Raw genomic sequence first — 110,907 nt, forward strand, 5'->3', positions numbered from 1 at the left:
GATCGCCGGCAAGCCGGGCTCCCACGGCCTTCGGCCAGAATCAAAAGCGTGAGCCGGGGTTGCATGATTTCGGCGGACTCAAAAGCGCGAGCCGGGGTTCATGATTTCGGCGGAATCAAAAGCGCGAGCCGGGGTTGCATGATTTCGGCGGAATCAAAGTTCAACCCGCGCGCCAGTACTTGCTCAGCGGCGGATTGCGGCCGGTGACCGGATCGGTTTCTGGAAACGGCAGGGTCGCCATTCGCTTGATCATCGCTTCGGTCGGCGCTTCCCGGCAGATGTCCCATGGCTGCCCCGGCGGGTAGCCGCCCACCACCAGAAAATCATCACTGGCCCAGAGTCTGCAATGCCCGGTTCCCGTGGGCAACAGCACCACGTCGCCCTTGTTGACCGTCACCTCCTTGCCATTCGGACCACCCAGCATCAGCCGCGCCGAACCCGCCGCGAAGCCGAGTACTTCGTGGGCGGTGGAGTGGTAATGGTGATAGTCGAACACCCCGTCGCGCCAGGCCGGTTCCCAGCCGTTGCGCGTGAACAGGTCTTCCATTTGCGTGGCCACATCGCCTGTGGTCATGACCCCGGCGTAATGCAGCACCGGCAGCTTCGGATTGTTCGGCACCCAGTCGTTGCGCTCGAGTAACAGTGTTTTTGGTGGTTGCATGGTGTCCGCCCCGGCCAGACCGGCCCTCAGCGCCATCGAACCTGCGCTGAGCACCAGTGCGCCCTTGATGAAATTTCGTCGGCCAAACGTCGTCATAAAGGTCGTCACGAAAGGTTTCCAGTAACAGCAGACCGATCAAGCGGCGCGCTCGTTCCAACCGAAACCGCTCGATTCGTGCCTCGATGACAAATCTGATTTGTGCCCCACGTGCTGTTTGCTGCCGATCCGGATGGCGATACTTCTGGCAATTCTGCATTCCCAAGAACCGGCCCATGGATGGCCGTCGCGAGGTTGAACAATGATTGTGTTGCGCCGATTTGCACTGCTAATGACCGCTGCCGCTTTACTCAGCGCCTGTGGTGAATCCTCCAGATTGCCGTTTCAGGCCGGTGTCGGTCCCACGCCGCAATTACCCGAACCCACCCACTCGCTGATCCCGACCCTGAAAGTGTCCAAGGCCGTGGGCTGGAGTGGCGGCAACACGCCCAAGGCTCCCGAGGGCTTCAAGGTGCAGGCGCTGGCCGAGGGGCTTCAGCATCCGCGTTGGCTGTACAGCTTGCCGAACGGCGATGTGCTGGTTGCCGAAAGCAACACGCCGCCCAAACCGGAAGGCTCCACGGACGGGGGCACGGGGGTGATGGCCTGGATCAAACGCACCGCGTCGGGCATCGTCATGAGTCGCGTGGGTGCCGAAGCGCCCAGCGCCAACCGGATTACGCTCCTTCGCGACGCGGATGGCGACGGTAAGGCCGAAGTGCACACGGTGTTCATCAGTGGGCTGATGTCGCCATTCGGCATGGCGCTGATCGGCAACGAGCTGTTCATCGCCAATGCCGATGCAATCGTCAAAGTGCCGTACAGCGAGGGTCAGACCGAAATCAGCGCCACACCGACCAGAGTCACCGATCTGCCCGCGGGCCTCAACCATCACTGGACCAAGAACATCGTCGCCAGTGGCGACGGTTCCAGGCTCTACGTAACCGTGGGCTCCAACAGCAACGTCGGTGAGAACGGCCTGCAAGCCGAAGAAGGGCGCGCAGCGATCTGGGAAGTCGACGTCAAATCGGGACACAAGCGATTGTTCGCCAGTGGTCTGCGCAATCCCAACGGGTTGGTCTGGAAACCGGGTAGCAGCGAGCTGTGGACGGTGGTCAACGAGCGCGATGAAATCGGCAGCGACCTGGTGCCCGATTACCTGACCTCGGTCAAGGACGGTGCGTTCTATGGCTGGCCGTGGAGCTACTACGGTAACCACGTTGACAGCCGCGTGCAGCCGCCGCGACCGGACAGGGTGGCCAAAGCCATTGCGCCGGACTACGCGCTGGGCACCCACGTTGCACCCCTGGGCCTGACCTTCTCAGACCCGCGTGGCATGCCGGAAAGCTTCGCTGACGGCGTGTTCGTCGGCGAGCACGGTTCGTGGAACCGTAATCCGCAGGCCGGTTACAAAGTGGTGTTCATCGGCTTCAAGGACGGGCAGCCGTCGGGGATGCCCATGGATTTCCTCACCGGATTCCTGAACGCCGACGGCGAAGCCCAAGGGCGGCCAGTGGGCGTGATCCTCGACAAGCAGGGCGCGTTGCTGGTGGCCGATGATGTGGGCAACCGGGTCTGGCGGGTGAGTCGCGCGCAGTAAAGGAGCACGGCGCAAGGGCGAGGGACGAGAAACCGTACCGGCCGATTGGAGATGATGACGCTATGTGTTGTACTTCGCAGGACGGCACCCACCATTCACCCAGTCACCGGTCACCCCGATGAATCCTGCTACCCGTTCTCATACCCACGTCATTGGCATGTGGTTGATGGCCAGCGTGGCGCTGGCCTTCGCCAGTCACGACGCCATTTCCAAGAGTCTGATTCTTGCGCTTCCGGTGATTTTCGTCGCCTGGGCGCGGTATCTGGTTCATACCTTGATCGTCACCGGCGCCATTCTCCGAAAAAGAGAGCAAGGGGCGTTTCGCAGCAAACGGCCATGGCTGCACCTGCTCAGGGCGATGGTGCTGCTTGCGGACAGTCTGACGTTTCTGTTCGGCCTGACGCATGTGCCGTTGGCCGAGTCCACGGCGCTGGTGTTTCTCGCCCCGGCGTTCGTCACGATCCTGTCGCCATTGCTGTTCGGCATCAAGGCCGACCGTTTGCAGTGGCTGTCCGTGATCGTGGGGTTCGTCGGTGTGCTGGTGGTGATCAATCCAACCGGTGACGGCTTCTCGCTGTGGATGCTGTTTCCGCTGGCGACTGCGTTCTTCTTCGCGGTCTATCAACTGCTCACGCAACTGGCGGGGGAGTCTGATAGCCCGTCGGTCTGCAGCTTCTATGTGGGCATTTTCAGCACGACGCTTCTCAGCCTCGTGGTGCCTTTCCATTGGGCGTCCCCAAGCCTTTCGCAGTGTCTGCTGTTGCTCGTACTCGGGGGCATGGGGCTGTCGGCGCACTTCCTGATTTCCAAGGCCTACCGCTTTGCTTCTTCATCGGTGCTGGCGCCGCTGGGGTATCTGCAGATCGTGTTCGCGACGGTGTATGGCGTGCTTTTTTTCGGCAACTATCCAGTGATGACCTCGATGTTCGGCATGGCGCTGATCTGCGTGAGCGGGCTTCTGGTCTACGCCAAACGGACCCCGGCTTCGGTCTCCAGCAGCGCTGAGGTGTGAGCATTGACGAAGGGCGCGATCAGCGGGAAAACCTGCGCGCGCCCGCGACACACAGGATGACCGCGACGGTCACTCCCAGCATGCCAAGGCTGACCTGCTCATGCAGCAGGGTCGCTGCCAGCGCCAGCCCGAAAAACGGCTGCAGCAATTGCAGTTGACCCACCGCAGCGATACCCCCCTGTGCGAGCCCGCGGTACCAGAAGACAAAACCGATCAGCATGCTGAACAGCGACACGTAGCCAAGGCTGATCCACGCGGGAAGGGTGATTGGCGCAAGCGAAGCCGGCGCAGTGAGCCAGGTCAGAACCAGCATGACCGGCAGCGCCAGTACCAGGGCCCAGCAGATCACCTGCCAGCCGCCGAGGGAGCGCGACAGTTTCGCGCCCTCCGCATAACCCAGGCCGCACACCAGTATTGCCAGCAGCATCAGCAGGTCGCCGGTTGGCGATGCGGTCACGCCTTTGGAAAACGCGAACCCCACCACCAGCGCGCTGCCCAGTGTCGAAAACACCCAGAACACTGGCCGGGGACGCTCGCCGCCCCGCAGCACGGCAAACGCAGCCGTCGCCAGCGGCAACAGGCCGACGAAGACAATGGAGTGGGCCGACGTCACGTACTGCAATGCCAGTGCGGTGAGCAGGGGAAAGCCCACCACCACGCCCATCGCGACAATCAACAGCGGCATTATCTGGCCGTTCGCGGGGCGTCTTTCTTTAAGCAGCAACAGCATGCACAACGCAATGACGCCGGCGATGGACGCGCGGGCCATGGTCAGGAACACCGGGGCGAACTCCAGCACGGCAATTCGCGTGGCGGGCAGAGAGCCACTGAAGATCACCACGCCAATAAGCCCGTTGATCCAGCCGGTCGAGGCGTTGTCATTGCTGCGGTTTTGCAGGTTCGATGCGTGTTCCATGTGCGTCAGGCTCGATACTGACCGACGCAGGCGACACGATGGATTTCGCGTTCGGCAGCGCCAGTCTGTTGTGTTGCCGTCATGCTAAGGCGCAGAATCAGGACAATCAAAAAATTGTCATGGATACATTTTCGATGCCCCGCGCTCGCTACAAATCCATCGTCGACACACTTGCCGGTGACATCGCGTCCGGTGCATTACCGCCGGGCACCCGCCTGCCGACCCATCGCCAGTTGGCCGAGCAGCAGGGACTGGCGCTGGTGACGGCATCAAGGGTCTATGCCGAACTGGAGGCGATGGGCCTGATCAGCGGAGAAACGGGGCGCGGCACCTTCGTGCGCGAGATCGCACTGCCTTTGAGCCATGGGGTCGATCAGCAGGCGACCGCAGCGGGCATGCTGGACCTCAACTTCAACTATCCATCGCTGCCCGGTCAGGCTGAATCGTTGCGCACCGGCTTGCGTCAGCTGGCATTGTCGGGTGATCTGGAAGCCCTGCTGCGCTATCAGCCCCACGCTGGACGCAGCCATGAACGCGCCTGTATCGCCCGCCATCTGGCTGACCGCGGACTGGCGGTCGAGGCCGAGGAGTTGTTGATCGTAAGCGGGGCGCAACATGGCTTGACGGCCACGGTGATGGGCTTGCTCAAACCGGGAGATGTGGTCGCGGTCGATGCGCTGACGTATTCGGGATTCAAAGTGATTGCCGACGCTCATCGTCTGGAGTTGGTGGCCATCCCGTTGACCGAGACCGGGCCGGATCTCGACGGGCTTGAGAAGCTCTGCCGCAAGCGTCGGGTCAAGGCCGTTTATGCGATGCCGACGCTGCATAATCCCATGGGCTGGGTCATGGATCTGGCCTGGCGCGAGCGTCTGGTGGACATCGCACGCAAGCAGGGATTGCTGTTGATCGAGGACGCCGCCTACGCCTTTCTCGCCCATGAGCCGCCTGTGCCGCTCAGGGCCCTGGCCCCGGAGCTGACTGTCTACGTGTCGGGATTTTCCAAGAATGTCGCGACCGGGCTGCGAGTGGGCTATGTGGTGGCGCCGTTGCAATGGGTGCCCGCCCTCGAGCGGGTGATCAGGGCCACCACCTGGAATACCCCCGGTGTCATGACGGCGCTGATGTGCGGCTGGATCGAAGACGGGACTGTCGCCCGCCTAGAGGACGAAAAGCGTCAGGACGCGATGGCACGTCAGCGTCTTGCCCGAAAAGCGCTGGCCGGTCTTAAGATCGTCAGCCATCCGGCTTCGTATTTCCTGTGGCTGCCGTTGCCCGAGGAAGTGCGTGCAGATCAAGTGGCCGTGGCACTGCTGGCGCAAAACATCGCGGTATCGACCGCCGAGCCTTTTGCAATCTCCAGCCCCGCGCCTCACGCCATTCGGTTGGCGCTGGGCTCACTCCAACAGGTTGCGCTCAAGGAGGCGCTGCATAAAGTCCGCCAGGTGATCGGCAACTTTGGGTACTGAGTTAGTCTGGATAGGCATATGCAAAACTTGGTTTATTCAGGAAAACGTAAGGGACTTTCTCCGTCTGCCTACCATTCGTGAAATCGATAGTTAACATTAAGGTTTGAGAGTTCTTTTTTTTGGGCAAAGGAGCAGGATAGAGCCATACCGAACTGGCTTGAAGAAGGACGACCGCGATGAGAATTTCAACCCTGCTGACACTGGTCGCCGTACCGACCGGCACNGAACAGGCGTGCCATTTCATGCCGGTCGCTGACAGCAGCGTTGGCCTGAGCAAGTCCCAGTCGGTGGGTGTGCTTTACAGCGAAAACACCGTCAACACGCTCCAATACCTTGAGCGTTATCACGCCGTCGCCCTGAAAGGGGTGAAGAATGGCGCGCTGGATGCCCGGATTCGTCAGGCCTTCGTCAGCAGTTCCGATCCGAAACTGGCCATCGACTGGCTGCACGGTTCGCTGAAGAAGGAATTCGCCTCGGTTACCGTTTACGACAACCTTGATGCCCTGATGAAAGCGCGCCCGGATGTGGTGGTGATGCTCGACACTTACAGCCAGTTGGTGACTCAGCGCAACAGCCAGGTAGAAGCGCGGTTCGTCGCCAAGTTCTACGACTCGAACCTGCAATACATCGGCAAGGCTGAAGGCCTGGGTGCTAAAGAGCTGAGCTCGGTCTGGGTCCATGACAAGGCAGCCCCCGAGATCGCCGCGCAGATCGATCAGCAGCGTGAATTGCAGGTCAATGCGCTGAAACAGTTCGACATGTCGCTCAAGGCGCTGGTGACCTCGGGCGAAGTGGCACAGGTGGCTGGCAACTGACTCTCCCTTCTCTGACACTCGATCTCCTGTAGCAGGACGGTTTTTTGCATCCCCTTGAATCGAGTGTCCGGCCGCGACTCTGCCCACGGCCTTTGGCCAGAAGCAGACTCCAGGCGTCCACGAAAAAGGGGAAGCAGACGTCAATCTGCTTCCCCTTCTTTGTTTCCGGCTACAGCTGTGTCAAGCCGTCATCAAATCAGATAACCGCCAGAATCGCCTGGGTCACCGCTTCGATGTTGCGCTTGTTGAGCGCGGCAACGCAGATGCGACCGGTGTCCAGCGCGTAGATGCCGAACTCGTTGCGCAGGCGGTGTACTTGCGCGGTGGTCAGGCCCGAGTAGGAGAACATGCCGCGCTGACGGGCGACGAAACTGAAGTCCTGACCGGCTGCGTTGTGCGCCAGACGGTTGGTCATTTCTTCGCGCATGCCGCGGATGCGCAGGCGCATTTCGGCCAGTTCCTCTTCCCACTTCTGACGCAGCTCAGGGCTGTTCAGCACGGCAGCGACGATGGTCGCGCCATGGGTCGGCGGGTTGGAGTAATTGGTGCGGATCACACGCTTGACCTGGGACAGGACGCGAGCGGTTTCTTCCTTCGAATCGGTCACGATCGACAACGCGCCGACACGTTCCCCATACAGCGAGAACGACTTGGAGAACGAACTGGACGCGAAGAAGGTCAGGCCCGAATCGGCGAACAGACGCACAGCCGCAGCGTCTTCGTCGATGCCGTCGCCGAAGCCCTGATAGGCCATGTCCAGGAACGGCACGTGACCTTTGGCTTTCAGGACTTCAAGGACTTTTTTCCAGTCTTCCAGGGTCAGGTCGACGCCGGTCGGGTTGTGGCAGCACGCGTGCAGCACGACGATGGAGCCGGACGGCAGGTTGTGCAGATCTTCCAGCATGCCGGCGCGGTTCACATCGTGGGTCGCGGCGTCGTAGTAGCGGTAGTTCTGCACCGGGAAACCGGCGGTTTCGAACAGTGCGCGGTGGTTTTCCCAGCTTGGGTCGCTGATGGCCACAACGGCGTTGGGCGACAGTTGCTTGAGGAAGTCGGCACCGATTTTCAGGGCGCCTGTACCGCCGACGGCCTGCACGGTCATCACACGGCCCGAAGCCAGCAGTGGCGACTCGGCACCGAACAGCAGGGTTTGCACGGCTTTGTCGTAGGCGGCGATGCCGTCGATCGGCAGGTAGCCGCGCGGAACGTGTTGAGCGACGCGAATTTCCTCTGCTTCGGCAACGGCACGCAGCAGCGGGATTTTCCCTTCTTCGTTGCTGTAGACGCCTACACCCAGGTTGACCTTGGTGGTACGGGTATCGGCGTTGAATGCTTCGTTGAGGCCCAGGATAGGATCGCGTGGTGCCATTTCGACAGCGGAGAACAGGCTCATTTTTGCGGCAGCTCTGAATGGGGAGTGAATGGGTGGCATCGCTCCGGCCGAATGCACTAGAGCGGTGCGCAAACGGGGAGTCAGTATAGAGAGCATCGCGGACCGGGGCGACAGGTCGCAGGCGGTTTTTTCAAGGTTTTTCCGATTTTTTTCGACCATTAGTCATGTCACGGGGACTAATGTCCTGAGGATGGCTTGAAAGCTGGCTTTGTGGACTCCATTTGTAGTCCCATCACTCTTTTCCGGTACGTCTTTTCTCCTGGCGAGATCAGTCGTCGGCGCTCATTACGCTTTGCGCTGCCCGCTTCCTTCAGACGCAAGCGAACACAGAGGTCAGTTATGTCCGAGTTTCAACTCGTTACCCGTTTTGAGCCGGCCGGTGATCAGCCGACGGCGATTCGTCAACTGGTCGAGGGCATCGACGCTGGCCTCTCGCACCAGACCCTGCTGGGCGTGACCGGCTCGGGCAAGACGTTCAGCATCGCCAACGTGATTCAACAGGTGCAGCGTCCTACCCTGGTGCTGGCGCCTAACAAGACCCTGGCCGCGCAACTTTACGGCGAGTTCAAGGCGTTCTTCCCCAACAATGCCGTCGAGTACTTCGTTTCCTACTACGACTATTACCAGCCCGAGGCCTACGTGCCGTCGTCGGACACCTTCATCGAGAAGGATGCGTCGATCAACGACCACATCGAGCAGATGCGGCTGTCGGCGACCAAAGCGCTGCTGGAGCGCAAGGACGCGATTATCGTCACCACGGTGTCGTGCATCTACGGTCTGGGGAGCCCGGAAACCTACCTGCGCATGGTCCTTCACGTGGACCGCGGCGACAAACTCGATCAGCGCGCCTTGCTGCGGCGTCTGGCCGACCTTCAATACACCCGCAACGACATGGACTTCGCCCGTGCGACCTTCCGTGTGCGAGGCGATGTGATCGACATCTTCCCGGCCGAATCGGATCTGGAAGCGATCCGCATCGAACTGTTCGACGACGAAGTGGAGAGCCTGTCGGCCTTCGACCCGTTGACCGGCGAAGTCATCCGCAAGCTGCCGCGGTTCACCTTCTACCCCAAGAGTCACTACGTGACGCCGCGCGAAACGCTGCTCGACGCCATGGAAGGGATCAAGGTCGAGTTGCAGGAGCGGCTGGAATACCTGCGCGGCGCCAATAAGCTGGTGGAAGCCCAGCGTCTGGAACAGCGCACTCGTTTCGATCTGGAGATGATCCTCGAACTGGGTTACTGCAACGGCATCGAGAACTACTCGCGCTACCTGTCGGGCCGTCCTGCCGGGGCGCCGCCACCGACCCTGTACGACTACCTGCCGCCGGACGCGCTGCTGGTGATCGATGAGTCCCACGTCAGCGTTCCTCAGGTCGGCGCCATGTACAAAGGCGACCGCTCCCGCAAAGAGACCCTGGTCGAATACGGGTTCCGCCTGCCGTCGGCCCTGGACAACCGGCCGATGCGTTTTGACGAATGGGAGAGCGTCAGCCCGCAGACGATCTTCGTTTCGGCGACCCCAGGCCCGTACGAAGGCGAGCATGCGGGGCGGGTGGTCGAGCAAGTGGTGCGGCCGACCGGTCTGGTCGACCCGCAGATCGAGATTCGTCCGGCGCTGACTCAGGTCGACGACCTGCTTTCCGAAATCCATAAACGGGTCGCGCTGGAAGAACGTGTACTGGTCACGACGCTGACCAAGCGCATGTCCGAAGACCTCACTGATTATCTGGCCGATCACGGCGTGCGCGTGCGCTATCTGCACTCGGACATCGACACCGTGGAACGGGTCGAGATCATTCGCGACCTGCGCCTGGGGACCTTCGACGTGCTGGTGGGGATCAACCTGCTGCGCGAAGGTCTGGACATGCCTGAAGTGTCGCTGGTGGCGATTCTCGATGCTGACAAGGAAGGCTTCCTGCGCTCCGAGCGCTCGCTGATCCAGACCATCGGCCGTGCCGCCCGTAACCTCAACGGCCGGGCGATTCTCTACGCCGACAACATCACCGGCTCCATGGAGCGGGCGATCGGCGAGACCGAACGCCGCCGCGACAAACAGATCGCGTTCAACCTGGAAAACGGCATTACCCCCAAGGGCGTGGTCAAAGACATCACCGACATCATGGAAGGTGCCACCGTCCCCGGCTCGCGCAGCAAGAAACGCAAAGGCATGGCCAAGGCCGCCGAGGAAAATGCCAAGTACGAAGCCGAACTGCGCTCGCCGAGCGAAATCACCAAACGCATTCGCCAACTGGAAGAGAAGATGTACCAACTGGCGCGGGATCTGGAGTTCGAGGCAGCTGCGCAGATGCGCGATGAAATCACCAAGTTGCGGGAGCGGTTATTGGCGGTCTGACCGTTGAGCAGGCGTGCGCCTGTCGATCATCAAGGAGCAATGCACGGTGCAGCAGCGAACCACGGCGCGCTTGATATTACGAGCGCCAACCCTCGACGATCTGAGCAGTCTGTTCAGCATTTATGGGGATCCGGCGACCCACCAGTTCAACCCGTTTGGCCCGCTGAAGAGCGTGAAGCAGGCGCGCTCGGTACTCGACGGCTGGCTGGCGCACTGGGCGCTCAAGGGGTATGGGCAGTGGGCGATCAGCACCCGAGAGGCGCCGGGGAAAGTCATTGGTTTCGGCGGGATCGACGCCCGTATGTATCTCGACGTCGAGCGGCTGAATCTGGGGTATCGCTTCGGCGTACAGGCCTGGGGGCAGGGCTACGCCACCGAACTCGGTCAGGCAGCGCTGGATTACGGGTTCGACGAGCTGCGTGTGCCGGAGGTGTTCGCGGTGGTTCGGCCGCAGCACTATGCCTCGATCCGCGTGCTGGAAAAAATCGGTATGCAGCGCATCGATACGCTCGCGGATGTGCCGGGCCAGGCGCCGAGTCTGGTTTACCATTCGCGACGAGAGGACGTACCTCCTGCCTTCGGGGCTGATCCCGTTCCTTTGTAGCAGCACGGCTTGCCGGCGGTGACGAACTCAAGATCGCTGCCGCCGGCAAGCCGTGCTGCTACAGAGTCATTCAGTGCAATCAGTTTCAGGCCGCAGAAGCCTTGGGCAACTTCGCAATCACCTTGATCTCGAAATCGAAACCGTACAGCCAGGTCACGCCAACGGCGGTAATGGTCGGGTGCGGCGCTTGACCCCAGAACTCGGGGACGACCTCCCAGATCTTTTCGAACCTGGACTGCGGATCGACGATGAAGACCGTGACGTCGATCACGTCATCGAAGGTGCAGCCGGCTGCCTTCAGGATCGCGTTGAGGTTTGTGAAAGCCAGGCGCACCTGGGCCTGTAACTCAGGCTCGGGCGAGCCGTCCTCGCGGCTGCCGACCTGGCCCGAGACGAACAGCAAACCATCGGATCTGACGGCAGGGGAGTAACGGTTGCGCTCATAAAGTGCCTGGCGCCCGGCGGGGAAAACAACGTCACGAACAGTCATGTGAACCTCCATCATCGGGGCGTCGAATCCCCGTCATTAACGATGAAGTGACTGTAAGGGGCTTGTGTGCAGGCGATAAACCGGCAACCTTGTTCAGGACTGTTTGCAAATCCCGGACAATCTTCCGAACTGTGGAGTGCCGATGGACCGTTTCGATGCGATGCAGGCGTTCGTGCGCGTGGTGGAAACCGGCAGTTTCACCAAGGCGGCCGAAACGCTGCACATGAGCAAGACCAGCGTCAGCCAGCTGATTCAGCAACTGGAAGCCCGGCTGCGGGTCAAGCTGCTCAATCGCACCACCCGCAAGGTCAATGTCACCGCCGATGGTGCGGCGTTCTACGAGCGTGCGGTTCGGGTCCTGGCCGATATCGACGATGCGGAAACCAGTCTGTCCAGCGCTTCGACTTCGCCACGAGGGCGCCTGCGCGTGGACGTGCCCAGCCCGTTTGCGCGGACCCTGCTGATCCCGGCCTTGCCCGATTTTCACAGCCGTTATCCCGACATCCAGATCGATCTGGGCGTGAGCGATCGGATGGTCGACATGATCGACGAAAACGTCGATTGCGTGGTGCGTGGCGGCGAGCTGACGGATCAGTCGCTGATGGCGCGACACATCGGCGACCTTCGACTGGGGGTCTATGCCGCCCCGGAGTATCTGAAACGAGCGGGAGCGCCCGCCCATCCACGGGAGCTTGAAGGCAGTCATCAGCGCATTGTCGGTTATCGCTGGGCTCGCACCGGCAAGCTGTTTCCCATGGTCATGGTTCGTGACGGCGAGACCTTGGAAGTGCAAGGCCGCTACGTGCTGTCGGTGGATGACGGCAATGCCTATCTGGCCGCCGGGCTGGCGGGCCTGGGCGTGCTCTGGCTACCGCATTACATGGCTCGGCAGTCGGTGGAGCGGGGCGATCTGGTGCCGTTGTTCGAGGACTGGTGTCTGGCGTCGATGCCGATGTACATCGCGTTTGCACCCAACCGGCATATCAGCCTCAAGTTGCGGGTGTTCATCGATTGGGTGATCGAGCTGATGGCGCGACATGCGCCGGTCGTCGCTCCAGCGCCGTGATGCGGGAAAAACGCTGGCGATTGGCCGGGCAGGGAACACTGATCCGCGGCACCTTGAGGTAAGATCGGCGAGCGGCGGCGGACCTCCCGCGCACAATCAAACCTCTACCTGACCGTGGCGACCCCGATGCCTGAACCTTCCCCCTTTTCCAGAGACATCGCAGCGGTCGCCAGAATCGACGCGGTCCCGATCATCCTCAACATGGTCAGGCACGTGACGGGCATGCGTTTCGCGGCCGTGGCTCGCGTCACGGATCAACATTGGGTGGCCCTGGCGGTGGATGATGCCCTCGATTTCGGCCTCAAGCCCGGTGGCGAGCTGGTGCTCGAGTCGACGATCTGTCACGAAATCCGCGAAAACAGACAGCCGGTGATCTTCACCCACGCCAGCGAACACCCGGTGTATTCCCGCCACCACACGCCCAGAACCTACCAGCTGGAAAGCTACGCTTCGATCCCCATCGTCAAAGCCAACGGCGAGTTTTTCGGCACCCTGTGCGCCATTGACACGGTGCCCGCCCATTTCGATGAAAACGCCGTGTTGCACACGCTGGGCCTGTTCGCCCAGTTGATCGCCATGCACCTGGACTTGAGCGGCGATCTGGAAAAATCGGAAACCGCCCTGGCCGATGCGACCGAAGCGGGCCGCTTGCGTGAACAGTTCATCGCCGTGCTCGGGCACGACCTGCGAACCCCGCTCAGTGCCATCCGCATGAGTGCCGACCTGCTGGAGTCGAAACTGAGCGACGGCCGCGAGCGCGGACTGGCCGGCGCCATTCGTAAAAGGTCGCAACGCATGGGGGCCTTGATCGAGGATGTTCTGGACTTTGCCCGTGGCAGGCTCGGCGGTGGGATTCCGGTTCGACGCACGGTGGTGGACGATCTGCAGAGCGTGTTCGATTCGGTGCTGGCCGAGATCAACGCGTCCGAGCCGGATGTGCGGATCAATCGGCAGATCGTCATTCCCTCTGGCATCTACTGCGATGCGTCGCGAATCGGCCAGTTGCTTTCCAATCTGCTGGGCAACGCCGTCAAACACGGCGCGCGGGATTGCCCGATTGAAGTCGCGGCCTACACCGAGGGCAGTGAATTCATTCTTTCGGTCTCCAACCAGGGCGCTTGTATTCCTGACGAAATGATTCCGTTGCTGTTCCAGCCCTTCAAACGTTCCGAGGGCGGTCAGCGCGGGGAAGGCCTGGGGCTCGGCCTGTACATCGCATCGCAGATTCTCGACGGACACAGGGGCACGCTTTCAGTTTCTTCTTCCCCGGAGCAGGGCACCTGTTTCATTGCGCGCTTTCCGGCGAGACTGGAACAGGTCTAGCCCTGCCAGCCAGGTGCAACAGGCACACCGTGTGTGGAGGGTTTGCTGCCGCTGCGCGCCAGATCGCCGACAAGTCGGGCTCCCACGCCCTCCGGGCCGAAGCGGCGTGAGGCACTGGTCAGGCACGCCCCTTGGGCAGAAGCAGTGTGTACGCCGACGACCTGCCGGGAACCGGCAGTCAGCCCTCTCAAGGGGTTTGGGGTTCCACACTCGCCAGGTAGTTGAACAGGTTGGCCGCTTCCGGAGACAACCGGGCGCCTTGCGCGACACCGACGAACAGCGTGCGCGCCGCCCAGGGGTCTTCCAGTGGAATCGCTGCAAGGCTGCGCTCCAGCAAGCCCGGCTGAACGGAACCGAGGGGCAGGATGCCGATGCCCAGACCGGCGTCGATCATCCGGCAGATGCCGTCGAAGCTGCTGACCTGAATACGCACCTTGAGCAGCTTTCCGGCATTGGCCGCAGCGCTGCTGATGCGGTTCAACAGCGAACTGCCTTGGTTCAAGGCGACGTAATCGTAGTCCAGGGTATCGACGAAACTGACGCGGGGTTTGCCGGCCAGCGGATGATTCTGCGGCACCAGCACCACCAGCCGGTCGTGGCGGTATGGCCGAATCTCGAGGTCGGGCGCGGGCACGTTGTCGGCGAAGATACCGATGTCGGCGCGACCGTCGGCGACCGCCTGAATGGTCATGTCGCTGAGGGCCTCTTCCATGCCGATACGCACGTGAGGGTTGGCGGCCAGGAAAGTGTTCAGGTCCCCCGGCAGGAACTGGATGACCGCCGAGGTGTTGGCAAACAGTCGCACATGGCCGCGCACTCCGTTGGAGAAATCGCTCGCATCGTGAGCCATGCGCTGTGCGCTTTCCAGGATGTGTCGGGCATGTTCGGCCAACCCTCGACCGGCCGGTGTCAGCTGCAGCCCCCTTGGCAGCCTGACGAACAGCGTGCAGTCAGTGATGCGTTCGAGCTCGGCCAGACGCTTGCTCGCCGCCGACACTGTCATGTGCGCGCCGTCCGCCGCCTTGGTCAGATTTTCGCTTTCCGCGGCCAGTACCAACAGACGCAGGGAGAGCAGGTCCAGCTGAAGCAGATTGATCATCATTGCCCCGAGGGTTTCCTTTGCGGAAAGAATATTGGAAATCTTTGAAATTCTCACCACCTCGTTTTGCGCCGATCATCCAGCCATAACGCCAGGCCATAACGCCAGGCCATAGCGCCAGGCCATGACGCCAGTCGATAACAAGAAATTGGAGAGACAGCCGCAATGAAACGTCTGTTCATGCAGGAAGTCGCGACCCGTGACGGCTTCCAGAACGAAAAAACCTTCATCGACACCCAAGACAAGATCGCGCTGATCGATGAGTTGAGCCTGTGTGGCTACGCCAGGATCGAGGTCACGTCCTTTACCTCGCCCAAGGCCATCCCTGCCTTGCGCGATGCCGAAGCGGTGATGGCCGGCATCCGGCGTCAGCCGGGTGTCGAATACACGGTGCTGGTGCCTAACGTGCGCGGTGCCGAACGGGCGCTGGGCTGCGGGATCGATGAGGCGAACCTGGTGATGTCGGTCAGCGAACCGCACAACCGCTCGAACCTGCGCATGACCCGCGAGCAGTCGTTCGCGCAACTGACCGATGTGATCGACGTGATCGGGCAGGGGCCGGTGGCGGTCAACGTGTCGCTGTCGACGGTGTTCGGTTGCCCGATGCAGGGCGAGGTTGCGGCCGACGAAGTCCTCGGCTGGGTGGATCGTTTTGCCGAACGCGGCGTGCGCGGCGTGACCCTGTGCGACACCACCGGCATGGCCTATCCCTCACAGGTTCAGGCGCTGTCGCGGCAGGTGCGCGAACGCTTCCCGCACCTGCAACTGACCCTGCATTTTCACAACACCCGTGGCATGGCGCTGGCCAATACCCTCGGCGCGCTGGAGGCCGGTATCGACCGTTTCGACGCATCGCTGGGTGGTTTGGGTGGTTGCCCGTACGCGCCGGGTGCCAGCGGCAATGTGTGCATGGAGGACCTGGTGCACATGCTCGATCTGATGGGCTACCAGACCGGTATCGATCTGGACCGGGTGCTCGCCGCCTCCGCGCGTTTACCCGGTTTGATCGGCCATCAGACCCCGAGTCAGATCCTCAAGGCCGGTCGCCGACTGGACCTGCACCCCATCCCCGAACATGTGCAGACCCTGAGCAAGCAGGTCGTCAACGCCGAACGCGGGTGAACCGCGCCTGAGCAAGTGATCGAAGCGTTGGCGGATGCCGACGTAGCCATCACCAACAAAGTGCGGATCAATCGCGCTGCACTCGAACAGCTGCCACGGCTGAAGCTCATCTGTGTGGCTGAGGCGCACGACGCTTATTGCATCGGTTTGATCAGTTGCAGCTGCTGGCGGTAATCATCCGTCACCTGCCGTGCCTGGCTGTTGCTGGTGACCACACGCGGGGTGATCAGCACGATCAGCTCCGTGCGCTTCTTGCTCTTGCTGGTATTGCCGAACAGCCAGCGCAGCCCCGGCACGCGGCCCAGATAGGGCACTGAGGAGACGGTGTCGCTGTTGTCCTGTTTGATCAGGCCGCCGAGCAGCACGGTCTGGCCGCTCTGCACCGCGACTTGCGTAGACACCGAGCGCGTGGAGATGCGCGGGTTGCCGTTGTTGTCCGGGGCGGCGCTGTTGTCGGCGTCACTGACCTGCTGCTGAATGTCCATGTACACCAGACCACCCGGATTGATGCGCGGTACGACATCGAGGATGACCCCGGTCTGGACGTATTCGACACTGCTCAGCGTGGTATTGGAGACGTTGGTGTTGACGGTGGTCTGACTGATCGGGATGTTGTCGCCGACCTGAATCTGCGCCTGCTGGTTGTTCATCACCACCAGCGACGGCGCCGACAGCACTTGCGTGCGGCCGTTGGTTTCCAGTGCATGCAGCGCCACTTGCAGGTTGTTGCTGACAAAGGAATAGAACAGCGCGTCGGCTGCGCCCAGACCGGCACCGCCGCCGCCGAGTGCACCCTGGCTGCCGGAGGCATTGGCAACAGTGGTGCTGCCAGAGTTACCGGCCAGCTTGCCCAGATACCATTGCACGCCAAGGTCCAGTTCGCCGCTGAGATTGACCTCTAGAATCCGGGTTTCGATCTGCACCTGCATCGGCGCGTTGTCCAGCCGTTTGATCGCGGATTCGATCTCTGTCCACTGCGCAGGGCGGGTGCGGATCAGCAATTGGTTGCTGCTTTTCTGCGCGGTGATGCGGGTGCTGTCGTCCAGCCGCTTGCTGGCGCCGGATTCCGTGCCAGCGGTTTCACCGTCGGTGCCTTCGACGCCACCTGCGTCATCATCGGCCTCTTCGCTGTCGGTGTCTTCGCTCTGCAGTTCAGCGCCTTGCATGTTGCCGCTGCTGCCATTCAGACCCATGCCCGAGCTTGAACCCATGCCTTGGCCGGTGCCGCTCAGGCCCATGCCGCCAGCACTGTTGCCGCTGCCGCTGCCATTGAGCGAGGACAGCGAGCGGGTGCGCAGGCCGGGGGCGACCTTGGCCGCGCTGTCGTCCTTGATCTGCCCGTTGCCGTAGATCTGGCGCAGGTACCTGGCCAGGTCAGAAGCCTTCATGTTGCGTACGTCGTATACGTACATTTGCGGCTCGTTGCCGCCGCCTTCATCGATGGTATGAATCCAGTCACCGACTTCGCTCAGGTAACGCGGTTGTGCGGAAATCGCCACCACCGAATTGGTTCGGTCAATGGGCAGAAAACGCACCATGCCCGCCATCGGCATGCCGCTGTCGGGGCCGAACATTTTCTTCAGTTCCGGCATCAGTTCGCCGACGGTGGCGCGCTGCAGGCCGTAGACCGCAATCGACATGCCTTTGAGCCAGTCGACATCGAAGGTGTCGATGGTGTCCTGATAGTTGGCCAGTTCATCCGGCGTTCCGGCGAGGCTAAGCACATTGCGGCCCGGATCGACCAGCAGGAAGGCGTTTTCCCGGGCGAAGGGTTTGAGCAGTTTCTGCATCTCGGTCGCCGAGATGTAATGCAGCGGAAAGAGCCGCGCCGACAACCCGCTGGAAGGCCGCGCCACCGGCATTTCGGGCACCAGTTTGCCGGCCACTGCCTGATTGGCGGGGAGGATCACATAACGGTCGCCCTGGCGGATCATCGCGTTGTCGGTCCAGGACAGCAGGGTTTCCAGAATCGACAGCGCCTGTTGCTTGTTCACTGGCTTGGAGGTGGAGAAGCTGACGTCGCCTTTGACGCCTTGAGCGATGCTGTAGTTTTCGTGCAGCAGATCGCCCATCACGCTGTTGATCACGGCTTCGATCGGCTGATTGGTGAAGTTGAAGACGATGTCGCCGCTGGCCTCGGCGGGCGTGTTCGCGCCGGCCCCGCGGGTCGCCGCGCCCGGGCTGTGCACGAACGTCTGGCTGCCCCGAATGATCTGCTGACGCGGCACGGCTTTCGCGCTGGCGTTCGCCTGGCTGGGCAGCGGGGCGGGTTCGGTCAGGGGCGGGCGTTGCGAGCCGGTGCCATCGAGTGCTTTCTGCATCAGCGCCGGGTCGTTGTCGAAATGCTCCGGGGACGTGGCGCATCCGGCCAGCGCGACGGCGGTCGCCAGGCACAACAGAGGACTGCGCAAACGGGGAAACTCAAGGTAGCGATTGTTCATGGTGTGGGTACGTCTGGAAGGGTAATGAGGGGCGCCTTCGAAGGCGGCGGAAGGCGCAGCAGGGGCAGGCGCAGTTCGCGGGTCTGGCCCTGATGACTGAAAGTGGCTTGCTGGGGGGTGGCACCGGTCAGCGTCCAGCCGTTGTCGAGGGTGCTGCCGACGGCCAGTTTCAGGTTGCGCTTGTCAGCCATGCGCAGCAGCACCCACTGAGCCTGACCGTCGATGATCACGCCGCTGAGGCTGATGCCGTCGAGGGAGGAGGCCTGACGTGTGCCAGTCACCCGATCGGGTTTGCGGTCGGGGCTGAACATCGACTGTCGCCAGGTCAGCGCCAGGGCCTGAGCCGGCAGCGGCGAGACTGTCCTGGGCTTGGCGGCGGGGGCCGATTCACGGACTTCACCGGCGGGCAGCCACCGCACCGTCTGACCGGCGCCCATGGCGAGGCTTACGGCCGTCGCGCTCAACAGGGCGGTGCAGGCCAGCAGTGCGAGGGTCAGGGTGTCGAACCTCATGCGTCAGGCTCCTCGCTGGGGGCAGGCGGTGTTTGAGCCGGTTTGTTTTGAGCAGGATGAGTGGGCGCCTGTTGCAGATAGCCGCGCAGCAACAGATGCACTTGCAGACGTCCGGCACCGCCACTGGCGGGGGCTGAGGTCGCGCGGCGCAGGCTCAGGTTGTCGACGAACAGAAACGGCTGCCCGTATTCGAAGTCGTGCAGCAGATTGGCCAGCGGCTCCATGGCGCATTCCAGGGTCAGGCTGACTTTCACCTGACGATAGGGCTCGGCGCTGTCGCGCTCCGGGGTGATCGGCATGCGCTGCGTGACCTGGCAGCCCGGGCCCTGCTCGGCATGGGCCTTGACCAGATCGAGGCTGCGTTGCATCAGATCGGCGGCGACCGCGCTGGGGTCTTCGCCGGGCAACAGGCTGGTGCGGCTGGAGGGATCGCGTCGCGCGGCCTGCAGTTGCTGCTCCAGACTGTCGCGCTGTTGCAGGATGGCGGCGTAGCGCTGTTGCTGGGTGCGCAAGGCGTCGGCCTGCTCGTTGAGCGCGTTCAGCGGGTCGAGAAACCAGCTTTGCACCAGCAACCACCATGCGGCCCAGAGCACCAGCGCCAGTACGATCAGTGCCGCGCCACGGCGTTCCCGCGGGCTCAGTTCACGGCGCATCGGCGGCCTCCTTGCGCAGTTGCGCACGCAGGGAAAAACGTTCTTTGCCGGTCTGTGCGTCGGGCTGGATGATGCCCTGGAACTGCGCGTCGCTCAGCGTCTTGCAGTCCTTCATGCGGGTAATCAGGGCGCTGGCCCTGGCGCTTTGTCCGGAGAGGGATACGCCACCGCCGTCGGCGATTTCCAGTTGCTCGACCCAGGTGTCGGGCCCCAGACAACCGGTGAGGTCCACCAGCACGCTGGACAGCGTCGGCTGCGCCGCCTTTTGCTGAGCCAGATAGCGCGCCGCGCCCTGCGTGTTGATCAGTTCGCGACGCAGGTTCTGGACCTGCTGCACCTCGCCGCGCTGCGCATCGACGCTGTGCTGCATCGCCTCGACCATGGTGGCGCGAGCATCCAGCCAGAGCACCATGCAGCTCACCAGCAGCGCGCAACAGGCCAGTGCCAGATAGCGCGGCAGCCGTGCACGTCCTCGGCGTGGCGGCTTCTGCTCGGCAGGCAATAAATCCACGCCCAGTCGCTGGCCCTGTGCATCGCGGCCGTCGACGGCGTGCAGCGCCAGGCCATGTGCCTTGCACGCATCGAGCGCCGGTTGCAGCCGCTCGCGCAGCACCGCCACAAGCAGCACCTGAGCCTGCGCGCCTTGCTTGCCGGTGACCCGTGCGACGTAGTGCATCCGGTCGCGAGGGTAGGGGGTGTATTTGTCCAGTTCGAAGCCGATGACGTTGTGCAGATCGCGCAATGCCGCGCCCGGCAGCAGCAGCGTCTGGACCAGCATCATGTTCGCGGGCAACAGCAGAATCAGGCGCTCGTCGGCGCGCTCATCGACCGACCCGGACAGCGGCCAGTCGATCAAGCGTTCATGGACCTGCGCCAGCAGCCGCGCACGCAAAGTCGCGGGCAGCAGGGCCTGCAACTCGTTCAGCCAGGCGCACCAAAGCTGCTGTGCCCGGCTGTCACGCCACTGGCTGTGCAGGCGGGCCTGGAACGGGGCGAGCCGCTTTGAAAGTAAATGCTTCATTCTTGCCAGCGCAGGACCCGATAAGGCCTGACACCCTCCTTCGATGGGTTCAGTAACAGCGTGACGCTCAGCGTCGTGCCAAAGCCGCCGGGCAATGTCGCCCGGCTTTGTACGGTGATGACGGGGCCCGCGTCGTTGGCGGTAACGCCGCCCTGAGGCAGATTCAGGACACGACGCAACCACGGCGAGGCCAGACCGGCATCCGGCGCGGGCAGTCCGCTCCACAAGGTCATGTGCGCACTGACGCACGTGTACAGCCGCTGGTCCATGGCCGGCAGTTCGCGAAGCTCCTCGATCGTGCGCAACGGCGCCCGGTCGCCACCACGGCGCTGGTTCAGCGCCTGCGACAGTTGCGCCGATTGCGCGGGCGATCCACCGCATGCCATTACCAGCCGCGCAAGCGACTCGACGGGTGCGGCGTTTACATCCAGTTTTCCCGCCTCGCTGGTCAGGCTGACCGCCAGCGTCGCCTCGTCGAAGGGCAGCGCATGAGGTTGACCGTCGGCCTTCCAGTGGCGCTTCGGATCGCGGTCCAGTTGCGCCAGCACGGCCATGCCCACGCCCGCTTCGGCTGCCAGTACCGCCTGGGTGTGCTGGCGCTGCCAGAGCGCCTGACGATTTTGCAGGTGCACCCAGCCCAACAGGCCAGCGAGCAAGGTGCCCAGCAGCGCCAGCACCCAGAGCACCAACAGCAGCGCCACGCCGCGTTGGCCCCTCATAACGTTCGCGCCTCGGACGACAGGTCCAGGCGCAGATCGATGCTCTGCAACGGCCATGGCACAGGGCCGGCCAGTTGCGCATCGATGCGCACGCTCACCGGCAGGCGACCGGGCCATGGCCAGTGATCCAGCCAGTCCGTGGCGCCACCCTTGGGCGAGATTCCGCGGTAGCTGAATTGCACGCCTTGCACCTGATGCAGCAGCACCTGAGGTTCATCCGCCGGCAGCAAGCCCTGATCGCGCAGGCGTTCCAGGCTGATCTGCAGGCGCTGTCCCGGCGCCAATGCCAGGCTGTAGCGGTAAAGCCCGCCGCCGAGGTTGGCCACCAGCGGCGCGTAAAAACTCATGCTGTGGGGCTCGCCCACGAACACCGGCGACTGCGTGACGCCCGGCGCCCCTGCGGCCAGGGGCAGGGTCTGGCCGATGGCATTGCGCAGAAAGTTCTGCGTCGAACGCACTTCGTCCAGTCGCGTGCTGTAGCGTTCGGCCTTGCTCATGGCCCGATTGGCGCCGGTGATCGCGCCTGCGATCAGGGTCAGAAGAACCCCGAGCAGGCTCAGTACCACCAGCACTTCCAGCAAGGTGAACCCCTGCGCCCGACGAATCATTGGCTGGCCCCCGAACCTGCGCTGCGCACTTGCAGCGTGCTGTAGTGCGCGTGCCGGGCACCGTCGCTGACTTCCAGGTCCAGCCGCCAGGCATCGAGCGGAGCGTTGCCGCCCGGCAAGGCACTGACGTTCAACCGCCACTTAACCCCGGACCAGCGCCCTTCGGTGACGCCCGCCTGCAAGCGGCCGGCGTTGGCTTCGTCCATCAGCGAGCGCGCCGTCAGGCTCAACAGGTCGCTGCGCTGCGCCTGTTGCAGGGCGCGGGCGCTCTGGCCAAACGCGACCACCAACACGCTGCTGCACACCGCCAGCACCGCGAGGGCGGCAAGCATTTCCAGCAAGGTGAAACCGCGCTCGCCACTCAATTGAGCGTGCGCAACTGAACGTTGCCCGTGAGCCAGTTGATATCGACCCGCCAATGCTTGTCGTCACGGGTCAGCAGCAGATGCCCGCCGCTCGATCCGCCATCGGGATAGAACTCGAACGCCGATCCAAGCCCGTCGGCGGTCTGCAGCTGGACGTGCATGTCACTGGGCAGGTGCCGGACCTTTTGCTGTGGCCCCTGAAAACGCCCGTCCTTGAGGTCGAACCGGGTCTGCGCCGGCTGCCCGGTGACAATGGCCTGGACCCGCGCCGCCCGCAGCGCTTGCACCACTTCGCTCAGGGCGCGGCGTTCGCTGGCGGAGTGCAGACCTTTGCCCACGCCAAAGCCCACCAGCCCGACACTGATGCCGATCAGAACGATCACCACCAGCAGTTCGAACAGGGTGAAGCCGCGGGCGCGGGGCAGGGCGCGCATGTTATTCCCAGTTACCGAGGTCGGCCTTGTAGCCGTCGCCACCGGGCTGGCCGTCCTGTCCGAAGAAGATCAGGTCGAAGCTGCCGTGCTCGCCGGGGAAGCGATAACCGAAGGCGTGGCCGAACGGATCCTTGAGGTCCGATTGCTTGGCGTACGGACCGGCCCAGCCGGTGGCGTTGGCGGGTTTGGTCACCAGTTGCTGCAGATTGGCCGGGGGCGAGCCGACATCCAGGCCGTAGCTTTCGATCTTCATGCTCAGGCTGGCGAGTTGTGCCTTGCCCGCGCCGTACTTGCCTTTGTCGACGTTGCCGCCGACCTGACGCACGACGATGGTGGCGACGATGCCGAGCAGCACGATTACCGCGAGCATTTCCAACAGGGTGAAGCCGCCCTGGCGACGGCCTTGGGCTGGTTTGAATCGAGTCATGTGTGTTTCCTCAGATGTTACTGGTCAGGCTCATCAGCGGGAGCATGATGGCCAGCATGATCACCGCCACCATGACGGCCATGACCACGGTCAGGCTGGGTACCAGCGCCGCGAGCATGCGGTCGATGCCGCGCTTGGCCTCGACATCGAAAACGTCGGCGACCTTGAGCAGCATGCTGTCGAGATTGCCGGCCTGTTCGCCGACCTCGATCATCTGCAGCGCCAGTTCCGGCAGCAGCGGTTGTTCGCCGAATGCCTGCGCGAGGGTGCCGCCACCCTTGACCCAGTCGGTCGCTTGCTCGACCTGAGCGCGCAGGGCGTGGTTGCCACAGACCTGGCGAACGATGTTCATGGCTTGCAGCAGGGCCACGCCGTTGCTGAGCAAGGTGCCCAGCGTGCGGGCCAGTCGCGCGGCCTCGATGCGTTGCAGCAACGGGCCGATGACTTTCAGTGAGAGCACGCGGCGGTCGTGTCGCTGGCGCCGTTGCGGATCGCGACGCAGCACCGCGATGCTCCAGATCGACGCCACGATGGCCCCCAGCAGTAGCAGGCCATAGGCGCTCAAGAATTCGCCCAGCCCGAGAATGGCCTGAGTGATCCATGGAATCGGAACCCCAAGATCGCGGAAGATCGGTACGAACTGCGGCACCACATAAGCCAGCAGCAGAGCCAGCGAACCGAGGACGCCCACCACCAGAAAGATCGGGTAGATCAGCGCGTTGACCACTTCGCCGCGCAGCTTCTGGCTGCGTTCCAGGTAGTCGCCGAGTTGACGCAGTGTGTTCTCCAGCGAGCCCCCGGCCTCACCGGCGCGGACCATGCTGATATAGAGGCTGGAAAACTGACCGTGCTCTTCTTCCAGCGCCTGACTCAACGGCTTGCCGGCCTTGACCTGCTCGCGCACCCTTTCGAACAGCGCCAGGCGCTTGGGGTCGTGGTTCTGTCTGAGCAGCGTGCCCAGCGCGCGTTCCAGCGGTTGGCCGGCGCCGAGCAGGGTCGCCAGTTGCTGAGTGAAACTGACCAGGGCCGCGCCGTTCAGTACGCTGCGACGCATCACGGCACCCAGCCCGCTGTTAGCGCCCGCTTCCAGACTGAGCAGCAACAGTCCCCGCTTTTGCAGGGTCGCCGCCGCAGCGTTCTGATCGCTCGCTTCCAGTGTGCCGTTCTGCGCGACACCGTCAGCGTCCAGCGCCCGGTATTTGAAATGGGCCATCGTCAATCGCCGCGCGTGACGCGCAGCACCTCTTCCAGAGAGGTCACACCGGCGACGGCCTGACGCAGACCTTCTTCGTACAACGTGCGCAGACCGCCACGCCGGGCGGCCTGCTCCAGCGTGGCGGCATCGGCCTGGCGCATCAGCAGGCTGCGCAGTTCTTCGTTCATCACCAGCAATTCGGTGATCGCGCTGCGCCCGTGGTAGCCACCGCCGGGCAGTTCGCTGGCCGGCCGGTAAAGCATGATCGGGCGCTGCTCGGTGAAGCGTTCCAGACCGTGTTCGGCCACCAGTTCTGGCGGCGCTTCAAAGGCAATGCGCGTCACGGGGTCCAGGCGACGCACCAGTCGCTGCGCCAGAATGCCTTTGACGGTCGAGGCGATCAGGTAGCTTTCGACGCCCATGTCCAGCAGACGGGTGATACTCGCCGCGGCGCTGTTGGTGTGCAGGGTGGACAGCACCAGGTGGCCGGTCAGCGAAGACTGGATCGCGATGCGGCAGGTTTCCAGATCGCGCATCTCACCAATCATGATCACGTCCGGGTCCTGGCGCACGATGGAGCGCAGCGCCCCGGCGAAGTCCAGGCCAATGGAGGGTTTGACCTGAATCTGGTTGATGCCTTCGAGCTGATATTCCACCGGGTCTTCGACGGTGATGATCTTGCGCTCGGCGGTATTGAGCCGCGACAGCGCGGTGTACAGGGTGGTGGTCTTGCCGGACCCGGTGGGGCCGGTGACCAGCAGAATGCCGTGGGGGTTTTCCAGCACGTCGAGAAAGTTCTGCAGGCGCTCGCCGTCCATGCCCAGGCTTGGGAAATCGAAACTCACGGTCTGGCGGTCGAGCAAACGCATGACCACCGACTCGCCGAAACTGGTCGGCACTGTGGACACCCGCAGGTCCAGTTCCTTGCCTTGTATGCGCAGCATGATCCGTCCGTCCTGCGGCAGACGGCGCTCGGCGATGTCCAGGCGGGCCATGATCTTCAGGCGCGAAATGATCGCCGCCGAAGAACTCGAAGGCGGCGCTTCGGCTTCGTGCAGAACGCCGTCGATTCGATAGCGCACTTTGAGCTGGCTTTCGAAGGGTTCTATATGAATGTCCGAGGCACGTTGCTCGACCGCGCGTTGCAAGATCAGGTTGACCAGGCGAATGACCGGCGCTTCGGATGCCATATCCTTGAGATGCTCGATGTCTTCCTCAGCGCCGTTGTGCTCGTCCATCGTTTCGATCAGCGAACCCATGGCCGAGCGACCCTGACCGTAGAAACGCTCGATCAGCCCGTCGACTTCGCTGGACAGTCCGACCGACACATACACCGCTGTCTGACAGGCATAGCGCACGGCTTGCAGCCCATAGACGTTGCCAGGGTTGGCGGCCAGCACATGCACACCGTCCGCGTGGCTGCCGATGGGCAGCAGGCGATGATGACGCATGAAGCGCTCACTCAGCGCGGGCAGGGCATCCCCCGGCTGCGGTACGGCGTCGGATATCAGTAAAGGTGCCTCAAGGGACGATGCCCACGCCCGGGCCAGGTCCATTTCGGACACCAGACCCAGGCGTGTCAGCAGTTCAGTCAATGAACTGCCCGGGGATTCTTGTGCCAGTCGGCGTGCCCGGTCCAGATCACCGGTCTTGAGTCCGGCATGGTCCAACAGCCACGCGCACAAGTCTTCAGACGCGTGCTCGGTCAGTTGGTCGAGGTGGACAGGATTCAAAGTATCGGACACGAATGGGCTTCAAGTAACGACGAACAGAAGGGGACTTTCGGGCGTCCCCTCGTTCGTGGGTAATAAAGGAATAGTAATACTGTTAGTGGGTGGTGCTGGAAGACTTCTGAGTCGGACGGCCACGCTTGTTTTCGTCGGACTGAACTTGTTTGTGCTGTTTCTTTTCGACTTTCACGTTCTGGGTTTGTGTCATTACGGTCGAATCAGGTGCGCCGGATACCGAATCCTGAGTGGTCGATTCTGCTGCCATGGTCGTGGTGGCAATTGCGAATGTCATGGCAGCAGCGGCGCCAAGTAGTGGCAGTTTCATATGATGATTCTCCGATGTAAGTAACAGTGTTGAAATGATTGCATGCCGCGTGTTTAACGCTCTAGACACAGGGTTTCACTTGGAAACCCTCCCGTATCCATTAGGTTTCAGGCAGCTTCAGGTCATTTTTGCTAAACCTACAGACCAGTGGGTTTAGCGAGAGTTCAGCGAGTGTATCAAAAAATGTCGATCTTTTTCGTCTTGCATATTTTTGTTTGACTTCAACTAAAAACCATTGCCTTAATTTAAATGGCGCGGGGGTCTACCGCGTCTTTAACTGGCGCTGTGCCAGTAACTTTGGTTTTACCTAACCTGTCGCCCAAGTTCGTTGCTTGCAGGTGCGTCACTTTTCTTTGTCCGCTGTTTCTCTACGAGACTTCGGTATAGGCGGCGTATTGCCCTGAATAAGGGGTTGTGGCCTGTCAACTGCGGCAATTGCGCACAGGCGATATCTGGAGAGTTTTTCTTATGCGAACCCGTAGAACTTTAGGTGCTCATTCGGCACTGGCTCTGTTGAGTCTGGCCATCGGTCATGCCAACGCGGCACAGACCACCACTCAAGAGCAACTGGCAGCCAAGGAAGTCCGTGCCGACAAGGCTGCCGAGAAAACCCTGGCGAAGATGACCCAGGAAGAGAAGCTGGCCTATATCGGCGGGATCGGCGGTTGGGACGTCAAACCGTTGCCGCAATACGGCGTGCCTCAGATTCACGGCGCAGACGGTGGCGCCGGGATTCGCTACACCAGCGAAGGCAACGACCCGGGCGTGGTCTACCCATCCGGTCCTAACCTGGCGGCGACCTTCAACCCGCGTCGCGCCCTCGACTTCGGCCGTGCGCTGGGTTACGACACCGCCTCCGGTGGCTATCAGTTCGTGACCGGTCCCGGCATGAACCTCTATCGCATGCCATGGAGCGGTCGGGCCTTCGAATACCTCTCCGGCGAAGATCCTTTCCTGGGTGCCAGCCTGGGTCCAGCGGTGATCAACGGTATCCAGCAGCGTCGCGTCTGGGCCGAAGCCAAGCACTATGCGGGCAACGACCAGGAAACCAACCGCTTCATCCTCAACCAGGTCATGCCCGAGCGTGTCTTGCGCGAGATGACCCTGCCGCCGTTCGAGTCGGCGACCAAGAACAGCACCGTCGCCATGATGATGTGCTCGTTCCAGAAGGTGAACGGTGAGTACGCCTGCGAAAGCCCGCACCTGATCGCCGACATCCTGAAGAAGGAATGGGGCTTCAAGGGCCTGGTGCAAAGCGACTACAACGCCATCGTTCACGGTCTGCCAGCCGCTCAGGCCGGTTCCGATCTGGACATGATGGGCGGCCAGATGAACAGCTCGGTGCTCAAGCCGTACCTGGACAGCGGCGAGCTGGACATGGCGACCATCGATGACAAGGTTCGCCGTACCCTCAAGAACATCTACCGGCACCAGGTCGACAAGTCCGCGCCGCTGACCACCCACAACACGAACAGCCCCACCAGCAACAAGGTTGCGCTGAACATCGCCCGTGAAGGCATCGTGCTGCTGAAAAACCAGAACGACGTCCTGCCGCTGGACAAGGCCAAGGTCAAGCGCATCGCCGTGGTCGGGGATCTGGCCAAGTACGCGCCGCCGACCGGTTTCGGCAGCGCTCACGTCGACGCCACTCACTACATCAGCGAACTGAGCGGCCTGCAGCAGATGGCGCCTGGCGCCAAGGTCGAGTTCCTCGACGGCCTGTCGCTGGATCCGACTGCCTCTACCTGGACCACGACCGACAGCAAGGGCAACGCCGTCGCCGGTCTGAAGACCGAGTTCTTCACCAACGCCAACTGGGCCGGTGATCCGTCGGCCACCCGCATCGACACCCACGTCGACATGGACTGGTCCACCGACGATCTGCCGAGCAATGGCGACACCGCCAACACCTCGATTCGCTGGAGCGGCCAGATGACGCCGGTCACCAGTGGCGAGCAGGTGTTCAAGGTGCGCGCCGACGGTGCGGTCCGTCTGTGGGTCAACGGTGAGAAGATCATCGACAACGGCGATGGCGAGAACATCACCAACAAGAGCATCCCGCCGACCATTCCGGTCTCGGGCAAGATCAAGCTGGAAGCCGGCAAGGCCTATGACGTCAAGCTCGAGTACTCGCGTCGCGACGGTTACCTGTCCACCATGGGCGGGCTGGTCGGCGTGCAAATGGCCTGGGCTTCGTTGACGGCGCCGCAGGACCTGTCCAAGTACGACGCCGTCGTCGTGGCCGTGGGCAACAGCAGCGAATACGAAGGCGAAGGCTTCGATCACAGCTTCGACCTGCCCGAGTATCAGAACGAGCTGATCCAGAACATCGCCAAGGCCAACCCCAACACCATCGTCACCCTGCACGGCGGTACGGCCCTGAAGATGAGCGACTGGATCGATCAGGTCCCGGCTGCATTGCACGCGTTCTATCCGGGCCAGAACGGCGGTCAGGCACTGGCCGAGATTCTCTTCGGCAAGGTCAACCCGTCGGGCAAGCTGCCGATCAGTATCGAACGCAACATCGAAGACAACCCGCTGTATGCCGATTTCCCGAACTTCGACAACACCCGCACGTTGAAGGAAATCAGCTACAAGAACGACCTGACGATGCTGGGCTATCGCGGTTACGACAAGACCGGCACCAAGCCGCTGTTCGCCTTCGGTCACGGCCTGTCGTACACCCGGTTCACCTACAACAACATTTCGGTCACGCCGGGCGTTGCGGTGGGCAATACGCCGATCAAGGTCTCCTTCGACCTGACCAACAGCGGCCAGCGCGCCGGTTCCGAAGTGGCCGAGCTGTATGTCGGTCAGCAGAATCCGAAAGTCGAACGCGCCGTCAAAGAGCTCAAGGGTTACAAGAAGGTCTTCCTCAAGCCGGGCGAAACCCGTCACGTCACCATCGAACTCAATGATCGTTCGCTGGCCTACTACGACGAGACGAGCAAGCAGTGGGTGGTCGATGCCGATACCTTCAACATCAGCCTGGGCGCGGCGTCGGATGATATCCGCCTGACCGCCAAGCTGGTCAACTCGTTCCGTCAGGAACTGTCGACCACCACCAGCAACCCGCTGCCGCGTTCTGCGCTGAACTCGGTCAAGGCGGTGCTGCCTGCGGTCAAGACCGGCGGTGTCTTCGATCAGGATGAAAATGTCGACGACAGTAACGGCAATGCCGATTACGACGGCAACACCGACTATTGATCGGTAATGGCGCGGGGCAGGGGGCGGGCTTGAACGCCTGGCGCCGACCTCGCCGCCAGTGAAACATCGGGGTGATCCAGTGACTGGATCACCCCTTTTTTACGCTTGAATGTCCCGCTTGACCTGGGCCATGTAGCTTTCAAAGTTCTTCACCAGGTCGACCTTTTCCGGAAAGCGCAGCCATTGCAGCTGCAAGCCGTCCATCATTGCCAGCACTTGCTGGATGATCCCGTCCAGATCCACATCGCCGCGTACTTCTCCGGATGCCACGAGGTAGTCGAGGCGGGCGCGCATGCGTTCATGGATCATCTGATAGCGCGACTGGAACCACTCCCAGGCCGGGTGGCTGTCCACCAGACTCTCGGCATTGAGAATGCTGAACGCGCGAATCACGCCGGGCGCGGTGGCGTTCGAACGATTGATCTGCTGCAACCCTTCGATGAAGCCATCAAGGGTCGGTTCGATCTGCATCTGATCGGCCACTTTCTGGTTGACCTCGTCCCGGCGTGTGAGCACGGCCATCAACAGTGCGACCTTGTTAGGGAAGTGGTGCAGCACGCCGGCCACGGAAATGCCGACGAGGTCGGCGATCCGGGCAATGGATGCGCCGGCGTAGCCTTCTATCGAGTACAGCCCGAGTGCGGCGTCCAACAGTTCTTCTCGGCGTTTTTCGCCTTTGGGGGCTCGGCGGGTTCGGGGAGCGGTGTCTGGTGTTTGTCCTGGCATAAACGGTTTTCTGGCGCCTCCATTGCTTGCAGGTCTTTCCGCGGCTCGGCGACGTTCATGTCGAGATGCCGCAGTGCTCGTCGCATGACGACAGGAGCATCGGTTTTATGTGCCCTGTTTAACGGCGCCACCGTTTTTAATCAAGCGCAAATGCGATCGTGCTGATCACCCCGCGCGTGGTCGCCGGAGCCAATCAGGCGCGGCAGGTGACGGATGACTATCGTCAACAGATGCAACTCATGCAGCGTTGATCCGTTCGCACGCACGGTGCACGGAAAGCCATAAAGCCATCCGACGCGGGGTCGGGCGTGGCATGAACGGGTCTGAACTAAAAACTGACCAGCTAGTCAGGATGTCAGGTTCCTTACTCTCAGCACGAGGATTCACCCATGCGCACCTACACCCTGCACTACCTGTTCAACGGCGAGCCCCGCACCCATGCTTTCGAACTCAAACAGCCGCATCTGCCGCTGCACGAAGCGGCCATGCACTTGCTGCAACTGCACTTCGGCGACAGCGAAAACAGCCTGATCATGCCGAACGCAGAAGCCACACCGGAGGAAATTGCCAAGCAGGCCGAGCGGGTGGGGCTGACCCGGATCGAGGTCGTCGACCAGCCTGCCTGAGACCGGGCCAAGCACTGCCACTGCCCGAACCCGACGTTCACGACAGGACGACTGTGTGCGTCGTGATTTTCGGGCAGACTGGCGACGCTGTTTTGCGTGCCGACGCCCTCGGCAGCGTTTGATGAACACCACAAGGGATGTGATCCATGCAGTCTTTCAGCGTTCGTGAACTGAGCAGTGGCGATACCGACGCATTGCTGGCGTTCGAAGCCCACAACCGCGAATGGTTCGAGTCGCAAATCGATGCGCGCGACCCCGCGTTCTACACGTCTGCGGGAGTCGCCGAGCACATCGAGCGTTATCTGTCCGACTTTGCCAGCGGCATCTGGCACCCGTTCGTGATTCAGGACCCGACCGGGCGGATCGTTGGCCGGGCCAACCTGAAAGCCATCGACTCGGCACAGGGCCTGGCGGAAGTCGGCTATCGAGTGGGCCAGGAGGCGTGCGGCAAGGGCGTGGCGACGCTGGCGCTCAAACATCTGATCCAGCAGGCTCGGTCGCGTTGGGCACTGACCGCGTTGGTTGCGTATGTCTATCCGGACAATATCGGGTCACAGAAAGTGCTGGATCGCTGCGGGTTCGTCCCCGAACCGCGATGGGAGGCGCAACAGATCGGCACTGAACGGCGCTTCGTGCTGACCCTCTCGGCGCCTCAATCCGCCCGGTAGGTCCAGACCATTTCGACCACGCGTTCGGAAACGACCACGTAGACGACCACGATCAGGATTTGCAGGACGGTGTGGTAGCGCAGGCGGGACAGCCGACGAATGCCATCGCTGATGTTCAACACCATGAGAATGCCGGAGAGCACGATCAAGCCCCAACCGGTCGTGCCGGCCGCCATCGGGCTCATGAACACATGATGGCCGCTGCGCAGGGCGTCGGTACCTGCGGCCAGCAGCAATGCGCACAGCACCATGTTCTTGAAATTGTCGAATATCTTCGGGCTGACATCGTTGTCCAGCAGCTCCAGATAACGCTTCCATAATCGGTGCATTTGATTCACCTGGCAGGCCGTTCGTATCGCGTGCCTAGTCAGGTTAGACCGATGTCAGCACATTGCCTGATGCAATCGGCCGATGCTCACTCGATGCTCGAGTCAGGACAGCGGTGCGCGATACGAACGAAAAGGCCGCTGCCAGTGATGGCAGCGGCCTTTTGCCGGGCGGGACTTACCAGCGGCCATCCCCACGGCCATGGTCGTAGCGATGGTCATACCCGCGATCATGGCCGCCGTTGTAATAGCGATGGGGCGGTGGCGGGGCGAAGCGACGGTACTCGACCCGAGGCGCCACCGGCACATAGGCCACTGGCTGGTACACCGGCTGATAACGGGGTTGTGGCCGGTATTGCTGGTATTGCGGGCGATAGTGATCGTGGTTCGAGTTGCTGATCACGGTGGCCAGAACTGCCCCGACGGCGGCCCCCGCGATGACTGGCACTACCACGTTGCGCTCGCTGGCGCTGGCGGCGCCCGCAGCGAGCAGGCAACCGGACAGGATCAAGGCTTGGGTCATCTTCGAAAACATGGTGTCTCCTCTGGCGATGTGTTTGGGTTCGCCATGGGTGTATGAAACACCGGATCGGTGTAAACGAACGTCCAGACTCCGTAAACGTTGAGTAAAGGATCAACGTTCACCCTCGACACGAAGATAGTCGTTGGCGGTCTTGATTTAGATCCACCAGCGACTAGCCTCGAACCAACAGACTTTCACTGCTCCAGTGCGGCTAGCCACGCGTGCTTTGGTCCGTTGCTGATCGATGAAAGACAGGAGGTCACATGAGCAAACGATGCAAGGTGGCGATGCTGAGTTTCGACCCGGCGAATGCGTCGTTGCGCGACGGTCTGTCGGTGGCGGTGCAGATTGGCAACTCACTCTGGCTGGCCAACGACGAAACCACGAGTCTCGAGCGTCTGAACATTCAAACGGCGGCAGTGGGGCAGGCGATCCTTTGCAATGAACACCGTTCGTTTTCACTGCTGGATTTGCTGAATCTGCCGCTGAAAGATCCCGAAGCCGAGATCGATATCGAGGGCGTGGCCTTCGCGCCTGAATCCGGCTACCTCTGGCTGACCGGGTCCCACAGCCTCAAACGCAAGAAGCCCGAAGTCGATAGAACGGCCGAGAAGAACATCAAGCGGCTGTCGACGGTCACGGCGGACGGCAACCGCTTTACCCTGGCGCGAATCCCGCTGGTACGACAGCCTGACGGCGATGTCCTCGCTCGAAAGGTGGACGCTGACGCCCGGACTGCAGCCCTCTTGCGTGGAGACGAAACCGGTAATGATCTGACGACCGAGATCGCGGCCGACGATCAGCTGCGCGACTTTCTTCGCATCCCCGGTAAGGACAACGGCTTTGACATTGAGGGGCTGGTGGTTATCGGATCTCGACTTTTACTGGGACTGCGTGGGCCTGTTTTGCGCGGATGGGCGGTGCTACTGGAAATCGAACCCGAACTGAGCGCCGGCTCGACCGACACCCTCGTGCTGAAGAAAATCGGCCCGAATGGGCGGCGATATCGAAAGCACTTTCTGGCTCTCAACGGTCTGGGAATACGCGATCTGTGCATGCAGGGTGACGATCTGCTGATCCTGGCCGGGCCGACAATGGATCTTGATGGTCCTGTCACCGTGTTCCGGTGGCGGGGCGGCTTCACGGCGGATGGCGAAAGCGTGATCTTCGCCGATCAACTGGAAAGCGTACTGGATATTCCGTTCGGACAAGGCGATGACCACGCCGAAGGGATGTGTCTGTTCCAATCGGGTGAGGCCACTGAGCCGTCTTTGCTGGTGGTCTACGATAGCGCTGCACAAGGCCGCAAACACGGCGAAACGGATGTCGAAGGCGATCTGTTCTGCCTTGGGCAGTAACAGCTTGCAGACAATCGCCGCAAGGCCACCCCATGGCGGGGCGGCCTATGATCAACCCCTCAGTCGATCCGCGGATGCTGTTGCGCCAGGTCCTTGCGTTTGGCTTCGAGTTCGGCGATTTGCGCGTCGATGTCTTCGATCTTCTGTTCGATGTTGTCGTGGTAATCCTCCAGCAACTCCCGCGCTTCCTCGATGTTGGACGCCGCAGGCGCTGCGCCGCGCAGGGGTTTGTTGGCGGTTTCTTTCATGGTCAGGCCAGTCATCAGGCCGATCACTGCGATGACCATCAGGTAGTAGGCCGGCATGTACAGGTTTTCAGTGGTCTCCACCAGCCAGGCGGCCAGGGTCGGGGTCAGGCCGGCGATCAGCACCGAGACGTTGAAGGCGCTGGCCAGCGCGCTGTACCGGATGTGGGTGGGGAACATCGCTGGCAGGGTGGACGCCATGACGCCGATGAAGAAGTTCAGCACCACCGCCAGAATCAGCAGGCCGGCGAAGATCAAACCGATCTTGCCGCTGATGATCAGCATGAACGCTGGAATCGCCAGCAGAAACAGCGCGACGCTGCCCACGATGATGAAAGGCCGGCGGCCGATCTTGTCACTGATGAAGCCGATCAGTGGCTGGACGAACAGCATGCCGACCATGATCGCGATGATGATCAGCACGCCATGGTTTTCGCTGTAATGCAGGTTGTGCGAGAGGTAGCTGGGCATGTAGGTCAGCAGCATGTAATAGGTGACGTTGGTCGCCACCACGATGCCGATGCAGGTGATCAGGCTGCGCCAGTGCTTGGTCGCCACTTCCTTGAACGACACTTTCGGGCCGCCTGACAGGCCTTCGCGGTCGCCCTGTTCGAGCTTTTCGACATGCTGCTGGAACGCCGGGGTTTCTTCGAGGGCGTTACGCAGGTAAAGACCCAGCATGCCCAGCGGCAGGGCGAGGAAGAACGGCAGGCGCCAGCCCCAGGCCTGGAACTGCTCTTCGCCGATGACTGTGGAAATCAGCACCACGATGCCCGCGCCGAGGACGAAACCGGCGATGGAGCCGAAGTCCAGCCAACTGCCGAGGAAGCCGCGCTTGCGGTCCGGGGCATATTCAGCGACGAAGATCGAGGCGCCGGTGTACTCGCCACCGACCGAAAATCCCTGGGCCATTTTCGCGAGCAACAGCAGGATCGGCGCCCAGATGCCAATCGAATCATAGGAAGGGATCAGGCCGATGGCGGTGGTGCTCAGGGACATGATCACGATGGTCGCGGCGAGGACTTTCTGTCGTCCGTACTTGTCGCCCAGGGCGCCGAAGAACAGCCCGCCCAGCGGGCGTATCAGGAAGGGCACCGAGAAGGTCGCCAATGCGGCGATCATCTGTACGCTGGGGTCGGCACCGGGGAAGAACACCTTGCCCAGCACATAGGCCACAAAGCCATAGACGCCAAAGTCAAACCATTCCATCGCGTTGCCCAGCGCAGCGGCGGTGATCGCCTTGCGCATCTTGGCGTCGTCGACGATGGTGATGTCGTTCAATCCGATGGGACTGACGCTTTTCTTACGTGATTTCATGACCGATTCCCTGTTACTGATCTTCCTTGCCGCAAACCCTGGCGCCGCACAGGAAGAGACGGACGACCGTCGCGCTCAGTCGACGCTAGCGATTTGCTGGCATGGGCTACTTCGAATCAGATACGGGGAAAGGGCAAATAATTCACCGTGTGACCGGATATTTCCAGCCGGGCCTTGAACCGTCCGGCTCGCCGGCAGTGGCGCCTACAGAATCGCTGCCGCCGGCAAGCCGGGCTGCTACGGCCTTCGGCCAGAATCAAACGTCGTCATGATCGTTCCCGCGCTCCAGCGTGGGAATGCCGCCCGGGACGCTCCGCGTCCACATCGCCGCACTTTTCGGCTTTCGGTGATGCGCGCGTCTCGGCGCCGCCGGGATCAATGTCTCGGACATGACTGATATTGCAATCACCCATCTTCGCCTTGCGGCAAAAAAACATCGACCGGGAACTGGCGCTCGCCGAACCAATATGGACAATGCGCCGAGCAACGCCTGCACATGTCTCCGCCAACAGGAACTCCCTATGCCCACCCTCACGTTTCGCAACGCCGTGCCGTCTGACGCGCCGCGCTGCTATCAGATCGAATCCACTGCCTACGAAGGGGACGAAGCGGCGACGCTGGAGAAGATCCAGACGCGCATCGCCCAGTACCCGCAAGGCTTTCTGATTCTCGAAGACGCCGGGCAAGTCGTCGGTTTCATCAACAGCGGCTGCGCCCATGAGGTGGTGATGTCGGACGAGGCGTTCAAGGAACTGGTGGGCCACTCGGCCGAGGCGCCGAATGTGGTGATCATGTCGGTGGTGGTCGATCCGGCATTTCAGGGCAAGGGTTACGCGACGCTGCTGATGCGCGAGTTCGTTCAGCGCATGACCGACCTGCACAAAACAACCCTCCACCTGATGTGCAAGGAGCGCCATGTGCCGCTCTATGAGCGCATGGGCTATCGCTACGTTCAGCCGTCTCCTTCGGACCACGGTGGCATGGCCTGGCATGAGATGGTCATGACCCTCCAGGCTCAGCCGGTTCAACCCTCAGCCTAAAGTCCCAGCAACACCGCACCGACGGCAACCACGACGCAGACGATCCAGCGCCTCGCACTCATCGCTTCGCCGAGGAAGATCCGCCCGATCAACGCGGCGAACACCACACTGGTTTCGCGCAGGGCGGACACCCCGCCCATGGCGCCCGATTGCATGGCCCAGATCACGATGCCATAGGCACCGATGGACACCAGCCCCCCACCCAGCGAAGAGGCCACGGCAGCGGGGTGAGTGCGGGTCGGACCGACCAGCGCCGCAAGCCCGCGACTGGCGACGAACAGCACCGGCATCGACCAATAGAACATGAACATCCACGCGGTGTACGCCATGGCCTGGCCGTTGGATTGGCGTACCCCGATACCGTCGATCACGGTGTAGAGCGCGATGATTGCGCCGGTGGAGAGCGCGGTCAGGATGTCCGCTCGGGACACGTGCCGGTCAAGGAGGGCGAGGGTCAGAATCCCCCCCGATATCAAGGCGATCCCAAGACCGTGCAGCGCACTGATGCCTTCCTGCGCAAACAGCGCCGCGCCGAGGGTCACAAGCAATGGCGACGAACCCCGGGCGATGGCGTAGGCCACCGACAGGTCACTGCGTTGGTAGGCGCGTATCAAACTCATGTTGTAGACGATATGCACCAGCCCCGACGCCACGATGTACGGCCATGCCCCCGAATCCGGGGCTGGCAGCACCCGCACTGCCACCGTTGACACCACGGCGATCACGATGCTCATCCAGGTCATGGACAAGAAGCGGTCGCGGTTGCCATGCAACATCGCATTCCAGGCTGCATGAAGGACGGCAGCAAGGAGGACGAGACCTCCGGTGGCACTGAGCATGGCGGTTTTCCGGTCGGGGGCAGTGGGGGAAAGGTCCAGCGCTATAGATACCGCTGAACGCTGGGGCAGAGGCAAGCGTTGTCTGATCGACGCTTGTATGATCGGCAAATTATCTATCTTGGTGCGCGCTGACAAACCAGATAAATTGCCGCTTCACATCAAAAGAACTATTGCGAATGAAACGAGTGCTGCCCCCTCTCAACGCATTGCGAGCCTTCGAGGCTGCAGGCCGACTGTGCAGTTTCAAAGAGGCAGCGGCGGAACTGCATGTCACTCAGGGGGCGATCAGTCAGAGCGTTCGTCTGCTGGAGGACTGGTTGGGCGCGCCCTTGTTCGAGCGGCACAATCGGCGAGTGGTGCTGACGGCAGCGGCGAAGGCCTACCTGGCTGAAATCGGCCCGTTGTTCGAGCAGCTTTCGCAAGCCACGGCACAGTTCGGCTCGCCAGGCTCGGTTCCGCGCACGTTGTCCGTCAGCGCGCCGGCGACATTCACGTTGCGCTGGCTGGTGCCGAGACTCGAAACCTTTCGCGACCGCTATCCCGGCATCGAGGTGCAGATTCAGACCTCGAACAAACCGGTGGAACGGTTGAAGGAACCTTGCGACATCGTGATTCGTGGCGGCCCGGATACGCTTTACGGCTATGCGACCCGCGCCTTTCTGACCGAGGAAAGAGTGCCTGTCTGCAGCCCGGCGTTGTTGCAGCGAATGCCGCTCCTGGTGCCTGAAGACCTGCGGCGGCACACGTTATTGCACACCTCCAGCCTGCCCCGGCTGTGGCCCGACTGGCTGGCCAGCGCCAGTCTTCCCGCGCTCAAGCCGGTGGCCAATGTGGTGTTCGATCATTTCTACCTGACCTTGCAAGCGGCCATCGACGGACTGGGCGTCGCCATGGGGCCCACTGCGCTGGTGTCCAGCGACCTTGCGGCCGGGCGATTGGTCATCCCGTTCGCCCAGCCTCGTCTGCTGTCGCGCAGCTATTGCACCTACGTGCCCACCGAGAAGCTGGCGGACGACACAGTCCTGCTGTTCCGCACCTGGCTGGAGGAAGAGGGCAGCCTCAACGTTCAGCCGCTGCACGAGCGCTGGAAACCGGAGAGCCGGTGACCGTAGCGCCAGTCACTGCAGCGCTCGCCGCGGTGGCTCGCCGTTGCGGGTGCTCGACGACGTTGCGCCTGGCGGCCGTGCGGATATGGGTGCTGTACAGCGTAAGCCCGGTGAAGGCCAGACCACCCACCAGATTGCCCAGCACGGTCGGGATTTCGTTCCAGACCAGGTAATCCATGACCGAAAACCCGCCGCCCATGATCATCGCCGAGGGGAACAGGAACATGTTCACCACCGAATGCTCGAAGCCCATGAAGAAGAACAGCATGATCGGCATCCACATCGCGATGACCTTGCCGCTCACCGAGGTTGAGATCATGGCGCCGACCACGCCCATCGACACCATCCAGTTGCACAGCATGCCGCGCAGGAAAATCGTGAACCAGCCACCCACGCCGTAGTGCGCATAGCCCAGTGTGCGGGCCTCGCCGATGCTGGCGATCTTGTCCCCCACCGCGCCAGGCGGCGCGTTGAAGCCGTAGGTGAAGACGAACGCCATCATGAATGCCACCGTCAGGGCGCCGGCGAAGTTGCCGATGAACACCAGCCCCCAGTTGTTCAACACCCGGTTGATCGTGACGCCGGGGCGTTTGTCCAGCAGGGCCAGCGGTGTCAACACGAACACACCGGTGAGCAGGTCGAAGCCCATCAGATAGAGCATCGAGAACCCCACCGGGAACAGCACTGCACCGAGCAGCGCCGAGCCGGTCTGTACGGCGATGGTCACCGCGAACACGGCCGCCAGCGCCAGGATGGCCCCGGCCATGTAGGCGCGAATCAGCGTATCGCGAGTGGACATGTGAATCTTGGATTCGCCGGCGTCGACCATCTTGGTGACGAATTCGAACGGAAGCAGATATGACATCGGGATGACCTCGTGGCGAGCGTGAGCGACTTCGATGGGCGTGATGAAAAGACGCGCTTACCAGGAGCGGTAGGGCAGGAACTTGCCGTTCAGGGTGACCAGCACGCGATCGCCCTTGGGGTCTTCGACCTTGTCGACGTGCATCGAAAAGTCGATGGCGCTCATGATGCCGTCGCCGAATTTTTCCTGGATCACGTCTTTGAGGGTCGGGCCGTACACGCCAACCAGTTCGTACAGGCGATAGATCAGCGGATCCTGCGGGATGGCCTGATCCCATGCCTTGGTCGGGAACACGGTCAGCGCCGCCGCCACATCGTCCCCCAGCTCCAGCGCCTTGCAGATCCGCGCTGCGACGTCTGCCGGGGCGCTGTTCATGCCATAGCAGACGGAAGCGACCCACACTGGCGCCTTTTCCGCCGCATCGGCGAGGCTGTCCCAGCTCAGGTTCAGACGTGCCTTGGCGGCCATGNCTCTGCGATAAGTGATTGGCCGGACGCGGTCGGAAGGCAGCGTTCCTTGAAGGGGCTATAGCGAGAGATGTGCCAGTTTTGCGGGATCGGCTAACGCGTTGAAAACGAAAGACTTTCCAGCTTGACCGGTTGACATGTGAACTCACGAAATTTCGTCAATGACGAAATGTGGTGAATTTAATTACGAATATTCGTATTTTCCGAGGGCATTCGCGTGGCGTTCAACCAGAGGGGTAACCGCAATGACCGGGCTGCGATTCATTGATGAGGCCATCGACTGCGCGTCTCAGGGCATGCTGCTCGTCGATCCCCAGGCCGACGCATTGGTACAGGCGAACGCGGCAGCGCTCGCGTTGCTGGGCTGTCATCAAGACGAAGCAGTGCCCACGCGCTTCAGCCATTTTCTCGGTGAAGGCCTGTCACTCTGGGTCAGCTTCAGCGACGAGGTGCTGACGCAGGGCCAGGCCTGGTCGGACGACCTGGTGCTGGTGGACCTCAGCCGGCGTCAGCACGCGGTGGAAGTCAGCGCCAGTGCGTTGGCTGACGGCAGGCGCATCCTGTTCACGATCCAGCAAAGGGACCTGCTGGAAACCCGGCGCAACCGATCCGAAGCGCGACGCCAGCATCGCCTGGGGCATGTCGGGTGGGAGCGTATTTCACAGGTCTTCGAGCGCATCGAGCGACAGAACCGGATGATCCTCGGCGCCGTCGGCGAGGGGATCTACGGCCTCGACGCCAAGGGCCAGACCACGTTCATCAACCCGGCGGCCGAACGCATCCTGGGCTGGAGCGCTGCCGACATGGTCGGTCACGATGCCCATCAGCTGTTCCATCACAGCCACAGCGACGGTACGCAGTTTCCGGTTCTGCAGTGCCCCATTCATGCCTCGTTCAGCGACGGGCAAGTGCACCGAGTGGACAACGAAGTGTTCTGGCACAAGAACGGCGAAGCCATCGCGGTGGAATACACCAGCACGCCGATTTTCGAGATGGGCCGTCTGGTGGGTGCGGTGGTGCTGTTCCGCGACATTCGCGAACGCCAGTTGGCCGAGCAGCGCCTGCGTGAAGCCCTGAATGAAGTCGAGCAACTCAAGCAGCGGCTGGAGGTGGAGAACCAGTACCTGCAGGAAGAGATCAAGGCCGAGCGCAACCACCATGAAATCGTCGGCGAAAGCCCGGCGGTGCTGCACTTGATCCGGCAGATCGAGCTGGTGGCGCCGACCGATGCCAACGTCTTGATCAGCGGTGAGTCCGGCACCGGCAAAGAGTTGATCGCCCGCGCGATTCACGCCAGCAGTCGCCGCCGCGATCGTCCGCTGATTCGGGTCAACTGCGCGGCCATTCCACGTGACCTGTTCGAGAGCGAATTCTTCGGCCACGTCAAAGGCGCTTTTACCGGTGCGGTCGCCACTCGGATGGGCCGTTTCGAGCTGGCTGATGGCGGCACACTGTTCCTCGACGAGGTCGGTGAGATTCCGCTGGAATTGCAGAGCAAGCTGCTCCGAGTGCTTCAGGATCAGCAGTTCGAGCGGGTGGGCGACAACGTCACACGGGTGGTGGACGTGCGGGTCATCGCGGCGACCAACCGTGATCTGCGCGCCATGATCGGCGAAGGCGGATTTCGCGAGGACCTGTATTTTCGCCTCAACGTTTTCCCGGTGCGTTCGGTGCCGCTTCGCGAGCGCATCGATGACATTCCATTGCTGGCGAGCCACTTTCTGCGACGGGCATCAGTGGCGTTCAACAAGACCGGCGTGCGCCTGCCGCTGGCGCAAGTCGAACTGCTCAAGCGCTATCCGTGGCCGGGCAACATTCGCGAACTGGAGAACGTCATCGAGCGACAGATGATCGTGTCCCAGGACGGGCGTCTGCACTTCGACGATTTGATGTCGGCCGGGGCACGCCTGCAGATCCCCGTACCGACCACCCCGGGCGATGGCGACGAACCGGTGCCGGACGAGACGCTCATGCTGCGATTCAAGGCCAATGCCGTGGCGACGCTCAAGCGCACGGCCGGCAAGATCTCTGGCGAGGGCGGTGCCGCGCAGTTGCTGGGAATCAAGCCGACCACGCTGGCTTCGCGGCTGCGCAAATGGGGGATCGACCCTCGGGATTTCAAAATCCGGCGATGAGTCGAGGGTGATCGTGGTTGCGTCTTTACCGGTAGAAATTCGCGATGCACTATGACGCCCTTTGAACCTGCACAGGAGCGTTTTCCGCCATGTCCGACATCCGCATCGAGCGTTTTGCCCCCGGCGATGAACAAGGCATCCTCGACCTGATCGTGCCGATTCAGCGTGAGGAATTCGGCATCGCGATCTCGGCCGAGGATCAGCCCGACCTGATGGCGATCCCCTCGTTCTACCAGACCGGCACCGGCGATTTCTGGGTCGCGCGACAGCAGGGGGAAGTGGTCGGGACCATTGGCCTGAAAGACATCGGCAATGGCGATGTGGCGCTGCGCAAGATGTTCGTAGCAGCCCCATGGCGGGGGCGCGAGTTCGGTGTGGCCACGCGCTTGCTCGAATGCCTCATTGCAGCCGCACGGGAGCGCGGCGTGAAGACGATCTATCTGGGCACGACGGCGAAGTTTCTGGCTGCCCACCGCTTCTATGAAAAGCACGGTTTCGACCTGATCGAACAGACTCAACTGCCCGCCAGTTTCCCGGTGATGGTGGTCGATACCCGGTTCTATGCGCTGAGCCTGTAACGCTCTGTCAGCCTTCCACTTGCGCGGGCGCTGCGAATAACGCTTTCTGCATGGCTTGGGGCGGCTTGCCGAAGGCGCGCAGAAACGCCTGGCGCATGCGCTCCCGGTCGCCGAACCCAGTCGCCTTGGCCACCACTTCCACTGGATGTCGGCTGGTTTCCATCATCACCCGTGCCGCTTCCAGGCGCAGGCTTTCGATGGCCTTGGCCGGGGTTTTTCCGGTCTCTTCACGAAACACCCGGCTGAACTGACGAGGGCTGAGTCGCGCCACTTCGGCGAGGGCCTCGACCGACAGGTCGTCGGTCAGGTTCTCCCGCGCATAGGCCATTGCCAGCTGGATACGATCCGATTTGGGGTCCAGTTCCAGCAGTGCGGACAACTGCGACTGCTCGCTGCCACGGCGCTGGTAGATGATCAGCTTGCGAGCGATCCTGCGGGCGAGGTCGCTGCCCAGATCGTTTTCGACCATGGCCAGCGCCAGGTCCAGGCCAGCGCTCATGCCGGCGCCAGTCCAGATCTGCCCGTCCACTACGAACAGGCGGTCTTCTTCCAGCTGAACCTGAGGATAACGCTGCCTGAAGGCCGGGGCGTGCAACCAGTGCATGGTGGCGCGCTTGCCCTCCAGCAATCCCGCTTCGGCGAGCACGAAGGCGCCGACGCACAGCGACACCACACGCCGGGAGTTCGCCGCAGCGGTGCGCACCAGCTCCAGTAGCGAGGCTTGCGGCGTGTCCAGTTCCAGATAACCACTGACAATGACGGTGTCGTAACCTTCGGCCCGCCATGGGCTGCTGTTAACGGAAAAGCCCTGAGAGCACATCACCGCCCCGCCTGACTGGGACACCAGATGAAATTCGTAGGCCTGTTCACCCCGCAAGAGATTCGCGCATTCGAATACCGAGCCCAGAGAGAGGCTCAGGGACTGAAAGTTGGGGTGAACGACCAGCGCGACGCTGTGCATCAGGATTCTCCGGGTGAACGGGCGAGGGGGGATTGTCATGGCGCGTCACGCGCTTGGCAATGTCCGTGACCGACAAACCGGTCAATGCGGTTCTGGGCGAAGGGACGGACATGAGCAATGTCCGAAATCCTTGCGGATTCGACATTGTGCAAGTTTTTGCCCGCTCATAGTATTCGCTTCATTGAGTGAGACGACTGGTCTACTTAGAGGGCAACGATAATGGCCGTGAGCGAAGTTAAAAGTGTCAGGCAGCATATTCTCGATGTCGCGAAGTCGATCATTGGCAAGAAAGGGTACTCGGCCGTTGGCCTAAATGAAGTGCTGAAAGTCGCGAAAGTTCCGAAAGGTTCTTTCTACCATTACTTCAACTCAAAGGACGCATTCGGGGTGGCCATGCTGGACGGTTATTTCGACGTTTACATGGAAGACATGGGCCGGATATTCGCCCGCGTCAACCTGACTGAACAGCAAAAACTGGAGTTGTACTGGCAGCGCTGGATCGATAACCAGACCGGCGAGACCGATGCGGGGAATTGCCTGGCCGTCAAGCTCGGCGCAGAGGTGGCCGACTTGTCCGAGCCCATGCGCCTGGCGCTCGAGCGCGGTACATCAAGGATCATCGGAGCCCTGGCGGCCTCAATCGCCCTGGGTCTTGAACAGCGTTCCCTGAACGTGAGCGAGCCGCCCAAGCGCGTGGCGTTCTGGTTGTATTCGTTGTGGTTGGGTGCAAGCGTGATGGCCAAGATCAGGCAGAGCGCCGCGCCTTTCGAGGACGCCAGAATAATGACCGCTCTGGTCCTGCGTCAGGGGCGGGAAACAGCACCGCGATAACGGCTGGCCCTTATAGAGTTTGAATGTAATCACCTGATCTTGTTTGTCCCGCGAAACCGTAGGGATCGAAGTTGTATCCGCTGAAGCCGTATTAATCGAAGACGCCATAACACCGTGCCCGAATGGTCGGGTGGTCAGCACGCGTCTGCCCATAAACGCACATCATTAAACATGTTCTTTTAATTGAAACTATGGAGTTGACCCTATGAAACATGAAGCACTGTTCTCGCCCGTACATCTGGGTGGACACACGTTGAAAAACCGCATCGTATTCCCGCCGTTGACCCGGCAGAGAAGCGCACAGCCCGGCAATGTCGCTTCAGACCTGATGGCCGAGTATTACCGCCAGCGCGCGTCGGCAGGTTTCATGGTCACCGAAGGCACGCAGATCGAACCCCGCGGCCAGGGTTATGCCTGGACCCCCGGCATCTATACCCCTGCGCAGATTGAAGGCTGGCGCAAAGTGACCGACGCGGTGCACGCCGATGGCGGGGTGATCTTTGCGCAGCTCTGGCATGTCGGTCGTGTGTCTCACCACGCACTGCAGCCCGACGGGAATGCGCCCATCGCACCTTCGGCGATTCAGACCACCAGCTCCAAAGCCTTCATCGAAACCGGTGCCGGCATGGGCGAACTGGTGATGCCGTCGGTGCCCCGTGCAGTGACCGTCGCGGAGATCAAGGAGTTGGTCCGGCTCTACGCAACCGCTGCGAGCAACGCCATCGCTGCCGGGTTCGACGGGGTCGAGATTCATGCAGCGAACGGCTATCTGGTCAACCAGTTCATCTCCGAGCACGCCAACCAGCGGGATGATGAATACGGCGGATCGCTGGAAAACCGTCTGCGGTTTCTGAGCGAAATCGTCGAAGCGGTTTCCAGTGCGATTGGTGCAGATCGTCTGGGTGTGCGTTTCACGCCCCTGTTCACCACCACTGACCAGGACCGGGTGTACATCGGCATGGTCGAAAGCGATCCGCATCGCACTTACATCGAAGCGATCAAAGTGCTGGAAAAAGCGGGCGCGGCCTACGTATCCATCGCCGAAGCCGACTGGGACAACGCGCCCGATCTGCCGGAGTCATTTCGCCGCGACGTGCGCGAGACCTTCAGCGGCCGGATCATCTACGCAGGCCGTTACACGGCAGAGCGGGGCGCCCGGCTCGTCGAAGCGGGTCTGGCGGACCTCATCGCGTTCGGTCGTCCCTTCATCGCCAACCCGGACCTGCCGGCGCGCATCGTCAACGGCTGGCCACTCAATCCGGTGAACCCGGCCACGCTTTACGGCGGTACCGAAGCAGGCTTTACCGATTACCCGGCCTACGCTGGCTGATCCGAGCGATTTTGGGGGCGTCACCGCCGGCAAGCCGGACTGCTACAGGACTCGTCCAAGCCCGCAAACGCGAGGTTTGATCGTCCCCACGCTCCAGCGTGGGAATGCCTTGCAGGACGCTCCGCGTCCTCATGACGCGAAGCGTCAATCGCAGCGTTACGGCGGGGAGCGTGGGAACGATCATCGTGTGGGAGATCAACACCCCACTAAAACACCAGCGTCAGCGAACCCATCACGGTGTCGTTGCTGTCGAGCCGCTTTTCACTGCTGATGGTGGGCACCCAGCGCAAGCCCAGCGACAGGGAGGAGGTGCCGACTTTGGTGTCGTAGGTCACGATGGGGCCCGCGCCCCAGTCGCGGCCACGGAAACCGTTGAGGCTGTCGGCGGTGTCTCCCTTGTCGTCGCCCAGTTGCTGAACCGTGCCCACCACAAAGCCCGCACCCACCCCGTTGCGCCACAGTTTGCGACCCATCAGGTCGAGGGTGAACAGGGGCGCGTTCTTGTAATCGGTGTCGTCGTTGCGGGTGTAGAACTGCACGGCGGTCACCGCATCCAGTTGCAGCCCCTGCTTGGGGAATATGTGCGTGTAAGCCATTTGAGGTACGAAGGTCCAGACGTTCAGGCCGGTGTTGGCCAGCCGGTCAGGGTCATAGTCGCCGGTGGGCGCCCAGATGTTGAGACTCAAGGCGACGTGCGCGGTCTGGGAAAAGTGGTAACCGGCAATCAACGGGGTGAAGTAAAGATCGAACAGGCCATCGTCACTCTGCTTCAGCTCCCCCGTGAAGCGGCTGGTATTGAACCGGCTTTTCACGTCAGTGGCCACGTAGGGCAGGGTGAAGCTGGACGCAAAATTCCAGCGCCCGGTCTTGGTTTCCCAGACCTTCATCAACGTCGCCATCGTAAAATCGAGGCTGCCGTCGATGCCCAGTCCGACATTGCCCGCGATGGGCGCGGCCTTGTCGCCGCTGAGCGATCCGTCGAAGTGAATCTGGTTGAAGTTGACGATCCAGCCTGGCTCCGGTGGCACGATCCCGATGTTCGGACTCACTGCGCTGCCTGAAATCGGCCGACCGAGCGCACCTTCCGTCGCTGAAGATGAAAGCGGGATGAGCAGTGGAATGGAGGCAAGCGCGAGGCGTAAAGCGTGTGTCTTCTGAGGTAGCAATCCGCCCTGCATTCGTCCATCTCCTATGAGTCAGCCAGTGGGTGCACTCGCCACCTCGAGCAGTGTGCTCAGAGCGTGCGTCAGCGGTGTGCTCCCAGGAAGTAGGGTAATCATAGGTCAATGCGATGAAAGCGCTTGGCGTGTCGGCGCACGCGGCGCAATTGCCGGCGACAGCGATCTGAGGATCTCCATCGCCGGCAGGCTTTTCAGCTGACTGGCAGTGGCAAACCCTTACGAACCGCTACCGGAACGGGTCGATCCTGAAGTGCCGCTGTCGGAGCTGGAGCCGGCGCCGGAGGGTGATTTGTTGCCGGGGCTGGAATTGCCGCCGCTGCCCGCTTCGCCACCAGAGCCGGGCAGGGCCGTCCCTTTGGTGTTGGCGCCGTTGGTGCCGCTGGGCCGGGAAGATTCGGAACCGGAGGCGGAGTTGTTCATGCTGCTGTCATTGGAACCAGTGCTTGAGCCGGTTTCACTGGTCGCGGCCATCAACGGCATCGACAACGCGCACGTCAGTCCAGCCATTGCCAGTGCACAACTGATCTTGTTCTTCATGGGCAGTGCCTCTCAAAAATGGATTCGTGGGGGTGAGCGCTGGCGTGGGCGCCAGTCGTTCTAAGGGGTGTGACCGGTGGCGGCGGTAAAGGATTTGAAAAAATCACGAATGGTCGATGAACGGCGCCAAGCCGTGATCGCGGGGAAGAACACGAGGGGTGAGCGGTCAGTAACGACGGGGCCGAAACGCCCCGTCGCTTGATCGCCTTATCGATTACGGGTGACGCGCCAGACCGTATTCGCCAGGTCATCGGCAATGATCAACGCACCCCGAGGGTCGACCGTGACGCCGACAGGGCGACCGCGGGTCTTGCCGTCATCCCCGCGAAAACCCGTCGCAAAGTCGACCGGTTCCCCGGCTGGGCGGCCATCGCTAAAGGGCACGAAGACCACTTTGTAGCCGACAGGGTTGTCGCGGTTCCAGCTGCCGTGCTCGCCGACGAAAGCGCCATCGGCGAACGTGTCGCCCATTGCTGTGCTGGAGAAGTCGACGCCCAGTGCCGCCACATGGGAGCCCAAGGCATAATCGGGCTTGATCGCCAACGCGACCTTTTGCGGGTCCTGCGGCTGAGCGCGCGTATCGACGTTCTGGCCCCAATAGCTGTAAGGCCAGCCATAGAAACCGCCTTCGCGTATTGACGTCAGGTAATCGGGCACCAGATCAGGGCCCAGTTCATCACGCTCGTTGGCCACGGCCCACAGTTGACCGGTGCCGGGCTGAATCTTCAGCGCTGTGGGATTGCGCACGCCGGTGGCATACGGTTTGTGCGCACCGGTCCGGGCATCGATCTGCCAGATTGTCGCCCGGTCCAGTTCGACCTCCATGCCGCGCTCGGTGACGTTGCTGTTGGACCCGATGCCGACGTACAGCGTGTTGCCGTCCGGCGTGATCGCCAGCGACTTGGTCCAGTGGTGATTGATCTTCGAAGGCAACTCGGTGACCGTTGTCGGCGCGCCGCTCGCCTTGGTCTGGCCGTCGGTGTAATCGAAGCGCACCAGCGCGTCCTGATTGGCAACGTAGAGCTTGCCATTGGCATACGCCAGGCCGTAGGGCGCATTGAGGTTATCGGCGAACACGGTTTTGAGTTCGTACTTTCCGTCGCCATCGGCGTCGCGCAGCAAGGTCAGGCGATTGCCGCCTTTGACCTGAGTGTTGCCCTGCGCCTTGATGTAGCTGGCGATGACGTCCTTGGGCTTGAGCTTCGGCGCATCGGCGCCGCCACGACCTTCGGCCACCAGAATATCGCCGTTGGGCAACACCAGCGTCTGGCGGGGAATGCGCAGGTCGGTGGCGATTGCGGAGACGCTGTAGCCCTCGGGCACGGTCGGCTTCTGGTCGCCCCACGGCGTAGGCTCGGCGATCTTCATGCTGGGCAACAGGCCGCGTTGCGCCTCCGGCATTTTCGGGTCCGCGCCATGGGTTTGCGCGCTGTCCTTTTCACCCCCGCAGGCGCTCAGCAGCAGGGCCAGGGTCAATGCAGTCAGTGGGTAGGAATGTTTCATTGCGGACCTCCCGCGACTGTGCCGGAACGTAGGTTAGTAAGTCCTGTCCAGGCCGACACGATGCTGAGCAGCGTTACGATGACCGACAGCACCAGGCCGGATGGCATCACCGCCCAGGCATCCTTGGCATGCTCGAACGCGTTGACCCAGCCCAGGCCCCACGTGACCAGCAACAACAGGAAGTACAGCGTCGGACGCCCCGACTTCGGTTGCGCACGGAGCAGATTCACCAGGGCGAACAGCAAGGCCAGGCCACAGAACACCATACCGCCGGCGATCAGCCAGGAAGCGAAATTGCTCCACTGAATCAGGTAGGTCTTGTAGTAAGCGATATCGCTCAGCAGTCCGCCGAGAAACAGCGGCACCGTGCCCGCCAGCAGGATCGCGTGCAGCGGACCGGGAAGGCGTCGGTAGGGGGAATAGGTAGTGTCGGTCACGGCGGCTCCTTTTCGTTCATCGACCCAAGACAGACCTCGGCGACACCGCGCCGGGCAGGCTCACGTGCGCAGACTGCGCGATAAAAGGGATCGTGAGGGCGCCGCGTTAGTTCAATGAAATGACGCCGCAGCGCTGGTTCCAGGGCATTGGCGGAGGGCGTGAAGGGCGCCTGAGGGTACATGCCGAGCGGGTGTGCACTAAGGTGACAGCCGGTTGAACGGCAGACAAAAAAAGACCCGCCGGTTCAGGCGGGTCTTTTTTATTCAACCTGGTATCAGAGTTCTTTGACGGTACGAACCTGATCCTTGTTGATGCGGGTTTCTTTGCCGTCCAGTTGCTGGAACTCATAGAAACCGGATTCTTCGTCGTACTTGGGCGCGTCCGTGGCCTGGATTTCACGGCCGTCGTTCAGGGTGATCACAGTGGGCGAAGAGCAACCGGCGAGGGTGGCAAGGCCAAGTGCGAGCAGGAGGGCTGCAGGAATAGTCCGTTGTTTCATTACTGTGTCTCCGAGGGTCATTCTTTATGTAGTGAAGTTTCTGACGCGGCTGCGGTCAGCAAAGTTCCATGAAACATCATCCAGCGCTCCAGGGTTTGATGTCGATCAACAAATCCGGGGTGTTGAAGTTGGCCAGTCGGGGATCATCCGCGTCGCACTGCAAGGCCACGGCGCCGAGTTCGGCCATGGTTCGTCGGGGACTGCGCTGGCCCCGCTGCCAATGGTCTTCGAATACCGGGGCGTGAACCGTGGGAATGCAGCACAGCAGCGGTTCCCACTGCTCGCCCTGACGGACCATCACCGGGGTGCCGGGATGCGCAGCGGCGGTGCGTCGCAAGCCTTGCAGCAGGTCCCTATCCAGCAGCGGTGAGTCACAGGGCATCACCAGCAAAAAACCATGCCGGGCCACCGCCAGCGCAGCACGAATCCCCGCATACGGGCCGGGGAAGTCACTGTCATCGTCCTGCACCAGCCGGTCGGCGAAGCGCGCGTACCGTTCGCGATTGCGGTTGCAGGAAATGATCAGGTCATCGGTCAGGGGGCGGGTCAGGCGCTGCAGATGCTGAATCAGCGGCTCGCCGCGCCACTCGATCAGGCCCTTGTCGCGTCCGCCCATGCGCTGCCCCTGCCCCCCGGCCAGAAGCAGGATGGAGCAGGGCGGCAGGGCGTCAAAATCAGTCATGGAGAACTCGGTCAGCGGAGAAAAAACAAGTGCTGTGATATAACACCGCACTGTTTCCCCTACAACCGGACCTAGCCAATGAAAGCCAAGGCTGACACACCTTTTGTGCCGTTGAATATTGCCGTTCTGACCGTCAGCGACACCCGCACCTTCGACAATGACACCTCCGGGCAGATGTTCGTCGACCGCCTGACCGAAGCCGGTCACGGGCTGATCGAACGCGTGCTGCTCAAGGACGATCTGTACAAGATTCGCGCCCAGGTCGCCACCTGGATCGCCGACGATCAAGTGCAGGTGGTGCTGATCACCGGGGGCACCGGCTTCACCGGTCGCGACAGCACCCCGGAAGCGGTGGCTTGCCTGCTGGACAAACAGGTCGACGGTTTTGGCGAGCTGTTCCGCCAGATCTCCGTGCCGGACATCGGCAGCTCCACCATTCAGTCTCGCGCCCTGGCGGGGCTGGCCAACGGCACGCTGGTCTGCTGCCTGCCGGGTTCGACCAACGCGGTGCGTACCGGCTGGGATGGCATCCTTGCCGACCAGTTGAACAACAGCTTCCGACCCTGCAACTTCGTGCCGCACCTGAAAAAGGCCGAGCCGTGCGCAACCCGTGGGTGAGAACCGATGAGCAAGCCTGAAGTGCGTGGCCTGATGCCGGTGGAGGAGGCCATGGAACGCTTGATGAGCCTGGCCGAGTCGGCACCGATCCGCGAGCGTGAAAGCGTGGCACTGGCCGATGCGCAGGGCCGCGTGCTCGCCGAAGACCTGATCTCGACGCTCGACCTGCCGCCATGGCCCAACAGCGCCATGGACGGTTACGCCCTGCGCATTGCCGACTGGACCGGCGAGCCGTTGCCGGTCAGCCAGCGGATCTTCGCCGGCCAGGCGCCGGAGCCGCTGCAGCCGGGCACCTGTGCGCGGATCTTCACCGGCGCCCCGGTGCCGGAAGGTGCCGACTGCGTGGAAATGCAGGAAAACACCGACGTGCTGGCCGATGCGCGCGTGAGGTTTCTCGAACCGTTGAGCGCGTTGCAGAACATCCGCCCCAAAGGTCAGGAAACCACGGTCGGCGACAAGGTGCTGGACGCCGGCACCGTCATGACACCCATCGAAATGGGCCTGGCCGCGACCATGGGCATGGCCCGGCTTGCGGTCGTGCGACGGCCTCGGGTCGCGGTCCTGTCCACCGGGGATGAGTTGATCGAGCCAGGTCTGCCGCTGGGCCCGGGGCAGATCTACAACAGCAATCGTGTGTTGCTCTGCGCCTGGCTTGCCCGCCTGGGCTGCGACGTCGTCGACGCCGGCATTCTCCCGGACAACCTGGAGAAAACCCGCACCGCGCTGGGTGCGCTGGGGGACGTCGATCTGATCCTCTCCACCGGTGGCGTGTCGGTGGGGGAAGCGGATTTCCTCGGCCATGCGCTGCGCGAGGAGGGCGAAATCGCGCTCTGGAAGCTGGCGATCAAGCCGGGCAAGCCACTGACCTTCGGTCATTTCCGCGGCGTGCCGGTGATCGGGCTGCCGGGCAATCCGGCGTCGACCCTAGTGACCTTCGCGCTGCTGGCTCGGCCGTATCTGCTGCGCCGCCTGGGCGTGCAACAGGTCAAACCGCTGCAGTTCAAAGTGCCGGCGGGTTTTGTCTGGGACAAACCTGGCAATCGTCGCGAGTACCTGCGCGGCCGGCTGGAGCAGGGCAGGCTGGTCGCCTACCGTAACCAGAGCTCGGGCGTGCTGCGCAGCGCCGCTTGGGCCGACGGCCTGATCGAGGTCATCGAAGGCACCACAGTGGCCGAAGGTGACCTGCTCAACTTCATCCCCTTGAGCGAGGTAATGGGCTGACAAGCGGTTGGATCCAGCGTCGGGATCCTGCGCTACCCTCAAAGAGCGTCATGACAAATGGGCATCCAGTATTAGCCCCGGAGTATTGTTATGCAGTCTTTGCGCGTGGCCTGTGTGATCCCGACTTACAACGGGCGCAGGGAGCTTGAGCGATTGCTCGACTCGCTGTGGGCCCAGACCGCTGAGTTCGACACCCTGATCGTCGATTCCAGCTCCACCGATGGCACCTTCGAGCTGGCGCGCTCGCGATGCAACGACGTGGTGCTCATCGACGGCAAGGACTTCAATCACGGCGGCACCCGGCAAATGATGGCCGAGACCCACCCCTGCTACGACGTCTTCGTCTACCTGACCCAGGACGCCTACCTCGAAGACCCCCGTGCGGTGGAAAACATCCTCCAGCCCTTTGAAGACCCCTTGGTCGGCGCCGTCTGCGGCCGCCAGCTGCCGCACCTGGACGCCACCGTCCTCTCGCAACACGCCCGCTGGTTCAACTACCCGCCGGTGTCCCGCATCAAGAGCCTGGCCGACGTGCCGGAGCTGGGCATCAAGGTCCCGTTCATGTCCAACTCCTTCGCCGCCTACCGCCGCGATGCCCTGCGCGCCGTCGGCGGATTTCCTCCCCACGTGATCCTGTCCGAAGACATGTACGTCGCGGCAAAGATGCTCCTGTCCCACTGGAAAGTCGCCTACCAGGGCTCGGCGGTGTGCCGACACTCCCACAACTACACCCTGCGCGAAGAGTTCCGCCGCTACTTCGACATCGGCGTCTTCCAGGCCCGCGAATCCTGGATACACGCCCGCTTCGGCGGCGTGCGCGGCGAAGGCTTTCGCTACGTCAGATCGGAACTGGATTTCCTCGGCTTACGCCGGTGGTATTTGTGGCCGGCGTCGTTCCTGCGCAACGGCCTCAAACTGCTGGCGTTCAAACTGGGCAAGGAAGAAGCGCGACTGTCGCGGCCGTTGAAGCGGCGATTGGGGATGTACAAGCGGTTCTGGGACAGTGAGCACGCCTGACCGCAGCGACGGACAAACGCGGGCTGCTCATTGAAGGGCCTGGGGGGGAGCGGATTGACTGTTTGGCGTGATGGCTTCGATTCAAAGGGTGCTCAGGTCCGGGAACCCCCAATCGGTGAGTGGGCTGAGTTGAGAGAGGAAAGTCAGGTGTTCGATGGTTTTGACTTTCTGAAGGGTGTTCAGAGTCCCAGGCCCGCCGAGGGCGATGGCGGGAACGAAGCCGTACATTTCGTCAGATTGCAGAGGGCCGAGTTTCTGAAATACCGGGTCGAATAGATCGTCGAAGTTATTGTTTTCGGGGTTCATGGATGAAAAAAATGTTTTTATCTCCTTATCCAGGTCTTTACTCGAGAAGCGTTGAGAGCTCATCAGATAACGCGCGTATCGGATGTTGATGTCTAGCATGTTTCCTGTATGTTGTTTCCAAAGATAAAAGTTGCCGAAGGCACCTCTGGCGATGACGTGATAGTCGTAAGCGTCAGAAAAGGCTGAGGCTTCTAACCAAGGATGTATGGCTGCATTATATTCAGCCGGATTGACTGTCCAGAAAATTCCCTTTCCATAGCCGGCCCACCCATGTTTCGACCAATACTCTAGAAGTTTTTTTGGTAGTACGGTGGTGTATTTTTCGATAGACGAAGGCGGCACTTCCCGTCTCTCAAATGAAGATCCCATTTTCGTTAGAAAGTATAAAAAATGCTCGTCCATTTTTTTCTCTATTTCGCACAGTGTTCTAATTTAGTATTGAATTTTTCCGTTTTTTTAACAGCTATGTCCGTGTCTTTTTGCGGCATGATCCAACCCAGTTAAATGCGCTAAACAGGGGGGCATTGTTTTAAAAGTAATCAATCTATTTGTTCATGGTATTGGTTTCTGTGCATCAACCGTCGAAGTCGTTTAAGTCCGGGAAACCCCAATCGGTGAGTGGGCTGAGTTGAGAGAGGAACGTCAGGTGTTCGATGGTTTTGACTTTTTGAAGGGTGTTCAGAGTTCCAGGCCCGCCGAGAGCAATGGCGGGAACGAAGCCGTACATCTCGTCGGGTTGGAGAGGGCCAAGTTTTTTCAGGGCCTCTTCAAAAAGGTCGTCAAAGTCATTTGCCTCCCGATCCATGGAAACAAAAAAACCTTCGATTTCTTCATTAAAACGATCAGGCGTAATTTCCCGGTTTGATTGCATGTAGCGGGCACAAAGTGCGCTAAGCGTGAACCAGCGCCCAGTCGTTTGTTGCCATAGGTAAAAATCGCCAAAGGCGCCTCTAGCAATTGCATGATAGGTGTCTGCATTTGGAATGCCTGAATCCGACATCCAGGTACGGATAACGGCCTCGTACTCGGCTGGGTTAACGCACCAAAAAATTCCTTGGCCGTAACCGCTCCAGCCGTATGTGGACCAGTGAGTGATCAACAGGTCGGGTAATTTACCTCGATACTTTTCGACAGTGAATATAGAGGATTCACATCTATCTGTTTCAGGTCCCATGTGCTGAAGAAAACATTCGTAATACTCGTCCATGCTTATGTTTTTCCTCTGTTTGAATCTACAGGTCGTTAATGTTCGGAAAGCCCCAGTCGGTAAGCGGGGAGAGTTGAGAGAGCAGAGTCAGGTGTTCGATGCTTTTGACTTTTTGAAGGGTGTTCAAAGTGCCAGGCCCACCCAGGGCGATGGCGGGAACGAAGCCGTACATTTCATCGGGCTGGAGAGGGCCGAGTTTTTTCCGTGCTTGTTCGAAGAGGTCGTCGACGTCATTATTTTTGCGGTCGACGGTCGCAAAAAAGGCATGCACTTTTCGGTCCTCCGCTCCTCTCGATGTTATCGATTGTTCTCTTAACAAGTAGCGTGCATAGAGTGCGTTAACATTGAGCCGATTCCCGGTATGGCTTTGCCATAGATAAAGATTTTCAAATCCTCCCCTGGCTATAACGTGGTAAGTGTCAGCGTTTTCAATACCAGATTCTTCCAGCCATGCCTGGATCACTTCATGATATTCGTCAGGATTTACAGTCCAGAAAATGCCGTCTCCATAACCGCTCCAGCCGAGGTCTTTCCAATGCTTAAGTAATAGATCGGGCAAATGTTCTTGGTACTTTTCGATACCGGACAGTGGTACTTCGCGTCTGAAGGACCGAGGTCGCATATTTGCAAGAAAATATTGAAATCGTTCGTCCATGCCTGCGTTTTTCCAGTGGTCGTATTTACAGGTCTTCTATCTCTGGGAAACCCCAATCGGTGAGTGGGCTGAGTTGAGAGAGGAAAGTCAGGTGCTCGATAGTTTTGACTTTCTGAAGGGTGTTCAGAGTCCCGGGCCCACCAAGAGCAAGGGCGGGGACGAAGCCATACATCTCGTCGGGTTGCAAGGGGCCTAGCTTGTGAAGAGCTGGGCTGAAAAGGCCGTCGAAGTCATTGTTTTCTGGCCGCTTTGATGCGAAGAAAGACTGTACGCTGGTGTCGAACTCTTCATGCCGCGGTTCAATGTTTTTTAATAAGTAACGGGCATATGCCGCGCATAGAGTTAGGCGACTTCCGGTGCCCTCTTGCCACAGGTATAGATCCCCAAAGGCACCTCGTGCAATTACATGAAACGGGGGTGATTGATTGATGCTCGAGTCCTCTAACCAAGCGTTGATGACGGGTTCGTATTCGGCCGGGTTCACCGTCCAGAATAGACCCTCACCGTAACCACTCCACCCATAATTATTCCAGTGAGAGATGAGAAGTGGGGGAAGCTTGTCTTTGTATCTTTCACACGAAGACTGGGGGACCTCTCTCCTGTGAACTGATGAGCCCATTTTTTTTAAAAAATATGCAAAATATTCTTCCATGTCACCTCCTATATGCAACGCTCCAGCGTTGCATTCATTTTTACAATACTTTGATCGGCGCGGTTAACCGTCTTAGCAGCTGCGTCCAGGCTTCCTATTCGGCTACGCCATTGGGCCCCGATGCTTGCGTTCACGCTACGATCACCGAAGTCTGATATCACATCTTTTCCTCCTGCAAACAGATCAGGGTTATGAAGAGCGGCAAGCGCGCTCATTTTATCTTTGGCTAACTTCTCGGCTTCGATGCCCGCTCTGTCGAAAGAAATACCTTGGCTTGTAATTTCTTTCATCAGGTCGTCGACAAATCTGTCATGAAGGTTCCGGCGTGCGAGCTTCGCCACCTTCGGATCCCTCACCTTATCCCCCGCCTTGAACGCCTCCCGCCCGCGCAAATACTCATCCACCGTCAGATCATTCAACCCGCGTTCCTGCCCACCCAGCTGCCGGTCAAACTCCGGAACCTTGCTGTAGTGCATGTTGCTTGCGTTGAAGCATGGCACCTTGTATTCGGGCATGCCCAGTGGATTTTTCTGGTGCTGCTGATCGTTCTGTTCGTGCTGCCGTTGTGGCCCGGGCGGCGGTTCCTGTCGTGTAAGGGGCCCTTTGCCGGGGGCGCGGGGTTGCAGGTCGGGACGTTTTTTCAGGGCGTCTTCGTGCTTGAGCATCCACTGGCCCAGGTGTTGGCCCTTGCCGCTGGCGCGCATTTCTTTTGCGAGCTGGCCGGCATGACCGCGGCCTCGGGTCAGGTAGTCGACAATGGCGCTGAGCAGCAGCACCACGACTTCGACGTGACCGCGGGCGAAGTGGTGGCTGGCGCGCTCGACCACCAGAAAGTCGTCCTGGCTGAAGGGGCTCAGGCCTTCGTCACCGCGTGTGCCTTCCCAGGCGGTCTCGATGCCTCGCAGGTAGTGCTCGATGAGGGGCGCCAGGCCGTCGACGAAGAATTCGGCGACGGAAGCCAGCCCGAGTACGCCCAACATCCAGGTGCCGGCCTGCAGCCCGATGGCGATGCCGGTGAAAGCGCCGGGCACCGCGCCCGCGCCTCCGGCCAGCGCGCCGACGCCCGCCCCGATGGCTCCCCCTGTCAAGACGCTGCCGGCGACGATCATCGCCATCTGGCTGACGGCGCTGAGCAACTCGTTCAGGACGTCGGCGATGTCGATGTCGGCGAAGCGTTGCCTCAGCAGTTCAGCGGCTTCATGGTCGGCGCGATAAAAAGCGGTTCTGATGTTTTCGACGCGGCGCAGCACCAGGCCGACGGACATGACGGTTTCATTGAGACTGCTGCGGAAGTTCCCAAAGCCGCTGCTCTCAACTTCCGTAATAAGTCGGTCTTCAATTTCAAACCAAGAGGGCAGAACACTCCCTGCAAACATCCCCGTCTCCCTGACAGTATCGACGTACTTTCAGGGCGGACCATAGGAATATGAAGTTTGACGGTCAATGAACAAGGTGTTCAATAAAGTGCCGGGTTTTAATCGTGCTGTTTATCGTGTTGGATGAACGGCGTCACATTGTTTTCATGACGTAGGACGTTAAAAACAACTGGTGAATGCTTATTGGCACGTCGCGCCTGATGCCCAGTAGCAGAGTGATGTTGATCTCACGCAATAAACATCTTCCCGATGTTTAACGTCGCTAAATGTATTTTTAAACGCCTTCCAGTTTGGCGGGCGACCCGGCCCTGCGCCTTGGAGCATCAATCGTGAGGCGAATCGTGCGTCTGGCGCACTCATACACTGCTCAAATGTCAATTTTTCTCATCTACAACGCTCTTTAAACTGTTGGAAATAGCCCTTGTTCCTGGAGTTCGTTGCCCATGCCTCCCATTGCACCGCGCCCTGCGCAACCCGCTGGCCAACAGGTCGTGCCATGACAGCGGCCGTGTCTGTGCCAGCCCCAAAAACCGTTGCAACGACGGCCTTCGGGCTGCAAACCATCCTCGGTCTGGTGGGCGTGTTGCTGGCGGTGCTGGTGGCGGGAATCAATGACGGGGTGACGCGGATTGCCTTGGGGGACATTCGGGGGGCGATGTTCATCGGCAGCGACGAAGCGACCTGGGTCACATCGCTGTATTCAGCCACTTCATTGACCGCCACGGCGTTCGCGCCTTGGTTCGCTGTCACGTTGTCGCTGCGCCGCTTCACGCTCAGCGCCATTGCGGCGTTCGTGGTGCTGGCGTTGCTGTGTCCGCTGGCGCCCGACTACCACAGCTTCCTGCTGCTGCGAGCGTTGCAAGGGTTGGCAGCGGGTTGCCTGCCGCCGATGCTGATGACCGTGGCGCTGCGTTTTCTGCCACCGGACATCAAGCTCTATGGCCTGGCGGGCTACGCGTTGACCGCCACGTTCGCGCCCAGTCTGGGGGCGCCGCTGGCAGCGTTATGGACCGAGTATTTCAACTGGCAGTGGACGTTCTGGCAGGTCATCACGCCGTGTGTGGTGGCGATGATCGCGATTGCCCACGGCATCCCCCAGGATCCGCTGCGTCTGGAGCGTTTCAAGGACTTCAACTGGCGCGGCGTGCTGTTGGGCGCGCCAGCGATCTGCATGCTGGTGACGGGCCTGCTCCAGGGCAATCGCCTGGACTGGTTCGAGTCCAGCCTGATCAGCGCGCTGTTGCTGGGCGGCGTGCTGTTGCTGGCGCTTTTCATGGTCAACGAATGGTTTACTCCGGTGCCGTTTTTCAAGCTGCAGATGCTCTCCAGTCTCAACCTGTCCCATGCCTTGCTGACGTTGGGCGGGGTGCTGGTGGTGCTGACGGCCGTCGGGTCTATTCCTTCGGCGTATCTGGCGCAGGTGCATGGCTACCGGCCGTTGCAGACCGCGCCGATGATGTTGCTGGTGGCCCTGCCGCAGTTGCTCGCACTGCCGCTGGTGGCGGCGCTGTGCAATATCCGCCGGGTCGATTGCCGCTGGGTGCTCGCCACCGGGCTGGGGTTGCTGGCGCTGTATTGCTTCGCCGCCACGCAGATGAGTTCGCAATGGACCCGCGACAACTTCTACACCCTGCAACTGCTGCAAGTCATCGGCCAGCCGATGGCGGTGATGCCGTTGCTGATGCAGGCCACCGGCGGGATCGCGCCGCCCGACGGCCCTTTCGCTTCGGCGTGGTTCAACACCGTACGGGGCCTGGCCTCGGTGGTNTTCATTCCAATGTGCTGGTGGACCGACTGGGCAATACGCCTGAACTGGCAGGGCAGGATGCGCTGGCGTCATTGGCCCATCGCATACACGAGCAGGTCGTGACCCTGACCAGCATTGATCTTTATTACTGCATGGGCTGGGTGGCCGCCGCGCTGATCCTGCCGATTGCGCTGATGCCGAGCCGTGTGTATCCACCCCGCGCCGCAGCCTGACGTTGCCCCGGCCTGCCTGCACAAGGCCCATATTCGAGAACACTTGAGAACATCCAGATGAGCATGACTTCGAAACAAACCCTGGCCGTGTGTGGCGCCGTGATCGCGGTGGCGGCTGTCGCTATCTACGGTTTTACCGGGACGGGCGCGGTGCAGAGCACCAACGACGCGTACATCGCTGCGGACTATTCCAACGTCGCGCCGAAGGTGGCGGGCTTCATCAGCCAGGTGCTGGTGGAGGACAACCAGCAGGTCAAGGCCGGCCAGTTGCTGGCGGTGATCGACGACCGCGATTACCAGACCGCGCTTGCCACCTCCGAAGCCGAAGTGCTGACTGCCAACGCGCAGCTCGAACAGGCCAATGCTGTGCTGCAACGGCAGGCGTCGGTGATCTCGCAGGCCGAAGCGGCATTGGCCGCGAGCAAGGCCGAGGTGACCTTCGCCCAACAAGAGCAGGCCCGTTATGACCATCTGGCCGGCATGGGCGCAGGCACGGTGCAAAACGCGCAACAGGCGCGTAATCGTATCGACACGGCCCGCGCCCGCCAGAACAGCGCAACCGCGTCGCTGGCCGCCGATCGCAAGCAGGTGGATATTCTCACCGCGCAACAACACGCCGCCGAAGCCGGAGTGAAGCGCGCCGAGTCCGCTCATGACCAGGCGCGCTTGCAGTTGTCCTACACGCGGATTATCGCGCCGGTGGACGGCATGGTCGGCGAGCGCGCGGTGCGCATCGGCAACTACGTGACGCCCGGTGCCCGATTGCTGTCGGTGGTGCCGCTGAATCAGGTTTACGTGGTCGGCAATTTTCAGGAAACCCAGCTCACCCATGTGACGCCCGGCCAGACCGTTCAGGTGCGGGTCGACACCTTTGCGGGGGAAACCCTCACAGGTCGCGTGCAAAGCATTGCCCCGGCGACCGGTGTGACCTTCGCGGCGATCAAGCCCGACAACGCCACCGGCAACTTCACCAAAGTCGTGCAGCGTCTGCCGGTCAAGATCGTTCTCGATTCGCACCAGCCCTTGTTGGATCGGCTGCGGGTAGGGATGTCGGTGGATGCGAGCATCGATACCCGGTCCGGTGGCGTGGAACAGGTCAGCGCTCGATGAACCCTCACGTGTCCATTTCTTGCGCCACTCAGCGACTGTTCGGGCTTGCCGGTCTGGCGCTGGCCTTGTCGGCGTGTCAGGTCGGTCATGATTTCCACTCGCCGTCATCCACGACGCAGGTGGAGTGGTTGCCGACTCAAGGCGAGCAGGCACCGAGCCGTCCGCAGGCCACACCGATCAACGCACGTTGGTGGGAAGTGTTCAACGATCCGCTGCTCGCGTCGCTGGTTGACCGGGCGACGGCCACCAACCTGGACGTGAAGATCGCCGCTAATCGACTCGAACAAAGCCGTGCCGCACGCCAGGTCGTGGCGGGGGATCAGTTGCCCGGCGTGTCCGCAGGCATGGGTTATCAGCGCGCCCGCAATAGCAGCGACGGCCTGAACGACCCGTCCGGCAACGATGGCAAGTCCGCCTTCAACCTGTGGGACGGCGGTGTGGACGCTTCCTGGGAAGTCGACCTCTGCGGCCGGGTCAAGCGCGAGGTGGAAGCGGCGGATGCCAACGTCGCCGTCTCGGACAATGACCGGCGCGGCGTGTTGCTTGCGATACAGGCGCAGACCGCGCATGACTATCTGCAACTGCGTGGCGTGCAGGAGACCCTGGCCGTGACCCGCGATAACCTCGCCGTGTCGCGCAACAGCCTGGAGCTGTCGAATGTGCGGCTGGCCAGCGGCGTCGCAACCCATCTGGATGTGGCGCAAGCGTCGGCCCAAGTGGCGACGGTAGAGGCACGCATTCCGTCGCTGGAGCAGCGTCAGGCGCAACTGATCAACGCCTTGAGCCTGCTGCTGGCGCAGACGCCTCGCAGCCTGCAGGCCGAGCTGCTCAAAGACACCCGCCGAGCGCCGCTGCCCGCCGCGATTCCCGTGGGTATGCCGCCGGAGCTGGCGCAACGGCGGCCGGACATTCGCCAGGCCGAGGCGCGCATGCACGTGGCTGCGGCCAGCGTCGGGGTGGCGGAGGGCGATTTCTATCCGCGCATCGTGCTGTCGGGCAATGTCGGCTTCCAGTCCCTGCAACTGGCGGATCTCGGCAGTTGGGGCTCTCGCCAGTTCGGCATCGGTCCGCAGTTGAGCGTGCCGATCTTCGAAGGCGGTCGTCTGCGCGGCATGTTGCATCTGCGTGAGGCGCAGGAGCAGGAAGCCGCCTTGAACTACCAGGAAACCGTATTGCGCGCCTGGCAGGAAATCGACGACAGCATGACCCTGTACAACGCCAGCCAGCTAGAGGCGCGCAAATTGCAGGACGCCGTAGCGCAGAACCAGATTGCCCTGAGCACTGCAAAAGAGCAGTACAAGGCCGGTGCGGTGGACTTCGTCAACGTGCTGACCGTGCAGCGCTCGTTGCTGAGCAGTCAGGAGCAGCTGGTCGACAGTTCGACCGCGCAGACCCTGGCATTGGTCGGGCTGTACAAATCCCTGGGTGGCGGGTGGTAAGCCGAGCGTTTCCAGAATAGAAAGACCCGTGGCGAAATCAGGCATTTTCATTGCGGGCTTCTGAGCAGACAATTGCCCGAACGTGTCCGGAGCGCCTGCTTCTGGACCGGCGTTTTCAAGAGCGACTTCTTGAAGAGCGACTTCTTCAAGACGAATTCATCAAGAACAACAAAGGGCACGTCATGCAAAAGCCTTTACAGGGCGTCCGGGTCATCGAACTCGGTCAACTGATCGCCGGCCCGTTCGCGGCGAAAATCCTCGGCGAGTTCGGCGCCGACGTCATCAAGATCGAACCGCCAGGCACCGGCGATCCGCTGCGCAAATGGCGTCTGTTGCACGAGGGCACGTCGGTGTGGTGGGCGGTTTCCTCGCGCAACAAACGTTCGGTGACCCTCGATCTGCGTGAGCCGGAAGGGCAGGACGTGGTGCGCAGACTGATTGCCGAAGCCGACGTGCTGGTGGAAAACTTTCGTCCCGGCACCCTCGAAGGCTGGGGCCTGGGTTGGGAGGCGTTGCACGCGCTCAATCCGAAACTGGTGATGCTGCGGGTGTCGGGTTACGGCCAGACCGGGCCATACCGGGACCGTCCGGGCTTTGGTGTGGTGGGCGAGGCCATGGGCGGCCTGCGTCACCTGTCCGGCGAGCCCGAGCGTACGCCGGTGCGGGTCGGGGTTTCCATCGGCGATTCACTGTCGGCGCTGCACGGCGTCATCGGCGTGTTGCTGGCGCTGCGTCATCGCGACCAGAACGGCGGCGAAGGGCAGCAGATCGACGTCGCGCTGTATGAATCGGTGTTCAACATGATGGAAAGCCTGATCCCTGAATATTCGGTCTTCGGCGCGGTGCGCCAACCTGCCGGCAGCAGCCTGCCGGGGATCGCGCCGTCCAACGCCTACCGCTGTCGCGACGGCCGTTACGCCCTGATCGCGGGCAATGGCGACAGCATCTATCAGCGTCTGATGGCGTTGATCGAACGGCCCGATCTGGCGGCCGATCCCGCGCTGGCGCACAACGACGGACGGGTCAAGCAGGTCGAGCTGATCGACGCGGCGATCTCCGCCTGGGCGGCCAGTCATGACCTGGACGAGGTGTTGAGCCAACTCACCGCCGCACGGATTCCGGCGGGCAAGATCTACGACGCCGCCGACATCGCCAGCGACCCTCATTACAAGGCGCGGGAGATGCTGCTCGAGAGCCAGCTCGATGACGGCACGCCGGTCACCCTGCCAGGCATCGTGCCGAAACTGGGCAGCACGCCGGGTGGGGTCAGTCGCCCGGCACCGACACTGGGCCAGCACACCGACGAAGTGCTGGAAGAGTTGGGCATCGACGCCGGGCAACGGGCCCAATGGCGCGCTCGCGGACTGATCTGAACGAGACCTTGAAGTAGACCTTGAACTAGACCATGAGAGAGGCAAGCCCATGATCGATCACCTCGACCATCTGGTCCTGACCGCTGTCGACGCCGACGCCACGGTGGATTTCTACACCCGGGTGCTGGGCATGCAGCTGGAAACCTTCGGCGCCGGACGCATGGCGTTCCGGTTCGGCAATCAGAAAATCAACCTGCATGTGCGCGGCAAGGAATTCGAACCCAAGGCCCACGTGCCGGTGCCCGGCGCGCTGGACCTGTGCTTCATCGCCGCGATTCCACTGGAACAGGTCATCGCCCGTCTCAACGACGCACGATGGCCGATCATCGAAGGCCCGATCATGCGCACCGGTGCCACGGGACCGATCCGCTCGGTGTATGTGCGTGATCCCGACCTCAACCTGATCGAGATTTCCGAGTTGGCCTGAGTGGGGCGGGTGCGCAGGCGGCAGGTGTTCTCAATGTCGGCCGTTTCCCGCATCATCGGCATCCTCTGCCACCGGATGCCGCCCCATGCCCATGCCCGACATGAATCTGTTGATCGCCCTCGATGCCTTGCTCGAAGAAGGCAGTGTGGTCGGCGCGGCCAGGCGCATGCATTTGAGTCCGGCGGCAATGAGCCGAACGTTGACGCGGGTGCGTGAAGCATTGGGCGACCCGGTGCTGGTACGGGCCGGACGCGGTCTGGTGCCGACGCCTCGGGCCCTGGCGTTGCAGGCACAGGTGCGCAGTCTGGTGGAGCAGGCCAACGAGGTGTTTCAGGCGCGGGATGAGGTGGACATGAGCACCCTGGAGCACTGTTTCAAAGTGCGTTCCAATGACGTGTTCTTTGGCGCCTTTGGTGGAAGACTGGTCGACGCGTTACGCATTCACGCACCCCGCAGCACCTTGCGGTTCGGCCCGGAAGGCGAGGGCGATGACGATGCCCTGCGCGAGGGGCGGATCGATCTGCACGTGACCTCACGGCGCAATTTCGGCCCGGAGATGAAGGTCCAGCTGCTGTTCCGTACCCGCTTCGTTGCGCTGGCGCGTGAAGATCATCCAATCTTCGATGCGCCGATCACACCCGAGACGTTCGTTCGTTACGATCATGTCAGCGTGTCGCGGCGCGGCCGTCCCCATGGCCCCATCGATACCGCACTGGAGTCGCTCGGCCTGGCTCGCCGGGTTGCACTGACCACCCCCAACTTCCATTCGGCGATTTTCTCCACCGCCAGTTCCAATCTGATCGTGTCGATGCCGGAAACCGTGCTCTGGGGCATGCGCGAGCTGGGGCTGCGCATGCGCCCCTTCGTGATCCCGCTGGAGTTCGAGTCGGTTCAGGTGATGCAGGCCTGGCACCCGCGCTTCGACAAGGATCCGGCGCACCGCTGGTTGCGGCAGACGGTCAAGCAGCTCTGCGCCACGGTCGACGAGCGCAACGCCGGGGTATGGCAGTAGCGGTGAGCGTTGCAGTCAACGGCTGCGCACGGGTTTCAGCCAGCGACCGGTCGCCACGGCTTCAACCACAGCCCCAACCCCGCCAGCAACGCTGCGCCATAGGCACCGCTGAGGCCCAACTGCAGCCAGACATTGCTCAGCGGATGCAGCACGGTCGCCGCCAGCAGCATGACGATGGCGCCGAACGCCCACTGCTGACGCCAGGGCACTCGGTCCATCAGTTGCTGGCGACGCATCAGCAGCAAACCTGTCAGGACCGCCCCGCAGACCGCGGCCATGGCGATGCCGATCAAGCCGAAGAAGAACGGCAACACCGCAAGCAGCACGGCATTGAGCAGACTGCCCGCCAGTTCGCAGTTGAGGGGCAGACGCGTGTCGCCCGCGGCATAGGCGTAGCGCGCCAGCAACGCGTTCCAGGCGCCGAACATCAGCGGCACGGCGAACCAGGCCAGCAGGCCGGGCAGCGGACTGTCGGCGGCCTGATCGGGCAGCAAAAGGCTGACCAGCGCCCCGGCCGCTCCGATCAGCCCGGCCACGGCAGGAACGGTCAGCAAGGTCGCGCTGCTCAGGCCCTTGTGCAGCCACGCCGCACGCTCCTGGTCCTGGGCGTTGCTCATCAACCCCAGCAACACTTGATTGAGACTCATCAGGGCAATCAGCGGCAGGCTGATCAATTTGCGCGCCAGATTGACCCACGTCACCGCGCCTTCCCCCAGCAATGACGCGATCATGCGTTCCAGCAATGCCAAGCCCTGACTCGCCAGATTGCTGCTCAGCAGCGGCCCGATCCGCTTGAGCAATTCCCGACCCGCGCCGGGCGCCCGAGACAGATGCCACGGTCGCCAGCCCGCTCTCACCCACGTCGGCAGCAGCACCGGCAACAAAACGCCAGGCATCGACAGGCTCCCCAACAGACAGCAAGCCGCCAATCCAGTGGGGGTCGCCTGTTGCCGCATCAGCGCCAGATACACCACCGGCGGCAGGTTGAACAGCAAGGAGCCCAATCCCGCCAGCACGAAACGCGACCGCGCCTGCAGTGGCACGCAGAGCAGGGCATGCAACAGCAAACCCGGCGCGGACCACGCCAGCCAGCGCAGCGAATCGGTCGCCAGGGCAAAACCGGACTCATCCAGGCCAGGCCCGATCAGCCTCACCCACAGCGACGAACCGACGCTCAGCACCGCGCTCAACACCAGCCCGCAGAGCAACATTCGCGGCACCATCGCGCCCATCCAGTTGTGTTGGTCCTGTGCAGAGCGTTGCTGATAGAGGGGCAGGGCGGCCGCGCTGAGCAGGCCGGCGGCCAGCGCCATGCGCAGGGCTTCGGGCAAAAACAGTGAAACCAGAAACGCATCGCTGCGACCCCCTGCACCCCACGCCGACACCAGCAACCATTCGCGGGCAAACCCCGCTGCCAGGCCGGTGAGGGTCGCGAGGGTCAACCACAGGGTCGCGCCGAACATGGCCGTGTCTCAGTGGAACAAAGTGAACAGGCCTTTGCCGCCCACTTTGTAATTGAGGCCACGGGCGCGCTCGCCTTTGATCTCGGCGTTGGGGCCGCTGACGATGGCATAGGGCGGGATCGGTTTGGACACCACGGAACCACCCCCCACCACCGCGCCTTCGCCGATGTCGGCACCGAACGAGAGCAATGCGCGACTGGCGATCCAGGCGTAGTCGCGGATGTATATCGGGCCCCCGACCGCCCAGAATTCCGGCGCCTTGAGGTCGTGGCCGCCGGCTATGATCAACACGTGAGAAGCAATGGTCACGTGGTCGCCGATGATCAGGCCGCCCCGGGCATCCAGTTGGCAATGCCAGCCCACGGTGCTGTCATCACCGATGCGCAAGCCGTCGACGCCGAGGACTTCGGTGTTGCGCCAGACTGACGAGCCCTTGCCGATCTTCGCCCCGCCCACGCGCAGCCAGAACAGGCGCAGCGTGTGGCTGGGGATCTTGCAGATGAGAATGTTGTAGGCCTGCTCCCAGGTGCGCAACATGCGGTCGCGCAGGGTCGGCCAGTTGATCCCGTACAGCGGAATCAACGCACCGGGGGTTTCGTTGGCCAGCAGCCGGTAAAAGCGCCGGGCCAGTGGCGGCTCGATGCGCGGCTCGATGTTCAGGTAGCTGATGAAGCACAGCGTCTTGTCTTTCATCGGTGTCTCGAAACACACGTCGTTGGCCAGCATCCAGTCGTAGGTGCTTTCCAGTTCCTCGGTGCCGACACCCATCTTGCGCGCGTATTCCGGCAGCGCCTGGCGCAGGTCGTGCGAGTGCATCATGCGATGCTTCATGATCGTTCCCCCGAATCGGATAGCGCGCATTGCGCCTTTTTCTGCAGGCGCCGGGCTTCGTGCAGGTTCAGCCCCAGCAGCAGCCAGAACAGCGCGATGAGCACCGTGGTGAAGCTGAAATAGTGGTCGAAAAAACCGCTCAATAGCGCTGCCATGACCCCGCCGCGGGTGCCGAGCCACAGGGCGGTGTCAGGAGTCAGCGTCACGGCGTTGCCCGCCAGTCGCGCTTCCTTCCACCAACTGACGGTGACCCCGATGAACAGCACCATTCCCGGTACGCCCAGTTTGTAGATGTAGTTCAGCCACAGGTTGGAAATCCCCCAAAGGCCGGTGCCGGGCACGGGCGGATCGACCTTGAAGCCGATGCCCAGCGGGAACATCTTCATGGCATCGGGGAAGTGCGAATACTCGTCGAAGCGCACCGCCGTGCTGGCGTCATGGCTAGAGAACAGCCCCAGCAGACGCTCTTGCAGCGGAGGGTAGAACATCATCAGCAGCGCACCGAGAAACACCCCCGCCATCAGCATGCGGCCGACATAAGGCACCCGCTTGCGCGCCATCCAGCACATCACCGCCAGCAGGCTGATCAACGCGCCACGGGAACCGGTGAACAACAGGCCGGCCGCTGCCAACACCGCCACGGCCACGCCCAGGGTGCGGACCGCGCCCTGGCGCGCCACGGCGATACAGAACGCCAGCGGCAGCAGCATCGCCATCGCCCCCCCGGCGATATTGGGGTGAGTCCACGGCGTGCCCATGCGCGTCGAAAAACCGCTCAAGCCTTCGTTGAGGCTGTCCAGGTTGCTGTAGCCCAGCCCGCCGATGATTGAAATGATTGCCGTCGAATTGCCGTTCTTCAGGTACACCGGAATCGACAGCAACAACAGCAGCAGCGTCCCCAGCAACAGCGCGATGGTCATCTGCTCGCGGGATTTCTCATCGTTCAGCAGGCGCGGTACCAGGAACAGTGGCGACAGGTTGAACAGCCAGCGCACCCAGTTGATCGGCCCGTTGCCCTCGGCGTTGACCGTCAGTTGGCCGACCACGAAAGGCAGGGCACTGAACAGCATCAGCGCGATCAGCCAGCGTTCGGTGCGCAAGAGATTCAGTGGCGGGTTGTACAGGGCGAACAGCCGATGGGCCAGCAGACTGGCCCAGACCAGCATCAGCAGCGCCTCGGACACCGTGGTGCGGACGCCGATCTGCACCGTGGCGTAAGGCACAAAGGTCGCCAGCACACCGAACAGCAACAGGCCGCGCAAAGGGCGTCGAATGATCGTCACCACCGCCGCGATGCCGATCAGCGCCGCCGTCACTTTCAACGCCGGCAGCACCCACACCAGTACGCCGAACAGCAGGGCGATCAGCACGCCAACGGGCATTGCCAGGGGCATCAGCGCAGTTCCTCCAGCAATTCATCGAAGCGCCGGCGATAGGCCTCGACGCCATAGTTTTTGGCCCATGCCTTCAAAGGCTCGGGGTCTTCAGCGTCTGCCGTGGACAGCACGCCCATCAACCGAATCAACGCGCTCTGGTCGGTGGGCGAGAAGCGCGGGCTGTCAGCAGGGGTGACTTCGTCCAGCGACGACCCGCTGGCCACCGCAACCGGGGTGCCGACACCCAGCGCTTCCACCACCGGCAGGCCGAAACCTTCGCCGTAGGAGGGGTGCCACAGGCGCTCGGCCTGGCGGTAGACCTGATGCAACTGACCGTCGCTGATACCGCTGACGATGTGCAGCCCCGGCAGTTCCCGTTGCTTGCTGCTCAGACCGTCAGGGCCACCCACCAGCAACAGGTCCGGGGTTTTCGGGAATTGTCGGCGGGCGACCTGCCAGGCTTCGACGAACCAGGGCATGTTCTTTCGCGGCTCGCGGGTGCCGACGCACAGCCAGTAGCGCTCGGGCAGCGGGGTGTCGAGATCCACCGGCTCGGCGCTGAAACCCTCGACCAGATTGGGCAACACGCGCACCTTGTCGCGTGCCTGGGGGAACAGGCGCACGGTTTCATCGGCGGTGAACTGCGACGGGGTCCAGATGCGGTCGGCCACACGCACCGAGTGACCGATGGACAGCCGATCCGTCTGGCCGTAGATCGTCGCCTTGACCTTCGAGCCATGGGCGTTATTCAGGGTCAACTGGAACAGGTCATGCAACTGCAGGATGTAGCGCACGCCTTCAGGCTTGCGGCCGATGGGCAGGCCCATGTTGAAGTTGCCCAGGTACACCTCGACCTCGGCGTCGCGCAGCGCCTGGGGCAAAAAAAGCGCTTCGAAACGCAGGCGCTCGGGCAGGCGATGAATACCGTCGAGCGGTGTCGCCCAGCGCGGGCAATGGGCGATCCTGCGGATCGGGTGATCGAACGGTGCCACGCTGAACAGCTGCAATTGCACATCCGGATGGGCCCGAAAAGCATCTTCAAGGGCACTGTTCTGCCGACCGATGCCGCTGTTCGGAAAGCCCGTCGCCGGGCGGTAATCCAGTCCTACACGCATGCCTGGGCGTCCTCCTGCCGATGAATCCGGGAATAGATACCTTCCAGCTGGGCTGCCGACACCGACCAGTCATGATACTCGCGCACGTAGGCGCGACCGGCCTCGCCGACTCGCGCCAGCCGAGTGGGTTGCTCGATGGCTTCCACCAGCAGCAGCGCCAGGCCGTGGGCGTCCTCGCAGCCCAGGTAGTGCGTGCCGTTGGCCACCTTGAGCCCCGAACAGCCCTGCGCCGTGGTCACCACCGTCAGCCCGGCGGCCATGGCTTCGAGTACCTTGAGCTTGGAACCGCCGCCTTCACGCAGCGGGGCGAAGAAGATTGCCGCCTCTTTCTGCACGGTGCGCAGGTCCGGAACATAGCCGAGCCAGTCGATGCGATGATCGCCCCAGCGCTCGCGCCACTCGGCGGGCATGGCGTAGCCGCCGATGGTCAGGCGCACCATCGGGTCCAGCTTCCAGACTTTGGGCATGATGTGATCCAGCGCCCACTCCACCGCGTCCAGATTCGGTCCGTATTCGTAGTTGCCGATGAACAGCAGGCGGCGACTGTAGCGATCCGGATTGACCTTGGCGTAGTAATCGCAGTCAACGCCATTGACCACCAGACGGGTGGCGCGGGAGGTCAGGCGGGTGAGGCCCTTGGCGTCGTCTTCGGTGACGGCGATCAGCTCTCGGGTTTGCGCGAACACCCGCTTCTCCCAATGGCGGTAACGCCATTGATCGAAGCGGGTGAAGGGCTTGGCCCAGTCAGGGAAGTGGTGATAGCTGGCCGCGCCTAGACCCGACTCGATGTTGTGCTCGGTCATGACGAAGGGTTTTCCCGTGTGCCGCAGCGGTGCTTCGAAGGGCTGGAAGCTGTAGCTGTGCTCGATCTGGATCACGTCCCATTGTTCCTGCAGCAGCGCTTCGAATGCGTGCTGCAAGGGCGGCGAAAACCCGTTGGCGCTGGCCAGCATGGGCGGGCGGGCGAAGACCATCGCCAGCAGCGTGCGGACACTGCGCAATGGCCGTCTGGGAATCACGATCAGCCGCTCCAGCCAGGGTTCCAGCGCGATGCGGGTGGCGTCGTCCAGTTCGGTTTTCGACTGCACCAGCAGCGTGATGCGATGGCCTCGGGCCGCGAGGTTGCGCAACAGGTGATATTCCCGTGTCTTGCCACCGCTGGTGGTGGGCCACGGTAAATAGGGCAGCGTCCAGAGAATGCGCATGGCTAACGGTCCCAGGCGAGGATTTGCAGGGAGGGCATCAACGGCACGTCGACCCCTTTGGCGTCAGCCAGCGGCGTACGCTGGCCGGTCAACGGGTTGTACAGGTTGGCCGTCTTGATGCCGGGAAAATTCAGGTGCGCACCGCTGGCGCTCCAGGCCATCAGCAGGTGCGAACCGTCCGGGCGGTTCCAGGCGATGGCGTAAAGGTCTTCCGGTACGCTCAGCGCTGGCGGTGGATCGGCCGGGAGCAGCGTCGGGCCGGTGACGTCGAAGAAGTTTTTCAGCGCCGTGTACACCGGCTTCGGCTCGCCCTTGAGGTCCACCAGGCCATAGCCGCGATCCCGGGCGCTGGCCCGTTGATCCAGGTCGCTGAGGTTGAACAGGAAGATGCGCTGATAGTCCATCGTGCTCATCATCGCCAGCCGTCGCAGGGTGTAATCGGCCTGGCCTTGAACGCCGATGATTTGCTGCATTTCCACTGGCCCTTTGTAGCTCGACCAGCCCCATTCGGTGGCCCAGACTTCCTTGACCCCGGCGTCGTGCAGGCTTTTGTTGAGGGCAGTGCCGCGCACCAGGAAATCTCGGTCGCCGACCGAATCGCCTTCCGGGTATTCGGAATAGGGGTGATAGGCAGCAACGATGTTCTGGCCGGCAAGCCCTTGATCCACCATCGATTGCAGCATGTAACCCGTCGAGCCACGCATCTGCCCGTAATACGCCACGCCGGCGGTGACGATCGGCTTGCCCGGCAATGCCCCGCGGATGGCATTGGCGGTGGTGGTCAGCAGGTGGTAATAGGCGACGGGGTCAGCCTGGGGCAGCCAGATGATGTTCGGTTCGTTCCACACCTGCCAGTGACTGACCTGCGGGTAATGCTGGGCGAGGGCGGTCATGCGCTCGGCGAAGATCGCGTCGTCCATGGGCGGGTACTGATCGGCGTTGCTGGCCCCTTGGGGCGCGCTGCTGTCGAAGGTCGCCGAACCCACCAGATAGGCGACGGTGTTGTAGTGGTGGGCGCTGGCGACGTTCATCGCCGCGTCGAGATCGCCGAGATTGTATTGCCCCTGCGCCGGCTCCAGGATCGGCCAGTGCAGGGTCCAGCGAATCCAGTTCAGACCCAGTTGGTCGAGCCGGGTCATCTGCTTCTGATAGATGTCGGGGGTGAAATAATGGAACTGCACGTTGACCCCGAGAAAGTCTTTCCAGGTGACCGTCCGCTGCCCCCGCAGCAGCGTCTCGGCCTGGATGGCCGTGCTGCTCAACGTCATCAGTACACAGGCGCTTACAGCGGTCATGACTCGCAACGCATTGCCCTTCATTCAGCGCACCTCGCATGCTTGTTGGAATAGTTGTTCGAAGCGTTCGGCGGTCAGACTCCAGACCCGCTCGCGGCCAAGAATAGCCGCTCGGTCTGCCCAGCTCTGGGCCAGTTGCGGTTGTTCGCATAGCCGCATGAGCGCGTCCTTGAGGGCCGCGACGTTGCCTTGTGGGTAGATTTCGCCATTGCCGTGGGACACCTCCTCGGCGAACGAGCGGGCATCCGATGTGATCACCCCGCGTCCGCAGGCCGTGGCCCACGACAACGCGCCGCTGGTGCCGCGCAGCTTGCCGAGGATCTTCAGTTTGCTCGACTCGCGGTAGGGCAACACCATCACATGGTGGCTCTGAACGACGTGGGGAATGTCGCCGGCCGGCAGGTCCAGGTGCCAGCCGACCAGGTCTGTGAGCCCTAGTTCACGGATGCGCTGACGCAACTGTTCCAGGTAACTGCCCGAGGGGCCGAAGGCCATTTCCGGCTCGCTGCCACCGGCCAGGGTCAGACGCACGCGCGGGCGCAGTGCAGGCTTGTCGACGAACAGCCGGGCCAGCGCCTCAAGCAGGTCCTCAATGCCTTTGCCCCGGTAGATGAAACCGAAGTACAGCAACTTCAGTGGCCGCAGAGGCGGTAGCGGCAAGGGCGCGATGGGCAGATTGCCGTGGGGGATCACTGCCATCTGCCATGGCTGCAACCCCATGCGTTGCTCAAGGCTGCGATTGCCGGCCTTGGTCAGGGTGACCAGCCGCGTCAACTGCCGCGCCAGTTGCCGCTCCTCATGCAGGCATAGAGGATCGGCCAGCACTGTGGCGATTTCCGGCAACGGCGAGCGCAATGCGTTGGCAAGGGACAACGGCCACGGCAAGCTGGCCCGACGCCAGACCAGTCGCTCCGGATCATGAACGGTGGCGGTCAGCGGCAGGTGTGGAAAGCGCTGGCGCAAGGCGCGCAAGGCATGAAATTCGGCCAGACGGCCGCCGCCGATTTCGGCATGCACCAGATTGATCCCCGACCAGTCCGCTTCGGCCACGCGCTGGCGGGCGGCTTGCGGGTCATTGCCGGTCCCCAGCAGCGGTGTTCTGACCCGCACACCCAAGTCCTCCAGCGCCTGCTTGAGGTGGCCAGCGTAGTCGGCGATGCCGTTCTGTTCCGGCGGCAGCGGGGCGAGGAGGGCAATCTGCATGTCAGCGATGACTCCGCAAGCGGCCCAGCCAGGTCAGTACCTGCTCGGGAATTTCGAAGCGACGACGGTTGAGGATGATGCCATCCACGTGCTTGAACGCCGTGGTCAGGGTCGCCAGCGCGTTCTGCAGCATCGGCACCGTGGAGGTTTCCGCCCGCACCACCAGCGCGATCAGATCGGCGTCACGCAAGTGCACGAAGGCTTGTTGGTTTGAGTAGAAATTCGCGGCATCGATCAACTGGATTTCGCCGGGTTCGGCAGGTCGTCCGTCGCCGATACGAACCCGGTGACCGTGCTCTTCCAGCAGCTTGCGCAGGTGTTCGACCACGAAGCTCACGCCTTCCCCTGAGCGCGCCGAGGTCAGGCCGATGCTCAGTCCTTTCTCGGCCACCTGTTTGAGCGGCAGCACGCTGTACAGGCGATAGAGGCTGGCAGTGAACGCGCTGTTGCGATGGGGCTGTGCCGCGTCGAGGTCCTGCAGGCTGGTCCACAGCGGCACGCCGAACTGCGCTTCGAGCTTGTCGCCATCGTGAATGCGCTGGTCCAGCAAATAAAACAGATACAGCGCCAGCAGGCCGACGCCGAGGCTCAAGGGGATTGCCAGCAGCAACATCAGCAGGCTTTTGGGAAAGACCCGGCTCGGATTCAGCGTCGCTTGTTCGATCACCGCGATGTTGCTGATCCGGCTCTTGTCCAGTTCGCGGTCGATGCGCGCCTTTTCCAGGCTGTCGGTGTAGAGGATGAAGTTCTTCTCCTCGGCGTCCAGTTCGTTTTGCAGACGGGAAATCTGCGGTTCAAGGGACAGCGCCTGCTGACGATCCTTTTCCAGTTGCGCCAATTGGGCGTCGAGTTGCTGCAACTGAATCAGCAGTCGGGAATAGCTGGCCTGCTGGTCGTTGAGGATGTTCTGCAAACGGGTGAAAAGCGGGTTGGGCGCAATGTTTTCCGTGCGCTGCACCGTCGCGGCCTGACTGCTCCAGAGCGCTTTGAGGTTGATGATTTCGTTATCCAGCGCCTTGACCGGTGGCGCACTCTCCTTGAACGAGCGCAGCAGTTCCTGGCGTTCGACTTCCTTGCTGTTGATACGGTTTTGCAGGTCCTGGCGACTCGGATTCAGGGCCAGTTCCTTGCCTGAACTGATCAGGCGCGTCTGCTTGTTGATCTGTTCCTGAATCTTGTCCATGCCGGCCTTGGTCGAGGCGATCGAGCGGGCCGTGTTGTTGCGTTCGGTGCGCAGGTCATTGAGGCCCTGAGCGGTGTCGGCCAGGCGCTGGCTGATGCTCACCGTGCCCGTTGATCGAGCAGTCCCTGAATCTGCTGCTTGTGACTCAGAATGTTGCCCTGGGTGTCCTTGACCTCCTGCTCGTAGAACGCGTACAGGCTGACCCGTCCCAAAGTGCGGGTGCGTTCGTTCTCGTATTGCTCGACCCAGCTTTGGAGCACGGTCTGCGCCACTTCCGGGTTGCTCCAGGTGAACGTCAGTTCCATGACCGAAGAACCGGGTTCATGGCTGACCTTGAAGTTCTTCTCAAGATCCTCCGCCAGCCGTTCCTCGGCCGTGCGTTTCTCCACCAGGCCGACCAGCTCCAGTGCTCCGCGTACGACGCTGACCATGCCCTGAACCGTGGCGCGCACCGCGCCTTTGACCGAGGCGACTAAACCGGTGGGCTGTGGCGCACTGGACAGCGCTTCCATGTATTGCTGCGCCACCAGACGGGTAATGGGGCGGCCGGTGAGCATGCGCTCTTCGTCCAGCAGCGGATCGCGCAGGGCATTGGGCATGATGATCGAAGGGCGGTCGGAATACTCGATCGGGACAGTGCTGGTGTCGCGACCGGGCTTGACCAACAGCAAGGCGGTGGACTCATAACGGTTGGGCAGCAGGAATGCGCCCAGCAGGATGATTGCGAACGTCGCCACTACCGTGATCTGGACTTCGCGCCGAAAAATGAAGAACAGGCGCAACAGGTCGCGCAATGAGCGGATGCTGATCATGTCGGTAGTCCCTTCCGATTAGTTGTTGTCGCGCAAGTTGTAATTCACACCGAAGCCCAACGATTTGGAGAAGGGGATCAATTGGTTGAAGTACAGATTCACGCCGTCGATCCTGTTACCGACCGAGGATTTGGGAACGAACACGACGTCGCCGCGTTGCAGCAGAACAGGCGCAGTGGGCCCGCCACTGCCCGCGTAGAGGAGCTTGCTGTAATCGAAAAAGTAAGTCTTGTAGAGCCCGTCGTCACCCTGACGCAGCAGCGCCACCAGACGCGCGTCCGCATCCGGGTTGATGCCCCCTGCGCCGACCAGCGCCTGTTCCAGATTGGTGACGACCGACACCGACAGATTGGCCGGATTGCGCACGGCGCCGCCCACGAACACCGTATTGCTCGGCGCCTGGCTGATATTGATGGTCAGTGCGGTCTCGCGGTAGACCGGCGCAAGTTTGTCTTCGAGCACTTGGGTCAATTGTGGAACGGTGAGGCCGGCGGCCTTCACCGAGCCGATGTAGGGGTAGGAAAACGTGCCGTCGTTGAGCACCGGAAACAGGGTCAATTCGTAGATCGAGTTGGCCGTGAACGCCGAGATCGACGGCGCTTCGCCGGTGTTGCGCACGATGCGCAAGGTGTCGCCCGCATGGATGCGCTCGGGTGGCAGCGGCTTGCCCGCCAGTGCGCGCCCGGCTGCCTGGGCCGCCTGGATTTGCGGCGACTCCGGCAAGCCGATCCGCGCAGGCGTATTACACGCGCACAGCAGCAGGACGCCGGCGAGCAGCAGCGTGTTTTTCATTGGTCCAGAACTCCTGTCATGCATGAATACGGCTCCCTTGCGGGTAAAACAATCATGTCGGCTGTACTGCCAAGTCCAATGTCTTCGATGTCGCGGCGTAAGAGGGGGGCCTCGCTGTTCAGTTAAGAGCAATCAGCCGCGACGGGCGCGGCTGCTGCCGGTTTTGGTGGTGATCAGACCTTCGGTGCATCCGGTACACGACCATAGACATCGGTGAATCGCACGATGTCGTCTTCGCCCAGGTATTCGCCGCTCTGCACTTCGATCATCACCAGGTCGATCACCCCCGGATTGACCAGACGGTGGGTATGACCGGGTTTGATGAAGGTCGATTCGTTGGTGTCGAGCATGAACTCCCGGTCGCCGTTGGTGACCCGCGCCATGCCGCTGACCACGATCCAGTGCTCGCTGCGGTGATGGTGCATCTGCAGTGACAACGAGGCCTGAGGTTTGACCATGATGCGTTTGATCTTGAAGCGCTTGCCTTCTTCCAGCACCGTGTAAGTGCCCCAGGGGCGCGTCACGGTGTTGTGCAGCAGGTACGCCGGGTGGCCCTGACGCTTGAGCTCCTGAGCGATCACTTTGACCTCTTGAGTGCGTTCGGCATCGGCGATCAGCAAGGCGTCCGGGGTGTCGATGATGATCAGGTTGTCCAGCCCGACCCCGCCCACCAGGCGTTTCTTGGAGTCGATGTAGCAGTTGGTCACTTCATGCAGCACGACCTGGCCGTTGCACTGGTTGCCGTTCTCGTCGGCGGGGGCCAGTTCGCGAATCGCCGACCAGGAGCCGATGTCGCTCCAGCCCAGTTCGCACGGCACGACGGCGACTTTCTGCGAGCGCTCCATCAGCGCGTAATCAATGGAAATGTCCGGCGCCAGGGCGAAGGTCGTGGGGTCCAGCTCCATCTGCAGTTCGTTCTTGCCTTCCTTGCTGTTGCATTGGGTCAGGCAGTGACGCACGGCGGCGAGGACGTCCGGCGCATGGGTTTCGAGTTCCCGCAGCACCACATCGACACGCATGCAGAACATCCCGGCGCTCCACAGGTGCAGACCGCCGTTGAGGTATTCAGTGGCAGTGGCGGCATCGGGTTTCTCGACGAAGCGTGCGACCTGAAACGCGCTGTCGGTCAACGCCTGGCCTTTTTCGATATAGCCGAACCCGGTTTCGGCACGGGTCGGGATCAGACCGAATGTCACCAGCCAGCCTTCATCGGCAAGCTTTTGTGCGTCTTTGACGGCGCGGGCGAACGCTTCGACGTCATGGATCAACTGGTCGGCGGGAAGAATCAGCAGTTGTGCTTCATCGCCATGCAGCGCCTGCACATGCAGCGCGGCGGCAGCGATGGCGGGCGCGGTGTTGCGGCCGAACGGTTCGAGCAGGAAATCCAGGTGAATCCGGTTTTTGTTCAGCAGCCGATAATCATCGACGGTGCGGAAATACACTTCACGGTTGGTCACCGTCAGCAGGCTTTCCACGCCATCCAGACTGCTGGCGCGATTGAAGGTCTTTTGCAGCAGGCTCTCGCCGTCGGGCAAGCGCATGAAAGGTTTGGGCATGGCCTCACGTGAGACTGGCCACAATCGGGTGCCGGCACCGCCGGCGATAATGCAGGGAATAAGGGTGCCCATCAGTAAGCCTCGCGAGAGAAGAGCACTGCCGGAACAGTGCGCAGAAGGATGTATAAATCGAACCAGACGGACCAGTTTTCGATGTATTCAAGATCGAATTCAACGCGCTTTTCGATCTTCTCTACGGTATCTGTCTCACCACGAAAACCGTTTATCTGCGCCAGTCCGGTGATGCCCGGCTTGACTCGATGACGCGAGGTGTACTCCTTGACAGCTTGTTCGAACAGAATGCCGGCGGCCTTCGTGGCCGTGGCATGTGGGCGCGGCCCCACCATTGACATGTTGCCCGCGAACACGTTGAACAATTGCGGCAGCTCATCCAGGCTGGTCTTGCGGATGAAGCGCCCGACACGGGTGACCCTGGGGTCCCCCTTCACGGTTTGTTTCTCGGCGGTGGCGTCCGCCTGGTGGGTGTGCATCGAACGGAACTTGCACACCGTGATCAGCCGGTTGTTGTAACCGTAGCGTTTTTGCCAGAACAGCACAGGGCCGCGGGAATCCAGCTTGATCGCCAGGGCTATCGACAGCATGACCGGCGACAGCAGCACGATCGCCAGGCTCGACAGCACCATGTCCTCGACACGCTTGAACAGCGGCGACCAGCCGCGCAGCGGTACGTCGGAGGCATTGAACATTGGCAGGCTGGCCACTTCGGTAATGCGGTTGTGCGCATGGCGAAAGGCGACCATGTCCGGCACCAGCAAGACATTCACCGGCAACCGCCGCAACTCACGGATGATGTAATCCATGCGGTTCTCTGCCGACCACGGCAGGGCCACCAATACCTGAGTGACTTTCTCCTCGCGGATCAGGACTTCCAGATCCTTGGTGTTGCCCAGCAACGGGAGATTAGCCATGGTTTTGGGCATGCGCCCGATACGGTCGTCGATGAAGCCGAGCACCCCGGAGCGGATGTCCTGATTCTGCAGCATGTATTCGGCCAGGCGCTGGCCATTTTCGGTGGCGCCGAGGATCACCGCATTCTGCAAAAAGAAGCCGCGCGCCATAAGGCGTTTGTAGATCATCAGCAGCAACAGACGCTCGGCGCAGAACAGCGTCAGGCTGGCGACGAACCAGACCATCAGTTGTTCCTGGGAGATGAAGGCGAACAGGTCCATGGCCTTGTGCATGAACAGCAGCACACAGAAGGCCGACGACCAGACGAACAGAATCGTCTTGAAGCGGGTACGGTTTGTGAAGATGGTTTCCGAATACACGCCCAGCGCCTGGAACATCAGCACGCAGACGATACCGAACAGCACCTGCACCATGAGATAGCTATCAGGCGCGGTGGGGGTCTCGGCATTCCAGTAGGCAAGGATCAGGATGCCAGGCAGGACTGAAGTCACTCCATGGACCAGCCTGACGGCGAACAGGAAATACTCGATCAGACTGGTGCGCGTGAGCAGCAGGCTGTCGACCGGTTGCAGTCGCATAAAACGTCCTCACCTCTTCGATCCATGAATCCATGACTGACTTAACTACCCAGCACTCCAGTGATTAAAGTCAATATAATGACTTTTTTACAGGGTAATTCAGAATAAGCCAATTATTTGTCGATTAAGCACCCTCTGGCCCTGTATTTCAATCCCGCCGCCGAGAAAAAGTCCCATTTATTCCCGAACGATGTAGGGCTACGCCCAAATGCAGATCAGTAAATCCCTCAAACGAGTGCTTTGATGAGTAAAGCTGATGAAACAGCAGGTGTCATGCCGAGGAGCGCAAGAGGCAGGGGCGAAACGCCTTCGCAGGGTCACTGATCAAGATTTCAGGCGAGATGGGATCCAACGGTGTCAGGCCTTTTGAGGGTTTTTGCGCTTTCAAAAATAAATGTCATCTCACGGCTTTTTCTGAACCGCCTGAGGTCAACATCTGACGAATCGCATCAGCAGAGGGAAGGAACATGACGGCGCGCAGGGCATTATTGATTCTCCATGGTAAACAGGCGCTCAACGAGGATGTTCGCAATGCCGTGCAGCGCAAGCGCAAGCACGGATGGTCGCTGGACGTGCGATTGACCTGGGAGGCCGGAGACGCGCAACGTCTGGTGAGCGAGGCGCTGGCCGCCGGGCATACACAGATCATCGCCGGAGGGGGTGACGGTACGCTGCGGGACATCGCCGAAGCGCTGGCGCTGGCAGAGAGTGACGCCAGCCTGACCATTCTGCCGCTTGGCACGGCCAACGATTTCGCCCGGTCCGCCGGTGTGCCGCTGGAGATCGAGCGGGCCCTGGATCTATTGGACGTCCCCGCCCGAACGGTGGACATGGGCTCGGTCGACGGACAGTTGTTCCTCAACATGGCCACGGGCGGGTTCGGCAGTCAGGTCACCGCCAACACCTCCGAAGACTTGAAGAAAGTGCTGGGCGGCGCCGCCTACCTGTTCACGGGGTTGTCGCGGTTCAGCGAACTGAAAGCCGCGTACGGCGAGTTGAGCGGCCCCGATTTCCACTGGCAAGGCGACTTGCTGGCGCTTGGCATCGGTAATGGTCGCCAGGCCGGGGGTGGTCATCCGTTATGCCCCAACGCGCTGGCGGACGATGGCTTGCTGGATATCAGCATCCTGCCGGCGCCTCAGGAAGTCGTCGGTACCCTCAAAAGCCTGCTCGAAGGCGGCCTGGGGATCGATAACCTGTTCGTTCGCGCGCGGCTGCCGTGGGTGGAGCTCAAGTCGGCTCAGGGCCTGGACATCAACCTCGACGGCGAGCCGCTGAATGGCGACGCGTTGCGATTCGAAGCCCGGCCGAACGCCTTGCGCATCCATCTGCCAGCGCATTCGCCGCTACTGGGACAATCGAAACGGATCGGGTGACGCGCACAGGAACCCGGGTCACTCACGGCGCTTACAAACGTTTGCGCGTTGCGGCGAACGTCAATCGTCGAGGCTGATGATCTGCTCTCTGACGCAGAACAGCACCAGGCCCGCCACGTCATAGATCTGCAGACGCTTCATGATCTGCGCGCGGTGGGTCTCGACCGTCTTGACGCTCAGGTTCAGGCCGTTGGCGATTTCCCGGGTCGATTTGCCTCGCACAATCAGCCGCAGGATCTCCAGTTGTCGTGCGGTGAGATTGTGGTTTTCTGCCGGATCGACCTTGTTCGATTGCGCACTGACCAGCGCCTGATTGATCACCGTGTGGGCGATGGCGGGACTGAGGTAGCGTTCACCGTTACGCAGCGCCTCGAGCGCCTGTTCGATCTCGGTTCCGGTGGCGTCCTTGAGCAGATAACCATGGGCGCCGCCTTCCAGGGCCCGCATGATCAGCTGTGGCTCGGTGTGCATCGACAGGATCAGCACTTTGCTTTGGGGCAGGGCCTTGTGCAGCCGTTCGAGCGCATCCAGGCCGTTGCTGTGCTTCATTGAAATGTCGAGCAGGATGATGTCGGGCTTGAGGTCCAGGGTCATCTCCAGCAGTTGCTCGCCGTCGGCGGCTTCACCGATGACTTGATAGCCGGGGATGTCGGACACCAGCGCGCGAACCCCTGCGCGGATCAGGGCGTGGTCATCGACCAGAAGAAGATTGCAGATCATGAGTGGTTGTTAATCTCGGCGCGTTCACGGGCACGGGGTGCCCAAGGGAACAGGGCTTGAATATGTGTACCACGGCCGGGCTCGCTTTCCACGGTCAGATGTCCGCCAAGCAAGTTTGCTCGCTCCATCATTCCGGCCATGCCCCGTTGACCTTGGCGGGCCGGATCGCTGGCGGGTGAAAACCCCAGTCCGTCGTCCGACACGCTCAGCGACAGCCCTTCGGGACGGCGTTGAATGCGCACCCGCAGATTCTTCGCCTGGGCGTGACGCAGCATGTTGGTGACCGCCTCCTGCGTGATGCGAAAGGCCGCGACGGCCATTTCTTCGGGGACGCCGGCCAGGCGCTGCTGGCACTCCAGACTCCAGAGAATCGGCGTGTCGGCCAGGGTGCGCAACAGGTGCGCGCGCAGACTGGCTTCCAGGCCCAGACTCGCCAGCTGCCGGGGGTTGAGGATGGCAGAGACGTCCCGGACCTTGGCCAGCGTCTCGTCGAGAATGCTGTTGAGCATGATGCAGTGGGGGTGCAGGTCTTCCGGCGCTCGACGCTGCAACCAGTCGCTCTGCAGCTTGGCCGCTGTCAGCATCTGGCCGATATCGTCATGCAGTTCGCGACTCAGCCGATGGCGCTCGGTTTCCTGCACCTGCAGCATGTGATCGGCCAGTTCCTGGGGCTGAAACTGGATGGTGCGATCGGGACGGCTGATGCAATACCAGATCGCCAGGAATGCCACCCCGTTGAGCAGGCCAAGTGTAAGGGGCAGGTCTGCGCCGAAGACTGACGCGACGGCATTGATTGCAGTCGCTGCCAGACAGAGTGTCGTGAGCCATCGAATTGTTCTTTTCGAACTCGTAGGCCTTGAGGTGGAGGTCTTGTTGCTGCCATGCATAGCGGATGAAGCCATCGGATTAGTGTTGCGGATACCTGAGCGGGAAGTCTCAGGCCACTTAAGGCGCTCGACAGAGCGGCACGCATCTGCTCACCTTTTGCGTGTGTACAAAAACCAGGGGGTCGACTTTCAGCAAGAATAACGTGTCCGCAGACTGTCCAGTTTCATTCGCGGCGCCGATCTTACCTTAATTGCCAGCGTTATTAAGCGCCAAGTGTAAATAACCACGGCGATATATTTGTCTGAACAGTCAGGATTTATAGATGGAACCATCGTGCTAATTAGCGACGAAGTTTCCGCGTCTTGCCACATTCAAGTTTCCCAGCGCTGGAACTTGAGCCTGCCGTTTGCAAAGTTGCGATGCAACAGGCAGTGGAGGGCATGTCGTGTTTGATGACGCTCGCGTCTCAGGAGGCCGGATCTGTCGTTTTCAGGCACGTCCCTGGCGCCGATCGGAATCGGCGGGACGCAGGCGCGGGCGTCAGAGGGTACTGGAACGATCGGCGCGTTCGGTCTGGGCGGGTTCCGGATGGGCAAGCTTGACCGGCCATTGCACTGCGACGGGGTGGCTGCTCTCTACCTTGCCTATTCCGCAGCAGCAACCGAATTGCTCCAGCAACGCGTGTTGCTCGGTGTCATCGAGTGGCAGCAGGCCGGTGACCGGATCGATCAGCTCTACTTGCCATGAGAGAAGCGACAGACACTGACGCAAGACCACCAACGCAGTGGGCTGCAAGCGGCCGGCCGCGCTCGCGAAATAGAGCAGGTAGCGCAATTGCCGGGCGAGTCCGGCGACCGGTTTCACAGAGGCGGCATCCGCCATGCCGGCGATCCGTTGCAAGGTTGCGAGCAGACATTCGATGGCGTCCTTGTCATCGCTGATCAGTTCCAGATGACTCAGACATTCTTCCGCGCGGGTCACGAGATGTTCGGTGTCACTGAGAAAATCACCGTGCAGCTGATGCCATTCATTGCCGTTCAGCATGTGAAATCTCCACTCTTCATGGATTTCAATCCAAGGTCGCAGGGGGCGAGTGGCCCGAAGTTAATGTCGAGGGCAATGAAAAGTCTGTAGGGCGTTTCTGATTGTTGTGATTCGGTTGCTGCCGACGAGACATGGTCGTGCGTAATGACCGTCACAGTGTGCAGATAGCCGTCCATCTTCACTGGTTTGACGGGGGGATCGGGGGATTCCACGAGCGCGACCACGTAACTGACTCCATTCATTCAATGAGAATGGCGTCACATTAATGGCAATTAGAAACCGCGAACATCAGGTTTGCCCTGATTGTCGTTAGGGATTACCCCTAGGGGGCAGGCTAAGTCACTTCACATGAGCAGGCATGGCGTCACTGTCCGCCCGCTATCTCAGTGTTTCGGGATACCCGGCAGTAAATCATGATGTTAATGTGATATCAATTATGCCGCGAGGCATTTTAATCGACATTAAGGTCTGCAACGGCGCTGCCGATAACGGGTAGGCGGACTTACTTGAAACCCTGCTCCAGGAGCAACAGATGGCTGGCATTCTCGACACGGTAGACCAACGTACACAGCTGGTGGGTGAGAACCGCCTGGAAATTCTCATGTTTCGCCTGGCCGGTCGACAATTGTTCGCGATCAACGTATTCAAGGTTCAGGAAGTGCTGCAACTGCCCAAGCTGACCCTGATGCCGCAGCGTCATCCGTTCGTCTGTGGCGTGGTGAACTTGCGCGGCCAGACCCTGCCGGTGATCGACCTGTCCCAGGCCATTGGCATGCGCCCGTTGGTGCCGGGGCCATCGAGCACCATCATCGTCACCGAATACAATCGCTCGGTTCAGGCGTTTCTGGTGGGTGGAGTCGACCGCATCGTCAACATGAACTGGGAAGCGATTCTGCCGCCGCCGAGCAGTGCAGGGCGTCAGCACTACCTGACGGCGATCAGCAAGGTCGACGACCAGTTGGTCGAAATCATCGACGTCGAGAAAGTGCTCGCCGAAATCGTGCCCTACAGCGCCAAGGTGTCCCGCGACAAACTGGATGATCCGGTCCTGGAGCGTGCACGCGGGCGTGAAGTGCTCCTCGTCGACGACTCCAATGTGGCGCTTTCGCAGTTGCGCGACACGCTTTCACAGTTGGGCGTGAAGATGCATGTCGCCAGCGATGGCCTCAAAGCGCTGAACATGCTCAAGGGCTGGGCGGACAGCGGCGACGTGATGACCGACAAGCTGCTGATGGTCTTCACCGATGCCGAAATGCCGGAAATGGACGGCTATCGCCTGACCACCGAAATTCGCAACGACCCGCGGCTGCGCGGTCTTTATGTGGTGCTGCACACGTCATTGTCCGGGAGTTTCAACGAATCGATGGTCAAGAAAGTCGGTTGCGACAACTTCCTCTCCAAATTCCAGCCGGACAAGCTGGTGGATGTGGTCCGCGAGCGTCTGATGCTCGACAACTGACCCTGCCAGGTTTCCAGCCCCTTGCTGTATGGAGGGGCTTTTTTGTATCTGTACCGATTCTTTGCGCGTTCCCTCGTATAGAGTGATGGCTTTGCGCTCTATCACTCCAAGGACGCGTTCATGTTGCAGCTCAGTGCGTTGTATCGCTACCCCCTCAAATCCTGCAAGGCCGAACCTCTGCAACAGGCCAGCTTCGACGAGCTTGGGCTGAGCGGGGATCGACGCTGGATGCTGGTCGATGAGACCAATGGCCGTTTCTTCACCCAGCGTGCCTTGCCACGGATGACGCAGCTTTCCGTGCTGTGGAACGCCAGCGGCGGCGTGACGCTCGCGGCGCCCGGCCTCCAGGCGCTGGATGTGCCGGTGCCTGAGGATCTGGAGGCGAACCTGCGCGGTGTCACGGTCTGGCACGACTCCTTGCGCGTACCGGATGCCGGCGACGAAGCGGCCCGCTGGGTCAGTGAATTCATCGGCAAGCCGACGCGCATGGTCCACGTCCCCAAGGAGCGCGCCCGGTGGTTGCCGTCCGGTTATGGCGCCATCGACGACAGAGTGGCTTTCGCCGATGGCTTTCCGCTGCTGTTGATCGGTCAGGCCTCGCTGGACGATCTGTCGGCGAAAATCGGTCGCCCTCAGGAGATGCTGCGCTTCCGCCCGAATCTGGTTGTTGAAGGGGCAGAGGCGTTTGCTGAAGATGGCTGGAAGCGAATCCGTATCGGCGACGTCGAGTTCCGTCTGCTCAAAGGCTGTTCGCGTTGCATTCTGACCACCATCGACCCGGCCACGGGTGAGCGCAGTGAAGATCGCGAGCCGCTGAACACCCTCAAGACCTACCGTGAGAAAGAAGGCGACGTCTGGTTCGGCCAGAATATGGTCAACGATGGACCGGGGACGCTGGAAGTGGGGATGAAAATCGAAGTGCTGGAGTAAATTTCCTCTCACCATGAAAAAGGGGCGAATCACACTGCTGTGGTCCGCCCCTTTTTCATGCCTGCTGGTTACATGTCGTCGAAGAACCGCTCATGCCAGTCCACCAACGGCTGTGGGGCGTTGAGCTTCTGTCCGTAAATGACCGCGTACGACAACACGTTCTGCACGTACTGGCGCGTTTCGTCGAACGGAATGCTTTCGACCCAGACGTCGAACGACAGGTGGTTGGCGCCTCTGAGCCATTGACGTACACGGCCCGGCCCGGCGTTGTAAGCGGCCGACGCCAGCACCCGGTTGCCGTTGAACTGCGCATGGACCTGGCTCAGGTACGCCGCGCCGAGCTGGATGTTCTTGTCCGGGTCCAGCACCTGGGCGGGGGAGGCCAGCGGAATACTGAACTTGCGCGCGGTTTCCTTCGCCGTGGCCGGCATCAATTGCATCAGTCCGCTGGCGCCGACGCCTGAGCGAGCATCGTCCATGAAGGCGCTCTCCTGACGGGTGATGGCGAACACCCAACTGGAGTGCAAGCCACGGATCTGCGCCTCGCGGACCAGCGTATCGCGGTGGGCCATGGGGAAGCGGATGTCCAGGTCATCCCAATACTGCGCCTGGCTGATGGTGCGAATGGCCGGGAAATACCAGCGCATGTCGTAGGCCAGCTTGGCCTGGGCGACCATTTCGTCTCGGGTGAAGCGACGGGTTACGTGATACCACTCGCGGCGCCCGTTCACGACTTCGCCACGGTCGTAGAACTCCAGCGCACGGCGCACGCCCGGCGTATTGCGAACCTTGTTGATCGTCGCCTGGCTGAGCATCAGTGGCTTGTTGTTGAGCATATACGGCGTCTGCGTGCGGTCAGCCGCAAGGAATCCGTAGAAATCACGCTCCTTCGAGACGGCTTTGTACAGCGTCGGCAACTGCGGATTGTTGGGCTGCGACAGCTCCAGAGCACGGGCTTGCCAGTATTTCCAGCGGTTGGTGGTGGCCAGATCCTGGGGCAGGCGACGGGTCAGCTCATACGCGTCATTCCAGCGGCCCAGACGCAGCAGCAGGCGCAACCGCCATTCGGTGACGGTGTTGTCGCGCAGGTCCGGATCGTATTTGGTCATCACCTCAAGGGCGCGGCCATCGTAGCTGCGCGCCAGGGTCAGGCCGATTTCCTTGGCGATCTGCACCTGTTCTTCATGGGAGAAATGCAGCACCGGGGAATAGCTGTCGAGCAGTTCCATGGCCCGCTGAGGGTCCTGCTTGGCCAGCCGTCGCAGACCCAGGCCAACCACGTCGGACATGGCCTCATCGGCGGGCATGAACTGGCCCTGGTTGTTGACCATCTCGGGCTTCTGCGCCACGGCGATCAGCAACCGGCCCTGGGGGGCGAGCGTGGTCATGCTGTTGACCAGTTGATTGGCCAGCGCATAGTTGCGCGCCTGGGCCGCAAGTTTGGCGCGCTGCCAGCGTTTCTGCTCGGTCAACTGGCCTTCCACCGCCCATTGGGTGAAAAAGGTGTCGCAGGCGGTCGGCAGGGTTTTGCCCGTCATCCAGATCTTTTCGGCGTTGGCATAGCCTTCCGCCCGCTGGTTGTGGCTCAGTTGGTAGGCGCCGTACAGGCAGTCGAGTTCGACGAAGTTGAGTTTGGGGTCGTAATACTTGACGAACGGTTGCCAGTCTCCACGGGAGGCCAGCAGGCGCAGCCAGCGCAATTTCATGTAATTGGCTTGCGGCAGGTCGCCATGCTCGGCAAAGAATTTTTCGACTTCCTCATTGCTCGCCGTATTGAGGCGGGCAGTCAGTTCGTCGTAGGCCAGATACGGTTCCAGCGGATAGTCGGCCAACGCCGCGCCGTACATGCGATACGGGCCGGCATCGCCCTTGGCCAGCGCGCGTTTGGCTTGATCGTAGTATTGGCGTTGGGTAGTGATATCGACCGCTTGGACGGACTGGGCGGCGGTGGCCGACAGAAGCAGGCAGGACAAAAGGCTGAACAAACGACTGCGCATGAGACTTCCGTGCAGATGAGCGGTGAAAAGTGCCGCTAGCTTAGCCTTTTGCCAGCGAGGGTTGAAGCACTGGGTTGAATGCAGTCACAGATGGAAACAAACGGTTGCATCTGGATTAGGCTTTTTTGGTGAGGCGGCGGTGTGCTAGTCCAGTATTAGTGGGGTTGCTCCACCCTTGCCCTTGCCCTTGCCCTTGCCCTTGCCCTGGCTTCTAAGCGCGCGACAGTCCAGACGACACACATCGCGACTTGGGTGCAGGCTGAACGCAGGCGTCGCGCAGTGGGCTGAGCGGCATGGATGCCGCGAGAGCCGCCCCCGCCATGGATGGCGGATGGCGGCGGGCCCACGGAGCGTCGCCGAAGTGAAGGTACCCGACGAAGTCGGGCCCAACCAGGAGCCAGGACACTTGGTTACTTGGTGTCCTTTCAAGTAACCCGCCGAAGGCGGAACGCTTCTGCCGTTAGGCAGAACAAAATATCAGCGCCACCGCAAATCTCGGATATTCACCAACTCCCAATCCCGCCGACCCCCTGTCATCGAATACCCACATCAATCAGGTATCTCAGGTAGAATGCGCGCCCGGTTTTTGGAGAAGCTCATGACCCTGCTCAAATTCACCGATGTGTCCCTTGCGTTCGGCGCCATGCCGTTGTTGGACAAGGTGTCCTGGCAGATCGCCCGTGGAGAGCGGGTCTGCATCATCGGTCGCAATGGCACCGGTAAATCCAGCATGTTGAAGCTGGTCAAGGGCGTTCAACTGCCCGATGACGGCAGCGTCTGGCGTGCCCCCGGTCTGAAGATCGGCGAGTTGCCCCAGGAATTGCCTGTGGCCGATGGCCGCACCGTGTTCGACGTGGTCGCTGAAGGCCTCGATGGCGTCGGCGCGTTGCTGGCCGAGTACCACCACCTGAGCCAGAACATCGTCACTGCCGAAGACCTCGACAAGCTGATGCATGTGCAGTCGGACCTCGAAGCCCGTGATGGCTGGCGCCTGCAGCAACTGGTCGACAGCACCCTGAGCCGCCTGCAACTCCCGGCCGACAAGACCCTCGCCGAGTTGTCCGGCGGCTGGCGTCGTCGCGTGCTGCTGGCCCAGGCCCTGGTGTCCGAGCCTGATCTGCTGCTGCTCGACGAACCGACCAACCACCTGGACATCGGCGCCATCGCCTGGCTCGAAGAAGCGCTGAAAGAATTCCAGGGCGCGGTGCTGTTCATTACCCACGACCGTTCCTTCCTGCAAAACCTCGCGACCCGCATTCTCGAGCTGGACCGCGGTGGCCTGATCGACTGGAACGGCGACTACGCCAGCTTTCTGGTGCACAAGGAAGCGATGCTGGCGGCCGAAGAAACCGCCAACGCGCTGTTCGACAAGCGTCTGGCTCAGGAAGAAGTCTGGATTCGTCAGGGCATCAAGGCCCGCCGTACCCGTAACGAAGGCCGTGTACGTGCCCTCAAGGCCCTGCGCGTAGAACGCAGCGAGCGTCGCGAGCGTACCGGCAAGGCCAACATCCAGCTCGACACCGCCGACAAGTCCGGCAAACAAGTCATGGTGCTGGAGAACGTCAGCTTCGCTCATCCGGGCGGTCCGACGTTGATCAAGGATTTCTCGATGGTCCTGCAGCGCGAAGACCGCATCGGCCTGCTCGGCGCCAACGGTACCGGTAAGACCACGCTGCTCAAGCTGATGCTCGACAACCTGCAGCCCACCAGCGGCACGGTGGAAGTCGGTACGCGTCTGGATGTGGCTTATTTCGACCAGTTGCGTCACCAGCTCGATCTGGAAAAGACCGTCATCGACAACGTCGCCGAAGGCCGCGACTTCATCGACATCGACGGCCAGAGCCGCCATGTGCTCAGCTATCTGGGTGACTTCCTGTTCAGCCCGCAACGTGCCCGCACCCCGGTCAAGGCGCTTTCCGGTGGCGAGCGCGCGCGTCTGCTGCTCGCCAAGTTGTTCAGTAAGCCGGCCAACTTGCTGGTCCTCGACGAACCGACCAACGACCTCGACGTCGAGACCCTCGAACTGCTCGAAGAGGTCCTGCTGACCTTCAAGGGCACCGTGCTGATGGTCAGCCACGACCGGGCCTTCCTCGACAACGTAGTGACCAGTACCCTGGTCTTCGAAGGCGAGGGCAAGGTGCGTGAGTTCGTCGGCGGTTACCAGGACTGGCTGCGTCAGGGCGGTTCGCCGCGTCTGCTGGGCGTGACCGAAAGTAAGTCCGGAAAGGCCGACCTGAATTCTGCGATCGTCGAAACGGCCGCAGCACCTGCTCCTGTGCAAGAAGCTCCGGCCGCGAAAAAGAAACTCAGCTATAAACTTCAGCGCGAGCTTGAAGCGCTGCCGGGCGAGATCGAGGCGAAGGAGCAGCAGATCGCCAAGGTCGAGGCTGACATCGCCAACCCTGGCTTCTATCAGCGTCCAGCAGCAGAAACCGCCAAGGTGCTTGCTTCGCTGGAGCAGTTGAATAGAGAGCTGGATGTGCTGGTCGAACGTTGGGCCGAGCTGGACGAGTAATTCGCCAGCGCTCCCTGACAAAAAAGCCCGAGCCCCCTTAAAGGGGCCGGGCTTTTGTTTTGCTGCAGCGGTGACGGTGACAGCGGTCTTATTCGGCGCGTTTGACCAGGCGCACTGCCAGCACGTCGCAAGGCGCACCATGCAGCACATCATTGGCAGTGGAGCCCAGTAGCAGCGAAAGACCGTGGCGGCCGTGGCTGCCGACAACGATCAGGTCAACCTTGTGCTCCTTGGCCAGCGTGTGGATTTCCTGGCGCGGTTGGCCATAGGTGAGGTGGCTGTCGCCGGTTTTGACCTCCGGGTACTTGCGTTTGAGATTCTCGAGTTTTTCCTTGGCCTGATCGAACTGTTGTTGCTGCAGTTGCGACAGATCCATTGGCACGTCGCCGCCGAAGGCCATGGCCATCGGTTCGACGATGTGCACCAGCGATAGCTTGGCGTTGCTGGCCAGGGCCAGATTCATGGCCTTTTTTATAACGGGATCGCACTCTTCAGTGAGGTCCACGGCTACCAGAATATGTTCATAGGACATGGGATGTTCCTTCTGAGGTCTGCGATGGTTTTGATTATGGCTCTTTTCACGCGCCTCATGGCACGCCTTCGTGTTTTGTCCGCTGCTCCCCGCAGCAGGGGCATACACATATGACGGTGTGGATAGTGCTGTCAATCGTTGCGGTCGTTTTGAGCCCGTTGGTGTGGTTGCGTCCCTCGCGCTCCCAGAGTGGCCGGATGGCGATGCGCATGGAGGCCCGCCGCATGGGGCTGGCGATGCAGTTGATTCCGCAGGACTGGCCGCACTGGCTGCCGGTAGAGCCGCCTAGTCCTTGTGCGCAGTACCATCGGCCACGCAGTGCCCGAGAGCCCGACACCTGGGTGTACTGGCAGATGACGCCCGGAAACTGGGTCAATCAGTGGCGTGAGCCTTGTGAGGATGCACGGTTGCTCCCGCATCTCCAGGCGTTGCCCGCTGATGTCTACAAGGTCGAGGCAGGCAAGCAGTTGATCGCGCTGTATTGGGCGGAGCGGGGTGAAACAGAAGTGTTGCAGCGGATTGCGACAGTGCTCAGGGCGCTCGCGTGACGAGAACGCAGCTCACTGCGGTAAATCGCAGGCATTAAAAAGCCCGATAACAACATCGGGCTGGGGTTGGCCAGGCAGGCCGATAATTCGTGTTGCCTCGCGGTGCAATACCGCAAAAGACGTCCAACTTCGCTTCACACTCTTGCGACGAAAAAAGAAAAACGACCCGTCTTGATGCGCAGTGCAATGAATGTAGACCTAATTGGTGCATTTGTCTGCCGCGGATCCAATTATTTTTCGATATTCATGAGCCGGTCATCGCTTCCCCCGTTTATCGATGCAACCGCCGGTTCAACGTCATCATTTCGCTGAATGCCTGCTGATCACATGTGTCTTTTACCTGCAATTTGCCGGTTTTGTCCGCTGTCGGGCGAATTGACAATTGCTGGAATATGGCCGAAGGTAGGCGCACCCAAATCAAACGGGCGTATGAATTGAGTGTTTGCCGTAGGAATGCTCTTACAGACGCCCGAATCGCGTAGACGGGGTGCCTGGCGTTTGGTGTTCTTATCGACGGAAACGTCGTGTTTTTCGCCGGATTTCAGCGTCTGACGCGCATTGTTCAGCTTCCATATCGTGGAGATCAGTTGATGATTTACGAAGGTAAAGCCATCACGGTTAAGGCTCTTGAAAGTGGCATCGTCGAATTGAAATTCGACCTCAAGGGTGAGTCCGTCAACAAGTTCAACCGCCTCACCCTCAACGACCTGCGCCAGGCTGTAGAAGCCATCAAGGCTGACGGCTCGATCAAGGGCGTCATCGTCACCAGTGGCAAGGACGTCTTCATCGTCGGCGCCGACATCACCGAATTCGTCGATAACTTCAAGCTGCCAGACGCCGAACTGGTCGCAGGCAACCTTGAAGCGAACAAAATCTTCAGTGACTTCGAAGACCTGAATGTCCCCACCCTGGCCGCCATCAATGGCATCGCGCTGGGCGGCGGGCTGGAAATGTGTCTGGCTGCCGACTTCCGCGTGATGTCCGCCACTGCCAAGATCGGCCTGCCCGAAGTCAAGCTGGGTATCTATCCGGGCTTTGGCGGCACCGTGCGTCTGCCACGTCTGGTTGGCGTCGATAACGCGGTCGAGTGGATTGCCTCCGGCAAGGACAATCGCGCTGAGGATGCCCTGAAAGTGGGCGCGGTGGATGCGGTCGTCGCGCCCGAGAAACTTCAGGAAGCAGCGCTGGACCTGATCAAGCGCGCCATTTCCGGCGAGTTCGATTTCAAGGCCAAGCGTCAACCGAAGCTGGACAAGCTCAAGCTCAACGCCATCGAGCAGATGATGGCTTTCGAAACCGCCAAGGGTTTCGTGGCAGGCCAGGCGGGTCCGAACTACCCGGCTCCGGTCGAAGCGATCAAGACCATCCAGAAGGCTGCCAATTTCGGTCGTGACAAGGCGCTGGAAGTCGAGGCCGCCGGTTTCGTCAAAATGGCCAAGACATCGGCCGCCGAGAGCTTGATCGGCCTGTTCCTGAACGATCAGGAACTGAAAAAGAAAGCCAAGATCTACGACGAAGTTGCCAGAGACGTGAAGCAGGCTGCGGTGTTGGGCGCCGGTATCATGGGCGGCGGCATCGCCTATCAGTCGGCGGTCAAAGGCACGCCGATCCTGATGAAAGACATTCGCGAAGAAGCCATCGAACTGGGCCTGAACGAAGCATCCAAGCTGCTGGGCAAGCGTGTTGAAAAGGGCCGTCTGACCCCGGCGAAAATGGCCGAAGCGCTGAATGCGATTCGTCCGACGCTGTCCTACGGCGACTTCGGCAATGTCGACCTGGTGGTCGAAGCCGTCGTCGAGAACCCGAAGGTCAAGCAGGCGGTGTTGTCCGAAGTGGAAGGGCAGGTCAGCGAAGACACCATTCTGGCGTCCAACACGTCGACCATCTCCATCAGCTTGCTGGCCAAGGCCCTCAAGCGTCCGGAAAACTTCGCCGGCATGCACTTCTTCAACCCGGTGCACATGATGCCGCTGGTCGAAGTCATCCGTGGCGAGAAGTCCAGTGAAGTCGCGGTCGCAACCACCGTCGCCTACGCCAAGAAAATGGGCAAGAACCCGATCGTGGTCAACGACTGCCCGGGCTTCCTGGTCAACCGCATCCTGTTCCCGTACTTCGGCGGGTTCGCCAAGCTGGTCAGCGCCGGTGTGGACTTCGTGCGCATTGACAAAGTCATGGAAAAGTTCGGCTGGCCGATGGGCCCGGCGTACCTGATGGACGTGGTCGGTATCGACACCGGTCACCATGGCCGTGACGTGATGGCCGAGGGCTTCCCGGACCGCATGAAGGACGACCGTCGTTCGGCCGTCGACGCACTGTACGAAGCCAATCGGCTGGGCCAGAAGAACGGCAAGGGCTTCTACGTCTACGAGACCGACAAGAAGGGCAAGCCGAAGAAGGTCGTCGACGCGTCCGTGCTGGAAGTGCTCAAGCCGGTTATCTACGAGCAGCGTGAAGTCACTGATGAAGACATCATCAACTGGATGATGATCCCGCTGTGCCTGGAAACTGTACGCTGCCTGGAAGACGGTATCGTCGACACCGCGGCCGAGGCGGACATGGGCCTGATCTACGGCATCGGTTTCCCTCCGTTCCGTGGTGGTGCGCTGCGTTACATCGACTCGATCGGTGTGGCTGAATTCGTTGCCCTGGCTGACCAATACGCTGATCTGGGCGCTTTGTACCACCCCACTGCGAAGCTGCGTGAAATGGCCAGGACCGGCCAGCGCTTCTTCGGCTTAGTGCCCAACGAACAGGTGAAAATATGAGCTTGAATCCGAGAGACGTCGTGATTGTCGACTTCGGTCGTACTCCGATGGGCCGCTCCAAGGGTGGCATGCACCGCAATACTCGCGCCGAAGACATGTCGGCGCACCTGATCAGCAAGCTGCTGGAACGCAACAGCAAGGTCGACCCGGCGGAAGTCGAGGACGTGATCTGGGGCTGCGTCAACCAGACGCTGGAGCAGGGCTGGAACATCGCGCGCATGGCGTCGCTGATGACCCAGATCCCGCACACCTCCGCGGCCCAGACCGTGAGCCGCCTCTGCGGTTCGTCGATGAGTGCGCTGCACACCGCTGCCCAGGCGATCATGAGCAACAACGGTGACGTTTTTGTCATCGGTGGTGTCGAACACATGGGTCACGTCGGCATGATGCACGGTGTCGATCCTAACCCGCACATGTCGCTGTACGCGGCAAAGGCGTCGGGCATGATGGGTCTGACCGCGGAAATGCTCGGCAAGATGCATGGCATCACCCGGGAAGCGCAGGATGCATTCGGCGTGCGTTCGCACCGTCTGGCGCATCAGGCGACCGTCGAAGGCAACTTCAGGGACGAAATCATCCCGATGCAAGGGTATGACGAGAACGGTTTCCTGAAGATGTTCGACTACGACGAGACCATCCGTCCGGAGACCACTCTGGAAAGCCTGGCGGCCTTGAAACCTGCGTTCAATCCCAAAGGTGGTACCGTGACAGCGGGTACGTCTTCGCAGATCACGGACGGTGCTTCCTGCATGATCGTCATGTCGGGCCAGCGTGCGATGGATCTGGGTATTCAGCCGATGGCGGTCATTCGTTCCATGGCTGTGGCCGGTGTCGATCCTGCGATCATGGGTTACGGCCCGGTCCCAGCGACGCAGAAAGCCCTCAAGCGCGCGGGTTTGGGCATCAATGACATCGACTTCTTCGAACTCAACGAAGCCTTCGCTGCTCAAGCACTGCCTGTGCTGAAAGATTTGAAAGTGCTCGACAAGATGGATCAGAAGGTTAACCTGCACGGCGGCGCCATCGCCCTGGGTCATCCGTTCGGTTGCTCGGGAGCCCGTATTTCCGGCACATTGCTCAATGTCATGAAGCAAAAGGGCGGCACCCTGGGTGTTGCAACCATGTGCATTGGCCTTGGTCAGGGCATTACCACCGTCTTCGAACGCGTCTGATCGTCGACAGTGTGCGAGCCGGGGCCTGGTGCCCCGGCTTTTGTTTTTCTTCAGAAACGATTTTTGAAAATTTTTTTTCGCGTCAATCCGTGAGGTCCGCAGCATGCAGTTGAAGCCAGGGCTCTACCGTCATTACAAAGGCCCCGAATACCGTGTTTTCGGTGTCGCGAAGCATTCGGAGACCGAAGAAGAGGTCGTGTTCTATCAGGCGTTGTACGGCGAATACGGGCTGTGGGTACGCCCTTTGAGCATGTTCCTGGAGTCGGTCGAGGTTGACGGGGAGCAAGTGCCGCGCTTTGCTTTGGTCCAGGCTGAACCTGACCTTTTTTCAAGGTCGTGAGGCGAGACCTTGCAGTAGCCTGTGCTTGACCTCACCTTGTAGCCACTATATATAGCGGGGCCTCTAAGGCTCCAACGTCTTTTTTCTCGCATTAGGAATTTTCCGATCCATGGGCAAATCGCTGGTCATTGTGGAATCCCCGGCTAAGGCCAAGACCATCAACAAGTATCTGGGCAGCCAGTACGTGGTGAAGTCGAGTATCGGCCATATCCGAGACCTGCCCACCAGCGGTTCGGCGAGCGCCGCCAAAGAGCCTGCTGCCAAGCGCGGCAAGACCGCGTCCGAGGCCCCGGCTCTGTCGCCCAAGGAAAAGGCCAAGCGCCAGCTTGTGGCGCGCATGGGCGTCGATCCCGAGCATGGCTGGAAAGCCAAGTATGAAATCCTTCCCGGCAAGGAGAAGGTGATCGACGAACTGCGCCGCCTGGCCAAGGATGCCGACACCATCTATCTCGCGACGGACTTGGACCGCGAAGGGGAAGCCATTGCCTGGCACCTGCGCGAAGCCATCGGTGGGGATGACGATCGTTACAAGCGTGTGGTGTTCAACGAGATCACCAAGAAGGCCATTCAGGAAGCCTTCTCCAGGCCGGGCGAGCTCGACATCGACCGCGTGAACGCCCAGCAGGCGCGCCGTTTCCTCGACCGCGTCGTGGGTTACATGGTTTCGCCTTTGCTGTGGCAGAAGATCGCCCGTGGCCTGTCTGCCGGTCGCGTGCAGTCGGTAGCCGTGAAGCTGGTCGTCGAGCGTGAACGCGAAATTCGTGCGTTCATTCCGGAAGAGTATTGGGAAGTCCACGCCGATCTTGGGACTGCCAAAGGCGCAAACGTGCGTTTCGAAGTGGCGCGGGAGAAGGGCGAAGCCTTCAAGCCGCTGAACGAAGCGCAGGCCATGGCCGCGCTGGAGAAGCTCAAGGCGTCCGCCTACAGCATCGCCAAGCGGGAAGACAAACCCACCAGCAGCAAGCCGTCGGCGCCGTTCATCACCTCCACCCTGCAACAGGCGGCGAGCAATCGTCTGGGCTACGGGGTGAAGAAGACCATGATGATGGCCCAGCGTCTGTATGAGGCGGGCTACATCACGTATATGCGTACCGACTCCACCAACCTGTCGGCTGACGCGGTGGCCATGGCTCGCACCTACATCGAAACCGAGTTCGGCAAGAAGTACCTGCCGGATGCGCCGAACGTGTACAGCAGCAAGGAAGGCGCTCAAGAGGCTCACGAAGCGATTCGTCCGTCTGACGTCAACACCCACCCGAGCAAGCTGACGGGCATGGAGCGTGACGCGGAGCGTCTGTATGAGCTGATCTGGCGCCAGTTCGTGGCCTGCCAGATGCCGCCTGCGCAATACCTGTCGACCACTGTCAGCGTCGCTGCCGGTGACTTCGAGCTGCGCGCCAAGGGCCGCATCCTCAAGTTCGACGGTTACACCCGTGTGCTGCCACAGATGAGCAAACCCGGCGATGACGATGTACTGCCGGACATGGCTCAGGGCGACATCCTGAAGTTGATCAAGCTCGATCCAAGCCAGCACTTCACCAAACCGCCTGCGCGTTATTCGGAAGCGAGCCTGGTCAAGGAAATGGAAAAGCGTGGCATCGGTCGTCCTTCGACTTATGCGGCGATTATCTCCACCATTCAGGACCGTGGTTATGTGGCGCTGCACAACCGTCGTTTCTACTCGGAAAAGATGGGCGACATCGTCACCGAGCGATTGTCCGAGAGCTTCTCCAACCTGATGGACTACGGCTTCACCGCCGGCATGGAAGAAAACCTCGACGACGTGGCACAGGGCGAGCGTGACTGGAAGAACGTCCTCGACGAGTTCTATGGCGACTTCAAGAAAAAACTGGAAGTGGCCGAAGCTGCTGACAGCGGGATGCGCGCCAACCAGCCGGTGATGACAGACATCCCGTGTAAGGTCTGCGGCCGTCCGATGCAGATTCGTACCGCGTCCACCGGCGTGTTCCTCGGTTGCTCGGGCTACAGCCTGCCGCCGAAAGAGCGCTGCAAGGCAACCGTCAACCTGACGCCGGGTGACGAAATCGCCGAAGACGATGAAGGTGAATCCGAATCTCGCGTGCTCCGTGGCAAGCACCGCTGCCCGGTTTGCAGCACGGCGATGGATGCCTACCTGCTGGATGAGAAGCACAAGCTGCACATCTGCGGTAACAACCCCGATTGCGTGGGTTACGAGATCGAAGAAGGCACCTACCGCATCAAGGGCTACGAGGGCCCGAGCGTCGAATGCGACAAGTGCGGTGGCGAGATGCAGCTCAAGACCGGCCGTTTCGGCAAGTTCTTCGGCTGCACCAACTGCAAGAACACCCGCAAACTGCTGAAGAGCGGTGAAGCGGCGCCGCCGAAGATGGACCCGGTGAAAATGCCGGAACTCAAGTGCGAGAAGGTTGACGACACGTACATCCTGCGTGACGGCGCTTCGGGGTTGTTCCTCGCCGCGAGCCAGTTTCCGAAGAACCGCGAAACCCGCGCCCCGCTGGTGCTGGAAATCGTGCCGCACAAGGACGAGATCGATCCGAAGTACCACTTCCTCTGTGAAGCACCGAAGAAAGACCCGGATGGCCGTCCTGCAGTGATTCGATACAGCCGCAAGTCCAAGGAGCAATATGTGCAGACCGAAGTGGACGGCAAGCCGACTGGCTGGCGTGCGTTCTACGACGGTAAAGCCTGGAAGGTCGAGGACAAGCGTTGATCGCCTGATTCCGATCCAACTGGCAAGCACCAGCGCTTTGCGTTAAAAGAATCCCTCGACAGCCGTGCGCTCCGAGGGATTTTTTTGCCCTGGCTTGCTCGTTCAAAACTTCGTTGATCTGGAGGCCATCGTCATGGCTCACGAACTCTATACCCGCACCAATCAGAAGATCTTTTTCGCAGGCCTCGCGCTCGAGTCCATGGCCAGGGCGAAGGAAAGCCGTGCCATGAATGCTCAAGGGCTTGAGCAGGCTGAGCGAGAGTCAGCGGTATTTCATCTGTATGGCGCACTGCTGGGGCTCTGTCATGAGATCGCAGGGTTCTATCGCCTGCCTGGCGCCAATACGCCCCGTGCCGAGGACCTGTTGACGCCGAAAGTGCTGGAAGCCATCGCCATCCCGGAAATGGCCGAACTGGTCGAGTTGGCGCAACACCGTAAAACCTGGCTGGCTCAGCTGCTGGCGTCCTACAACGCTCTGTTCCAGCCACCTCGGGCGCCGCACAAGCCAAAGGGCGACGTGACCCAGCCCTTGATCATTGCTGTGGGAGTCGAGGAAGAAGCCGAGCCTGAATTGACCCGTGAGGAAATGGAAAGCTGGCGTCAGCAGCTCAAAGGACTGGCTATTCGCTTTCGTGAGGGGCTGAGTGAGTGCTGAGACAGAATGATCGATGGGCTAGGGCCTGAGTCATCAGGCTGTTACAATGCCCGCCTTTCGTGGAGAACTGTCCTGATGCCAACCTCTTTTCTGGAAATTGTAGAACTGCCTGACGGCCGCATCGAGCTGCGCCGCGCTGAGGATGAGGGGTCTCTGGTGACCTTGAACTTCTCCGAGGATGCCAAGGCATTTCTGCAAGGCCAACACGTTGAAGTCGCCAAGGCCATGCTGAGTGTTGGCGTGCAAATGGCCGGCCGTCTGGCTGAAGGCGAATTGACCAAAGAAGAAGAGGGGCCTCGCGTTCTGCATTGATCCTGTTCGGGATCAGTCTCGTATTACCTTTCCTGATGGCTTCTCGGCACGTGAGAAGCCCGGCCTGTCCCTGGCTTGTTCCAACCGTCTGAATCAACCCAGTCGAATGTTCAGACTCTGAGCATTGCCAATCCGTGCTGCGCTGATCAACTGCTGACGGGCGCTGCTGGATATCGGATTGATCCAGCTCACCACCGTGTGGCTACGGCCCAGGCGCAAGGCTTCGCGAGTCAATTCCAGCGCACTCTGCGTCCCTCTCGGATGAATCAGGATAATGCGTTCCCGATTCAGCCCCGCGTCGCGCAACCACGCCTGGGTGACGCTGGACGGCGGAGCGATCAAGGTCAGCCAGCGGTCATTCGTGTCCTGGCTCAGATCGCGAAGAATCGGTGCCAGCAGGTTCAGGCAGTTCCCGGCAGCGCCGCGCAATGACAATTCACTAAAGACTTCTGGTTCATTGTTCCAGGGCGCCTCGACCACATTGTCGAGAACCGGCACCTGAAGCAGTGGAACGTCGAGCATTGGCACGCCAGGGGCCATGAATGCTTCGAACAGCGGCAGTTGTGCATGTTGTTGCGGTGTCTGTGGGAACTGCATGAACGTTCTCCTTAGCGGCGAATCACGCCGACGCTCAGCCCTTCGATGACCAGATCCTGATCTTTCAGGTTGACTTCGATAGGTGCGAATTCGGGGTTTTCGGCGATCAGCCAGACTTTGCTGCCTTCACGCTTGAAGCGCTTGACGGTAACTTCGTCGCCGATACGTGCCACCACTATCTGGCCATTGCGGGCCTCGCGGGTGGTATGCACCGCCAGCAGGTCGCCGTCGAGGATGCCGACATCCTTCATGCTCATGCCGTGGACACGCAGCAGGTAGTCGGCGCTTGGGTGAAAGAAGGCGGGGTTGATTGCGAGGTTTTCTTCAATGTGCTGTTGCGCGAGAATCGGTGCGCCGGCAGCGACGCGGCCGATGATCGGCAGACCGCTTTCTTCGGTTTTGGCTTCGAAACCCGGAATACGGATGCCGCGAGAGGCGCCCGGCGTCATCTCGATGGCGCCTTTGCGCGCCAGTGCCTTGAGGTGTTCTTCGGCAGCGTTGGGGGATTTGAATCCCAGTTCCTGAGCGATTTCCGCACGGGTTGGCGGATAGCCGTTGTCTTCGAGACAACGTTTGATGAAGTCCAGAATCTCGGCTTGGCGTGACGTCAGTTTGATCATGTGAATCGCTCTGTCTTTTTATACAGTGACTGGGATTATATACAGTGATCGACGCTTGGCAATCCTCCTTTTTATAAAGCGTGTCCGATAGCCCTGCATAAAACCCCTGCGGCCTTGGTATAAGGGCTGCTGACAGGGCGGGTTTGTATGATTAAATGGCGTGACCGACCAGACAGAATACGAACAGCCAGGGTTGACAGCCGTTCGGCTGAAACGTATGTTTCAAACAAGTGTTTGTCAGGCGCATAACCATGGCTCAGTCGGAAACAGTTGAACGAATTCTCGATGCTGCGGAGCAGCTTTTCGCGGAAAAGGGTTTTGCCGAAACATCGTTGCGGCTCATCACCAGCAAGGCGTCGGTCAACCTGGCCGCGGTGAACTATCACTTCGGTTCGAAGAAGGCGCTCATTCAAGCCGTTTTCTCGCGTTTTCTCGGGCCATTCTGCATCAGCCTCGACAAAGAGCTGGAGCGTCGTCAGGCCAGACCTGAACATAAGCCTACGCTCGAAGAGTTGCTGGAAATCCTCGTCGAACAGGCGCTGGTCGTCCAGCCTCGCAGCGGCAACGATCTGTCCATTTTCATGCGCCTGCTAGGCCTGGCCTTCAGTCAGAGCCAGGGCCATTTGCGGCGTTATCTGGAAGACATGTACGGCAAGGTGTTCCGCCGTTACATGCTGCTGGTCAATGAAGCTGCTCCGCGTATTCCCCCGATAGAGTTGTTCTGGCGCGTGCACTTCATGCTCGGTGCCGCTGCGTTCAGCATGTCCGGTATCAAGGCGCTGCGTGCCATTGCCGAGACCGATTTCGGCGTCAATACCTCTATCGAGCAAGTCATGCGCCTGATGGTGCCGTTCCTTGCTGCCGGCATGCGCGCTGAAACCGGCGTGACCGACGCTGCGATGATCAACGCTCAGCTCAAGCCCCGCACCAAAAGCGCAGCGCCTACCCCCGCAAAAGTCTGACCCGGCTGCCAACGGGTGCCGAGCATTTGCATCGCACCCGTCGATCCCTCACCATGCCGCACTGAGCATTGGTTGTTGAAGGATCTTCATATGAGTTCTGGCCTGCAAGGCTCCCTGATGGTGGATATCGCCGGTACCTGGCTGACATCCGAAGACCGTCAGTTTCTGCGTCAGCCCGAGGTGGGCGGCCTGATCATTTTCGCCCGAAACATCGAAAGCCCGCGGCAGGTCCGCGAGTTGAGTGCGTCCATCCGTGCGATTCGTCCGGACCTGCTGCTCGCAGTCGATCAGGAAGGCGGTCGAGTGCAGCGGTTGCGTCAAGGCTTCGTGCGCTTGCCGGCCATGCGCGCAATTGCCGATAACCCCAATGCAGAGTCCCTCGCCGAGCAGTGTGGCTGGCTGATGGCGACCGAGGTGCTGACGGTGGGGCTGGACCTCAGTTTCGCGCCGGTGCTGGATCTGGATTACCAGCGCAGTGCGGTGGTGGGCAGCCGTTCGTTCGAGGGTGACCCCGAGCGTGCTGCGGCGCTGGCGGGGGCGTTCATCCGTGGGATGAATGACGCAGGCATGGCTGCCACCGGCAAACATTTCCCCGGTCACGGCTGGGCCGAAGCCGACTCCCACGTGGCCATCCCCCACGATGAGCGCAGCCTGGAGACCATCCGGGCCAATGACCTGGTGCCATTCGCGCGGCTGAGCAAGCAGTTGGCCGCCGTCATGCCGGCACACGTTATCTATCCCCAGGTCGATTCGCAGCCGGCCGGTTTCTCCCGACGCTGGCTGCACGACATTCTGCGCGGCGAAGTGGGTTTCGACGGCGTGATCTTCAGTGACGACCTGTCCATGAAGGGCGCCCATGTGGTCGGCGATGCCGCCAGCCGCATCGAGGCCGCGTTGACCGCAGGCTGTGACATGGGCCTGGTGTGCAATGACCGGGCTGCCGCCGAGCTGGCCCTGAGCGCCGCGCAGCGGATGAAGATCACCGCGCCTGCCAACATCGCCAGGATGCGAGGACAAGGTCTGGCGACCACTGAATACCGTCAACACCCTCGCTGGCTGGCAGCGCTGGGTGAATTGCGTGCCGCTCAGTTGATCGATTGAGGATTTGCCATGACTGTCTACGCCATCATCGGTGGTTCGGGGTTGACGCAGCTCGAAGGTCTGACGATTCGTCAGTCGCTGTCGGTGAATACGCCCTATGGCGCACCGTCAGGGGAGGTTCAATTGGGTGAGTTCGCCGGGCGCGAAGTCATGTTCCTGGCTCGCCATGGTCACCCGCACCGGTTACCGCCGCACAAGATCAATTACCGGGCCAACGTCTGGGCGCTGAAGCAGGCAGGCGCCGAGGCGATTCTGTCGATCAATGCCGTAGGCGGTATTCATCCTGACATGGGCTCCGGACATTTCTGCGTGCCCCATGATCTGGTGGACTACACCAGCAGCCGCGAACATACGTTTTTCGCGGACGATCTGGAACAGGTCACCCACATCGATTTCAGCCACCCCTACAGCGAGCCGCTGCGCGAACGTCTGATAGCCGCGTTGGCGGCAGACGGGCACCCGTTCAGCGATTTCGGGGTATACGGCTGCACTCAGGGGCCGAGACTGGAGACGGCGGCCGAGATCGTGCGGCTGGAACGTGACGGGTGCGACATCGTCGGCATGACCGGCATGCCGGAGGCTGCACTGGCCCGTGAGCTGGCGCTGGACTATGCCTGTCTGGCGTTGGTGGTGAATCCGGCGGCGGGCAAATCGGGAGCGGTGATCAGCATGGCCGACATCGAGCAGGCGTTGCATGACGGCATCGGCAAGGTCAAGGCGGTGTTGGCGCGGGTGCTGAGCGCGGCCTGACCTCCCACTCAATGGCAGGCGTCGATCCTCGACGCCTGCACCCCTCTGACATTCAGTTAACCCGCAGCTGCAGAAAGCCTTGTTCATCGATAACCACGCCATAGCTGTCATAAGTGGCGAGGGTGGGGTGAGCGGTTTCGATGACATGGGAGTGGGCGGCCGTGATTACCATCACCTTCGCCCCTGCGGCCTCCGCTGCCGCGATGCCTGCGGGCGCATCTTCGAACACCAGGCATTCATCGGGTTTGACCCCCAACTTACGGGCAGCGAGCAGAAAGCAGTCCGGCGCCGGCTTGCCGTGTTCGACGTCTTCTGCCGACACCATGATCTGGGGCAACGGCAACCCGGCCGCGAGAATCCTCCGTTCTGCCAGCAGACGTGGCGCAGAGGTAACCACCGCCCAGCGCTCGGCGGGCAATGCAGCTAGAAATCGCGCGGCACCTTCGATGGATACCACGCCTTCAACGTCATCTATTTCAGCCTGGGCGAGCAGGTCTGCTTCACGTTCCGGATCGACGCCTGGCAGGTTCAGGCGGCGCAGGGTATCGATGCAACGGACGCCGTGAATGGTGGGGAGAAAATCAGCGACATTCAGCCCCTTGCCTTCGGCCCATTGGCTCCAGACGCGCTCGGCTGCGGCCACTGAGTTGGTCAGGGTGCCGTCCATATCAAACAGAAACGCGGAAAATCTGTGCTGCTCCAGCATGCCTGAGTCCTTCACGGGTCGATGTCTGTGTAGAGATTGCGATCCTAGCATGTGACTTGCCGCCCGGTGGTGGGATGCGAGGCGCCTGGTCGTGTAGGCAGAGTCGGCTGGACGGTCATGGCACTCCAACATTCGAGGGCTATCGTTTGTTTTCGGGGATATCGCTTATCGGATGAGGACGGGTTCATGAACACCAGCGATCTGCTTGAACAACTCTTGCGCGCGAGTCAGGGTTCCGCGCCGCAGCAAAATGCGGGTGGGGCGGGGCAAGGCGGTCTGGGTGGTTTGCTCGGTGGTTTGTTGGGTGGCGCAGGTTCCCGTTCGGGCGGCGCCGGTCTGGGCGGGCTGGGCGGTCTTCTGGGTGGTCTGCTCGGGAGGGGTGGCGCAGCGCCGGGATCCGCTGGCGGGGGCGTGCAGTCCCGCTCCGGCGGTACGAACTATGCGATGTTGGCATCGCTGGGAATGATGGCCTTCCAGGCCTATCAGTCTTGGCAGCGTCAGCAGGCATCGGCGCCGCAGGAAACGCCCCGTACCGTGGACCTGCTCGCCGGGCCAGAGGTCGAGGCCCACAGCGATGCGATCCTGAGCGCACTGATCGCTGCCGCCAAGGCCGACGGCACGATCGATCCGCAGGAGGAGCAGATGATTCGCAAGGAGATCGCCCGGCACACGGACGATCCGGATTTGCAGCAGTGGCTTAACGATGAGGTCGCCAAACCGCTGAACCCGACAGACGTTGCGCAGGCCGCGCAGGGCGATCCGGCGATGGCCGCCGAAATGTACCTGGCAAGCGTCATGCTGGTGGATGATCAGCAGGATGCTGAGCGCAATTACCTCGATGAACTGGCCGCCGCCCTCAACATCGACCCGCAATTGCAAATTCACCTCGAGCAGCAGGCCAAGGGGAGCGCCTGAGACCCTGCGCCAGCCTATCCCGTCATCTGGCGCGCGGGTGCAATCCTTACGCCTGAGTCAGATACCAGCGCCAGTCCTGTTCTCCCACTTCGGCCATGAATTGCCGGAACTCGGCGCGCTTGACGGCCAGGTACACGCCCAGAAACTCTGCGCCCAGCGCATCCCGCGCCCATGCCGAGTTTTCCAGCGCCGTCAGCGAACTCAGCCAGTCGGTGGGCAGCAGTCGCGTGGCTTGCGCATAGCCGTTGCCTTCGACCGGCGCGCCGGGGTCTATCTGCTCGCTGATGCCGCGATGAATGCCGGCGAGGATCGCAGCGGCTGCCAGGTAGGGGTTGGCGTCGGCGCCGCAGATACGGTGCTCGATATGTCGGCTGTTCGCAGGTCCGCCCGGAATTCGCAGGCTGACGGTACGGTTGTCGACACCCCATGTGGGGGCCAGTGGAGCGTAGCTGTTGGCCTGAAACCGTCGGTAGGAATTGGCGTTAGGGCAGAACAGCAGCAGTGAATCGAGCAGCGATGCCAGCAACCCGCCGACCGCCTGACGCAGTAAAGGCGTGCCCGCTGTGTCTTCTGAAGCGAACAGGTTGCGACCCTCGGCGTCAGCGATGCTCACATGCATGTGCATGCCGGTCCCCGCCAGATGATCGAAAGGCTTGGCCATGAAGGTCGCCTGCATACCGTGCTTGTGCGCGACCGCTTTGACCAGGCGCTTGTAGCGAACGGCCTGATCCATCGCTTCGAGCGCATTGCCATGCTCCAGGGTAATTTCCACTTGCCCCGGCGCGTACTCAGAGATGGCCGTGCGTGCCGGGATGCCGTGCAGCTTGCAGGCCGCGTAAAGGTCGGCGAGGAAGGGCTCGATCTGTTCCAGTTCCCGCAACCCGTAGACCTGCGTATGTCGAGGGCGACCNCGAGCAGGTAGAACTCCAGCTCGCAGGCCATCACCGGGTGATAACCCTGAGCCTGCAGTTGCGCGATGACTTTGATCAGTAAATGGCGCGGATCGGCGATGCTCGCGGGCATGCCCTCGGAGGGGTGCATGCTCACTTGCACGGCGGCGGTTGGAATCTGGCGCCATGGCAGTCGCACCAGACTGCCTTGCAGCGGATAGGCCCGGCAGTCGATGTCGCCGACGTCCCATACCAGCCCCGAATTCTCTACGTCCTCGCCTTGCAGCGTCAGCCCAAGAATGGTGCTAGGCAGTGGGCGCCCGGTTTCGTAAACAGCGATCAGTTCTTCGCGGTGCAGCAGCTTGCCGCGAGGCACGCCGTTCGCGTCGAGGATGAACAGTTCGAACATCTCGATATCGGGGTTTTGCGCCAGAAAGCCATGGGCGTCTTCGACGGAAGCAAATTTCATCGGTCTCTCGCTTGCGCCACGGGGGCGCGCAGAATCGTGCCGCGCAAACATGACCCCGGCACAGGCTGGGGATCACAAATGGCAGGCTTATTGGAAGTGGACGGCGAACGAACCTGGCGCGATTGTTCCGAGGCGCTCAGGCGAGAGACGAGGTGTCCGGCGGACGTGCGGAGTGACGCACTTTGGAGCGGCGCAATGCCATGGGCAGGTTGGTGATTCTCATGGCCCGTTTCGGTCCGATGCAGTGGAGGAGCAACAGGTCGGTTTTCGACCCCAGAAGGTAATAGACCGGTTCGCCCCAACTTGCAAGCCTGCGATGAGGATGGCCGGTCCGTCGCTGCCACCAGCAGGCTGCTCATGGGGTGGAATCGCCACATGGGCTACGCTTGGAAGTCCCCGAAAGTCAACGGCAAAAGGTTCAAAAAGTTGTCCACGGAAAACGTGAATATGTCTGTGGATAACTGGCTGTAAGCCCTTAAATGCAAGGGCTTACTTACAATGATCGTTTAATGATCAGTTACGCGGGGGGCCTTGATTCCGGGTGCCAGTTGTCAGAAAAGGCTTCAATGGAAGGCGCTGTTGAAGGACGTATCGATCACGCTGCGGGCGTCGAAGGGCTTGGGCAATGCGCCGGTCTGGACGAGGAAATCACGGGAGAAGGGAATGCATTCGCCGCCGATTCGTCGTTCAAACGTATCGGCGAGCGGGTTCAGCGATGATGATCGCTGGTCGGGGACTTCAGGATTCGGCCCATTCTACGTCGGTCAATCCAAGCTGTTCCGCCTTGGGCTTGGTCACCCTTGGCACTTTGTCCGACCGGTATTTCGGTATCTGCCCAAACCCTGCATCCACCGACGCCCAGTGCCACGCGGACGCGTTATCCATGGCTTCGGCGCTGATGTAGAAGCTTTTGTATTTACCATGCAGCAGATAATCGATTCTGAAATGCTTGTACTGTGCCACTCGCAAACCTCCCTATCAGTCGCTCACAGTTCAATGAGTCGCTGCGGTCAGGAAAATTCACTCTAATTGCCCGTGGCGCTCCTCAACGGTTGGAATCGGTACAGATGGGTGAGAGATATGCTGCAGAGGTGAACAAATGGATAGGTTGGACGCGGACCGCTTAGTGGGCGCTGACCGCTGTCGGGCGATTATGCTGATGCGTGGTGCTGACAAGGCCTCTCGTCGCATTGAATGAGCATCTGATCCGTATTTTTATCGTCAACCTGAATCTGTACTGAAACAGTCACGCGGCAGACAATTCTTATCACTTCCACCCGCCCGGCTGCGATGGATTGGAAGCGTTGGGCGAAATTTTCGCCTGTACTGCGGCGTCGAGAGGAGGCCACATGGCCAAGATGACGATTTTTCTGTTGGGCTTTCTGGCATTGGCCCTGACCATCGGCATGCTGGCCACCATCCCGCCTGGCTGATGGACCTGGCGCCCTGGAGAGGGCGGTCATTTCGGTAGGGCGAACGCGACTGGGCATGGCACTTTTCAGCGGTGGCCGAACGCGGTTCGGTGGCGCGCACCATGACGGTCAATGCCGAAAGTTGTGGCTTGATATCGATCACTGTGAGTGACAAACCGTACGGACAGAACATTTAGTTTCCGGCGTTGTTTCAATAATGTTCCAGACCATGGATCTCGTGTTCGAGGGATTTTATTTAAACTTACCTATGTTCGGGCTCATCCTGATGTATAGGTTTCGGCCCTTGATAGATATCGCTTATCGTCTGGTCATTCATAGCGATTGGACAGCCCTTTTTAATCCACTTAGTGTGATTCGCACGCCAGATTCGTGACTGTCTTCGAATGCCCTGGCTTATCGTGAACGATTAATTACCGTTATTCGTCTATCCCTGATAGTGGTCGCGTGCGCCTGCCGTTTCGTGACCATGGAGAACTTCCATGACCCAGGTTCACCGTTATAAACCCTACAAAGGCGCCGCCGCCGGTTGGGGGGCACTGATTGCCGTGACCAGGAACTGGCTGGGCAGTGATAACGCGTTCAAGAACATCCGCGCCATGCTTAAGACCAACCAGAATGGCGGTTTCGACTGCCCCGGTTGCGCCTGGGGCGAGTCGCCGGAAAACGGCATGGTCAAGTTCTGCGAAAACGGCGCCAAGGCGGTGAACTGGGAAGCGACAGGGCGTCTCGTCGATCCGGCATTCTTCGCCCGATACAGCGTCTCTGCGCTGCTGGAACAAAGCGATTACTGGCTCGAATATCAGGGTCGTCTCACCCACCCGATGCGTTACGACGCCGCCACCGATCATTATGTGGAGACCAGTTGGGAGGAGGCATTTGCCCTGATCGCCCGGCATCTCAAACAGCTGGACTCGCCGGACCAGGCCGAGTTCTATACGTCGGGCCGGGCCAGTAACGAAGCCGCGTTTCTCTATCAGTTATTCGTGCGCGCCTACGGCACCAACAACTTCCCCGATTGTTCGAACATGTGCCACGAGGCCAGTGCGGTGGGTATGTTCGAATCCATCGGAGTCGGTAAAGGCACGGTGGTGTTCCATGATCTGGAGAAGGCCGACGCGATTTTCGTCATTGGTCAGAACCCCGGCACCAACCATCCGCGCATGCTCGAACCGCTGCGCGAGGCGGTCAAACGCGGCGCTCAGGTGATCGTTTTCAACCCGCTGAAGGAGCGTGGTCTCGAGCGCTTCCAGCATCCGCAGCACCCGCTGGAAATGCTCAGCAATGGCTCCGAACCCACCAACACCGCTTACTTCCGCCCCGCGCTCGGCGGCGACATGGCGGCCATCCGGGGCATGGCGAAATTTCTCCTGAAATGGGAAATGGACGCACTGGCCACTGGCGGCGAAGCCGTGTTCGACCGCGAGTTCATCGCGCAGCAAACGTCCGGGCTGGACGCGTACCTGAGTGCGGTCGAAGCCACGCCGTGGGAGCTGATCGCCGAGCAATCGGGCATGACGCTGGCAGACATCGAGCACGCTGCGCGCATGTACGCCAAGGCCAGAAGCGTCATCATGTGCTGGGCGATGGGCCTTACCCAGCACACCCATTCGGTGCCGATGATTCAGGAAATCGTCAACCTGCAGCTGCTGCGCGGCAATATGGGGCGGGAAGGGGCAGGGGTGTCGCCGGTGCGCGGCCACAGCAACGTGCAGGGTGACCGCACCATGGGCATCAATGAGATCCCACCCAAATCCCTGCTGGACGCACTGGAAACCCGCTTCGCATTCAAGGTCCCCCGGGAGGAAGGTCACAATACCGTGACCGCGATCAAGGCCATGGAGGAGCGTCGCTCGAATGTGTTCATCGCGTTGGGCGGCAATTTTTCCCAGGCCACCCCGGACAGCCCGCGCACCCATGCCGCGCTGCGCAACTGCGAGCTCACCGTGCAAATGTCCACCAAGCTCAATCGCAGCCATCTGGTGATTGGCAAGGACGCGCTGATCCTTCCGGCGCTGGGTCGCACCGACATCGACATGCAGGCCACCGGACCTCAGGGCGTCACCGTCGAAGACACCTTCAGCATGGTGCACATCTCCCACGGCCAGTTGCGTCCCAAGTCGAAATGGATGCGTTCGGAACCGGCGATCATTGCCGGGATCGCCGCTGCCACGCTGGGCGAACATCCCATCGACTGGAACTGGGTGGTCGAGGACTACAGCCGCATTCGCAACCTGATCGCCGACGTGATTCCGGGCTTCAAGGACTTCAATCAGCGTCTGCTCAATCCGGGCGGTTTTTACCTGGGCAACAGCGTCGCTCGGCGGGTGTGGAACACCACGACAAAAAAGGCGCGTTTCATTCCCAGTGCGCTCCCCGAGCACCTGGTCAACGCCGCCATTCGCAGCCTCGACGAAAAGCCGGACCTGATCCTGCAGACCCTGCGCTCACATGATCAGTACAACACCACGCTGTACGGTCTGGATGATCGCTATCGCGGGGTTTACGGCATGCGCGAAGTGGTGTTCGCCAACGAAGAAGACATCCGCCGCCTGGGGTTCGAACCGGGGGAGAAGGTCGACATGATTTCGCTGTGGAACGATGGCCGCGAACGTCGTGTCTCGGGCTTTACGTTGCTGGCGTATGACATTCCCAAAGGGCAGGCGGCCGCGTATTACCCGGAAACCAACCCGCTCGTTCCGCTGGACAGTTACGGGGACCGTACTTTCACGCCGACGTCCAAGTTCATCGCCATCAAGTTCGCCAGGAGCGCGGCGAGTCAATTGATCACGGCTTCGGTTGCCTGATGAGGTTTGACCGACAGCAGCCTGGTGTGGCGGCGAGCAGGATTTAAAGGTCGCCACCGCCGGCAAGCCGGACTGCTACAGGATTTGCGTGGGTAACGCCCCAGAATGAGCGTTGAAAATAGCGATGTAGGCGCTTTTGATTCTGGGCGGTGCCCGTGGGCGTTCGGCTTGCCGATGATCCGCCGGGAACCAGCGGCAAAGCCCGACGGCTCGGTGTATCAGGTGGATTGCGCCTGTGGGTTTTACTGCCGCTTCGCGCCAGATCGCTGCCGTCGTAACCTCCGAGAGCTCCTACGCCCTGCGGGCAGAATCGGACCGGAGTATGGCAGTTCCCCACGCCCTTCGGGCAGGGTCGGGGCGGGGTGGCATTGATTCCCCACGCCCTTCGGGCAGAGTCGGGCCGGGGGGCATTAATTCCCCACGGCCTTCGGGCGGAACCGGGGTGTGGTGTGGCCGTTCTCCACGCCCTTTGGGTAGGTTGTGACCGGGGATGCCTAGGGTTTTGATTCTGGGCGGAGCCCGTGGGAGTTCGGCTTGCCGACGATCCGCTGGGAACCAGCGGTAATTCCCGACGGCTCGGTGTGTCAGGTGGATTGCGCCTGTGGGTTTTACTGCCGCTTCGCGCCAGATCGCTGCCGTCGTA

At 61.2% G+C, this 110,907-nt stretch carries 99 protein-coding genes and 8 pseudogenes; 47 read left to right on the top strand and 60 right to left on the bottom strand.

Features of this window, described 5'->3' with window-relative positions; translation table 11 throughout:
• Positions 1 to 160: 160 nt before the first annotated feature.
• Entirely contained in the window at positions 161 to 697 is a 537-nt protein-coding gene (locus D3M70_RS19895; RefSeq protein ID WP_177418454.1) for a cupin, read from the bottom strand.
• Between the two features lie 262 nt (positions 698 to 959).
• Between D3M70_RS19895 and D3M70_RS19900 the strand changes: the two genes are divergently transcribed.
• Both D3M70_RS19900 and D3M70_RS19905 read left to right on the top strand, forming a co-directional pair.
• Positions 960 to 2,297: a sorbosone dehydrogenase family protein gene (locus D3M70_RS19900; RefSeq protein WP_120127401.1), complete on the top strand. Its 1,338-nt coding sequence runs from the start codon at positions 960 to 962 to the stop codon at positions 2,295 to 2,297.
• 118 nt (positions 2,298 to 2,415) lie between these two features.
• Positions 2,416 to 3,309: a DMT family transporter gene (locus tag D3M70_RS19905; protein ID WP_120127402.1), complete on the top strand. Its 894-nt coding sequence runs from the start codon at positions 2,416 to 2,418 to the stop codon at positions 3,307 to 3,309.
• A 19-nt stretch (positions 3,310 to 3,328) separates the two neighbouring features.
• Here D3M70_RS19905 and D3M70_RS19910 read toward each other — a convergent pair whose 3' ends face one another.
• Positions 3,329 to 4,225, bottom strand: coding sequence for a DMT family transporter (locus tag D3M70_RS19910; RefSeq protein WP_120127403.1), 897 nt, complete (start codon positions 4,223 to 4,225; stop codon positions 3,329 to 3,331).
• A gap of 134 nt (positions 4,226 to 4,359) precedes the next feature.
• Between D3M70_RS19910 and D3M70_RS19915 the strand changes: the two genes are divergently transcribed.
• A complete protein-coding gene (locus D3M70_RS19915) occupies positions 4,360 to 5,694 on the top strand; it encodes a PLP-dependent aminotransferase family protein (RefSeq protein ID WP_120127491.1) in 1,335 nt (444 codons plus the stop codon).
• 1 nt (position 5,695) lies between these two features.
• On the opposite strand, the gene D3M70_RS32370 is transcribed toward D3M70_RS19915, so the two are convergent.
• A partial coding sequence (locus D3M70_RS32370) for a hypothetical protein (RefSeq protein ID WP_218568441.1) occupies positions 5,696 to 5,917 on the bottom strand: 222 nt, incomplete at its 5' end.
• Between the two features lies 1 nt (position 5,918).
• On the opposite strand from D3M70_RS32370, the pseudogene D3M70_RS33440 reads away from it, so the two are divergent.
• Positions 5,919 to 6,509 (top strand): annotated as a pseudogene (locus D3M70_RS33440) (ATPase); the annotation flags it as partial.
• A 196-nt stretch (positions 6,510 to 6,705) separates the two neighbouring features.
• On the opposite strand, the gene D3M70_RS19925 reads toward D3M70_RS33440, so the two are convergent.
• On the bottom strand, positions 6,706 to 7,902 hold the full coding sequence (locus tag D3M70_RS19925) for an amino acid aminotransferase (RefSeq protein ID WP_120127405.1): 1,197 nt from the start codon (positions 7,900 to 7,902) through the stop codon (positions 6,706 to 6,708).
• Positions 7,903 to 8,241: 339 nt separating this feature from the next.
• On the opposite strand from D3M70_RS19925, the gene uvrB reads away from it, so the two are divergent.
• Positions 8,242 to 10,257, top strand: a complete 2,016-nt coding sequence (gene uvrB, locus D3M70_RS19930; RefSeq protein WP_120127406.1) for an excinuclease ABC subunit UvrB — start codon at positions 8,242 to 8,244, stop codon at positions 10,255 to 10,257.
• Positions 10,258 to 10,270: 13 nt separating this feature from the next.
• Positions 10,271 to 10,861 carry a GNAT family N-acetyltransferase gene (locus tag D3M70_RS19935; protein ID WP_256659933.1) on the top strand — a complete coding sequence of 197 codons (591 nt, stop codon included), beginning with the start codon at positions 10,271 to 10,273 and terminating at the stop codon, positions 10,859 to 10,861.
• Positions 10,862 to 10,946: 85 nt separating this feature from the next.
• On the opposite strand, the gene D3M70_RS19940 is transcribed toward D3M70_RS19935, so the two are convergent.
• Positions 10,947 to 11,351 (bottom strand): RidA family protein, encoded by a 405-nt coding sequence (locus D3M70_RS19940; protein WP_120127407.1) that lies wholly within the window; start codon positions 11,349 to 11,351, stop codon positions 10,947 to 10,949.
• Between the two features lie 142 nt (positions 11,352 to 11,493).
• On the opposite strand from D3M70_RS19940, the gene D3M70_RS19945 reads away from it, so the two are divergent.
• Positions 11,494 to 12,417, top strand: a complete 924-nt coding sequence (locus tag D3M70_RS19945) for a LysR family transcriptional regulator (protein ID WP_120127408.1) — start codon at positions 11,494 to 11,496, stop codon at positions 12,415 to 12,417.
• Between the two features lie 126 nt (positions 12,418 to 12,543).
• Positions 12,544 to 13,740 (top strand): GAF domain-containing sensor histidine kinase, encoded by a 1,197-nt coding sequence (locus tag D3M70_RS19950; protein ID WP_120127409.1) that lies wholly within the window; start codon positions 12,544 to 12,546, stop codon positions 13,738 to 13,740.
• A 187-nt stretch (positions 13,741 to 13,927) separates the two neighbouring features.
• Here D3M70_RS19950 and D3M70_RS19955 read toward each other — a convergent pair whose 3' ends face one another.
• Complete coding sequence (locus tag D3M70_RS19955) at positions 13,928 to 14,839, bottom strand: LysR substrate-binding domain-containing protein (protein WP_120127493.1); 912 nt, start codon at positions 14,837 to 14,839, stop codon at positions 13,928 to 13,930.
• Between the two features lie 165 nt (positions 14,840 to 15,004).
• On the opposite strand from D3M70_RS19955, the gene D3M70_RS19960 reads away from it, so the two are divergent.
• On the top strand, positions 15,005 to 15,961 hold the full coding sequence (locus D3M70_RS19960) for a hydroxymethylglutaryl-CoA lyase (RefSeq protein WP_120127410.1): 957 nt from the start codon (positions 15,005 to 15,007) through the stop codon (positions 15,959 to 15,961).
• 134 nt (positions 15,962 to 16,095) lie between these two features.
• On the opposite strand, the gene gspD is transcribed toward D3M70_RS19960, so the two are convergent.
• The 12 genes from gspD to D3M70_RS20025 all read right to left on the bottom strand — a co-directional run bounded on the left by gspD (position 16,096) and on the right by D3M70_RS20025 (position 26,391).
• The gene (gene gspD / locus D3M70_RS19970) at positions 16,096 to 18,402 is read right to left on the bottom strand and encodes a type II secretion system secretin GspD (protein ID WP_120127411.1); all 2,307 of its coding nucleotides are present in this window, start codon (positions 18,400 to 18,402) and stop codon (positions 16,096 to 16,098) included.
• The gene (locus tag D3M70_RS19975; RefSeq protein WP_120127412.1) at positions 18,399 to 18,914 is read right to left on the bottom strand and encodes a general secretion pathway protein GspN; all 516 of its coding nucleotides are present in this window, start codon (positions 18,912 to 18,914) and stop codon (positions 18,399 to 18,401) included. The genes gspD and D3M70_RS19975 overlap by 4 nt, the downstream gene beginning before the upstream one ends.
• A complete protein-coding gene (gspM, locus tag D3M70_RS19980) occupies positions 18,911 to 19,567 on the bottom strand; it encodes a type II secretion system protein GspM (RefSeq protein ID WP_120127413.1) in 657 nt (218 codons plus the stop codon). Before gspM ends, D3M70_RS19975 begins: the two co-directional genes overlap by 4 nt.
• Positions 19,557 to 20,588 (bottom strand): type II secretion system protein GspL, encoded by a 1,032-nt coding sequence (locus tag D3M70_RS19985; protein ID WP_120127414.1) that lies wholly within the window; start codon positions 20,586 to 20,588, stop codon positions 19,557 to 19,559. Before D3M70_RS19985 ends, gspM begins: the two co-directional genes overlap by 11 nt.
• On the bottom strand, positions 20,585 to 21,307 hold the full coding sequence (locus D3M70_RS19990) for a general secretion pathway protein GspK (protein ID WP_120127415.1): 723 nt from the start codon (positions 21,305 to 21,307) through the stop codon (positions 20,585 to 20,587). The genes D3M70_RS19985 and D3M70_RS19990 overlap by 4 nt, the downstream gene beginning before the upstream one ends.
• Entirely contained in the window at positions 21,304 to 21,915 is a 612-nt protein-coding gene (locus D3M70_RS19995) for a prepilin-type N-terminal cleavage/methylation domain-containing protein (RefSeq protein ID WP_120127416.1), read from the bottom strand. Before D3M70_RS19995 ends, D3M70_RS19990 begins: the two co-directional genes overlap by 4 nt.
• Positions 21,912 to 22,280, bottom strand: a complete 369-nt coding sequence (locus tag D3M70_RS20000; RefSeq protein ID WP_120127417.1) for a prepilin-type N-terminal cleavage/methylation domain-containing protein — start codon at positions 22,278 to 22,280, stop codon at positions 21,912 to 21,914. Before D3M70_RS20000 ends, D3M70_RS19995 begins: the two co-directional genes overlap by 4 nt.
• Positions 22,277 to 22,714: a GspH/FimT family pseudopilin gene (locus D3M70_RS20005; protein ID WP_120127418.1), complete on the bottom strand. Its 438-nt coding sequence runs from the start codon at positions 22,712 to 22,714 to the stop codon at positions 22,277 to 22,279. Before D3M70_RS20005 ends, D3M70_RS20000 begins: the two co-directional genes overlap by 4 nt.
• A gap of 1 nt (position 22,715) precedes the next feature.
• Positions 22,716 to 23,141 carry a type II secretion system major pseudopilin GspG gene (gene gspG, locus D3M70_RS20010; RefSeq protein ID WP_120127419.1) on the bottom strand — a complete coding sequence of 142 codons (426 nt, stop codon included), beginning with the start codon at positions 23,139 to 23,141 and terminating at the stop codon, positions 22,716 to 22,718.
• Between the two features lie 10 nt (positions 23,142 to 23,151).
• Entirely contained in the window at positions 23,152 to 24,354 is a 1,203-nt protein-coding gene (gspF, locus tag D3M70_RS20015; RefSeq protein ID WP_120127420.1) for a type II secretion system inner membrane protein GspF, read from the bottom strand.
• Between the two features lie 2 nt (positions 24,355 to 24,356).
• Entirely contained in the window at positions 24,357 to 26,081 is a 1,725-nt protein-coding gene (gene gspE / locus D3M70_RS20020) for a type II secretion system ATPase GspE (RefSeq protein WP_120127421.1), read from the bottom strand.
• An 82-nt stretch (positions 26,082 to 26,163) separates the two neighbouring features.
• Complete coding sequence (locus tag D3M70_RS20025) at positions 26,164 to 26,391, bottom strand: hypothetical protein (protein WP_120127422.1); 228 nt, start codon at positions 26,389 to 26,391, stop codon at positions 26,164 to 26,166.
• Between the two features lie 468 nt (positions 26,392 to 26,859).
• Here D3M70_RS20025 and D3M70_RS20030 point away from each other — a divergent pair, with 468 nt between their 5' ends.
• Positions 26,860 to 29,598, top strand: coding sequence for a glycoside hydrolase family 3 protein (locus tag D3M70_RS20030; RefSeq protein WP_120127423.1), 2,739 nt, complete (start codon positions 26,860 to 26,862; stop codon positions 29,596 to 29,598).
• 99 nt (positions 29,599 to 29,697) lie between these two features.
• Here D3M70_RS20030 and D3M70_RS20035 read toward each other — a convergent pair whose 3' ends face one another.
• Entirely contained in the window at positions 29,698 to 30,324 is a 627-nt protein-coding gene (locus D3M70_RS20035) for a TetR/AcrR family transcriptional regulator (RefSeq protein WP_120127424.1), read from the bottom strand.
• Between the two features lie 389 nt (positions 30,325 to 30,713).
• Between D3M70_RS20035 and D3M70_RS20040 the strand changes: the two genes are divergently transcribed.
• Positions 30,714 to 30,950, top strand: coding sequence for a hypothetical protein (locus D3M70_RS20040; RefSeq protein ID WP_120127425.1), 237 nt, complete (start codon positions 30,714 to 30,716; stop codon positions 30,948 to 30,950).
• A 146-nt stretch (positions 30,951 to 31,096) separates the two neighbouring features.
• Positions 31,097 to 31,618 (top strand): GNAT family N-acetyltransferase, encoded by a 522-nt coding sequence (locus D3M70_RS20045; protein ID WP_120127426.1) that lies wholly within the window; start codon positions 31,097 to 31,099, stop codon positions 31,616 to 31,618.
• Here D3M70_RS20045 and D3M70_RS20050 read toward each other — a convergent pair.
• Both D3M70_RS20050 and D3M70_RS20055 read right to left on the bottom strand, forming a co-directional pair.
• Positions 31,603 to 31,947 carry a hypothetical protein gene (locus D3M70_RS20050; protein WP_120127427.1) on the bottom strand — a complete coding sequence of 115 codons (345 nt, stop codon included), beginning with the start codon at positions 31,945 to 31,947 and terminating at the stop codon, positions 31,603 to 31,605. The two genes, D3M70_RS20045 and D3M70_RS20050, sit on opposite strands and share 16 nt — an antisense overlap.
• Positions 31,948 to 32,122: 175 nt before the next feature.
• Positions 32,123 to 32,479: a hypothetical protein gene (locus D3M70_RS20055; RefSeq protein ID WP_120127428.1), complete on the bottom strand. Its 357-nt coding sequence runs from the start codon at positions 32,477 to 32,479 to the stop codon at positions 32,123 to 32,125.
• A gap of 251 nt (positions 32,480 to 32,730) precedes the next feature.
• Between D3M70_RS20055 and D3M70_RS20060 the strand changes: the two genes are divergently transcribed.
• Entirely contained in the window at positions 32,731 to 33,825 is a 1,095-nt protein-coding gene (locus D3M70_RS20060; protein WP_120127429.1) for a DUF3616 domain-containing protein, read from the top strand.
• Between the two features lie 59 nt (positions 33,826 to 33,884).
• Here D3M70_RS20060 and proP read toward each other — a convergent pair whose 3' ends face one another.
• Positions 33,885 to 35,387 (bottom strand): glycine betaine/L-proline transporter ProP, encoded by a 1,503-nt coding sequence (gene proP / locus D3M70_RS20065; RefSeq protein WP_120127430.1) that lies wholly within the window; start codon positions 35,385 to 35,387, stop codon positions 33,885 to 33,887.
• Positions 35,388 to 35,908: 521 nt separating this feature from the next.
• On the opposite strand from proP, the gene D3M70_RS20070 reads away from it, so the two are divergent.
• Positions 35,909 to 36,427: a GNAT family N-acetyltransferase gene (locus D3M70_RS20070; protein ID WP_120127431.1), complete on the top strand. Its 519-nt coding sequence runs from the start codon at positions 35,909 to 35,911 to the stop codon at positions 36,425 to 36,427.
• Here the strand turns inward: D3M70_RS20070 and D3M70_RS20075 are convergent.
• A complete protein-coding gene (locus D3M70_RS20075; RefSeq protein WP_120127432.1) occupies positions 36,424 to 37,266 on the bottom strand; it encodes a DMT family transporter in 843 nt (280 codons plus the stop codon). The two genes, D3M70_RS20070 and D3M70_RS20075, sit on opposite strands and share 4 nt — an antisense overlap.
• A 176-nt stretch (positions 37,267 to 37,442) precedes the next feature.
• On the opposite strand from D3M70_RS20075, the gene gcvA reads away from it, so the two are divergent.
• Positions 37,443 to 38,372, top strand: coding sequence for a transcriptional regulator GcvA (gcvA, locus tag D3M70_RS20080; protein WP_120127433.1), 930 nt, complete (start codon positions 37,443 to 37,445; stop codon positions 38,370 to 38,372).
• 64 nt (positions 38,373 to 38,436) lie between these two features.
• Here gcvA and D3M70_RS20085 read toward each other — a convergent pair.
• Together D3M70_RS20085 and cynS are read right to left on the bottom strand one after the other, a co-directional pair.
• Positions 38,437 to 39,237: pseudogene (locus D3M70_RS20085) on the bottom strand (formate/nitrite transporter family protein); the annotation flags it as partial.
• Positions 39,238 to 39,294: 57 nt separating this feature from the next.
• Positions 39,295 to 39,705 carry a cyanase gene (cynS, locus tag D3M70_RS20090; protein ID WP_120127434.1) on the bottom strand — a complete coding sequence of 137 codons (411 nt, stop codon included), beginning with the start codon at positions 39,703 to 39,705 and terminating at the stop codon, positions 39,295 to 39,297.
• 244 nt (positions 39,706 to 39,949) lie between these two features.
• Between cynS and D3M70_RS20095 the strand changes: the two genes are divergently transcribed.
• Positions 39,950 to 41,839 carry a sigma-54-dependent Fis family transcriptional regulator gene (locus D3M70_RS20095; RefSeq protein WP_120127435.1) on the top strand — a complete coding sequence of 630 codons (1,890 nt, stop codon included), beginning with the start codon at positions 39,950 to 39,952 and terminating at the stop codon, positions 41,837 to 41,839.
• Positions 41,840 to 41,928: 89 nt separating this feature from the next.
• Positions 41,929 to 42,417, top strand: coding sequence for a GNAT family N-acetyltransferase (locus D3M70_RS20100; RefSeq protein ID WP_120127436.1), 489 nt, complete (start codon positions 41,929 to 41,931; stop codon positions 42,415 to 42,417).
• Between the two features lie 7 nt (positions 42,418 to 42,424).
• On the opposite strand, the gene D3M70_RS20105 is transcribed toward D3M70_RS20100, so the two are convergent.
• Positions 42,425 to 43,378, bottom strand: a complete 954-nt coding sequence (locus D3M70_RS20105; protein WP_120127437.1) for a GlxA family transcriptional regulator — start codon at positions 43,376 to 43,378, stop codon at positions 42,425 to 42,427.
• A 219-nt stretch (positions 43,379 to 43,597) separates the two neighbouring features.
• Between D3M70_RS20105 and D3M70_RS20110 the strand changes: the two genes are divergently transcribed.
• Both D3M70_RS20110 and D3M70_RS20115 read left to right on the top strand, forming a co-directional pair.
• A complete protein-coding gene (locus D3M70_RS20110; RefSeq protein ID WP_120127438.1) occupies positions 43,598 to 44,209 on the top strand; it encodes a TetR/AcrR family transcriptional regulator in 612 nt (203 codons plus the stop codon).
• 205 nt (positions 44,210 to 44,414) lie between these two features.
• Positions 44,415 to 45,539 carry an alkene reductase gene (locus D3M70_RS20115; RefSeq protein ID WP_120127439.1) on the top strand — a complete coding sequence of 375 codons (1,125 nt, stop codon included), beginning with the start codon at positions 44,415 to 44,417 and terminating at the stop codon, positions 45,537 to 45,539.
• Between the two features lie 206 nt (positions 45,540 to 45,745).
• Here D3M70_RS20115 and D3M70_RS20120 read toward each other — a convergent pair whose 3' ends face one another.
• Together D3M70_RS20120 and D3M70_RS31765 are read right to left on the bottom strand one after the other, a co-directional pair.
• A complete protein-coding gene (locus D3M70_RS20120; protein WP_218568442.1) occupies positions 45,746 to 46,588 on the bottom strand; it encodes a transporter in 843 nt (280 codons plus the stop codon).
• A gap of 348 nt (positions 46,589 to 46,936) precedes the next feature.
• The gene (locus tag D3M70_RS31765) at positions 46,937 to 47,140 is read right to left on the bottom strand and encodes a hypothetical protein (RefSeq protein WP_133306499.1); all 204 of its coding nucleotides are present in this window, start codon (positions 47,138 to 47,140) and stop codon (positions 46,937 to 46,939) included.
• Here D3M70_RS31765 and D3M70_RS31770 point away from each other — a divergent pair.
• Positions 47,139 to 47,321, top strand: coding sequence for a hypothetical protein (locus tag D3M70_RS31770; RefSeq protein ID WP_133306500.1), 183 nt, complete (start codon positions 47,139 to 47,141; stop codon positions 47,319 to 47,321). The genes D3M70_RS31765 and D3M70_RS31770 overlap by 2 nt on opposite strands.
• A gap of 143 nt (positions 47,322 to 47,464) precedes the next feature.
• Here the strand turns inward: D3M70_RS31770 and D3M70_RS20130 are convergent, their stop codons facing one another.
• From D3M70_RS20130 to mobA, 4 genes are all read right to left on the bottom strand, one after another.
• Positions 47,465 to 48,760, bottom strand: coding sequence for a sorbosone dehydrogenase family protein (locus D3M70_RS20130; RefSeq protein ID WP_120127442.1), 1,296 nt, complete (start codon positions 48,758 to 48,760; stop codon positions 47,465 to 47,467).
• On the bottom strand, positions 48,757 to 49,197 hold the full coding sequence (locus D3M70_RS20135) for a DUF2231 domain-containing protein (protein WP_120127443.1): 441 nt from the start codon (positions 49,195 to 49,197) through the stop codon (positions 48,757 to 48,759). Before D3M70_RS20135 ends, D3M70_RS20130 begins: the two co-directional genes overlap by 4 nt.
• A 275-nt stretch (positions 49,198 to 49,472) precedes the next feature.
• Positions 49,473 to 49,697, bottom strand: coding sequence for a YgdI/YgdR family lipoprotein (locus D3M70_RS20140; RefSeq protein WP_120127444.1), 225 nt, complete (start codon positions 49,695 to 49,697; stop codon positions 49,473 to 49,475).
• A gap of 76 nt (positions 49,698 to 49,773) precedes the next feature.
• Positions 49,774 to 50,379, bottom strand: coding sequence for a molybdenum cofactor guanylyltransferase MobA (gene mobA / locus D3M70_RS20145; RefSeq protein ID WP_120127445.1), 606 nt, complete (start codon positions 50,377 to 50,379; stop codon positions 49,774 to 49,776).
• Between the two features lie 78 nt (positions 50,380 to 50,457).
• On the opposite strand from mobA, the gene moaB reads away from it, so the two are divergent.
• The 3 genes from moaB (at position 50,458) to D3M70_RS20160 (ending at position 53,235) form a co-directional block, all read left to right on the top strand.
• Positions 50,458 to 50,997, top strand: a complete 540-nt coding sequence (moaB, locus tag D3M70_RS20150) for a molybdenum cofactor biosynthesis protein B (protein ID WP_120127446.1) — start codon at positions 50,458 to 50,460, stop codon at positions 50,995 to 50,997.
• A gap of 6 nt (positions 50,998 to 51,003) precedes the next feature.
• On the top strand, positions 51,004 to 52,218 hold the full coding sequence (glp, locus tag D3M70_RS20155; protein WP_120127447.1) for a gephyrin-like molybdotransferase Glp: 1,215 nt from the start codon (positions 51,004 to 51,006) through the stop codon (positions 52,216 to 52,218).
• A 90-nt stretch (positions 52,219 to 52,308) separates the two neighbouring features.
• Positions 52,309 to 53,235, top strand: coding sequence for a glycosyltransferase family 2 protein (locus D3M70_RS20160; protein WP_120127448.1), 927 nt, complete (start codon positions 52,309 to 52,311; stop codon positions 53,233 to 53,235).
• Positions 53,236 to 53,316: 81 nt separating this feature from the next.
• Here the strand turns inward: D3M70_RS20160 and D3M70_RS20165 are convergent, their stop codons facing one another.
• The 5 genes from D3M70_RS20165 to D3M70_RS20185 all read right to left on the bottom strand — a co-directional run bounded on the left by D3M70_RS20165 (position 53,317) and on the right by D3M70_RS20185 (position 57,431).
• Positions 53,317 to 53,943, bottom strand: a complete 627-nt coding sequence (locus D3M70_RS20165; RefSeq protein WP_120127449.1) for a GAD-like domain-containing protein — start codon at positions 53,941 to 53,943, stop codon at positions 53,317 to 53,319.
• 172 nt (positions 53,944 to 54,115) lie between these two features.
• Positions 54,116 to 54,748: a GAD-like domain-containing protein gene (locus D3M70_RS20170; RefSeq protein WP_120127450.1), complete on the bottom strand. Its 633-nt coding sequence runs from the start codon at positions 54,746 to 54,748 to the stop codon at positions 54,116 to 54,118.
• Between the two features lie 25 nt (positions 54,749 to 54,773).
• Positions 54,774 to 55,403 carry a GAD-like domain-containing protein gene (locus D3M70_RS20175; RefSeq protein WP_120127451.1) on the bottom strand — a complete coding sequence of 210 codons (630 nt, stop codon included), beginning with the start codon at positions 55,401 to 55,403 and terminating at the stop codon, positions 54,774 to 54,776.
• 25 nt (positions 55,404 to 55,428) lie between these two features.
• Positions 55,429 to 56,055, bottom strand: a complete 627-nt coding sequence (locus tag D3M70_RS20180; protein WP_120127452.1) for a GAD-like domain-containing protein — start codon at positions 56,053 to 56,055, stop codon at positions 55,429 to 55,431.
• Between the two features lie 8 nt (positions 56,056 to 56,063).
• A complete protein-coding gene (locus D3M70_RS20185; RefSeq protein ID WP_120127453.1) occupies positions 56,064 to 57,431 on the bottom strand; it encodes a DUF6861 domain-containing protein in 1,368 nt (455 codons plus the stop codon).
• A 496-nt stretch (positions 57,432 to 57,927) separates the two neighbouring features.
• Between D3M70_RS20185 and D3M70_RS20190 the strand changes: the two are divergent.
• The 7 genes and pseudogenes from D3M70_RS20190 to D3M70_RS20215 all read left to right on the top strand — a co-directional run.
• Positions 57,928 to 59,198, top strand: a pseudogene (locus D3M70_RS20190) (MFS transporter); the annotation flags it as partial.
• Position 59,199: 1 nt separating this feature from the next.
• A pseudogene (locus tag D3M70_RS33445) lies at positions 59,200 to 59,411 on the top strand (EmrB/QacA family drug resistance transporter); the annotation flags it as partial.
• 57 nt (positions 59,412 to 59,468) lie between these two features.
• Positions 59,469 to 60,521, top strand: a complete 1,053-nt coding sequence (locus tag D3M70_RS20195) for an HlyD family secretion protein (protein ID WP_120127454.1) — start codon at positions 59,469 to 59,471, stop codon at positions 60,519 to 60,521.
• 14 nt (positions 60,522 to 60,535) lie between these two features.
• A complete protein-coding gene (locus tag D3M70_RS20200; protein WP_375233001.1) occupies positions 60,536 to 61,960 on the top strand; it encodes an efflux transporter outer membrane subunit in 1,425 nt (474 codons plus the stop codon).
• Positions 61,961 to 62,142: 182 nt separating this feature from the next.
• A complete protein-coding gene (locus tag D3M70_RS20205) occupies positions 62,143 to 63,333 on the top strand; it encodes a CaiB/BaiF CoA-transferase family protein (RefSeq protein ID WP_120127494.1) in 1,191 nt (396 codons plus the stop codon).
• Positions 63,334 to 63,382: 49 nt separating this feature from the next.
• Entirely contained in the window at positions 63,383 to 63,760 is a 378-nt protein-coding gene (locus D3M70_RS20210) for a VOC family protein (RefSeq protein WP_120127456.1), read from the top strand.
• An 85-nt stretch (positions 63,761 to 63,845) separates the two neighbouring features.
• On the top strand, positions 63,846 to 64,772 hold the full coding sequence (locus D3M70_RS20215) for a LysR family transcriptional regulator (protein ID WP_120127457.1): 927 nt from the start codon (positions 63,846 to 63,848) through the stop codon (positions 64,770 to 64,772).
• A gap of 35 nt (positions 64,773 to 64,807) precedes the next feature.
• Here the strand turns inward: D3M70_RS20215 and D3M70_RS20220 are convergent, their stop codons facing one another.
• From D3M70_RS20220 to D3M70_RS20270, 11 genes and pseudogenes are all read right to left on the bottom strand, one after another.
• Positions 64,808 to 66,235 (bottom strand): lipid II flippase MurJ, encoded by a 1,428-nt coding sequence (locus D3M70_RS20220; RefSeq protein WP_120127458.1) that lies wholly within the window; start codon positions 66,233 to 66,235, stop codon positions 64,808 to 64,810.
• A 9-nt stretch (positions 66,236 to 66,244) separates the two neighbouring features.
• A complete protein-coding gene (locus D3M70_RS20225) occupies positions 66,245 to 67,066 on the bottom strand; it encodes an acyltransferase (RefSeq protein ID WP_120127459.1) in 822 nt (273 codons plus the stop codon).
• Positions 67,063 to 68,460, bottom strand: coding sequence for an O-antigen ligase (locus tag D3M70_RS20230; RefSeq protein WP_120127460.1), 1,398 nt, complete (start codon positions 68,458 to 68,460; stop codon positions 67,063 to 67,065). The genes D3M70_RS20225 and D3M70_RS20230 overlap by 4 nt, the downstream gene beginning before the upstream one ends.
• Positions 68,460 to 69,557 (bottom strand): glycosyltransferase family 1 protein, encoded by a 1,098-nt coding sequence (locus D3M70_RS20235; RefSeq protein WP_120127461.1) that lies wholly within the window; start codon positions 69,555 to 69,557, stop codon positions 68,460 to 68,462. Before D3M70_RS20235 ends, D3M70_RS20230 begins: the two co-directional genes overlap by 1 nt.
• Positions 69,548 to 70,762: a glycosyltransferase family 4 protein gene (locus D3M70_RS20240; RefSeq protein ID WP_120127462.1), complete on the bottom strand. Its 1,215-nt coding sequence runs from the start codon at positions 70,760 to 70,762 to the stop codon at positions 69,548 to 69,550. Before D3M70_RS20240 ends, D3M70_RS20235 begins: the two co-directional genes overlap by 10 nt.
• Before the next feature lie 2 nt (positions 70,763 to 70,764).
• Complete coding sequence (locus D3M70_RS20245; protein WP_165869853.1) at positions 70,765 to 72,081, bottom strand: cellulase family glycosylhydrolase; 1,317 nt, start codon at positions 72,079 to 72,081, stop codon at positions 70,765 to 70,767.
• The gene (locus D3M70_RS20250) at positions 72,082 to 73,260 is read right to left on the bottom strand and encodes a glycosyltransferase (RefSeq protein ID WP_120127463.1); all 1,179 of its coding nucleotides are present in this window, start codon (positions 73,258 to 73,260) and stop codon (positions 72,082 to 72,084) included.
• Position 73,261: 1 nt separating this feature from the next.
• Positions 73,262 to 75,255: pseudogene (locus D3M70_RS20255) on the bottom strand (exopolysaccharide transport family protein).
• 18 nt (positions 75,256 to 75,273) lie between these two features.
• Positions 75,274 to 76,047: a polysaccharide biosynthesis/export family protein gene (locus D3M70_RS20260; RefSeq protein WP_120127464.1), complete on the bottom strand. Its 774-nt coding sequence runs from the start codon at positions 76,045 to 76,047 to the stop codon at positions 75,274 to 75,276.
• Positions 76,048 to 76,220: 173 nt separating this feature from the next.
• Positions 76,221 to 77,675 carry a mannose-1-phosphate guanylyltransferase/mannose-6-phosphate isomerase gene (locus D3M70_RS20265; RefSeq protein ID WP_120127465.1) on the bottom strand — a complete coding sequence of 485 codons (1,455 nt, stop codon included), beginning with the start codon at positions 77,673 to 77,675 and terminating at the stop codon, positions 76,221 to 76,223.
• A complete protein-coding gene (locus D3M70_RS20270; RefSeq protein ID WP_120127466.1) occupies positions 77,675 to 79,111 on the bottom strand; it encodes an undecaprenyl-phosphate glucose phosphotransferase in 1,437 nt (478 codons plus the stop codon). Before D3M70_RS20270 ends, D3M70_RS20265 begins: the two co-directional genes overlap by 1 nt.
• Positions 79,112 to 79,578: 467 nt before the next feature.
• On the opposite strand from D3M70_RS20270, the gene yegS reads away from it, so the two are divergent.
• Positions 79,579 to 80,487 (top strand): lipid kinase YegS, encoded by a 909-nt coding sequence (yegS, locus tag D3M70_RS20275; protein WP_120127467.1) that lies wholly within the window; start codon positions 79,579 to 79,581, stop codon positions 80,485 to 80,487.
• Positions 80,488 to 80,547: 60 nt separating this feature from the next.
• Here yegS and D3M70_RS20280 read toward each other — a convergent pair whose 3' ends face one another.
• The 3 genes from D3M70_RS20280 to D3M70_RS20290 form a co-directional block, all read right to left on the bottom strand.
• The gene (locus D3M70_RS20280; RefSeq protein WP_120127468.1) at positions 80,548 to 81,207 is read right to left on the bottom strand and encodes a response regulator transcription factor; all 660 of its coding nucleotides are present in this window, start codon (positions 81,205 to 81,207) and stop codon (positions 80,548 to 80,550) included.
• On the bottom strand, positions 81,204 to 82,094 hold the full coding sequence (locus D3M70_RS20285; RefSeq protein WP_120127469.1) for a sensor histidine kinase: 891 nt from the start codon (positions 82,092 to 82,094) through the stop codon (positions 81,204 to 81,206). The genes D3M70_RS20280 and D3M70_RS20285 overlap by 4 nt, the downstream gene beginning before the upstream one ends.
• A 481-nt stretch (positions 82,095 to 82,575) precedes the next feature.
• Positions 82,576 to 83,079: a hypothetical protein gene (locus D3M70_RS20290; RefSeq protein ID WP_256659937.1), complete on the bottom strand. Its 504-nt coding sequence runs from the start codon at positions 83,077 to 83,079 to the stop codon at positions 82,576 to 82,578.
• Between the two features lie 532 nt (positions 83,080 to 83,611).
• Here D3M70_RS20290 and D3M70_RS20300 point away from each other — a divergent pair.
• Both D3M70_RS20300 and D3M70_RS20305 read left to right on the top strand, forming a co-directional pair.
• Positions 83,612 to 84,538: a chemotaxis protein CheV gene (locus tag D3M70_RS20300; RefSeq protein ID WP_120127471.1), complete on the top strand. Its 927-nt coding sequence runs from the start codon at positions 83,612 to 83,614 to the stop codon at positions 84,536 to 84,538.
• Between the two features lie 120 nt (positions 84,539 to 84,658).
• On the top strand, positions 84,659 to 85,468 hold the full coding sequence (locus D3M70_RS20305) for an MOSC domain-containing protein (protein WP_120127472.1): 810 nt from the start codon (positions 84,659 to 84,661) through the stop codon (positions 85,466 to 85,468).
• A gap of 68 nt (positions 85,469 to 85,536) precedes the next feature.
• Here D3M70_RS20305 and D3M70_RS20310 read toward each other — a convergent pair whose 3' ends face one another.
• The gene (locus D3M70_RS20310; RefSeq protein WP_120127473.1) at positions 85,537 to 87,465 is read right to left on the bottom strand and encodes a transglycosylase SLT domain-containing protein; all 1,929 of its coding nucleotides are present in this window, start codon (positions 87,463 to 87,465) and stop codon (positions 85,537 to 85,539) included.
• A gap of 598 nt (positions 87,466 to 88,063) precedes the next feature.
• On the opposite strand from D3M70_RS20310, the gene D3M70_RS20315 reads away from it, so the two are divergent.
• The gene (locus tag D3M70_RS20315) at positions 88,064 to 89,980 is read left to right on the top strand and encodes an ATP-binding cassette domain-containing protein (protein WP_120127496.1); all 1,917 of its coding nucleotides are present in this window, start codon (positions 88,064 to 88,066) and stop codon (positions 89,978 to 89,980) included.
• An 88-nt stretch (positions 89,981 to 90,068) separates the two neighbouring features.
• Here the strand turns inward: D3M70_RS20315 and D3M70_RS20320 are convergent, their stop codons facing one another.
• Positions 90,069 to 90,512 (bottom strand): universal stress protein, encoded by a 444-nt coding sequence (locus D3M70_RS20320; protein WP_120127474.1) that lies wholly within the window; start codon positions 90,510 to 90,512, stop codon positions 90,069 to 90,071.
• A 110-nt stretch (positions 90,513 to 90,622) separates the two neighbouring features.
• Between D3M70_RS20320 and D3M70_RS20325 the strand changes: the two genes are divergently transcribed.
• The 7 genes from D3M70_RS20325 (at position 90,623) to D3M70_RS20360 (ending at position 99,017) form a co-directional block, all read left to right on the top strand.
• Entirely contained in the window at positions 90,623 to 91,060 is a 438-nt protein-coding gene (locus D3M70_RS20325; RefSeq protein ID WP_120127475.1) for a hypothetical protein, read from the top strand.
• 590 nt (positions 91,061 to 91,650) lie between these two features.
• Positions 91,651 to 93,825, top strand: a complete 2,175-nt coding sequence (gene fadB, locus D3M70_RS20335) for a fatty acid oxidation complex subunit alpha FadB (RefSeq protein ID WP_120127497.1) — start codon at positions 91,651 to 91,653, stop codon at positions 93,823 to 93,825.
• Positions 93,822 to 94,997 (top strand): acetyl-CoA C-acyltransferase FadA, encoded by a 1,176-nt coding sequence (fadA, locus tag D3M70_RS20340; protein ID WP_120127477.1) that lies wholly within the window; start codon positions 93,822 to 93,824, stop codon positions 94,995 to 94,997. Before fadB ends, fadA begins: the two co-directional genes overlap by 4 nt.
• Before the next feature lie 103 nt (positions 94,998 to 95,100).
• Positions 95,101 to 95,337, top strand: a complete 237-nt coding sequence (locus tag D3M70_RS20345) for a DUF1653 domain-containing protein (protein ID WP_120127478.1) — start codon at positions 95,101 to 95,103, stop codon at positions 95,335 to 95,337.
• Between the two features lie 109 nt (positions 95,338 to 95,446).
• The gene (topA, locus tag D3M70_RS20350) at positions 95,447 to 98,050 is read left to right on the top strand and encodes a type I DNA topoisomerase (protein ID WP_120127479.1); all 2,604 of its coding nucleotides are present in this window, start codon (positions 95,447 to 95,449) and stop codon (positions 98,048 to 98,050) included.
• Positions 98,051 to 98,183: 133 nt separating this feature from the next.
• Positions 98,184 to 98,705, top strand: coding sequence for a DUF6586 family protein (locus tag D3M70_RS20355; protein ID WP_120127480.1), 522 nt, complete (start codon positions 98,184 to 98,186; stop codon positions 98,703 to 98,705).
• Positions 98,706 to 98,780: 75 nt separating this feature from the next.
• Positions 98,781 to 99,017, top strand: a complete 237-nt coding sequence (locus D3M70_RS20360; protein ID WP_093467610.1) for a hypothetical protein — start codon at positions 98,781 to 98,783, stop codon at positions 99,015 to 99,017.
• Positions 99,018 to 99,110: 93 nt separating this feature from the next.
• Here the strand turns inward: D3M70_RS20360 and sulA are convergent, their stop codons facing one another.
• Both sulA and lexA read right to left on the bottom strand, forming a co-directional pair.
• Positions 99,111 to 99,614 carry an SOS-induced cell division inhibitor SulA gene (sulA, locus tag D3M70_RS20365; RefSeq protein WP_120127481.1) on the bottom strand — a complete coding sequence of 168 codons (504 nt, stop codon included), beginning with the start codon at positions 99,612 to 99,614 and terminating at the stop codon, positions 99,111 to 99,113.
• 11 nt (positions 99,615 to 99,625) lie between these two features.
• Positions 99,626 to 100,234, bottom strand: a complete 609-nt coding sequence (gene lexA, locus D3M70_RS20370; RefSeq protein ID WP_120127482.1) for a transcriptional repressor LexA — start codon at positions 100,232 to 100,234, stop codon at positions 99,626 to 99,628.
• A gap of 251 nt (positions 100,235 to 100,485) precedes the next feature.
• Here lexA and psrA point away from each other — a divergent pair, with 251 nt between their 5' ends.
• The 3 genes from psrA (at position 100,486) to D3M70_RS20385 (ending at position 103,047) form a co-directional block, all read left to right on the top strand.
• Positions 100,486 to 101,196, top strand: a complete 711-nt coding sequence (psrA, locus tag D3M70_RS20375; RefSeq protein ID WP_120127483.1) for a transcriptional regulator PsrA — start codon at positions 100,486 to 100,488, stop codon at positions 101,194 to 101,196.
• Positions 101,197 to 101,298: 102 nt separating this feature from the next.
• On the top strand, positions 101,299 to 102,297 hold the full coding sequence (nagZ, locus tag D3M70_RS20380) for a beta-N-acetylhexosaminidase (RefSeq protein ID WP_177418456.1): 999 nt from the start codon (positions 101,299 to 101,301) through the stop codon (positions 102,295 to 102,297).
• A 9-nt stretch (positions 102,298 to 102,306) separates the two neighbouring features.
• Positions 102,307 to 103,047 carry an S-methyl-5'-thioinosine phosphorylase gene (locus D3M70_RS20385; RefSeq protein ID WP_120127485.1) on the top strand — a complete coding sequence of 247 codons (741 nt, stop codon included), beginning with the start codon at positions 102,307 to 102,309 and terminating at the stop codon, positions 103,045 to 103,047.
• A gap of 52 nt (positions 103,048 to 103,099) precedes the next feature.
• On the opposite strand, the gene D3M70_RS20390 is transcribed toward D3M70_RS20385, so the two are convergent.
• Positions 103,100 to 103,753, bottom strand: a complete 654-nt coding sequence (locus D3M70_RS20390) for an HAD-IA family hydrolase (protein ID WP_120127486.1) — start codon at positions 103,751 to 103,753, stop codon at positions 103,100 to 103,102.
• Positions 103,754 to 103,939: 186 nt separating this feature from the next.
• Between D3M70_RS20390 and D3M70_RS20395 the strand changes: the two genes are divergently transcribed.
• On the top strand, positions 103,940 to 104,668 hold the full coding sequence (locus D3M70_RS20395; RefSeq protein ID WP_120127487.1) for a tellurite resistance TerB family protein: 729 nt from the start codon (positions 103,940 to 103,942) through the stop codon (positions 104,666 to 104,668).
• Positions 104,669 to 104,714: 46 nt separating this feature from the next.
• Here D3M70_RS20395 and D3M70_RS20400 read toward each other — a convergent pair.
• From D3M70_RS20400 to D3M70_RS20410, 4 genes and pseudogenes are all read right to left on the bottom strand, one after another.
• Positions 104,715 to 105,578 (bottom strand): annotated as a pseudogene (locus D3M70_RS20400) (glutamine synthetase family protein); the annotation flags it as partial.
• 1 nt (position 105,579) lies between these two features.
• Positions 105,580 to 106,078 (bottom strand): annotated as a pseudogene (locus tag D3M70_RS33975) (glutamine synthetase); the annotation flags it as partial.
• Between the two features lie 512 nt (positions 106,079 to 106,590).
• Positions 106,591 to 106,677: pseudogene (locus tag D3M70_RS33455) on the bottom strand (hypothetical protein); the annotation flags it as partial.
• 88 nt (positions 106,678 to 106,765) lie between these two features.
• A complete protein-coding gene (locus D3M70_RS20410) occupies positions 106,766 to 106,990 on the bottom strand; it encodes a DUF6555 family protein (protein WP_120127489.1) in 225 nt (74 codons plus the stop codon).
• A 341-nt stretch (positions 106,991 to 107,331) separates the two neighbouring features.
• Here D3M70_RS20410 and D3M70_RS33460 point away from each other — a divergent pair, with 341 nt between their 5' ends.
• Together D3M70_RS33460 and D3M70_RS20415 are read left to right on the top strand one after the other, a co-directional pair.
• Positions 107,332 to 107,460, top strand: a complete 129-nt coding sequence (locus D3M70_RS33460; RefSeq protein WP_256659938.1) for a hypothetical protein — start codon at positions 107,332 to 107,334, stop codon at positions 107,458 to 107,460.
• A 479-nt stretch (positions 107,461 to 107,939) separates the two neighbouring features.
• Positions 107,940 to 110,264 carry an FdhF/YdeP family oxidoreductase gene (locus tag D3M70_RS20415; protein WP_120127490.1) on the top strand — a complete coding sequence of 775 codons (2,325 nt, stop codon included), beginning with the start codon at positions 107,940 to 107,942 and terminating at the stop codon, positions 110,262 to 110,264.
• The last annotated feature ends 643 nt before the right edge of the window (positions 110,265 to 110,907 follow it).

This window comes from Pseudomonas sp. LS-2, assembly GCF_003605735.1.
GTDB lineage: Bacteria > Pseudomonadota > Gammaproteobacteria > Pseudomonadales > Pseudomonadaceae > Aquipseudomonas.

What these genes read in the sequence shown, in the direction of transcription:
- D3M70_RS20315 (WP_120127496.1), top strand. Translation starts at nt 88,064, where the DNA reads ATGACCCTGCTCAAATTCACCGATGTGTCCCTTGCGTTCGGCGCCATG.
- D3M70_RS20270 (WP_120127466.1), bottom strand. Translation starts at nt 79,111, where the DNA reads ATGCGACTGCAACCGGTCGACAGCCTGCTGCTCACGCGCACCAGTCTG.
- uvrB (WP_120127406.1), top strand. Translation starts at nt 8,242, where the DNA reads ATGTCCGAGTTTCAACTCGTTACCCGTTTTGAGCCGGCCGGTGATCAG.
- D3M70_RS19990 (WP_120127415.1), bottom strand. Translation starts at nt 21,307, where the DNA reads ATGAGGGGCCAACGCGGCGTGGCGCTGCTGTTGGTGCTCTGGGTGCTG.
- D3M70_RS19945 (WP_120127408.1), top strand. Translation starts at nt 11,494, where the DNA reads ATGGACCGTTTCGATGCGATGCAGGCGTTCGTGCGCGTGGTGGAAACC.
- D3M70_RS20235 (WP_120127461.1), bottom strand. Translation starts at nt 69,557, where the DNA reads ATGCGTGTAGGACTGGATTACCGCCCGGCGACGGGCTTTCCGAACAGC.
- D3M70_RS20260 (WP_120127464.1), bottom strand. Translation starts at nt 76,047, where the DNA reads ATGAAAAACACGCTGCTGCTCGCCGGCGTCCTGCTGCTGTGCGCGTGT.
- D3M70_RS20110 (WP_120127438.1), top strand. Translation starts at nt 43,598, where the DNA reads ATGGCCGTGAGCGAAGTTAAAAGTGTCAGGCAGCATATTCTCGATGTC.
- fadA (WP_120127477.1), top strand. Translation starts at nt 93,822, where the DNA reads ATGAGCTTGAATCCGAGAGACGTCGTGATTGTCGACTTCGGTCGTACT.
- moaB (WP_120127446.1), top strand. Translation starts at nt 50,458, where the DNA reads ATGAAAGCCAAGGCTGACACACCTTTTGTGCCGTTGAATATTGCCGTT.
- D3M70_RS20250 (WP_120127463.1), bottom strand. Translation starts at nt 73,260, where the DNA reads ATGCAGATTGCCCTCCTCGCCCCGCTGCCGCCGGAACAGAACGGCATC.
- D3M70_RS20170 (WP_120127450.1), bottom strand. Translation starts at nt 54,748, where the DNA reads ATGGACGAGTATTACGAATGTTTTCTTCAGCACATGGGACCTGAAACA.
- D3M70_RS31765 (WP_133306499.1), bottom strand. Translation starts at nt 47,140, where the DNA reads ATGAACAACTCCGCCTCCGGTTCCGAATCTTCCCGGCCCAGCGGCACC.
- D3M70_RS20305 (WP_120127472.1), top strand. Translation starts at nt 84,659, where the DNA reads ATGTTGCAGCTCAGTGCGTTGTATCGCTACCCCCTCAAATCCTGCAAG.
- D3M70_RS20300 (WP_120127471.1), top strand. Translation starts at nt 83,612, where the DNA reads ATGGCTGGCATTCTCGACACGGTAGACCAACGTACACAGCTGGTGGGT.
- D3M70_RS20280 (WP_120127468.1), bottom strand. Translation starts at nt 81,207, where the DNA reads ATGATCTGCAATCTTCTTCTGGTCGATGACCACGCCCTGATCCGCGCA.
- D3M70_RS19960 (WP_120127410.1), top strand. Translation starts at nt 15,005, where the DNA reads ATGAAACGTCTGTTCATGCAGGAAGTCGCGACCCGTGACGGCTTCCAG.
- D3M70_RS20075 (WP_120127432.1), bottom strand. Translation starts at nt 37,266, where the DNA reads ATGCTCAGTGCCACCGGAGGTCTCGTCCTCCTTGCTGCCGTCCTTCAT.
- D3M70_RS20215 (WP_120127457.1), top strand. Translation starts at nt 63,846, where the DNA reads ATGCCCATGCCCGACATGAATCTGTTGATCGCCCTCGATGCCTTGCTC.
- topA (WP_120127479.1), top strand. Translation starts at nt 95,447, where the DNA reads ATGGGCAAATCGCTGGTCATTGTGGAATCCCCGGCTAAGGCCAAGACC.
- D3M70_RS20100 (WP_120127436.1), top strand. Translation starts at nt 41,929, where the DNA reads ATGTCCGACATCCGCATCGAGCGTTTTGCCCCCGGCGATGAACAAGGC.
- D3M70_RS20230 (WP_120127460.1), bottom strand. Translation starts at nt 68,460, where the DNA reads ATGCCCCTGGCAATGCCCGTTGGCGTGCTGATCGCCCTGCTGTTCGGC.
- D3M70_RS20005 (WP_120127418.1), bottom strand. Translation starts at nt 22,714, where the DNA reads ATGCGCGCCCTGCCCCGCGCCCGCGGCTTCACCCTGTTCGAACTGCTG.
- D3M70_RS20355 (WP_120127480.1), top strand. Translation starts at nt 98,184, where the DNA reads ATGGCTCACGAACTCTATACCCGCACCAATCAGAAGATCTTTTTCGCA.
- D3M70_RS20050 (WP_120127427.1), bottom strand. Translation starts at nt 31,947, where the DNA reads ATGCACCGATTATGGAAGCGTTATCTGGAGCTGCTGGACAACGATGTC.
- D3M70_RS19940 (WP_120127407.1), bottom strand. Translation starts at nt 11,351, where the DNA reads ATGACTGTTCGTGACGTTGTTTTCCCCGCCGGGCGCCAGGCACTTTAT.
- D3M70_RS20325 (WP_120127475.1), top strand. Translation starts at nt 90,623, where the DNA reads ATGACGGTGTGGATAGTGCTGTCAATCGTTGCGGTCGTTTTGAGCCCG.
- D3M70_RS19895 (WP_177418454.1), bottom strand. Translation starts at nt 697, where the DNA reads ATGGCGCTGAGGGCCGGTCTGGCCGGGGCGGACACCATGCAACCACCA.
- D3M70_RS20060 (WP_120127429.1), top strand. Translation starts at nt 32,731, where the DNA reads ATGAGCAAACGATGCAAGGTGGCGATGCTGAGTTTCGACCCGGCGAAT.
- gspM (WP_120127413.1), bottom strand. Translation starts at nt 19,567, where the DNA reads ATGCGCCGTGAACTGAGCCCGCGGGAACGCCGTGGCGCGGCACTGATC.
- proP (WP_120127430.1), bottom strand. Translation starts at nt 35,387, where the DNA reads ATGAAATCACGTAAGAAAAGCGTCAGTCCCATCGGATTGAACGACATC.
- D3M70_RS20165 (WP_120127449.1), bottom strand. Translation starts at nt 53,943, where the DNA reads ATGGACGAGCATTTTTTATACTTTCTAACGAAAATGGGATCTTCATTT.
- D3M70_RS20185 (WP_120127453.1), bottom strand. Translation starts at nt 57,431, where the DNA reads ATGTTTGCAGGGAGTGTTCTGCCCTCTTGGTTTGAAATTGAAGACCGA.
- D3M70_RS19950 (WP_120127409.1), top strand. Translation starts at nt 12,544, where the DNA reads ATGCCTGAACCTTCCCCCTTTTCCAGAGACATCGCAGCGGTCGCCAGA.
- lexA (WP_120127482.1), bottom strand. Translation starts at nt 100,234, where the DNA reads ATGATCAAACTGACGTCACGCCAAGCCGAGATTCTGGACTTCATCAAA.
- D3M70_RS20285 (WP_120127469.1), bottom strand. Translation starts at nt 82,094, where the DNA reads ATGCATGGCAGCAACAAGACCTCCACCTCAAGGCCTACGAGTTCGAAA.
- D3M70_RS20025 (WP_120127422.1), bottom strand. Translation starts at nt 26,391, where the DNA reads ATGAAACTGCCACTACTTGGCGCCGCTGCTGCCATGACATTCGCAATT.
- D3M70_RS20030 (WP_120127423.1), top strand. Translation starts at nt 26,860, where the DNA reads ATGCGAACCCGTAGAACTTTAGGTGCTCATTCGGCACTGGCTCTGTTG.
- gspG (WP_120127419.1), bottom strand. Translation starts at nt 23,141, where the DNA reads ATGACTCGATTCAAACCAGCCCAAGGCCGTCGCCAGGGCGGCTTCACC.
- gspF (WP_120127420.1), bottom strand. Translation starts at nt 24,354, where the DNA reads ATGGCCCATTTCAAATACCGGGCGCTGGACGCTGACGGTGTCGCGCAG.
- D3M70_RS19975 (WP_120127412.1), bottom strand. Translation starts at nt 18,914, where the DNA reads ATGAGGTTCGACACCCTGACCCTCGCACTGCTGGCCTGCACCGCCCTG.
- D3M70_RS20095 (WP_120127435.1), top strand. Translation starts at nt 39,950, where the DNA reads ATGACCGGGCTGCGATTCATTGATGAGGCCATCGACTGCGCGTCTCAG.
- D3M70_RS19905 (WP_120127402.1), top strand. Translation starts at nt 2,416, where the DNA reads ATGAATCCTGCTACCCGTTCTCATACCCACGTCATTGGCATGTGGTTG.
- D3M70_RS19995 (WP_120127416.1), bottom strand. Translation starts at nt 21,915, where the DNA reads ATGATTCGTCGGGCGCAGGGGTTCACCTTGCTGGAAGTGCTGGTGGTA.
- D3M70_RS20210 (WP_120127456.1), top strand. Translation starts at nt 63,383, where the DNA reads ATGATCGATCACCTCGACCATCTGGTCCTGACCGCTGTCGACGCCGAC.
- D3M70_RS20245 (WP_165869853.1), bottom strand. Translation starts at nt 72,081, where the DNA reads ATGAAGGGCAATGCGTTGCGAGTCATGACCGCTGTAAGCGCCTGTGTA.
- D3M70_RS20345 (WP_120127478.1), top strand. Translation starts at nt 95,101, where the DNA reads ATGCAGTTGAAGCCAGGGCTCTACCGTCATTACAAAGGCCCCGAATAC.
- D3M70_RS20205 (WP_120127494.1), top strand. Translation starts at nt 62,143, where the DNA reads ATGCAAAAGCCTTTACAGGGCGTCCGGGTCATCGAACTCGGTCAACTG.
- D3M70_RS20035 (WP_120127424.1), bottom strand. Translation starts at nt 30,324, where the DNA reads ATGCCAGGACAAACACCAGACACCGCTCCCCGAACCCGCCGAGCCCCC.
- D3M70_RS20115 (WP_120127439.1), top strand. Translation starts at nt 44,415, where the DNA reads ATGAAACATGAAGCACTGTTCTCGCCCGTACATCTGGGTGGACACACG.
- D3M70_RS20225 (WP_120127459.1), bottom strand. Translation starts at nt 67,066, where the DNA reads ATGAAGCATCGCATGATGCACTCGCACGACCTGCGCCAGGCGCTGCCG.
- D3M70_RS20390 (WP_120127486.1), bottom strand. Translation starts at nt 103,753, where the DNA reads ATGCTGGAGCAGCACAGATTTTCCGCGTTTCTGTTTGATATGGACGGC.
- D3M70_RS20070 (WP_120127431.1), top strand. Translation starts at nt 35,909, where the DNA reads ATGCCCACCCTCACGTTTCGCAACGCCGTGCCGTCTGACGCGCCGCGC.
- D3M70_RS20310 (WP_120127473.1), bottom strand. Translation starts at nt 87,465, where the DNA reads ATGCGCAGTCGTTTGTTCAGCCTTTTGTCCTGCCTGCTTCTGTCGGCC.
- gcvA (WP_120127433.1), top strand. Translation starts at nt 37,443, where the DNA reads ATGAAACGAGTGCTGCCCCCTCTCAACGCATTGCGAGCCTTCGAGGCT.
- glp (WP_120127447.1), top strand. Translation starts at nt 51,004, where the DNA reads ATGAGCAAGCCTGAAGTGCGTGGCCTGATGCCGGTGGAGGAGGCCATG.
- D3M70_RS20175 (WP_120127451.1), bottom strand. Translation starts at nt 55,403, where the DNA reads ATGGACGAACGATTTCAATATTTTCTTGCAAATATGCGACCTCGGTCC.
- D3M70_RS20160 (WP_120127448.1), top strand. Translation starts at nt 52,309, where the DNA reads ATGCAGTCTTTGCGCGTGGCCTGTGTGATCCCGACTTACAACGGGCGC.
- D3M70_RS20415 (WP_120127490.1), top strand. Translation starts at nt 107,940, where the DNA reads ATGACCCAGGTTCACCGTTATAAACCCTACAAAGGCGCCGCCGCCGGT.
- D3M70_RS20395 (WP_120127487.1), top strand. Translation starts at nt 103,940, where the DNA reads ATGAACACCAGCGATCTGCTTGAACAACTCTTGCGCGCGAGTCAGGGT.
- D3M70_RS20360 (WP_093467610.1), top strand. Translation starts at nt 98,781, where the DNA reads ATGCCAACCTCTTTTCTGGAAATTGTAGAACTGCCTGACGGCCGCATC.
- D3M70_RS20130 (WP_120127442.1), bottom strand. Translation starts at nt 48,760, where the DNA reads ATGAAACATTCCTACCCACTGACTGCATTGACCCTGGCCCTGCTGCTG.
- D3M70_RS19910 (WP_120127403.1), bottom strand. Translation starts at nt 4,225, where the DNA reads ATGGAACACGCATCGAACCTGCAAAACCGCAGCAATGACAACGCCTCG.
- mobA (WP_120127445.1), bottom strand. Translation starts at nt 50,379, where the DNA reads ATGACTGATTTTGACGCCCTGCCGCCCTGCTCCATCCTGCTTCTGGCC.
- D3M70_RS20040 (WP_120127425.1), top strand. Translation starts at nt 30,714, where the DNA reads ATGCGCACCTACACCCTGCACTACCTGTTCAACGGCGAGCCCCGCACC.
- D3M70_RS20055 (WP_120127428.1), bottom strand. Translation starts at nt 32,479, where the DNA reads ATGTTTTCGAAGATGACCCAAGCCTTGATCCTGTCCGGTTGCCTGCTC.
- D3M70_RS20180 (WP_120127452.1), bottom strand. Translation starts at nt 56,055, where the DNA reads ATGGAAGAATATTTTGCATATTTTTTAAAAAAAATGGGCTCATCAGTT.
- D3M70_RS20385 (WP_120127485.1), top strand. Translation starts at nt 102,307, where the DNA reads ATGACTGTCTACGCCATCATCGGTGGTTCGGGGTTGACGCAGCTCGAA.
- D3M70_RS20140 (WP_120127444.1), bottom strand. Translation starts at nt 49,697, where the DNA reads ATGAAACAACGGACTATTCCTGCAGCCCTCCTGCTCGCACTTGGCCTT.
- D3M70_RS19955 (WP_120127493.1), bottom strand. Translation starts at nt 14,839, where the DNA reads ATGATCAATCTGCTTCAGCTGGACCTGCTCTCCCTGCGTCTGTTGGTA.
- D3M70_RS20265 (WP_120127465.1), bottom strand. Translation starts at nt 77,675, where the DNA reads ATGGGCACCCTTATTCCCTGCATTATCGCCGGCGGTGCCGGCACCCGA.
- D3M70_RS19915 (WP_120127491.1), top strand. Translation starts at nt 4,360, where the DNA reads ATGCCCCGCGCTCGCTACAAATCCATCGTCGACACACTTGCCGGTGAC.
- D3M70_RS20105 (WP_120127437.1), bottom strand. Translation starts at nt 43,378, where the DNA reads ATGCACAGCGTCGCGCTGGTCGTTCACCCCAACTTTCAGTCCCTGAGC.
- D3M70_RS20320 (WP_120127474.1), bottom strand. Translation starts at nt 90,512, where the DNA reads ATGTCCTATGAACATATTCTGGTAGCCGTGGACCTCACTGAAGAGTGC.
- fadB (WP_120127497.1), top strand. Translation starts at nt 91,651, where the DNA reads ATGATTTACGAAGGTAAAGCCATCACGGTTAAGGCTCTTGAAAGTGGC.
- D3M70_RS19925 (WP_120127405.1), bottom strand. Translation starts at nt 7,902, where the DNA reads ATGAGCCTGTTCTCCGCTGTCGAAATGGCACCACGCGATCCTATCCTG.
- psrA (WP_120127483.1), top strand. Translation starts at nt 100,486, where the DNA reads ATGGCTCAGTCGGAAACAGTTGAACGAATTCTCGATGCTGCGGAGCAG.
- D3M70_RS20220 (WP_120127458.1), bottom strand. Translation starts at nt 66,235, where the DNA reads ATGTTCGGCGCGACCCTGTGGTTGACCCTCGCGACCCTCACCGGCCTG.
- gspD (WP_120127411.1), bottom strand. Translation starts at nt 18,402, where the DNA reads ATGAACAATCGCTACCTTGAGTTTCCCCGTTTGCGCAGTCCTCTGTTG.
- D3M70_RS20290 (WP_256659937.1), bottom strand. Translation starts at nt 83,079, where the DNA reads ATGCTGAACGGCAATGAATGGCATCAGCTGCACGGTGATTTTCTCAGT.
- D3M70_RS19900 (WP_120127401.1), top strand. Translation starts at nt 960, where the DNA reads ATGATTGTGTTGCGCCGATTTGCACTGCTAATGACCGCTGCCGCTTTA.
- D3M70_RS31770 (WP_133306500.1), top strand. Translation starts at nt 47,139, where the DNA reads ATGCTGCTGTCATTGGAACCAGTGCTTGAGCCGGTTTCACTGGTCGCG.
- D3M70_RS19985 (WP_120127414.1), bottom strand. Translation starts at nt 20,588, where the DNA reads ATGAAGCATTTACTTTCAAAGCGGCTCGCCCCGTTCCAGGCCCGCCTG.
- D3M70_RS20045 (WP_120127426.1), top strand. Translation starts at nt 31,097, where the DNA reads ATGCAGTCTTTCAGCGTTCGTGAACTGAGCAGTGGCGATACCGACGCA.
- yegS (WP_120127467.1), top strand. Translation starts at nt 79,579, where the DNA reads ATGACGGCGCGCAGGGCATTATTGATTCTCCATGGTAAACAGGCGCTC.
- cynS (WP_120127434.1), bottom strand. Translation starts at nt 39,705, where the DNA reads ATGGCCGCCAAGGCACGTCTGAACCTGAGCTGGGACAGCCTCGCCGAT.
- D3M70_RS20240 (WP_120127462.1), bottom strand. Translation starts at nt 70,762, where the DNA reads ATGCGCATTCTCTGGACGCTGCCCTATTTACCGTGGCCCACCACCAGC.
- D3M70_RS20195 (WP_120127454.1), top strand. Translation starts at nt 59,469, where the DNA reads ATGAGCATGACTTCGAAACAAACCCTGGCCGTGTGTGGCGCCGTGATC.
- sulA (WP_120127481.1), bottom strand. Translation starts at nt 99,614, where the DNA reads ATGCAGTTCCCACAGACACCGCAACAACATGCACAACTGCCGCTGTTC.